The organism is Streptomyces sp. NPDC058308, assembly GCF_042880275.1.
GTDB lineage: Bacteria > Actinomycetota > Actinomycetes > Streptomycetales > Streptomycetaceae > Streptomyces.
In genome coordinates this window covers 1-113,320 of record NZ_JBHVZA010000022.1, presented here as the reverse complement: position 1 = coordinate 113,320, position 113,320 = coordinate 1, and the positions used below count along the sequence as shown (strand labels likewise).

Sequence of the window (113,320 nt, the reverse complement as noted above, 5' to 3'; positions counted from 1 at the left end):
AGAGCCGTTTCGGCTCCCTGTCCCAGGTGACACGAGCCGTTCTCGATTCCGAGGACATTCCGTCACCCGGCTCGTCGTTTTGGACCTCGGGGCCCAGAACGACGAGGCAGTCCTCGATCGCGCCGGGTCCGTAGAGGTCCATGAAGGCGACATAGTCGGCGGGAAAGCGGCTGCCCCAGGACTCCTCGGTCCCCGCCCACGACACGTTCGTCGGCTCACCGGGCGGCGGCAGCAGGGAGGTGAGCCTTTTCAGCTCCGTCAGCATCCGTTCTCCTCAGGTCGGCAGCGTGCGCCTGCGCCGAGGAACCTATGGGGCGGTATCCGACGCGTCAACGCATGCCTCCTGTCGGGACGGGGTCGCCGCTTGCCGGGGACCGGAATCCCCCCAGGTTTCTGCCGTTCGTCAGTTCGTTGTCGATGAAGACGCTGAACCGGATTCCCCCGCTGCCGTCGGCGTACGTTCCGACGGCCGTCATGCGGAATCCCGTGGCCACCGTCCGGTTCCCCTTGTAGCGCGGGGTGACCCGGTAGTACACCGATTGCCCTCCGCTCACGGCGTCGCTGACCTTCGTTTCGTACTTCCGCATGTTCTCGCCGCCTTGCGTCGAGTCGTCCTGGTAGGTGTTCGCGCCTCGGGAACACGTGGCGATGTTCCTCTCGTCAAGCCCGTCTCCGCCCAGTTCCTTCGCGAGCAGATGGCAGGCGTTGATGTTCGACCTCGCATCCAATCCGAAGTAGCGCGCGGTCCGGCGTGCCCACTGGTATCCCGGCGGGGCGACCTTCTTGTTCTGCGTCGACGTTCCTTCGTGACTGTCCACGTACTCCTGTGTCAGGCACGCTTCCATGCCCGCGGCCCGGCCGCCGTTCGCGGAGTCGGTGTCGTCGAAGTTGTCCCAGCCCGCGCCCGCGCCGCAGCCGCCGGAGCCTCTGCGGGTCTTCGAGGACCCCTTCTTCCCGCCCCCCGTGGCCGCATCGATGGCCTTGTCGAGCGCCTTGTCGATGGGGTTGTCGAAACCGAAGAGCCAGCTGGCCCCCTCGACGGCGCTGCCCACCGGATTCCGCTTCGAGACGGTCTTCGCGCCGCCCGACAGCACACCCTTCATGTGCTTCTGGATGCCGCCGAGGAATTGCTCGACGCCGGGAATCGGGATGTGGCCGTCCAACTCGACGTTCCCGATGGGATTTCCGCCGCCGAACGCGTACCGGTTCCCCGTCAGCGGGTCGCTCCCGAGCCCCATGTCCGCGAGGGCCCCGTTGTACATGTCCCGCGTGGTGAACCGATTGAGCCCCGGACTGTAGTCCCGGAACCCCATGTCGTACGTTCCCGAAGCCGCGTCCCACCGCTTGGAGTTGAAGCGGTACGGGTTGTACGCGTCCTTCGCGGGATCACCCGCGTCGGGCTTGTCGATGCCCGTGAAGTCGGACTTGTCGTCGGAGCCGTACGCCGAATACCCGTACGTCGCCTTCGCGTTGCCGTCCTTGTCCGTGAGGGTCTCGACGTCCGTGTGGCCGTTGTAGCCGTAGAACGTGGACTCCCCCGCCGCGCCGTCGGCCCCGTGCTTCACCTGGGAGAGGCGCTCGCCCCACGGGCCGTACTGGTACGACTTCGTGAGCTTGCCGGCGACCTCCTCGCCGAGGACCTCGCCCGACATGCCGAGGTAGGTGTAGTCCGTGGACTTGCCCCCGGCGTCCGTGCGCGTGGCCGTGCGGTCCAGCGGGTCGTACGCGTACTTCGTCGTCTTCAGGGCGCCCGTCGACGCGTCCGCGCGCTCGTGCTGCCTGACCCGGTCGAAGCCGTCGTAGGCGTTGCGCTCGATGACCTTGCCGCCCGCCGTCACCGTGTCCTGACGGCCGAAGGCGTCGTATGTGTGCGTCGCCGATGCGCCGTCCACCGTCGTCTTCAGGAGGCGGTTGCGGTCGTAGCCGAACGTCGTCGTCTTGCCCTTGACCGTCTGGGACACGACGTTCGCGTTGTCGTCGTGGACGTAGGTCTCCGTGCCCGCGCCGGCGCCGGTGCGCACCGACTTCGCGAGGCGGTCCGCCGGGTCGTAGGTGTAGTCCGTCGTCGACGACAGGTACTTCGCGTGGTCGTCGGCGTTCATCTTCTTCGCCGTGTCCTGCGCCTTGTTGCCGTTGGCGTCGTAGGCGTAGGCGTGGGAGGCGACCAGCGTGGTGCCGTCCGGCTTCTTCTCCGTCTGGGACTTGAGGGCCCCGTCCAGGAAGTAGTCGTAGGCGACCGTGTTCTTGTTGGCCTTGGTCTCGGTCTTGCGCTCGCCGCGCCAGGTGTAGTCGTAGGACGTGACCTTGGGCGAGGCGTCGGTGGCCGACTTGCCGACGGACACCGTCTTGACCAGCTCGCGCAGGTCATAGGTGTACTTGGCGTACTGGTCGGGGTGCTTGAGGGTCTCGGGCCGGCCGTTCGCGTCGTAGGTGTACGACGTGGCCTTCTTCTCCTGGCCCGCCAGCGCCTCCACGACCTTGTCGACCTGGTTCAGGCCGGTGTACGTCATCGTGTACGCGTCGACCTTCGTGCCGGTCGACGTGTCGTCGATGGACGTCAGGTTGCCGTTGACGTCGTAGGCATAAGCGAAGCGCTTGCGCTCGGCGTCCGCGTCCGCCGAGTGGTCGCGGACCAGCTTCACCGTGTCCGCGGCCGCCTTCAGGTCGGCGTTCTCACCCTTCTTGTAGGTGTCCGTGCCGAGCTTGGTCCACTTGGCGTCCGCGCCGTCCTTCGCGTACGCCGTGTACGTGCCCGCCTTCGAGACGTTCAGCGTCCAGGCGTGCGGCGATGCCTTCGTGCCCTTGCCCGTCCGGGCCTGCGCCTCGGAAGCGACCAGTTCGCTGGCGCCGACCGGAACACCGTCGTCGTCGCGGGACTTGAGCTTGCCGTCGGGGTAGTGGCCCCAGCGCATGGTCCGGCTCGTCGAGCCGCCCGCCGACGTGAGCTGGCGCGCGTTCTGCTGGCCGAGGTCGTTGTAGTCGTAGGTGGTGCGGATGTCCCACACGTCCTGCGCGGACTTCACCCAGCCGTTGTCGTAGTAGGCGTACGTGGTGTCGTTGCGAGTCGTCTCGCCCGACGACGGGGGCGCCGACACCTTCTCGACCCGCCCGACGGCGTCGTACGTCGTCTCCGTCCAGACCTTCCTGTTGTAGCGGGCGTCCTTCGGGTCGTACGGCTGGATCTGCCGCGAGGGCCGGTTCAGGGCGTCGTACGTCGTCTCCGCCACGAAGTCGTCGGGCTCGGCCTCCGTGGCCACGCCGCGCGGCGTGAACACCTTGATCCGGTTGCCGGCCTCGTCGTAGCCGAACTTCGCCGTGCGGACCGTGCCGGCCGCGTGCGGGGACTCCACCACCGCGAGCTTGCCGCGCTCGTCGTAGTGGTTGAGGGTCGTGTTGTTCTCCGCGTCCGTCGTCGAGACGACCAGTGAGTCCTTGTCGTACGACTGCTTGACGGTCCGCCCCGTCGCGTCCGCGACCGCGACGACACGGTGGTTCATGTCGTAGTCGGTCTTGGTCGTGTAGTCGTCGGGGTCAGCGGTGGCGTTCTTCTTGGGGTCGATCACGCGCACGGCGTTGCCGACGCCGTCGTAGACGTAACTGACCTTCTCCTTCTTGGCGTTGACGACCGAGGTGAGCTGGTAGACCTCGTCGTAGTTGTTGGTCGTGACGTAGTCGTCCGGGTCCGACGGGGTCGCCGTGCCCTTCGGTTCCGTCGTCGTCTTGAGGTTGCCGACCGCGTCGTAGGTGTAGGCCGTCTTCCGCTCGCCGGAGGTCGCCGTGTCCTTCGGCGCGGTGGCCGCCACGACCTGGTCCGCGTCGTCGTACGTCGCGCTGGAGACCGCACCGTTCGGTGCCGTCGAGACGGTGACGTTGTCGTTGGCGTCGTACTCGGGCGCGGGCACCGTGATGAACACGCCCGCCGTCTGGTCCTTCGGCGCCTTCGACACCAGCGGGCGGCCGAACGCGTCGTACGTCTGGGTCGTCTTCTTGCCCAGCGCGTCGACGACCTCGGTCACCTGGCCGCGGACGTCGTACTCCGTGGTCGTGACCTTCGCCAGGGCGTCCGTCGTGATGCGCGGGTAGCCCGTCGCGACGAAGTCCTTGTAGGCGGTCGCGTTGCCGTTGGCGTCCGTCGCCCGGATCAACTGGCCGTAGGCGTCGTACTCGTACGACGTCGTGTAGTCACCGTCCACCGACGTGGCGACGCCCTTCGGGTCCGTGACCGTCTTCAGATTGCCCTTGGCATCATGGCCGAACCGCCAGACGCGGTTCTCCGCGGAGGTCTTGCCGACCAGATCGGCCGCGTAACCGTCCGCGCGGGTCTTGTACTCGTAGCGCACCGCGTGGGGCGGGAACTTCCCCGGCGCGCAGTCCGCCGCGGAGGGGATGCCGTCCTTGTTCTCCTCCGCCGAGCGCTCCCAGAGCGGATAGCCGGTCTTCTCGTCGTAGCAGTACGCGGTCCGCTCCGTCTTCGGGCCGTTGTCCTCCTCCAGCAGCGTGACGTTGTGCTCGCCGTCCCACGTCATGCGCGTCTGCTCGGACTTGGCGTTGGTGATCTTGACCGGCCGGTCCTGGCTGTCCGTCTCGTACGTCGTCGTGTGCTTCTCGGCGTCGGTGACCTTGGCCTCCGTGCCGCCGCCCGCCGCCGACGCGTAGGTGAAGCCCGTCGTGGTGCGCTTCCGGTCCGTGATCGTCTTGGTCGACCAGCTCGACTCGGGCCCGTCGCCGTACTCGACGTCGGTGGCGTGCCCGCGCGGGTCGGTGACCTTGGTGAGCTTGGTGTTCTTGTTGCCCTGCGCCGTGTCGTACGAGAAGGAGAAGACCTTCGGCTGCGCCGACCCGTCCCCGTCCGTGAGGCGGCCGAGCAGCCCCTTCGCCGTGTAGTGGAAGGAGACCTTGCGCCCCGAGACGTCCGTCATGGACTTCACGTGGTCGTAGATCTTCGGGTTCCACAGGTCCTTGCCCGCGACCTTCTCGCCCTTGTCGTCGATGTAGTCGTACGTCGCGTCGCCCGCCCGGTAATAGGCGACCTTCAGCGAGGTGCGGGCGGCCGGGTCCTTGATCTCCGTGAGGAACTTGACACGCCGGTTGCCCGCGTCGCGCAGCTCGTACACGTACGTCTGGGTGTTGCCGTTCTTGTCGACGACCGACGTGAGATAGCCGTCGCAGCCGATGACGAACCGGGTGCCGTCGGGCCGGGTCAGCGTCCAGGCGTCCGGGACCTCGGGGCTGCTCCCCGTCCGGCACACCGACGTGACGTCCGGCTTGGCGGTGAGCCGGTAGTGGTAGCCCGCCGAGGGCTTCCAGCTGCCGTCGCCCTGCTTGCGGAACAGGTGCTGCGTGCCGTCACCGTCGATGACGTACGCCTCGCCGGGGTCCGCGTCCGGGTGGAAGTCGAGCATCGCACCGAGCCGCAGCGGCCCCGCCGCCTGCCCCGACCAGCCGTGCCCGAGCTGGCTGTCCGACGTGTCCTGCGCGTTGTAGGTGAGCCGCGCGAAGGTGTTGATGCCGCGGCCCGGGTTGCTGAAGGCGTTGTACGACCAGACCGCGTTGCCGGAGCCGACGTTGTTCATCAGGGTCGAGCCCGCACCGGTGTTCTTGCCGGTGTACGCGTGCTGCTTCTCCAGGCCGACGCGGTCCGCGGTCGGGTCCTCGACGGCGGTGGTCTGTGCCAGGCCGCCGATGCCGGGCTTCTGCGAGAGCCAGCTGTTGTCCGTCTTGTTGAGGATGTCCCAGGTGAGCGTGTACCCCGAACGCCGGTTGCCGTCGGCCGTGTAGGGCGACTTGACCGTGGCCCGCACGGTCGCGGACGCGCCGGGGGCGAGCGCCGGGATGTCGGCCTTCAGCTGGTTGTCGGCGGTCGTGGCGTCGGTGCCGTCGGGCAGGGACCACTTGTAGGACAGCGTGCGCTGGTCCGTCGGCCAGGCCTCGGTCGTGGTGTTGGTGACCGTGACGTCCACCGGATAGGTGTTGTTCTCGGACATGCGGGCGGGCGTGGCCGGCGCGTAGTACGTGTCCCAGGGGGTGGGCTCGGCGGTGATGACGCGGAGTTGGGGGCGCCGCGTCTCGTCGGCCGCCTCGCTCGACGCGAATCGGACGGTTCCCTTGGTGGCTGTCGACTTGGTGGCTGTCGACTTGGCAGCTGGCCTCTTGGCAGCTGACGGCTTGGCGGCCGTCAGCAGAACGCCTTTGTTGGCGCTCGGGTGTTTCAGCCAGGTGCGGGTGAGCGAGGTGACGTCCCAGGCGTACGTCCCGTGCCGTCCTGTGGTGTCGGAGACGGCCGCCGTCGCGTCGCCGCCGCCCGCGCGCCACGGGGTCCCGGCGCCGGAACGCCGCCAGCTCGCGAACTTCTCGGTGAACTCCCGCTTCAGCGGGCTCAGTTCCACGAGCCGGCTGTCGCCTTTGTCGGCGGCCCGCAGCGTCAGGTCGGCCTGAAGGACGGTCGCCTTCTTCGGGATGCCGCGTACCGGGAACTTCAGGGCCGCGCGGGTGGTGCCGTACGTACCGTCGCCCGCGCCGACGCGCAGCCACTTCCCGTCCAGGTTCGTACCCGGTTCGGCGGAGGAGAGCGTGGTGTCGGAGCTTTTGCCCCGCAGTATTCGTACCGTGTGCCCGGCCTTCGGTACGCCCACGCGGCGCACCGGAGAGGCGAGCAGACGGCCGTCCCTGGTCTCGGCCAGGACGCGGTAGGAGTAGCGGCGGGCCGTCTCCGTCGCGCTGCCCTGCCGGGTCGGCTCGGCGGTGGTGTCCGTGTAGGACGTCACGCCCTTGCCGAGGGGGGCCACGAGGGTGGCGCGGGTCGCCTTGAAGTCGGGGCGGGTGGAGCGGTGCAGCTGGTATCCGACCAGGTCGTCGCCCTTGCCGGGGCCGGAGGTGACCTTCCGCCAGGACAGCTCGGCTCCGGTGCCGTGGACCACGGTGGGGACGTCGATCACCGTGCCGCCCGCGCCGTAGGTGACCTTGGGTTCGGCGGAGTTGGCGGGGTACTTCCTGGGTGGGGTTCTCGGGATCTTCGGGCGGTCCGGTGGTCTCCCGGCCTCGCCCTCCTCCGCCTGCGTGGAGGGTCTCTTTTCCGCCGTGCTCGCGACGGCGGCCTGGGGCAGGACGGCGCCCACCACCGCCGACGCCACCAGGCCGGCACACAGCCGTCGATATCCTGTTCTCACCGTGCGAACCACCCTTTCGAAACCCTCTTCCATTTGTTCTCGCAGCCTGTGGCGCCGAACTGGAAAAGGGCAGGACCGAGCACTGCTCAAGGAATTCAGGAGCAGTGCGGAAACGCGGATCAATCAGCAGGCGTGAGTTCTACGCAGCCGGTGAGTGCCATGTCAACCACATTGGCATTACGGACAATCGGTGAGCCATCGCCAGACAACAGCGCAACCCGCCGGGCGTCGGCAGAACGCTCATCGGAACACTCGCCGGAACGGGCTGCTTTTCTCCACCGGAATTCAAGGACGCAATGTCCGCACCGGGCTACCGTGCACTTCCCGCCACGGCACTCTCACTACTGGCGGAAATCCTTCACCACGCCCGGGCCTTCGTGCGGTCCCGCAGAGAAATGGAAAACCCATGCTCAGATCCACGTTCAGCCGCATAGCCGTCGTCGGTGCGGCCGCCGCCACCCTGTTCGCCGTCTCGTCGGGCCCGGCACTGGCCAACGCTCAGACCAGCGACAAAACCATCACTCTTCCCAATGGTCGCGGCTACATGAAGTTCCACGACGACGGAGACGTCTTCGAGATCTGTGACACGAAGGCCGACGGAAACGGCGTCACCGGCACGCTGAAAAAGCAGTACGTGGCCGGAAACATCGCCACGATGTGGACCGACGGGGACGGCGGCGACAACGGTTGCGACAAGCACCCCTACAACGTCGGCAACGACGGCTGGTACCAGATGACGCTGAAGTGGAACGGCGGCGGCGCCACCGTCACCTCCGAGTGGTTCAACGAGTAGGACCGACCGCCCGCCGTCCACCCCGCCCGCTCCGTCAGCCCCGCCCCCGCGCCCGCCGCGACACCACCGCCCGCAGCACCCGCCGCCCCTCCATGGAGACGTCCAGGGCCTGCCGCAGGCCGCCGGCCGGACCCGCGCCCTTGTCGGAGAGCAGCTCCAGGATCCTTACCTGGCGCCGGAGTTCCGCCGCCACCAGCGGCGTCATGCCGTCCGTGCGGCCCTCGCGGCGCGCCGCCACGGAGCGGCCGCCGCCGGTGGGCGCGGTGTCCAGGAGCCGGTGCACCTGGAGCGCGGCGACCGAGCAGCCGTCCGCCCACTCCCGCATCTCGGCGCCCGCGTACGCCCCCGGAACCGCGTCGAGCATCCGCCGGGCGAGCGCCACCGCCTCACCGGAAGCCGCACGGTCCGGCCGGCCGGGCTCTCCCGGTGCGGCGTCGAGCGCCGAGCGCGCGTCGGCCAACGGCCCGTCCCAGTCGGCGCCCTGCGCGAGCCTCGCCCAGAGCGGGCGCAGCAGGTCGTCGTCGCCGCCGAGCACCGGGACACACCGGTCGAGGCAGGCGAGCCCGCTCGCCGCCAGGCCTCTCTCGTCGGCCTGCGCGATCAGCTCCACCAGGCTCATGCTCTATGTCTCCCGTCCCGGACCCTGCACTGCCCCTTACTGCGTGCACCGGCCCGGGAACGTCACTGCGTCAGCCACCCTGGGTCACTGGGGGACCACTCCGAGACGGTCGAGGAGCCGGAAGAAGAGCTCCTCCGCGGAGGGCTCGGCATCCGCCTTCAGGACGTCGAGCAGCGGCCCCGACGACACCGTCCGGCCGGACTCGGCCGCCCAGGCCACCGCCCGCTGCGCGGCGTCGCGCGGCTCCAGGAAGTAGTCCTCCACGGTCAGTTCGGCATCGCCGAGATACTTGGCCATCGCACCCCGCGCCAGACAGGTGGTCCACGACCCGCTCCTGGGGGCCGCCGCCTCGACGACCACGCAGTCGCTGTCCATCACGTAGCCGAAGAGCGCGGGCGCGTCCGTCTCCCGGGCGAGCGTGTTCATGTTCCCGATGTCGCGCGCACCGTCGCCGCCGCCGGGCACCTCCCACACCTGCCAGCCGTCGGGCCGCCGGTCGAGGAGGCTCAGTTCGTCCCGTACGCCCGCCACCGCCGCGAGCTCGGCGAGCGGCCGCTCGCTCCTGCCGACGACGTAGTACCCCCAGTAGCCCATGCCCCGCTCCCCGTTGTGCTCCTGCCGTGCTCCCAGGCCGAATACACCACAGACGTCGGTGGTTCGCCACCAAAAGGCCGAATTCAGGGGGCGGCGAGCGGCCCCGGCGGCTACCGGACGGTATCCGCGAGTTTCACGAAGTCGTTCCAGGCCAGGGCGGGCTTTCTGGAGTCCCAGAGTTTCTGGGCGGTGGCCCGCAGCGGCATCCGGATGCCCGCGGCCACCTGCTCCTGGGTCTGCGCTCCCGCGAGGTCGCCCCAGACCGCGAAGGTGCCGCCGAGGATCTGGTCGTCGTACCGCTCGCTCACCGGCTTCGTGCCGCGCACGACCAGCGGGGTCCAGCTCTCGTAGATCCGCTGACCGGTCGGATAGCGGAAGTCGTTGGGCTGGCCGAGGACGTAGTAGAGGTACTCGTCGTTGTAGTTGGTGAGCTTGCGGCCGGCCTTCAGGTAGGCGACGGGGTCGCGGGCGCCGATCTCCTTGCCCGTCCAGTAGGCGACCTCCAGGTCGTCGGCCGCGTCCGCGCTCCCGCCCTCGAAGAACCCGTCGTTCCAGGCCTTCAGCTTCTTGTCGTACGGACGCACGGTGGAGGCCCGGTCGTTGAGCCAGCCCGTCGCCAGGTCCTGGACGCGGCCGTCGGCGCCGTAGCGCTCGCGGGCGGCGGCGGCCAGCTGCGGGTAGGAGGACTGGGGGTCCTTGACGGTGAGGGCCTGGTATTCGTCGGCGCCGAGGTGCCAGAAGCCGCCCGGGAACAGCTCGGCGTACTCCTTGAGCAGATCGTCGACGATCCGCGCCGCCTCGGGCCTGGAGATGTCGACGGCGCCGCGCGTGGCGACGCCGCGGGCGTCGCGGAGCTGGAGGGACGGGTGCTGCTTGATGACCGCGCCGAGGTGGCCGGGCGAGTCGATCTCGGGCACGACGGTGATGTGCCGGCTCTCCGCCAGCTTCACGAGGGAGCGGACCTGGTCCTTGGTGAGGTGGTCGGAGGAGACGATCTCGGGGTGCGAGTCCGACGCGATGCGGAAGGCCTGGTCGTCGGAGAAGTGCAAGCCGAGCTGGTTGTACTTGAGGTCGCCCAGCTCGCGTATGCGGTCCTCGATCCACTCCGCGTCGAAGTGCTTGCGGGCTATGTCGATCATGAATCCGCGCTGCGGCTTCGCCGGGCGGTCCCGCACCTCGCCCTCGGGAGCGGCCTTGCCGCCGCTCACCTCCTGCTTGAGGGTGCGGGTCCCGTAGAAGACGCCCGCCTCGGCGGGGGCGGCTATCCGCACCCGCTCGTCCTTCACGGTCAGGCGGTAGGACTCCGCGCCGCCGTCCTTGCCGTCCGCGCCGCCGTCCTTGTCGTCCGCACCGCCGTCCTTGCCGTCCGTGAGCGCCAGTTCCACATCACCCTTGCCGGGGCGCGCGTCTCCCCCGTACTTCAGCTTCAGCTCGCCGGCGAGCAGCCGCGCCTCGTCGGCCAGGCCGTCGTCGCGGACGACGACGCGCCCCTTTCCCTCCGCGGGGCGCCAGCCGGGGCCGCGGGCCGCGGTGTGCTCGCGCACGGCGGGGATGGTGGCCGGGGCCCGGGAGAGCGCGTAGCTCTTGGTGGGGCTCGCCGAGGACGGTGCGGACGGGCCGTCCGGGGGCGTCGCCTTCGCGGAGCCGTCGCCGTCGCCGCCGGGCCAGAGCCCCACGGCGAGGACCGCGGCCCCCACCACGGCGACGCCGCCCGCGGCGGCCACGGGGCCGCGCTTCACCGCTCGTCCCGTATCGCGGGGCGCGTCGCGTCTGACATCGAATCCGGAGCCAGAATCAGAGCCATGCCGCCACGCTACGACGGGCTCTCGCGGGCGGCTCGTCCACAGAAGGTGGCCAAACTCTCCCATTCGAGTGAAATTCGCTCAGCCGTCGTCCGGCTTCCAGCGCGTCTCGATAGCGTTGCGCCACCCCCACACACGCTGTGCCCCGCCCTTGCCGCCCGCTGCCCAGGAGCGCACGCTGTCCCCGCACCGTTCCCCTCGTCCCGCCGGCCGCGCCACCCCCGTGCCGCACCAGCTGAACGCCGCCACGCCGGACGCGGCCGAAGCCGCCCTGCTCACCTGCTGCGGCAGCCGCCACTGGGCCCGCCGCGTCGCGGCCCACCGGCCCTACCCCGACCTCGACGCGCTGCTCGCGGCAGCCGACGAGGCGGCGTACGACCTGTCGCCCGGCGATCTGATCGAGGCGCTGGCCTGCGAGCCCCTTGATCCCGTGGTGCCGCGGCAGAGCGCCTCGCACGCCACCCGCACCGCCGCCCGTACGGCCCTGCACGCCGCCCACGCCGCGTACGAGAGCCGCTTCGGACACACGTTCGTGATCTGCCTCGACGACGTCGCGCCGGACGAGGCCCTCGACCAGCTGCTCTCCGGCATCCGGTCACGCCTCGGCAACGATCCCGAGGACGAGCGCGCCGTCTCGGCCGAGGAACTGCGCCGCCTCGCCCGGGGCCGTCTCGCGCGGCTCACCCTGTGTCAGACCGCCGGAAACAGCGGCGGACACAGGGCGGGACACGCCGCCGGGGAGAGTCGGCCGCAATCGCGTCCCGATAGCCCGTACGTGCCTGTTTGATTGCCTGTTTGATCACACCTGCGGACCCGGGGCAGGGACACCGACAACTCGTCGATACGATGACGAGCGGCCGGTGGACCGTACCCGGCCGGGCCCGTCCGACCACCCAAGCCGGCTGGCCCCAATCCCTGCTCCCGGAGGGTTCTGCCGTGCCGGCTGGAACGCTGTACCGCGGCCGGGAAGGAATGTGGTCCTGGGTGGCTCACCGAGTCACCGGCGTCCTCATCTTCTTCTTCCTGTTCGTGCATGTGCTGGACACCGCTCTCGTCCGCGTCTCCCCGGAGGCGTACGACGATGTCGTCAGCACCTACAAGACGCCCCTCGTCGGACTCCTCGAGTACGGCCTGGTCGCCGCCATCCTCTTCCACGCGCTGAACGGCCTGCGCGTCATCGCCGTCGACTTCTGGTCGAAGGGTCCCCGCTACCAGAAGCAGATGCTCTGGACCGTCGTCGGCATCTGGGTCGTCCTGATGGTCGGGGCGCTCTACCCCGTCCTCGGCCACGCCGTCCGCGAAGTCTTCGGGAGCTGACGCCAGACATGTCTGCTGACACCACGCTTGAGAAGTCCGGTACGCCGGGCGTCGGCCCCGTCGAGGGCGCCTCGCTCTACGACTCCGACAACCCGGCCCCGGTCATCGAGGCGCCTCGCAAGCGCACCTCCAAGACCCCGCGCTCGACCCGCGGCAACTTCGAGATGGCCGCATGGCTCTTCATGCGCCTGTCCGGCGTCGTCCTGGTCGTCCTCGTCCTCGGCCACCTGCTGATCCAGCTGGTGCTCGACGGCGGTGTCTCGAAGATCGGCTTCGCGTTCGTCGCCGGCCGCTGGGCCTCGCCGTTCTGGCAGGTCTGGGACCTGCTGATGCTGTGGCTCGCGATGCTGCACGGCGCCAACGGCCTGCGCACGGTCATCAACGACTACGCGGAGCGCCCCAACACGCGTCTGTGGCTCAAGGGCCTGCTGTACACCGCCACGGTGTTCACCATCCTTCTGGGCACGCTGGTGATCTTCACCTTCGACCCGAACATCCGCTAAAGCCGAGGCGACTTCCGTGAAGATTCACAAGTACGACACCGTCATCGTCGGCGCGGGCGGCGCCGGCATGCGCGCCGCCATCGAGGCGACGAAGCGCAGCCGCACCGCCGTGCTCACCAAGCTCTACCCCACGCGTTCCCACACGGGCGCCGCGCAGGGCGGCATGGCCGCCGCGCTCGCCAACGTGGAGGAGGACAACTGGGAGTGGCACACCTTCGACACGATCAAGGGCGGCGACTACCTGGTCGACCAGGACGCCGCCGAGATCCTCGCGAAGGAGGCCATCGACGCGGTCCTCGACCTGGAGAAGATGGGCCTGCCGTTCAACCGCACCCCGGACGGCACCATCGACCAGCGCCGCTTCGGCGGTCACACCCGCAACCACGGCGAGGCCGCCGTGCGCCGGTCCTGCTACGCCGCGGACCGCACCGGCCACATGATCCTCCAGACCCTCTACCAGAACTGCGTCAAGGAGGGTGTGGAGTTCTTCAACGAGTTCTACGTCCTCGACCAGCTCATCGTCGAGGTCGACGGAGTCAAGAAGAGCGCGGGCGTCGTCGCGTACGAGCTGGCGACCGGCGAGATCCACGTCTTCCAGGCGAAGTCCGTGATCTACGCGTCCGGCGGCACCGGCAAGTTCTTCAAGGTGACCTCGAACGCGCACACGCTCACCGGTGACGGCCAGGCGGCCTGCTACCGGCGCGGGCTGCCGCTGGAGGACATGGAGTTCTTCCAGTTCCACCCGACCGGCATCTGGCGCATGGGCATCCTGCTCACGGAGGGCGCCCGCGGTGAGGGCGGCATCCTCCGCAACAAGGACGGCGAGCGCTTCATGGAGAAGTACGCGCCGGTCATGAAGGACCTCGCGTCCCGTGACGTCGTCTCGCGCTCCATCTACACGGAGATCCGTGAGGGCCGCGGCTGCGGTCCCGAGGGCGACCACGTCTACCTCGACCTCACGCACCTCCCGCCGGAGCAGCTGGACGCCAAGCTCCCGGACATCACGGAGTTCGCGCGCACGTACCTCGGCATCGAGCCCTACACGGACCCGATCCCGATCCAGCCGACCGCGCACTACGCCATGGGCGGCATCCCGACGAACGTCGAGGGCGAGGTCCTCGCGGACAACTCGACCGTCGTCCCCGGCCTGTACGCGGCCGGAGAGGTCGCCTGCGTGTCCGTGCACGGCGCCAACCGCCTGGGCACCAACTCGCTCCTGGACATCAACGTCTTCGGCAAGCGCGCGGGCATCGCCGCCGCCGAGTACGCGGCGAAGAACGACTTCGTCGAGCTCCCGGAGAACCCGGAGGAGCTGGTCGTCTCCCAGGTCGAGCGGCTGCGTGACGCCACGGGCAACGAGCGGGTCGCCGAGCTCCGCAAGGAGCTGCAGGAGACCATGGACGCCAACGTCATGGTGTTCCGCACGGAGCAGACCATCAAGACGGCGGTGGAGAAGATCGCGGAGCTCCGCGAGCGCTACCTCAACGTCTCGATCCAGGACAAGGGCAAGCGTTTCAACACCGACCTCCTGGAGGCCATCGAGCTGGGCAACCTGCTCGACCTGGCCGAGGTCATGGCGCAGTCGGCCCTGGCCCGCAAGGAGTCGCGCGGCGGTCACTACCGCGAGGACTTCCCGAACCGCGACGACGTCAACTTCATGCGCCACACCATGGCGTACCGCGAGGTCGGCGACGACGGCGCCGAGTCGATCCGCCTCGACTACAAGCCGGTCGTCCAGACCCGCTACCAGCCGATGGAGCGTAAGTACTGATGGCAACCCCGACCCTCGACAAGGAAGACGCCAAGCCCGAGGCGGGCTTCGCCGACTCCCCGTACATCACGATCACCCTGCGGGTCCGCCGCTTCAACCCCGAGGTCTCCGCGGACGCCACGTGGGAAGACTTCCAGCTGGAGATCGACCCGAAGGAGCGTGTCCTCGACGCCCTCCACAAGGTCAAGTGGGAGCTCGACGGCACGCTGACGTTCCGCCGCTCCTGCGCGCACGGCATCTGCGGCTCGGACGCCATGCGGATCAACGGCAAGAACCGCCTCGCCTGCAAGACCCTGATCAAGGACATCAATCCGGGCAAGCCGATCACGGTCGAGCCGATCAAGGGTCTGACGGTCCTGAAGGACCTGGTCGTCGACATGGACCCGTTCTTCCAGGCGTACCGCGACGTCATGCCGTTCCTGGTCACGACGGGCAACGAGCCGACGCGCGAGCGTCTGCAGTCCGCCGAGGACCGCGAGCGCTTCGACGACACCACGAAGTGCATCCTGTGCGCCGCGTGCACGTCGTCGTGCCCGGTGTTCTGGAACGACGGCCAGTACTTCGGCCCGGCCGCGATCGTGAACGCGCACCGCTTCATCTTCGACAGCCGTGACGAGGCGGGCGAGCAGCGCCTGGAGATCCTCAACGACAAGGACGGCGTGTGGCGCTGCCGCACGACGTTCAACTGCACGGACGCGTGCCCGCGTGGCATCGAGGTCACGAAGGCGATCCAGGAGGTCAAGCGCGCGCTGATCACGCGTCGCTTCTGATCACGCGTCGCTTCTGATCTCGCCGTACGTACGGGTCCGCGGGCCCCGCTCCTTTCGAGGGGCGGGGCCCACGGACGTCTCCGGCCGGATCTCCACAGGGACCCCGCCCCAACCGCCGACGCCCCGCCCCAAGGGGGCGCCGGGCGCGGTCGGAAGCCGCCGTACGGCCGAAGAATCGCCCCTTCGCCGCACCGCCCATGCGCGCCTGCGCCCGCGTCGCGGCCGCCGACCTACCCTGACGGAATGTCAGACAACCAGTCGGTCGACCTGTCCGCTGACCAGTCCACCGCACTGCTCGACGACCCGTCCGCGGCGCTGCTCGGCTTCGACAACGTGCTGTTCCCCGTCGGCGACCTCGGCGAGGCCGTCGGATTCTACGAACGGGCGGGCTTCCCGGTCGCGTTCCGGCTCGACGAGATCGGGCTCGCCATCCTGAAGGTGGGCGAGGAGACGCCGGGCCTGCTGCTGCGCGTGGAGGACGGCATCGTGCCGCGTACGCCGCCGTGGCCCTCCCCGCGCGTCTGGCTGGAGGTCCGCGACGCCCGCGCGAAGGGGCAGGCCCTGGCGGCCGCGGGGATCCCGCTCCTTGCCGAGCCGTTCTCCGTGGCCACCGGGTGGACCGTGGAGATCGCCGACGCGTGGGGGAACGTCGTCGGGTTCACGGACTACCTCAAGCGGCCGGAGCTGGCGCGGAAGTCCTGAAGCCCGGTACGGCGGTACGGCCGGGCGGCGCCGGGCACTCACCCTCGTACCAGCGCCCACACCGTCTTGCCGTACCGGCCGCGGCGCCGGACGCCCCACGCCTGCGCGACGGTGTCGAGGAGCCGCAGGCCGCGGCCGCTCTCGTCGTCCCAGGCGTCGGACGTGCGGGGCGCGGGCTCGGCCGGGCTGTCGTCGGACACCTCGATGAAGCAGGAGCCGTCGGCGAGCACGGTCACCGCGACCTCGAACTCCCGCTCGACGACGACCCCGTGCAGGATCGCGTTGGTCGCCAGCTCCGACACGAGGAGCACGGTGTCGTCGAACACGCCGCGGTCCGCCGTGTGCCCCCAGGCGGCCAGATGTTCCCGCACCCGCGTCCGGGCCAGCGGTATCGAAGCAGGGTGCGGCGGCAGCCTGAAGGCATCACGTCTCGACAACCCTGCTCCCCCTCCGGCGCGACGCGCGACGTACGGCACATATCCGCACAGCACACGTCGGCGCGGCACACGTCGGCGCGGCACACGTCGGCGCGGCACGCGTCCCGAACCGCACAAACAGTCGACACTCCATGCTGCACAGGGGAATTACACGGTGTCACTGCGGCACCTCGGAGCCCGCCCACATCTGGCTGGTTCCCTGCCGCCCGATGGCGCACGCGGGGCGGCTCAGCGGCGGATGAGGCCGGGTCCGGTCTCCGGCACCGCCCGCGGCCCGGGACACAGGCTCTCAGGCCTGTCGCGACGCCAGCTCCACGACCGTGATGTCCGACGGCGCCCCGACCCGTACCGGCGGCCCCCAGGCGCCCGCGCCCCGCGTCACGTAGAGCTGCGTGTCGCCGTACCGCTCCAGGCCCGCGAGGGTCGGATTGGCGAGGTCCGCGACGAAGTTGCCCGGCCAGAGCTGGCCGCCGTGCGTGTGGCCGGACAGCTGCAGGTCCACGCCGTGCTCGACGGCGTCGTGGATGACGACCGGCTGGTGCGCGAGGAGCACGGAGGCCCGCGAGCGGTCCCGGTCGCCCAGCGCCCTGGCGAAGTCGGGGCCCTTGCCCTCGCTCTCGCCCGCCACGTCGTCGACGCCCGCGAGGTCGAAGGCGGGGAGTTCGGTGCGCGCGTTCCGCAGCGGGTGCAGACCGAGTTCGCGTACGTGGTCGACCCACTGCTCGGCCCCGGAGAAGTACTCGTGGTTGCCGGTGACGAAGTACGCGCCGTGCCGTGCCCGCAGCCCGGCGAGCGGCGCGGCGGCGGGGCCGAGGTGCTCGACGGTGCCGTCCACCAAGTCGCCCACCACCGCGATCAGATCCGGCTGCGTGGAGTTGACGGTATCGACCACACGCCGGGTGAAACCGCGCCCGAGGATCGGTCCGAGGTGGATGTCGCTGACCACCGTGATCCGGAATCCGTGTGCCGCGCGCGGCAGTCTGGCCAGCGGCACGGTGACCCGCTTCACCTTGGGGCCGCGCAGCACGCCGTACGTTCCGTACCCGACCGTTCCGGCGGCGACGGCCGCGGCGGTCCCCCCGACGACGCGGGAGACGAAGAGGCGGCGGGAAGGAGCCGGAGATAGGGCCACAGAAGGGGCAAGAGAGGGGGCGGGAGAAAGGGCAGTCGTGGGGGCGGGGGCGGCGGTCGCGGGGGCAGACTCGGTGGCCCCTCCGGTCCTGGTCTCGGGGGCAGACTCCGCGGTCTCTCCGGCCCCGGTGAGGGGAGGCTCGGCGACCCCTCCCGCCTCCGCGGACGCGGGCCCGCGTTCGCCCCACCGCCGCACCAGCGGCCGTACCAGCTCCCCCGCGAGCAGCGCGAGCAGCAGGTAGAGCGAGACCGCCATCCACATGAACCCTGGCCAGGCAAGCACCCGCTGCAGCAGGAAGGGCGCCCCGGTGCGTTCGGCGGCGAGGGCCGCGAACATCAGCAGGGGGCCCGCGACGAAGACCACCGTCCCGGCGCGCCGGGCGGGGCCGGGCCCGGCCGTGGTGTCGCGGACCAGCCGGCGCCAGGCGTACCAGTGCAGGCCCGCGAAGGCCGCGAGGACGGCGAGGCCCGCCAGGACCACGAGGGCGATCACGGCGACGGCGTTCTGCGCAGAGCACGGACTCCACGGAACCCGATGGCCCCTACCACCGTCCCCAAGACAAAGGAGACAACGGCAAGCGTCAGGTGCACCCAGAAGTACCCGGTCGGGTTGTCCGCGTCGTCGAAGGCCAGCCCACTGCCGTCCTTCCACAGGTTCTTGACGAAAGTGATCCAGATGAACCAGCTCCACACCCCGAAGGCGAGCAGGAACCAGGAGACAGGGCGGCTGAGCTTCATACGTTCAGTATCGCGAGCTCCCCTGCCGAACCGCCGCCGGGGTGGGGACGACGGGACACAGCCCACCTCGGCGACCACGCGCACGGTCCGGCCCTGTACGTTCTCGTCCGTGCCTGCCGTAAAAAAGACCGCCATGTTGGTCGCTTCCGCCGCATTGCTGACCATGTCGACCGCAGCGCCCGCACTGGCGGACGGGAAGCCGGGAGACGACAACGACCAGCCGAAACCGCCCTCCAAGATGTCCACCGTCGGTGGTGCCCAGCTCGGCGTGGCGGGCACCCAGGTGAAGCTCAAGGCGGGTGCCCCGGTGCTGCCGAAGGAGCTGACGGGGCGTTCCTGGATCGTCTCGGACGCCGAGTCCGGCGAGGTCCTGGCCTCGCACAACGCGCACTGGCGGCTGCCCCCGGCGAGCACCCTGAAGATGCTCTTCGCGGACACGGTCCTGCCGAAGTTCCCCAAGACGCAGCAGCACAAGGTCACGCTCGCGGAGCTGGCGGGCATCGGTGCGGGCAGCAGCATGGTCGGCATCAAGGAGAACGAGTCGTACAGCGTCCACGACCTGTGGCTCGGCGTCTTCCTGAAGTCGGGCAACGACGCCGTGCACGTCCTGTCCGCGATGAACGACGGCGTCCCGCAGACCGTCAAGGACATGCAGAAGCACGCCGAGGACCTGCAGGCCCTCGACACGCACGTGGTCTCCCCGGACGGCTACGACGCCAAGGGGCAGGTCTCCTCCGCGTACGACCTGTCGCTGTTCGCCCGCTCCGGGCTGCAGAAGAAGGACTTCCGCGAGTACTGCTCGACGGCGACGGCCAAGTTCCCCGGTGAGACCAAGGAGATCAAGAAGGGCAAGGACAAGGGCACGACGAAGCGCGAGTCCTTCGAGATCCAGAACACCAACAAGCTGCTCACCGGCGCCGAGGGCGTCACGCCCTACAAGGGCATCGCGGGCGTCAAGAACGGCTACACCTCGAACGCGGGCAACACGTTCACCGGTGTCGCCGAGCGCGACGGCAAGGTCCTCCTCGTCACCGTCATGAACCCCTCCTCCACCGAGGCCCACGCGGTCTACAAGGAGACCGCGCGCCTCTTCGACTGGGGCTTCGCGGCCGCGGGCAAGGTCGACCCGGTGGGTGAGCTGGTCGCCCCGAAGGGTGCTGCCACGGGCGGCGCGGGCAAGGGCGCGCCGGGCAGCGGCGGCGGAGGCACGGACGCCGCCGAGAACGCGGCGCACTCCTCCGACGGCGGGGGCAACGGCATGGGCATCGCCCTCGGGATCACGGGCGGCGTGCTCGCCCTGCTCGCCGCGGGTGCCTTCGTGATCAGGCGCAAGCTGCCGCTGCCGGGCCAGGCGGGACGGCGGGACCGCCAGAGCTGACGCGGCCGTCAGCGCACCCGCCGGGCGCCCTCTTCGGAGGACGCGTTGGTGGAACCGCCCTCTACGGAGGGCGCGGTGGTGGAGGCAGTCTCTTCGGAGACTGCCTCTTCGCCGTCTCCGGGGTGCTCTTCGACGGCCTCCTCCCCCGGGCCGGAGGCCTTGCGCGTCGCGGTCCAGGCGGCGCAGAACAGCATCAGCTTCGCCGTGAAGCTGATCCACAGGAGCAGCGCGACGGGCACTCCGAAGGCGCCGTACATGCTCTTCGACGCGACGCCCTTCATATAGCCGCCGAGCAGCAACTTGAGCAGCTCGAACCCGGCCGCGCCGATCAGTCCGGCGGTGATGAGGTCGCGCCGGCGCGGCTGGACCCCGGGCAGCAGCGTCAGGATGTAGAGCAGCAGCAGGAAGTCCGCGGCGACGGCGATCGCGAAGGCGATGATCTGGAGCAGGACGGTGCCCCAGCCCTTCTCGTCGATGCCGATGAGATCGGCGGCCCAGCCGACGGCGGTCGAGGCGAGCGCGGACGCGGCGAACGACGCGAGGCCCACGCCGCCGAGCCCGATGAGCACCCCCGCGTCCTTGACCTTGCGCAGGACGGGGTTCTCCTCCTCGTCCTCCAGCTCCCAGACGGCCCGCAGGCATTCCCTTATCGAGCCGACCCAGCCGATGCCGGTGAAGAGCAGCAGGGCGCCCGCGACGAGGCCGACGGTGCCCGCGTTGGCGACAAGGGCGTCCAGGTTCAGCTGGTCGGAGATGCCGGGCACCTGCTCCGAGATCTTGTCCTCAAGGGTGTTCTGCTGCTTCTTCGAGAGTGTCGCGGCGGCGATGGCCGCGGCGACGGTGAGCAGCGGGAAGAGCGCCAGGAAGCTGATGAAGGTCATGGCGGCCGCGAGGCGCGCCCAGTGGACCTGGTCGAGCCGTTCGTAGGCCTGCCACGCGTGCGTGCGCATGCCCTTCTCGACGAGCGGCCCGATGCCGGGCAATTTCTTCAGCCAGTCCATGACGCCTCCGTGCCTGCTGTCCTGCCCGATGTCCTGCCCGTTCCGCGGAAGACCAAGGTCCGGGTACCCCAGAACCGCAGGACAGTGGCGAATGCCATACCGATTCCGGCGCCCGAGACGGTGTCCGCGCGCTGCGAGGTGTGACCGAGCCCGTAGTGCGACACGGCGATGCACAACAGTTGGACGAGGGCGCCCGCGATGTTGACGGCGAAGAACACCGCGTACTGGCGCAGCCGCGAGACCCCCGCGGTCCTGCTCCGGTAGGTGCCGAGCGCGTTGCCGGCGTACGCGACCGAGCAGCCCGCCACGAAGGAGAGCGCCTTGGCGGTCAGCGGGTCGAGGCCCACGGGTCCGCGCAGCCAGATGAAGAGGCCGAGGTCGGCGGCGTACGCGCAGGCTCCGGCGACGGCGAAGCCGAGCAGTTCGGGACCGAGCGGCCGCAGCCGTTCGCGCAGCGAAGGTGCACTCACCGGCAGCCGCTCCTCCTGGAGTTCCGTTGGGAAGGCAAACTCGCCAGCCAAGACCGACTCACCAGCCAAGGCCAACTCGCCAGCCAAGACCGACTCACCAGTCCGCGACCGCGAGCCCGTACATCGCGAGCCACACCAGGCCGATCACGGCGAGCGCCCTGTCCCGCAGCACGACGTCCTCGGGCTCGCCCGCGGTGCCCCGGTCGGCGAAGACGGCGTAGCGCAGGATGGCGAGGATGAAGGCCGTCATGGACAGCTGGCGCCAGGGCAGCAGGCCGCTGGCCGTGCCGCCCTCCTCCATGGCCCACAGGCAGTACGCGAGAACGGCGACGCCCGCGGCCAGTTGCCACACGAAGCGCAGATAGCCGGTGGTGTACTCGGTGAGCAACGCGCGCGTGGCGCCCAGCGTCTCCGCGCTCCCGGACATCTGGACGGCCTCCGAGTAGCGCTTGGCGGAGACCATGAAGAGCGCGCCGAAGCCCGTCGTGATCAGGAACCAGCGGGAGAGCGGGATGTCGAGGGCGAGGCCGCCGATCATGGCGCGCATCAGGAAGCCGGTCGTGACGATGGTGAGGTCGACGACCAGGACGTGCTTGAGGCTGATGCAGTAGGCGAGTTGCATGCCGACGTACGCGGCCAGGAGCGCCGCGGTGAGCGGCGTGCACAGGACGGCGGCGCTCGCGGGCGCGAGGACGGCGAGGAGCCCTCCGACGGCGTACGCGACGGGCACCGGCACCTGTCCGGCGGCGACCGGCCTGCGGCACTTGGTGGGGTGCGCGCGGTCGGCGTCCGCGTCACGGGCGTCGTTGATCAGGTAGACGGCGGACGCCGCGGCCGTGAACAGCGCGAAGACGATCGCGACTTGGCCGAGGGCGTGCCGCGAGAAGAGCTCGCCCGCGGCCGCGGGAGCGGCGACGACCAGGACGTTCTTCACCCACTGGCGGGGGCGCGCGGTCTTCAGCAGGCCGAGCGGCAGGCTGACGGGTCCCGGCCGCGAGCTTTCGGGCGGGCGGGGCCGCTCCAGGACGGTGGCGATACGTTCAGGCATCGCTGTGGCCTCCGTTCATCCAGGCGGCGCCCACGCGCGCGGTGAGCGCCCCGAGCGCCGCACCCGCGGCGATGTCCGAGGGGTAGTGCACGCCGACGACCATCCGGGAGACGCACATCGCGGCGGCCAGCGGCGGGACGAGGTGGGCGCTCACGGGGCGCAACGCGCCGTACGCGACGGTGGCAGCCGCCGCCGACGTGGCGTGCGAGCTGGGGAAGGAGTGCCGGCCCACGGTGCGCACGAGGGGCTCGATGCCCTCCGGGTCGCCGGGGCGCGGGCGGCGGACGATCCGCTTGACGCCCATGCTGGCCAGGTGCGCGGCGGCGGTGAGCGCCGTCCCGCGCAGCCAGGCGCTCCGGCGCTCGCGGTCGACGGCGGCGCCCGCGAGGCCCGCGGCGATCCACAGCAGGCCGTGCTCACCGGTTCGGGAGAGGGCGCGGGCGGCGGACGCCACGCGCGGGTCGGTGCCGCAGTCGCGCAGGGCCGACAGCAACCTGTGGTCCATGTCGTGCATGTCGCCTCTTTTTCGAAGACATTCGAAGACTTCTGAAGACATCCGAGGGCTGGGCATCTCGACTCTTCTAGGCAACCTCGTAATAATTACGTCAATCTAGGGTGACACTCGCTTAATCACCCATTTCGGTGAGAGCAAGGACGTTTTATAGCGAACCGACCACTAGCGGGCGATACCGTCGTCCTCATGCCTGCCGACTCCCCCGCCGATGCCCTCGCCCCCGCCCCGGTCCCGGCCCCGACGGAGCAATCCGTCTCCGTGTCCGGCTGGGGCCGCACCGCACCGACCACCGCCCGGCTGGTGAGGCCCCGTACGCCGGAGGAGGCCGCGGCCGCGGTGCGCGACTGCGGAGAGCGCGGCGGCATCGCCCGCGGCCTGGGCCGGGCCTACGGAGACGCCGCGCAGAACGCGGGCGGCGACGTCTTCGACATGACGGGCCTCGACCGGATCCGTGTCATCGACACCACCGGCACGTCGGCCACCGGGGAGCCGGCTGCCACGGTCGTCTGCGACGCGGGCGTCTCCCTGCACCACCTGATGGAAGTCCTGCTGCCCCTCGGCTGGTTCGTGCCCGTGACACCCGGGACGCGCTACGTGACGGTGGGCGGGGCGATCGGCGCCGACATCCACGGCAAGAACCACCACGTCTCCGGCTCCTTCGCCCGCCACGTCCTCTCGATGGACCTGCTGACCGCCGACGGCACGGTCCGCACCGTCGGGCCCGGCAGCGCCCTCTTCGACGCGACAGCGGGCGGCATGGGCCTGACCGGCGTGATCCTGTCGGCGACCGTCCAACTCCTGCCGGTGGAGACGTCCTTGATGGCCGTCGACACGGAACGGGCCACGGACCTCGACGACTTGATGGCCCGCCTCGCCGCCACCGACCACCGCTACCGCTACTCGGTCGCCTGGATCGACCTCCTCGCCCGCGGCGCCGCCATGGGCCGCTCGGTCCTGACCCGCGGCGACCACGCCCCCCTGGACGCCCTTCCGGAGCGGGCACGCGCGCGTAGAGCCCCTCTCGCGTTCCGTCCGGGACAGTTCCCCGCGGCCCCCTCCTTCGTCCCGGAGGGCCTGCTCGGCAAGGCCTCGGTGGGCCTCTTCAATGAGCTCTGGTACCGCAAGGCGCCCCGCTCCCGCACCGGTGAGCTCCAGAAGATCTCCACCTTCTTCCACCCCCTGGACGGCGTCCCGCACTGGAACCGCATCTACGGACGCGGCGGTTTCGTGCAGTACCAATTCGTCGTCGGGTACGGCAAGGAGGAGGCCCTGCGCCGCATCGTGCAGCGCATCTCGGAGCGCGGCTGCCCCTCCTTCCTCGCCGTCCTCAAGCGCTTCGGAGAGGGCGATCCCGGCTGGCTCTCCTTCCCGATGCCCGGCTGGACGCTCGCGCTCGACATCCCCGCGAACCTCCCCGGGCTCGGCACCTTCCTCGACGGCCTCGACGAAGAGGTGGCCGCCGCCGACGGGCGCGTCTACCTCGCCAAGGACTCCCGTCTGCGGCCCGAGATGCTCGCCGCGATGTACCCCCGGCTCGACGACTTCCGCGCCCTGCGGGCCGACCTCGACCCGCGCGGCGTGTTCCGCTCGGACCTCTCCCGCCGCCTCGCCCTCTAGGAGACCGGTACTCATGAAAGACGCCTTCGGCACCCCTCAGTCCCTGCTCGTCCTCGGCGGCACCTCGGAGATCGGCCTCGCCACCGCGCGGCGCCTGGTCGCCCGCCGCACCCGCACGGTGTGGCTGGCCGGGCGCCCGTCGCCGGACCTGGAGAAGGCCGCGGCCGGCCTGCGCGACATGGGCGCGGAGGTGCACACCGTCGCCTTCGACGCCCTCGACTCCGAGTCCCACGAGGAGTCCCTCGGCAAGATCTTCACCGAGGGCGACATCGACATGGTGCTGCTCGCCTTCGGCATCCTCGGCGACCAGGCACGCGACGAGGACGAGCCGCTCGCGGCGGTCCGCGTCGCCCAGACCAACTACACGGGCGCGGTCTCGGCGGGCCTCGTCTGCGCGCGGGCGCTGCAGTCCCAGGGGCACGGCTCCCTGGTGGTGCTCTCCTCGGTGGCGGGCGAGCGCGCACGCCGCTCGAACTTCATCTACGGCTCCAGCAAGGCGGGCCTCGACGCGTTCGCGCAGGGACTCGGCGACGCGCTGCACGGCACCGGAGTGCACGTGATGGTCGTGCGCCCCGGCTTCGTGCGCTCGAAGATGACGGCGGGCCTGGAGGAGGCCCCCATGGCGACCACTCCGGAAGCGGTGGCGGAGGCCATCGAGACCGGCCTGCGGCGGCGGTCGGAGACGGTGTGGGTGCCGGGGGCGCTGCGCCTGGTCATGTCGGCGCTGCGGCACGTGCCGAGGCCGGTGTTCCGGCGCCTGCCCGTCTGAGCCCCGGCGCTCAGGTGCCCCTTCGCGAACCGGCCGTCCGGCCGGGGCACCCCGGTCAGCGAGCGGGCAGCGTGCCCCGGGCCGACGGGGCCGAGGCCTGAGGGGGCACCGTGGAGCCGCCGAAAGCGAAGTCCCGCAGCTTGCGCCAGACGCCGTCGGCGCCCTGCTCGTAGAGGGCGAAGCCGGTGCAGGGCCACTCGGCCTCGTACTCCGAGAGCTCCTCGTACGCCCGGTCCATGGCCTCTTCGGAGATGCCGTGCGCGACCGTGACGTGCGGGTGGTACGGGAACTGCAGTTCACGCTCCATCGGCCCCGACGCGTCCCGCACCCGCTCCTGCAGCCAGGAGCAGGCCGACCCGCCCTCCACCACCTGCACGAAGACCACGGGAGACAGCGGCCGGAACGTGCCCGTCCCGCAGAGGCGCATCGGGAAGGGGCGCCCCGCCGCCGCGACCGAGACGAGATGCGCCTCGACCGCGGGCAGCGCCGACGCGTCCACCTCGGTGGGCGGCAGCAGGGTCACATGCGTGGGGATGCCGTGCGCCGCGGGGTCCCCGAAGCCCGCACGCCGCTCCTGGAGCAGGCTGCCGTATGGCTCCGGGACCGCGATCGAGACGCCGATCGTTACGGTCCCCACGTCGTACTCCTGTCGTCGCGTCAATGGGCAGGGTGACGCTGCCCGTGGGCAGCGCGGTGCTGTTGTGTCCGGCCTTGAGGCTCAGTGCTTGGCGGGCAGGAAGCCCACCTTGTCGTACGCCTGCGCGAGGGTCTCGGCGGCAACGGCGCGGGCCTTCTCCGCACCCTTGGCCAGGATCGAGTCGAGCGTCTCCGGGTCGTCCAGGTACTGCTGGGTGCGGTCCCGGAAGGGAGTCACGAACTCGACCATGACCTCGGCGAGGTCGGTCTTCAGCGCACCGTAGCCCTTGCCGGTGTACTTCTGCTCCAGTTCGGCGATACCGGTGCCGGTGAGCGTGGAGTAGATGCTGAGGAGGTTGCTGACGCCCGGCTTCTCCGCCACGTCGTAGCGGATCACCGTGTCGGTGTCGGTGACGGCGCTCTTGACCTTCTTGGCGGTCGCCTTGGGCTCGTCGAGAAGGTTGATCAGGCCCTTCGGCGTCGACGCCGACTTGCTCATCTTGATCGACGGGTCCTGAAGGTCGTAGATCTTCGCCGTCTCCTTGAGGATGTACGCCGACGGCACGGTGAACGTCTGACCGAAGCGGCCGTTGAAACGCTCGGCGAGGTCACGGGTGAGCTCGATGTGCTGACGCTGGTCCTCGCCGACCGGGACCTCGTTGGCCTGGTACAGCAGGATGTCGGCGACCTGCAGGACCGGGTACGTGAAGAGGCCGACGGACGCGCGGTCGGCGCCCTGCTTGGCGGACTTGTCCTTGAACTGCGTCATGCGGGACGCCTCGCCGAATCCGGTGAGGCAGTTCATCACCCAGGCGAGCTGGGCGTGCTCGGGGACGTGGCTCTGGACGAAGAGCGTGCAGCGCTCCGGGTCGAGGCCTGCGGCGAGCAGCTGGGCGGCGGCGAGCCGGGTGTTGGCGCGCAGCTCGGCGGGGTCCTGCGGCACCGTGATCGCGTGCAGGTCCACCACCATGTAGAAGGCGTCGTGGGACTCCTGCAGCGCCACCCACTGGCGGACCGCGCCGAGGTAATTGCCGAGGTGGAACGAGCCGGCGGTGGGCTGGATCCCGGAGAGCACACGAGGTCGTTCAGAGGCCATGGTGCCCATTCTCTCAGGTGACTCTCCTAGCTCGGAAACAGGTGTGTGACGGGTGGGAACCGATCGGCCACGGCCGGTGTGTCCGTCAGCCGGTCGGCAGGCCCGGGGCCGGGTGGGCGGCCATCAGGTCGGCGACCTCGGACCTGATCTTGGTCAGGGCGTCCTCGTCCCCGGTGCGCGCGGCGGCGACTGAGCGGTCGATCCAGTCGGCGACGGCCGCCATGTGCTCCGTGCCGAGGCCGCGGGAGGTCAGGGAGGGGGTTCCGATGCGGACGCCCGAGGGGTCGAACGGCTTCCTCGGGTCGAACGGGACGGTGTTGTAGTTGACGACGATCCCGGCCCGGTCGAGGGCCTTCGCGGCGATCTTGCCCGGGACGTCCTTGGGGGTGAGGTCCATCAGGATCAGGTGGTTGTCGGTGCCGCCGGAGACCAGGTCGAAGCCACGGGCGAGCAGGGCGTCGGCGAGGGCCTTGGCGTTGTCGACGATCGCGTGGGCGTAGTCGCGGAAGGAGGACCGGGACGCCTCGTGGAGGGCGACCGCGATGGCCGCGGTGGTCTGGTTGTGGGGGCCGCCCTGCAGACCGGGGAAAACCGCCTTGTCGATGGCCTTGGCGTGCTCCTCGCGGGACATGAGCATCGCGCCGCGCGGGCCGCGCAAGGTCTTGTGGGTGGTCGTGGAGATCACGTCGGCGTGCGGCACCGGTGAGGGGTGGGCGCCGCCCGCGATCAGCCCGGCGATGTGCGCGATGTCGGCCACCAGGATGGCGCCGGCCTCGCGGGCGATCTCCGCGAAGGCGGCGAAGTCGATGGTGCGAGGGAGGGCGGTACCGCCGCAGAAGATCAGCTTGGGGCGTTCCTTGAGGGCGAGGTCGCGCACCTCGTCGAGGTCGATGCGGCCGTTCGTCTCGGGGTCCGCCGTCCGGCGCACGCCGTACTGCACGCCCCGGAACCACTTGCCGGTGGCGGAGACGCCCCAGCCGTGGGTGAGGTGGCCGCCCATCGGCAGGGCCATGCCCATCACGGTGTCGCCGGGCTCGGCGAAGGCGAGGTAGACGGCGAGGTTGGCCGGGGAACCGGAGTAGGGCTGGACGTTGGCGTGCTCGACGCCGAAGACGGCCTTGGCGCGGGCGATGGCCAGGCGCTCGACGGGGTCGATGTTCTGCTGGCCCTCGTAGTAGCGGCGGCCGGGGTAGCCCTCGCTGTACTTGTTCTGGAGGACGGTTCCGGAGGCTTCGAGGACTGCGGTGGAGACGTAGTTCTCGCTGGGGATCAGCCGCAGGGTCTCGGCCTGGAGCCGCTCCTCGGCGCCGACGAGGGCGGCGAGTTCGGGGTCTTCGGCGGCGAGGGCGGGGTGGTTCGGCGAGGAAGAGGGAGAAGTGGGGAGAGTCATGGCGTCCTCCGGGGCGAGCGGTAAGTGTCCGGTCGTGGTCCCTGGGTGCCCAGGCGGGCGGCACCTCGAAGGTCGTGCCTCGCACGGCTTCATCGGGGTTCGTTCCCCGTGCGCCAGTCACCGTGCTGTCGGAGCCAGCCTAGCCCGCACACCGGTTCGGCAGGTTTCTTCGTCCGCGATGCGAGCGACGATAGAAACTGGGCGCCACACCCGCCCCACGCCGCAGGACGAACGGAGACCCCGTGTCGAGTACGTCATCTCCCTCCACCGGAACGACGAGCGAGCAGTTCATCGCCTCGGCCGAGGCGCACAGCGCGCACAACTACCATCCGCTGCCCATCGTGGTCGCCACGGCCGAGGGCGCCTGGATGACGGACGTCGAGGGGCGCCGCTATCTCGACATGCTCGCCGGGTACTCCGCGCTCAACTTCGGGCACGGCAACCGCCGGCTGATCGACGCCGCGAAGGCCCAGCTGGACCGGGTGACGCTGACCTCGCGGGCCTTTCACCACGACCGGTTCGCCGAGTTCTGTACGCGCCTGGCCGCGCTCTGCGGCAAGGAGATGGTGCTGCCGATGAACACCGGCGCGGAGGCCGTCGAGACGGCCGTGAAGACCGCGCGGAAGTGGGGCTACCGGGTCAAGGGGGTGCCGGACGGGCGGGCGAAGATCGTCGTCGCGGCGGGCAACTTCCACGGCCGGACCACGACCATCGTCAGCTTCTCCACGGACGAGGAGGCGCGGGCGGACTTCGGCCCGTACACGCCGGGCTTCGAGATCGTGCCGTACGGCGACCTGGAGGCGTTGCGGGCGGCGGTCACCGACGACACCGTGGCCGTGCTCATCGAACCGATCCAGGGCGAGGCCGGGGTCCTGGTGCCGCCGCCCGGATACCTGCCGGGGGTCAGGGAGCTGACGCGGGAGCGCCGGGTCCTCTTCATCGCGGACGAGATCCAGTCGGGGCTCGGCAGGACGGGACGCACGTTCGCGTGCGAGCACGAGGGCGTGGTCCCGGATGTGTACCTGCTGGGCAAGGCGCTCGGCGGAGGCGTCGTGCCGGTGTCGGCGGTGGTCGCCGACGCCGATGTGCTCGGGGTGTTCAAGCCGGGTGAGCACGGGTCGACGTTCGGCGGCAACCCGCTCGCCTGCGCGGTGGGCATCGAAGTGGTCGACATGCTGTCGACGGGCGAGTTCCAGCAGCGGGCCACGGAGCTGGGCGAGCACCTGCACGCGGAGCTGGGCCTGTTGACCGGTACGGGCAAGGTGACGCAGGTGCGGGGGCGCGGACTGTGGGCGGGCGTCGACATCGCGCCCTCGTACGGCACGGGACGGGAGATCTCCGAGAAGTTGATGGAGAGGGGGGTTCTCGTCAAGGACACGCACGGGGCGACGATCCGCATCGCTCCCCCGCTGGTGATCAGCAAGGAGGATCTGGACTGGGGGCTCGGACAGTTGAGGGCGGTGCTGAGCTGAGCCAGGGACGGGCCCGGTGGAGTTCCGTCAGGCCGAGGGCGGTGCGGCGCGGGTGACGTACGGCGACACGAACCGCCCGAGGCCCTGCCCGAACGCGGTCCAGCCTCCGGTCACCGCCGCCGCCCGTCCAGCTCCGCCCACACCGTCTTCAGCGGTTCCGGCCCCCGCTCCACGCCCCACCGGTCCGCCAGCGCCGCGACGATCACGAGCCCCCGGCCCGACTCGTCCTCGCCGTCCGGGTCCCGTACGACGGGAAGCCGGTCACCGCGCGTGTCCGCGACCTCGATCCGCAGTGTGCCGTCCGCCCGCTCGGCGAGCGCGAGCCGGAAGTCCCTCGCGGGTACGCGGCCGTGGGCGGCGGCATTGGCGGCCAGCTCGGCGATGATCTGTGCCGCGTCCGTCGTGTCGTCGGACGCGCGCTCCCAGGTGCGGAGTTGTTCCACGGCGAGCAGCCTCGCCCGGTGGGCGCCCCGCAAGGAGGCGGGCAGTTGGGCCTGGAAGCGCCGCTCGCTCTGAACGGAACGCACGGTTCGGGTGATTTCTGAGTTCACGTGACTCAGCGTGGTCGCTGGCGCTTAGCCTGAACAGTGATGAGGCCTGCACGTACGGTGACTGTACTGGGCTGTCCCGCCGCGTACCGGCCGTACCCGTGACCTGGGGAGGTCCGCTGTGAGCGAGGACGACATCGGCTGGGAGGTGGACTCGGACGACGAGTCCAGCGCGATCGCCGAACTCATCGGACGCCAGATCAAGTTCTGGCGCGAGGCGGCGGGGCTGCGGGCCGTGGAGTTCGGGGAACGGATGGGGTACGGGGAGAATCTGGTCCACAAGGTGGAGCGAGGGGCGCGGATTCCTCGGCCGGAGTTCTTGGACCGGGCGGATGAGGTGCTGGGGGCGAAGGGTCACCTGCGGGCGCTGAAGCCCGACGTCGAGAAGCTCCGGTACCCGAAGAAGGTCCGGGACCTGGCGAGGGTTGAGCAGCAGGCGGTCGAGCTGTGCACGTACAACAACTCGGTGATCCACGGGCTGTTGCAGACCGAGGAGTACGCGACGGCCGAGGTCCGGAACCGGCAACCCCCCTTCCCCGAGGCGGAAGTGGAGCGGCGCGTTGCCGGTCGTATGGCGCGGCAAGGCATCGTCAATGACACGTCTGGACTGCCGGTTTTCGGCTTCGTGCAGTGCGAGTCGACGTTGCGGAGGTCCAACGGGGGCAGAATGGTGATGCGGAGGCAACTCGAACACCTGTTGGAAGTAGGGCAGTTGCGGAACGTGTCGATCCAGGTGCTGCCGCTGGACTGCGAGGAGAACGCAGGGCTCGGAGGGTCCCTCTCAGTGTTCAAACTGAAGGGCGGCAGCAGCTTGGGACACCTTGAAACCCAACTCATCAGCCGAGTGATCACCGATCCGCGCGAGCTCCAGATCCTCGATATGCGCTATGGGATGATCCGGGCTCAGGCACTCACACCTCGGGCGTCACAGGACTTCATCGAGAAAGTGCGGGGACAGACATGACACTGGTATGGGTCAAGAGCAGCTACAGCACCGCCGACGGACCCGAGTGCGTCGAGGTTGCCTGGCGCAAAAGCAGCCACAGCACCGCCGACGAGCCCGAGTGCGTCGAGATAGCCCCAACCCCCTCCGCCGTCCACATCCGCGACTCGAAGAACCCCGAAGGGCCCCGCCTCACCGTCACGCCCACCGCCTGGGCGGACTTCCTGCGTCGCGCCGTCTCGTAGCCGCGCCGCCCATGTGTGCGTGGGTCAGAGAATGACGTGCGGGATGAAGCGTGCGTACTCGTCCGTGATCAGGCCGGACGACTCACGGATGCCGAGTCCCGCCGCCTCGTCCTCCACGACCCACGCGCCGAGCACGACGCGGTTGCCGTCGAAGTCCGGGAGCGGCGCCAACTCCTGGTAGCAACAGCCCTCTTCCCGGACTACGGGAGCCGAGCCCGGCTCGTGCACCGTCACTCCGGCGCCCTCGCGGCCGAGCAGCGGCTTGGCCACGTATCCACGGCCGGAAGCGAGCTCGCGCGGGCCGTCCAGGTAGGCGGGGAGGAGGTTCGGGTGGCCCGGGTACAGCTCCCACAACACGGCGAGCAGCGCCTTGTTGGAGAGGAGCATCTTCCACGCGGGTTCGATCCAGAGTGTCGAGCCCGTGCCGCCGCCGTTGTCCAGGGTCTCCAGGACGTGCGGCGCGAAGCGGTCCGTCGTCAGCCACTCCCACGGGTAGAGCTTGAAGCAGCTGCGGATGAACCGGAGTCTCTTGTCGACGAAGCGGCGCGAGAGGCGGTCCCAGCCGATGTCCTCCATGGCGATGGACTCCGCGGCGAGGCCCGCCTGTTCCGCCGTCTCGCGCAGGTACGCGACCGTCATCAGGTCCTCGCCGAGCTCGTCGGCGGCGGAGTGCGCGAAGTACAGCGGGCTGCCCGGCGGCAGCAGTGGGGCCTGCTTCTTCCAGGCGTCGACGAGGCGCTCGTGGAGGGAGTTCCACTGGTCGGCGCCGGGGAAGCGTTCCTCCATCCAGAACCACTGGGGGCTCGCCGCCTCGACGAGTGAGGTGGGGGTGTCGGCGTTGTACTCCAGCATCTTGGCAGGGCCGCCCGCACCGTCGTAACGGAGGTCGAAACGGCCGTAGAGGGAGGGGAGTTCGGCGCGGCGGAGCCAGGCCTCCGTGACGGCTTCGGCCACCCGCGGATCGGTGATGCCGAGGTCGGCGAGACGGTCGTGCTCGACGATGTGCGCCGCCGCCGCGAGGCACATCGCGTGCAGCTCCTCGACGACCTCCTCCAGCGCCTCGACCTCGGGGAGCGAGAAGACGTAGTAGGCGCTCTCGTCCCAGTAGGGGCGCAGGGTGTCGTCGGGGTAGCGCGTGAGGGGGTAGATGAGCCCCTGGTCCTCGACGGTCTGCTGCCAGCCGGGGCGGGGGTCTATGGTGCGGCGTTCCATGGCGTACGTGTCCTGTGCCGTGCGCTCAGCCGCCGCCGCTGCCGTTGCCCGAGCAGCCGAAGCCGTCCCGGTCGACGGCCTCGCTGCGGCTGAACGTGCCGTTGTCGGCGTAGCGGCCGTCCACGTCGGCGTCGTAGTACCAGGCGGGCTCGGTACGGCCCGTCGTCTTGCCGGTGCCGGTGCCGGTGCCGGTGCCGGAGGGGCTCTTGCGGGACTTCCCCGAGGAACCCGGCGTGCCTGTCTTGCACTTGCTGTCGCTGACGACGCGGTAGCCGTTGACGTAGTCGTAGCTGTCCCGGTCCACGCAGCGGCGGTCCGGGTCCGAGCCGCAGGAGGTGAGCGCCGCCGCGAGGACGCCCATTCCGCCGAGCGCGACCGTGCTCGACCTCAGTCGGCGTCGTTGCTTCTCCGCCATGTGGCACTCCCCCGTCGTCGTACGTGGTCCCGTTGTCGTACGTGACCGGACCTCAGCGTAGGTAAGGGTCGGCAGCCCGGGCCGGCGCCCCCTTGGATCTTCACCGACTCGCCTTCCTCTACAGTCGCTCCGTGTCTCTTGGGATGATTTGCGCACTCGGCTCAGCGGTCTGCTTCGGCACGGCCTCGGTTCTCCAGGCGGTCGCCGCGCGCGCGACCGCGCCCGGCACCGGCTCCGGCGTCGACCCGGCGCTCCTCCTGCGCGCCCTGCGCCAGTGGCGCTACCTCGCGGGGCTCGGCCTCGACGGGCTCGGGTTCCTGCTGCAGATCGTGGCGTTGCGCTCCATCCCGATCTACGCGGTGGGGGCGGCGCTCGCCGCGAGCCTCGCCGTCACGGCGGTGGTCGCGGCCCGGCTGTTGCGGGTGCGGCTCAGCGGCGTCGAGTGGGGCGCGGTGGGCGTCGTCTGCGCGGGGCTCGCGATGCTGGGCCTGGCGTCCGGGGACGAGGGCGAGGGCACCGGTACGACGACCCTGCGGTACGTGATGCTCGCGGTCGCCGTCGGCGTCCTGCTCGTCGGCGCGGTCGCCGGGCGCCTGCCCGGACGGGGGCGGGCGCTCGCGCTCGGCCTGGGGGCGGGGTGCGGGTTCGGGGTGGTCGAGGTGACCGTACGCCTCATCGACGACGTGTCGCCGGGTGCGCTGCTCGCCAACCCGGCGACGTACGCCCTGCTCGTGGGCGGTGGCGCGGCCTTCCTGCTGCTCACGTCGGCGCTGCAGCGGGGGTCGGTGACAACGGCCACGGCGGGGCTCGTGATCGGTGAGACGATCGGGCCCGCGCTGGTGGGTGTGGTGTGGCTGGGGGACCGTACGCGCGGTGGCCTTGAGTGGCTGGCGGTTCTTGGGTTCGCGGTGGCGGTGGCGGGGGCGTTGGCTCTTGCGCGGTTTGGCGAGGCGCCGGCCTTGGCGGGGGACGGGGCTCGGTAGCCTTCCCTGTGCCTGGGGGGCGTTCATGTGCGGGGTGTCTTCGCCGCCGTCTCGGGGCTCTGCCCCGGGCCCCGCTCCTCAATCGCCGGAGGGGCTGAAATCCACGGCCTGCCTGCGCCGGAGAGGCTGAAATTCACGGCCTGCTTTCGGTAGCCGCCACGGGGCTCCGCCCCGGACCCCGCTCCTCAATCGCCGGAGAGGCTGGAATTCACGGCCTGCCTGTGCCGGAGGGGCTGAATTGTCACCCCGCAGGAGCTGGTTCATTACCCCACCACCCGGCACAACGCCTCCAACGCCCCCGCCCACGCATGCTCCGCAGGAGTCCCGTAGCCCACCACCAGCGCGTCCCGCTGCCGCACCGCCGCTTCGGGGTGGCGGAAGCCGGAGAGGCCGTGGACCGCGAGGCGTTCCCAGTTGGCCGCCTGGACGATGGACTGTTCGGTGCCCGGGGGGAGTTCGAGGACCGCGTGCAGGCCCGCCGCGATGCCGGTCGCGCGCACCTCGGGGGCCCTTGCCGCCAGCGCCGCCACGAGCTGGTCGCGGCGGCGGCGGTAGCGGAGGCGGGCGGCGCGTACATGGCGGTCGTACGCGCCCGACTCGATGAACTCCGCGAGGGTCAGCTGGTCCAGGGCGCTTCCGTACGCCCCGGCGGCGTGTCTTTCGTCGAGGACCTCGTCCTGCAGGCCGGACGGCAGCACCATCCAGCCCAGGCGCAGGCCGGGGGCGAGGGACTTGCTCGCGGTGCCGAGGTAGACGACGCGCTCGGGGTCCAGGCCCTGGAGCGCGCCGACGGGCTGGCGGTCGTAGCGGAACTCGCCGTCGTAGTCGTCCTCCAGGATCACCCCGCCCTCGCGCCGCGCCCAGTCGACGGCGGCCGCCCGCCGGTCGGGGTGCAGCGGCACGCCCATCGGGAACTGGTGCGCCGGGGTGAGCAGCACCGCCTTGGGCGAGTCGGGGCCGAGCCCCGCGACGTCCGTGCCGAGTGCGTCGAAGCCGAGCGGCGTGGTGCGCAGGCCCGCGCGGTGCAGCAGGTTCCAGTGGATGTTCAGGCCGTACGACTCCACGGCGACCTCCGGCAGCCCGCGCGCCCGCAGCACCCGGCCCAGGAGCGCGAGGGCGTGCAGGAACCCGGCGGTGACGACGATGCGGCCTGGGTCCGCGTGCACGCCGCGGGCCCGCGCGAGATAGGCCGCCAGGACCGTGCGCAGCTCGATGCGGCCGCGCGGGTCCGGGTACCCGAGGGCGTCGTTCGGTGCCGCGGCCATCGCGCGGCGGGCCGCTTTCAGCCACTCCGAGCGCGGGAACGACGTCAGGTCGGGGGCGCCGGGGCCGAGGTCGTACTCCGGGGCCCCGCCCCGTCTGCGGGGCGTCGCGGGCCGCACGGGTGGCGTGACGACGCGTTCGGCGACGCGCGTGCCCGAGCCCTGGCGTGCGGTGAGCCAGCCCTCGGCGACCAGGTCGGCGTACGCGTCGGCGACCGTGTTCCTGGCGATGCCGAGGTCGACGGCGAGGGAGCGGGAGGACGGCAGGCGGGTGCCGGGGGTGAGGCGGCCGCTGCGCACGGCCGCGCGCAGGGCGTCCGTGAGGCCCTTGCGGACGCCGTGGCGGGACGCGTCGCCGCCGGTCTCCAGATGGAGGTCGACGCCCAGAGTGGCCCACGTTTCTCCCATGGAAATGGACCATACCCCTGGGCTACCGCGTCCGTAATGTCGACCTCATGACCACGAACCGGACCACCACCGACAGCACAGCCGCCACCGACGGCACGGACACCGCCGACAGCACGGACACCACCCCCGAGGGGTACGTCCACGAGCACACCCCCCGCCTCGCCTGGGCCCAGCACGCGCCCGAGGTCTTCAAGGCCATGATCAAACTCGACGCGGCCGCCCGTAAGGGCCTCGACCCGGTGATCTACGAGCTCGTCAAGATCCGCGCCTCGCAGCTCAACCGGTGCGCGCTCTGCCTCGACATGCACACCAAGGACGCCCTCGCGGCGGGCGAGAGCGTCGAGCGGATCATCCAGCTCAGCGCCTGGGAGGAGTCGCAGCACTTCTACACGGCCAAGGAGGTCGCAGCGCTCGAACTGACCGAGGCGATCACCGTCCTGACCGACGGCTTCGTGCCCGACGAGGTGTACGCGAAGGCGGCCGCCCGCTTCGAGGAGGCGGAGCTGACCCAGCTCATCGCCGCGATCACCGTCATCAACGCCTGGAACCGCTTCGGTGTCAGCACCCGCCAGGTGCCGGGGCACTACAAGGCGGAGGGCGCCAAGTGAGCGTGCGCACCACGCACTTGGACCAGGGCGTCGCCGCCGCGATGGGCGCGCTCGGTGCCGCCGCCAAGAAGGGGCTCGGTGACCCCGTCCTCGCCGAACTGGTGATGATGCGGGCCTCGCAGATCAACGCGTGCGCCTTCTGCCTCGACATGCATGTGGACATCGCCCTCAAGAACGGCGAGAGCCCCAAGCGCATCGCCCTCCTCAACGCCTGGCAGGAGGCGGGCGAGCTCTTCGACGAACGAGAACGCGCCGCTCTGGCGCTGACCGAGGCGGTCACCGTTCTCACCGAGGGCTTCGTGCCCGACGATGTCCACGAGAAGGCGGCGGAACACTTCGACGAGGGGCAACTCGCCCATCTCATCGGCGTGATCACCGTCATCAACAGCTGGAACCGGCTGATGGTCAGCCGCCGTATCGCACCCGGAGGACCGGCATGGTGAACCCCGTCGAGACCCTGCGCGCCCTGCACCACGGACGGGCGCCGGGCGAACCACTGGTCCTGCCGGGCCCGTGGGACGCCGCGAGCGCCCGGGTGTTCGAGGAGGCCGGGTACGAGGCGCTGGCCACGCCCAGCGCCGGTGTCGCGCTCTCCCTCGGGTACGAGGACGGGCAGGTGCCGCCCGAGGAGATGTTCGAGGCGATCGCGCGGATCGTACGGTCGGTCTCCGTGCCCGTGACCGCGGACATCGAGGCGGGCTACGGCATCGCGCCGAAGGAACTGGTGGAGCGGCTCCTCCAGACCGGGGCGGTCGGCTGCAACCTGGAGGACTCCGTCGGCGGCCACGGCCCGGCAGGGGCCCTCAAGGACCCCGCCGAGCAGGCCGCCTTCCTCGCGGAGGTACGCGAGGCCGCGGGCGACCGGCTCTTCGTCAACGTCCGCGTCGACACGTTCATCAGGGGCGTCGCCGACCCGGCGGCCGCCATCGAACGGGCCCGTCTGTATGTGGCCGCGGGCGCCGACTGCGTCTACCCGATCCTGGCGCCGCCGGAGGCGATTCCCGCGCTGCGGGCGGGGATTGAGGGGCCGCTCAATGTGGTGGCGAGGCCGGACGGGCCCTCGCCGAGGGAGCTCGGGGAGCTCGGTGCCACGCGGATCACGTTCGGCCCCGGGCTGCTGCACAGGACCATGGCGGCCCTGCGCGGGATCGCCGACGGGCTGGCGTAGCCGCCGGACGTACAGCGCCGCGGAGAACACGCCGGGACACGTGGACGCGGAGGTGCCGGGCGCCCCGTCCGTACGGGCGCCCGGCACCGGGTCGGAACAGCCGCCTACTTGGGCAGCCACCCCTTCCACTTCGACTCATGGTCGTCGATCCACTTCTTCGCCGCGTCGTCCGGCGACATCTTCTTGTCCGCGATCATCAGGGAGACCTCGTTCTGGTCCTCCTCCGACCACCTGAAGTTCTTCAGGAACTTCGCGGCGTCGCCGCCGTTCTTCGCGAAGTCCGCGTTGAAGTACTTATGCAGCGGCGTGTGCGGATAGGCACACTTGATCTTGGCGGGGTCGGCGTCGCAGCCCTCCTTGTACTCGGGCAGCTTCACCTCCGTCATCGGCACCTTCTCGAACAGCCACTGCGGCTTGTACCAGTAGGTGAGGAACGGTTTCTTCTGCTTGGCGAACTGCTCGATCTGGGTGATCTGCGCCGCCTCGGAACCCGCGAAGACGACCTGGTAGTCCAGGTCCAGGTTCTGCACCAGGGCCTTGTCGTTCGTCACGTAGGACGGGGAGCCGTCCATGAGCTGGCCCTTGCTGCCGCTCTCGGACGTCTTGAACTGGTCCGCGTACTTGTTGAGGTTCTTCCAGTCCGTGACGTCCGGGTGCTTCTTGGCGAAGTACGTCGGGACGTACCAGCCGATGTGACCGGTCACGCCGACGTCGCCGCCGGGCACGATGGTCTTCTTGTCCTTGACGTACCGCTGTTCCTGGTCCGGGTGGCCCCAGTCCTCCATGATCGCGTCGACGCGGCCCTGGCTGAGGGCGTCCCAGGCGGGCACCTCGTCGATCTGGACCTTGTCGACGCGGTAGCCCAGCTCGTTCTTGAGCAGGTACTCGGCGACGGCGACGTCCGCCTGCGCGCCGACCCAGGACTGCACCGAGAGGGTCACGGTCTTGGCGCCCTCGGCGTTCGCGTACGGAGACGCCTGCTTGCTCATGTCGGCGGCGCCGCAGCCGGAGAGCGCGAGGAGCGCACCGGCGGCCGTGACGGCGCTCATGACACGCGTACGAACGCGCATGTCACGCTCCCTTCTTGACGCGACGAGCCGTGGGCTGCGTGACGCGGTCGAGCATCAGGCCCAGGCAGACGATCGCGGTACCGGCCACCAGGCCGGTCGCCAGGTCGCCCTGCGCGATGCCGAACACGACGTCGTAGCCGAGCGCGCCACCGCCGACCAGGCCGCCGATGACGACGACGGCGAGGACCAGGACGACGCCCTGGTTGAGGGCGAGCATCAGGGCCGGACGGGCCAGCGGCAGCTGGACCTTGCGCAGCTGCTGCCAGCTGGAGGCGCCGAGCGAGCGCGAGGACTCCATCGCGGCGGCGTCGACCTGGCTCAGGCCCTGCGTGGTGATGCGGACGACGGCGGGCAGCGCGTAGACGACGGCCGCGGCGACCGCGGGGGCGCGGCCGATGCCGAAGAGGGCCACGACCGGGATCAGGTACACGAACTGCGGCATCGTCTGGAAGACGTCGAGCACCGGCCTCAGCAGCCGTTCGAACCGGGTGCTGCGGGCGGCCGCGATGCCGATCGCGAAGCCGAGGACCAGCGTCACGGCGACACCGGCGAGCACCTGCGCGAGCGTGTCGAGGGACTTGTCCCAGACGCCGAGGACGCCGATCGCGCCCATCGCGGCGACGGCGGTGAGCGCCGTCTGCCAGGTGCCGATCAGCCAGGCGAGGGCGGCGACGACGAGCAGCACCGACCACCAGGGCAGGCCCTGCAGGCCGTCCCTGGCCGGGTTGAGGATCCAGGTGGTGAAGTGCGCCGCCCAGTCGGCGGTGCCGCCGACGACGGGCACGCCGGTGTAGATGTGGTCGACCATCCACTCCTTGGCGGTGTTGACCGTCGGGGCGATGTTGACGACCCAGTCGGTCGGCCAGTCCACGCGGTCCGCGAAGCGGGCGGCGACGGCGGCGACGACCGTCACGGCGGCGGCGACGGACCAGCCGCGCCAGCCGCGCAGCGGCGAGTCGTCCCCGGCGTGCGCGCCGACGCGTTCACCGGCCGCGCCGGTGACGCGGTCGAGGACCACGGCGAGCAGCACGATCGGGATGCCACCGGCGAGTGCCTGGCCGACGTCGACGGTTGAAAGGGCCTGGTAGACGCGGTCGCCGAGACCGCCGGCGCCGATCACGGAGGCGATGACGGCCATCGAGAGCGCCATCATGATCGTCTGGTTGAGGCCGAGCAGGAGCTGCCTGCTGGCCAGCGGAAGGCGCGCGGAGAACAGGCGCTGGCGCCCGGTCGCGCCGAGCGAGGTCACCGCCTCCATCACGCCGGCGTCGGCCTGCCGCAGGCCGAGCGCGGTGAGCCGGGCCATGGGCGGGGCCGCGTACACGACCGTCGCGATGATGGCGGCCGGGACGCCCATGCCGAAGACGAGGGCGAACGGCAGCAGGTACGCGTAGGCGGGCAGCACCTGCATGGTGTCGAGGACCGGCCGCAGGATCCGGAAGACCCGGTCGTTCAGGCCGCCCGCGAGGCCGAGCAGCAGGCCGATCGCGACCGAGACGAGGACCGCCACGATCATCAGGGCCAGCGTCTGCATGGTCGGCACCCACATGCCGAGCAGTCCGCACACGGCGAACGCGCCGGACGCCATGAGCGCGAGCTTGACGCCCGCCGCGCGCCAGGCGATGAGCCCGGCGCCGACGGTCACGCCGGCCCAGCCGGCGGCGAGCAGCACGAGGTAGACGCCGCGCACGGAGAGCACGATGGCGTTGCTGACGTGCCCGAGGAAGTAGATGAACAGCGGGTGGCTGTCGCGGTTGTCGATGATCCAGTCGGTGGTCCTGCCGAGCGGCTCGGTCAGGTCGACCGTGAGGGCGTCCGGCCAGGCGCCGGAGGCCCACTTGGCGTTGACGATCGGCACGAGGACGGCCGCGGCGACGGCGAGCAGCAGGAGCTTGCCGACGGCACGGTGGCGCAGGAGCGCTCCGATGCCCGTGTCCCTTACGGGTCCCGTAGCGGTGGCGGTGGCCATCAGGCGACCACCTCGCCCTTGTCGGGGGCGGTGTCCGTCGCGGGGGCCGAGGTCCCCGCGACCACGGCGAGCAGCCCGGCGTGGTCCACCACGCCGAGGCAGCGCTTGCCGTCCATCACGCGCACCGGGAAGCCGGTGCGGGCGACGGCCTCGATGGCCTCGGTGACCTTGGCGTCGGGCGGCAGGGCCGCCCCGCGGGTCTCCTCGTCGTCCTCGGCCGGGCGCATGGCGCCGCGTACGGTCATGACGTCGGCGCGCACCACGTCGCGCACGAAGTCGCGGACGTAGTCGTCGGCCGGGGAGCCGACGATCTCCTCGGGCGTGCCGAGCTGGACGACGCGGCCGTCGCGCATCAGCGCGATGCGGTCGCCGAGCTTGAGGGCCTCGCTGAGGTCGTGGGTGATGAAGACCATCGTGCGGCCCTCTTCGCGGTGCAGGCGGACGACTTCTTCCTGCATGTCGCGGCGGATCAGCGGGTCGAGGGCGCTGAACGGCTCGTCGAAGAGGAGGACCTCGGGGTCGACGGTGAGGGCGCGGGCCAGGCCCACGCGCTGCTGCTGGCCGCCGGAGAGCTGACCGGGCTTGCGCTGTTCGAGCCCTTCGAGGCCGACCTTCTTGACGACTTCGAGGGCCTTGACGCGGCGCTCGGCCTTGCCGACGCCCTGGATCTCCAGGCCGTACGCGACGTTGTCCAGGACCGAGCGGTGCGGAAGCAGGCCGAAGTGCTGGAAGACCATGGCGGCGCGGTGGCGGCGCAGTTCGCGCAGGCGGGCCTTGTCCATGGCGAGGACGTCCTCGCCGTCGATGGAGAGGGAGCCGGAGGTGGGCTCGATGAGCCGGGTCAGGCAGCGTACGAGGGTGGACTTGCCGGAGCCCGACAGGCCCATGACGACGAAGACCTCACCCTTGTTGACCTCGAAGGAGACGTCGCGCACGGCGGCGGTGCAGCCGGTCTGCTCACGCAGTTCGGCGGGGCTGAGGCCGTGCACCTCCTCGTTGCCGGGTATGCGCTCGGCGCCGGGTCCGAAGACCTTCCAGAGGTTCTTGACGGCGAAGACGGGGCCGCCCTCGCCGGTCGTCTCCTCGGTGTCCGTGGACTGCGTCACGGTGGCCTCGCTCATCGGCCGTCACCGCCAAGGATCTCGGCACATTTCTCCCCGACCATGAGTACTCCGATCATCGGGTTCACGGCGGGCATCGTCGGGAAGACGGATGCGTCCGCGATACGGATTCCTGCCAGGCCCCGGATCTTCAACTCCGGATCGACCACCGCGAGTTCATCAGTGGAAGCACCCATTCGGCAGGTGCCTGCCGGGTGGTAGACGGTGTGCGCGGCCTTGCGCACCAGTTCGCTGATCTCGGCGTCCTCGGTGACCTCGGGGCCGGGGAACACCTCGCGCTTGAGCCACTTCTTGAACGGCTCGGCCTGCGCGACCTTGCGGGCGAGCTTGATGCCGTCGACGAGGGTCCGCCCGTCGTAGTCTCCCTCGTCCTCGAAGTACTTGAAGTCGAGCGCCGGCTTGACCTCGGGGTCCGCCGACGTCAGGTAGAGACGGCCGCGGGAGCGGGACTTGGGGATGTTCGGCGTCATCGACACACCGTGCTCGGGGCGCTCGTAGCCGAGGCGCTCCGGGTTGTCGGTGAACGGGATCTGGTAGAAGTGGAACATCAGGTCCGGGCCCTTGTGGTCCGGGTCCCGCTTCACGAACAGACCGGCGTCGGAGTCCATCGCGGAGTTGCCGGGGATGGGCCCGTTGGTCTCCCAGACGATGACCGACTCGGGGTGGTCGATGAGGTTCTCGCCGACGCCCGGCAGGTCGTGCACGACCGGGATGCCGAGGGCTTCGAGGTCCTTCTTCGGGCCGATGCCGGAGTGCATGAGCAGCCGCGGCGTGTCGACGGCGCCGGCGCAGACAAGGACCTCGCGGCGGGCGGTGAACAGCTTCTCCACACCGTCCTTGGTGCGGATGTGGACGCCGCGGGCGGTCTTGCCCTCGAGCTCCAGCCTGGTGGCCCACGTCTCCAGGAAGAGGTGGAGGTTCGGGCGGTCACCGGCCTCCATGTGGGGGTGCAGGTAGGCGACCGAGGCGGAGGAGCGCTTGTTGTTCTCCGGGTGGTACGAGAGGTCGAAGAAGCCGACGCCCTCGTCGAAGGGCTTGTCGTTGAAGCCGACGACCTCGGGGACGCCGAGCGCGGTCTTCGTCGCCTCGACCCAGTCGGTGGCGATCTGGTTCTGGTCCTTCTTGGCGACGCGCACGATGTTGTTGCGCAGCTTGCCGAAGTAGGGGTCCATCGCCTTGGCGTTCCAGCCGGCGGCCCCGGCCTCCTCCCACTCGTCCCAGTCGGACGGCAGCGGCTTGAAGGAGATCAGGGTGTTGTGCGACGAGCAGCCGCCGAGGACCTTGGCGCGGCTGTGCAGGATGTGCGAGTTGCCGCGCGGCTGCTCGGTGGTCGTGTACTCGTAGTCCAGCTCACCGCCGAGCAGGCCGAGCCACTTGCGCAGCGTGAGGACGTCCTCCCGGTCGATGTCGCTGGGGCCGCCCTCGATGACGGCGACGGTGACGTCCGGGTTCTCGGTGAGACGGGACGCGATCACCGATCCTGCGGTGCCGCCACCGACGATGACGTAGTCGAACTCGGTCTGGTCAGACATGCGTGGTGCTCCTCTTCCTGCGAGGTCGTGCCAAGGTGCTTGCGCGTGATGAGCGGGGGGCGCTTGAACGTGTTGCGCGCGGGGCGGACTTCCCGCCCCGCGCGTACTTCCCGCCCGGCCGGTGTCAGCCGGCGAACCAGCGGACCGGCTGCGGCGCCAGGTTCTGGTAGATGTGCTTGGACTCGCGGTACTCGGCGAGGCCCGCGGGACCGAGCTCGCGCCCGACACCGCTCTTGCCGAAGCCGCCCCACTCCGCCTGCGGAAGGTAGGGGTGGAAGTCGTTGATCCAGATGGTGCCGTGGCGCATCCGGCGGGCCATGCGGGCGGCGCGGCCCTGGTCGCTGGTCCACACGGCGCCCGCGAGGCCGTACTCGGTGTCGTTGGCGAGCGCGACGGCCTCGTCCTCGGTACGGAAGGTCTCCACGGAGAGGACAGGCCCGAAGACCTCCTCCCGTACGACCTTCATCCCGCGGTGGCACTGGTCGAGCACGGTCGGCTCGTAGAAGTAGCCCTCGGCGGGCCGCACGTCGCTCGGCTCGGGGCGCTTGCCGCCGCAGCGGAGCACCGCGCCCTCCTGAAGGGCGGAGGCCACGTACATCTCGGTCTTCTCGCGCTGCTGCTGCGAGACGAGGGGGCCGCACTCGACGCCGTCCTCGGTGCCGCGGCCGAGCTTGATCTGCTGGGCCCTGCGGGCGAGTTCGGCCACGAAGCGCTCGCGGACGGACTCCTCGATGATGAGGCGGCCACCGGCGGAGCAGACCTGCCCGCTGTGGATGAAGGCGGCGTTCAGCGCCTGGTCGACGGCGGTGTCGAAGCCCTCTTCCGTGGCACACGCGTCGGCGAAGACCACGTTGGGGTTCTTGCCGCCGAGCTCCAGGGCGACCTTCTTGACGCCGAGCGCGGCGGCCTGGGCGACCTTGGTGCCGGAGACGAGGCCGCCGGTGAAGGAGACCAGGTCGACGTCGGGGTGGTCGGCGAGGCGGGCGCCGACGGTGTGGCCGGGGCCGGTCACGATGTTCGCGACACCGGCCGGGATCCCCGCCTCGACGAGCAGCTCGATGAGCGCGACGGTCGTCAGCGGCGTGATCTCGCTGGGCTTGATGACGAAGGTGTTGCCTGCGGCGAGCGCGGGCGCGACCTTCCAGCTGGCCTGGAGCAGCGGATAGTTCCAGGGCGTGATCATCGAGCAGACGCCGACGGGTTCGTGCACGACGAAGCTGTGGATGTCGTCGGAGCCCGCGTCGACGACACGGCCCGCGCCCTCCCCGATCACCAGGTCGGCGAAGTAACGGAAGGCGTCGGCGACGCAGTCGACGTCGACGCGGCCCTCTTCGAGGGTCTTGCCCGCGTCGCGGCTCTCGAGCAGGCCGATCTCCTCACGGTCGCGTACGAGGAGGTCGGCGACCCGGCGGAGCAGGGCGGCGCGCTCGGCGACGGGCGTGCTCGGCCAGGGGCCCTCGTCGAAGGCCTTGCGGGCGGCGGCGATGGCGGCGTCCGCATCGTCCGCTCCGCCCTCGGCGATCACAGCGAACGGCTTGGCATCCGCCGGGTCGAGGATCTCGCGGGTGGCGCCGGAGGTGGCGGCACGCCACTCTCCGCCCACATGGATGGTCTGTTGTGCGGACACGTCCCGTTTGCCTTCCGTTCCTGTCATATGCCCCGCCTGTCACTCGCGGTAGCCGGGTGCACCTGCCCTCCGGCGGAGAAAGCATGCGCAACCTATGGCCGAAAGTGCGCTGTGTCACTGCGCGTGGGGGCGCTCGGGGCAAACGTACGCTCGACACAGGGTTTGTCCCCGTAGGCGACGCAAAGACCGGAATGTCGCGTGGGCGGGCCGGGGGCCCGCCCGCGCGGGAGAGTCAGTCCTCGGCGGGGACCCACTCGTCGACAGGGTCGTCGGCCGGCTCGTCGGCGACCGTGAGGCCCGCCACCCACAGCGGCATCAGCCAGTGGACGACGAAGACGGCGAACAGGACGGGAAAGAGGAAGCCTTCGACGTCCAGGCCCTTCAGGGCGGCGGCGCCCGCCGCGACGGTGACCGCGAGAAGCAGCCACAGCATCACCCGCTGGGCCATGGCCGCGACGCGGCTCCGCTCCGCGCGCTGCCGCTCGTCCAGCGCGCGCACCCGCAGATCGAGGAGGCCGCGGATCGAGCTGTTGATGACGCCGGTCACGAAGCACCACGGCAACAGCAGCCCCAGCAGGGTGAACGTCGCCCAGCGTTCGTCACCGACGACGGAGAACAGCCAGACCGTGACGGCCACCGCGGTCAGCGTCATGTGGAGCGCGACCATGGCTCGCCTGCGGGTGGCGGTGGCGTGAAAGGAGGCCCCCTCCTGGCGGTTCATCAGCCGGTGCATCCACCGGTCGTAGTTCGTCAGGGGGCGCTGCTCGGCGGCCGTCATCAGTTGTTCCTCCCGTAGACCTGGTCCGTGAGCGGGCGAAACGGCTCGAGGGAGAACAGGGCCTCGACCGGCAGTCCGAAGAACTTCGCGATCTTCAGCGCGAGGTCGAGGCTCGGGTTGTACTGCCCCCGCTCGATGTAGCCGATGGTCTGGTAGTGGACACCCACTGCCTCGGCCAGGCTCTGTCGCGACACCTTCCGCTCGGCGCGCACCATCGCCAACCTGTTGTGCACTTGCTCGCTCATGTATAAGAAGTACTACATCAGAGAGCAGCTGGGCAACATCGGAACGCCGACCGCCCCCGGCAGCCGCTGCGAAGAGCGGCCGCCGGGGGCGGTGGGTGAAGGGTGCTGCTACGGCTCAGATGAGGCCGAGACCGCGGACGGCCTCGCGCTCCTCGGCGAGCTCCTGCACGGACGCGTCGATGCGCGTGCGCGAGAACTCGTTGATGTCCAGGCCCTGGACGATCTCGTACTTGCCGTCCTTGGTGGTGACGGGGAAGGAGGAGATGAGGCCCTCCGGAACGCCGTACGAACCGTCCGAGGGGATGCCCATGGAGGTCCAGTCGCCCGCGGCGGTGCCGTTGACCCACGTGTGGACGTGGTCGATGGCGGCGTTGGCGGCGGAGGCGGCCGAGGACGCGCCACGGGCCTCGATGATCGCCGCGCCGCGCTTGGCGACGGTCGGGATGAACTCGTCGGCGAGCCAGGCCTGGTCGCCCACGACGTCCGCGGCGTTCTTGCCGGCGATCTCCGCGTGGAAGATGTCCGGGTACTGGGTGGCCGAGTGGTTGCCCCAGATGGTCAGACGCTTGATGTCGGAGACCGACGAGCCCGTCTTCTTCGCCAGCTGCGACAGGGCGCGGTTGTGGTCCAGGCGCGTCATGGCGGTGAAGCGCTCGGCCGGTACGTCCGGGGCGGCGGCCTGCGCGATGAGCGCGTTGGTGTTGGCCGGGTTGCCCACGACGAGGACCTTGATGTCGTCCGCGGCGTTGTCGTTGATGGCCTTGCCCTGCGGCTTGAAGATGCCGCCGTTGGCCTCCAGGAGGTCGCCGCGCTCCATGCCCTTGGTGCGGGGGCGGGCGCCGACGAGGAGGGCGACGTTGGCGCCGTCGAAGGCGACGTTCGGGTCGTCGCTGATCTCGATCGAGTTCAGCAGCGGGAAGGCGCAGTCGTCGAGCTCCATGGCGGTGCCCTCGGCGGCCTTCAGGGCCGGCGTGATCTCAAGAAGGCGCAGGTTGACCGGCACGTCCGCGCCGAGCAGGTGGCCCGAGGCGATGCGGAAGAGCAGCGCGTAGCCGATCTGGCCGGCCGCGCCGGTGACGGTGACATTCACGGGAGTGCGGGTCATGGCGATCTCCGTAAGACAGCTGGCGGTGGGGTCCCTGGGTCTCGTACGTGGATCCCCTTGTTCCTGGATCTCCGCCGACGCCTCGTCGAGTCCTCGATCGCCTCTCGATGATCGATCTCTTGGCATCAAGAGAGATCCGCCGTCAGGCTATCGCGCCCCGCCCACCCCTGGCCGCCGGGTCGGTGTGGCCCGGCCCACAGCTTTCACGGCGCCCGAAAAAAAGGGGGGCGGCCGCCACGAGGGGGGGGGAGCGTGGCGGCCGCCGTGGGGGTGTGACCACTCCCGTGGGGGTACGGTCCGCCTGCCCTGGGTCGACGAGGCCATGCACGCACCTCCCGACTTTTTTGAACAACCACCAACACCGCTCGCGGCGGCCCCGCCCCAGCCGCCACGAAAGACAACAAAAACGACAGAGACGGCAGGGATGCCGGGGAGGTTGGACAGGGCGAGGGCGGGAGTGGCGGGAGGGCGTGGGCGACTACGCCGTGCACCCCGTCTGCCCGGACTTCAGCGTCGCGCAAGCCTTCGCCGCCGTACCCGAGTCGGCCGCCACCATCGGTGTGTACGCGTCGAAGTCCGCGTTCACCGTGCCGTTCTGCTTGGCCTTCGCACCGCCGCCCGACCCCGTGATCGTCAGCTCGTCGCCCGGCGTCGCCTGGGTGATCCGCGCCCACGCGGCCCCGCACGCCTTGCTGTAGCGCACCTCGACCAGCGCCTTGCCTATCGTGGCCCGCGACGTGGTCTTCGCCAACTCGCCGCCGCAGCCCATGTTCTCGGGGTCCTTGCCCGCGCAGTCCTTGCCGTTGCACTCGACTCCGGCGGGCAGCTTCGTGTCGCTCCTGCTCGGCTCCACGGACGGCTTCGCGTCGTCCTTGCCCTTGTCGTCGCCGCCGAGGCCGGTCATGAAGACCGCGGCGGCGATGACGACGAGGGCGCCGACCACACCGGCGAGGAACATCGTCAGCTTCCTGCGGCGCCGCTGCCCGTCGGGCGAACCCCCCGGCACCGGCGCGCCCGGGCCGCCCTCCCCGAAGGCGGGCAGGGAGGCATCACCGGAGGTACCGGCCGGTCCGTACGAACCGTACGATCCGTACGGGGCCTGCGAGCCCTGCGAGCCCTGCGAGTCGGCCGGTCCGTACGTCCCTGCCGCCCCGTACGTCCCTGCCGCCCCGTACGCCCCACCCGGACCGGCGTCCCCGGTCCGCTCCGGCGGCACCGTAGGAGACACCCCGGCAGGCCCGGCCACCCCCATCGTCCCGGCGCCCCACGCGACACGCCCCTGGGAGCCGCCCCGCGCGACGCCGCCACCGCGGGCAGGCTTGGGCGCCTTGGCGGGCTGGGCGGAGGGCGGGGTGGAAGGGGTGGAGGAAGAAGGGGAGGAAGGAGAGGAAGGGGACGCGCTTGTGCCGGGCCCCGACCGGTCGGCCCCCAACTCCCCCAGTGCCGCCCGCGCCTGCGAGATCCGGATCGCCTGCATCGTCATGTCGTGCCGCATCTCGGAGCGGCTCCACGCACGCTCCGCGAGCTCCCACATGGTCATGAGATGGACGGGCGGCGTGCCCGTCACCTCGGCCAGCGCGACGATCGCACCCTTCGGCGCGAGGAGCCGCCCGTTCAGATAGCGCTCCCACGACGTCTTGCTGTAGCCGGTGCGGTCCGATACCGCCGCGATGCTCAGCCCACTGCGGTCGACGAGCCCGCGCAGCTGACCGGTGAACTCCCTGACCTGCGGGTCGAGCTCCTCCGGTAGCGCCTTCCAACGAGGCATTACTCCCCCTGTTCCCCCCGTACGTGCCTGTGTCCGCCCCCGCGCCCGGCCTCGCGCCGACCCCCGCGTCGACCCGGCACCACCCCGATCTGGACTACCCAGAGGGATGCGCCGCGCCAGGATGTCAGTTCCCTGAACAGGGGCGCACGGGAGCATTCGGGCCACGGCGTGCACCGCCGCGCTCCCTGCGGTCGTCGGCCCAGTGTCCCACCGCCGCCCGGCAGGGCGATGCGGAACCCCGAGTACCGTCCCATTTGCGCGGGCTGCCGGCCTCTGGACCAGGCCCGTTGCACACCGCGCACACGGTTGCGGAATGGTCACCTCCGTGCCACAGGGACCGGGCATCCCTTGAACGTCGTTGGCGCGTCCATGACTCTGGATCACGAGCGGAACGCAGCGCTTATATCGGGAGATTCTACGAGGAAGCGCCCGTTCCCCAACGGTGGTGCCCGTCTTCTCACGGGGGTGAGGACGGGCACCGCCTTCTACAGAACGCGGAGCGTCCCCGAAAGGGCGACTTCGGCCATGTCTTGCGGCCCCGCGGCCGAAGTGCTCGGCAGAGTCGGTCCGGCAAGCAACGGTACGTATCCGGACAACGGCACGCACCACGTGCCACGCTCTCCCGAAGGGAACCGGCATGAAGTACGGCAAGCGTCTCGCCGGCGGCATCATCGCCGCATCCGCCCTCCTCGGCACCGGCCTCGCGACGGCGCCCGGCGTCTCGGCAGCCTCGGCGGTCTCGGCAGCCTCGGCGGTCTCGGCAGCCTCGGCGGTCTCGGCAGCCTCGGCGGTCTCGGCGGCCCCCACGGCGCAGGTCCGGGGCACGGCCCCCGCCTGCGTCAAGCGGGACGTCATCAAGCACAGGAAGTACGTGAAGGTGACCAACCACTGCGGCCGGGCCATGCACCTGAAGGTCGTCATCGACTGGGGCAGCGACTCGCCGTGCCTCACGTACCAGAACAACGAGCAGTGGGAGTGGAACTGGGGCCGCGGCTCCTACGGCAAGGTCGTCACCTGCTGAGAGCCTGTCTTTGAACCCCTCCTGACGCCCGGGCCGGCCCGTCCGGCTCCGGCGCCGTCAGCCCCGCGAACCCCCCGCCGCCCCCGGCGTGACAAGCCCCGTCTCGTACGCCACCACCACCGCCTGCGCCCGGCTGTCCAGGCCGAGTTTGCTCATCGTGCGGTTGAGGTGGGTCTTGACGGTGGCCTCGCTGATGTAGAGGCGTTCGGCGATGTCCGCGTTGGTCAGCCCGCGCGCGATCAGCTTCAGGACCTCGACCTCGCGCAGGGTCAACGCCCGCAGGTCGGGCGGGGGTTCGCACGCCTCGTCGTCGGGGGCGGCCGCGCCCTGCCGGGCGAACGCCTCGACGAGGCGCCGCGTGACACTGGGCGCGAAGAGCGCGTCACCGCTGCCGACCGCCGCCACCGCGGCGAGCAGCCGCTCGGGCCCCGAGTCCTTGAGCAGGAAGCCGGAGGCCCCGGCGCGCAGCGCCCCGTACACGTACTCGTCGAGGTCGAACGTGGTCAGCACCAGGACGCGCGGCGCCGGTTCGGCTGCCTGGCGCAGGATCTGCGCGGTGGCGGTGATGCCGTTCATGCCCGGCATCCGGATGTCCATCAGGACGACGTCGGGGCGGGTCCGGGCGGCGAGCTCCACGGCCTCGTCGCCGTCGCCCGCCTCGCCCACGACCTCGATGCCCGGCGCGGCGCGCAGCAGCCCCACCAGCCCCGCCCGGATGAGGAACTGGTCGTCGACGACGAGCACTTTGATGCATGCGGCCATGCGGCTACCCGGTCATTCCGTCGCGTCGTCCCCCCGCGCAGCGGCCTGTGCCGAGGTCGGCAGGGTGAGACGCACGGCGAATCCCCCCTCGCTCAGCGGGCCGATGCTGATCGCCCCGCCGTAGAGCTTGGCCCGCTCCCGCATCCCAATCAAGCCGTGCCCGCTGCCCGTCCGCACTCTGTCCTGAATCACCCCCTCCCCGTCGTTGGTCACCGAGACCTCGATGTGCCGTCTCCGGTAGGCGAGTTCGACGGTCGCCGCGGCTCCGCGGGCGTGCTTCAGCACGTTGGTCAGCGCCTCCTGCACCACGCGGTACGCGCAGAGTTCCACGCCGGGCGCCAGCGGGCGCGGCGTGCCCGTGACGCGCAGTTCGACGGGGACTCCCCCGCCGCGCACCCGCTCGACCATCTCGTCGAGGCGGGAGAGGCCCGGCATCGGCGCCGCCGGGGTGCCGTCGTCGTGCTCGGCGTCCTCGGCGCGCAGCACCCGCAGCATGCGCCGCAGCTCTTCGAGCGCCTCGCCGCTGGTCCCCGCGATGGTGCCGAGCGCCGCGCGCGCCGTCGCCGGGTCGGAGCCGAAGACGAACGTCGCGAGGCCCGCCTGCACGGATATCACCGACATGTGGTGGGCGACCACGTCGTGCAGTTCGCGCGCGATCCGGCCGCGCTCCTCGGCGACCTCGCGCCGGGCCCGCTCGTCCTGCTCCCGCTTCAGCTGCCTGGCCAGTTCCGCCGACCGGCGCGCGACGTACCCGAAGCGCCAGAGGACCAGGGAGAAGCCGACGGCCTGCCCGACGACGGACGGCATCGAGGAGCCCTCGGTGATCGCACCCGCGTAGATCCACAGGGCGGCCATCAGGGCGGCGCAGGCGAGCGAGGTGCGCGGGGGACGCAGGGCGGCGATCGTGTAGACGCAGAGCATCGGGCCGAAGGTGCCGACGACGGGCCAGTAGCCGGCGGTGACGTAGCCGAACCACGCCAGATCGACGACGAGCAGTACGGCGAGCGGCGCTTTGCTCCGGGCCGCGACCGGGAGGCTGACCAGGGCCACCAACAGGTAGCCCACGGGGTCGAGTTCGATCCAGCCCTGCTTGACGGACTCCTGACCGAGCAGCACGGCCACCGTGGTCAGGACGCCCGCGATGAGTACGTCCACGGCGAGGGGGCGGATCCGCATCGCCGCAGCGTAACCCCCACATGGGCGGTGGTACGTCAACCAGCCGCGGTACAGCGGAAGTTGCAGGAACCGCCCGCGTACCGCGCGGGGAGCAGCCGGAGTTACACCCAGGGCGTGACGACGGGGCCCGCGCGGCGCCCGTAACTTCTGGGAGCAGCACCACGGCACCGGCCGCATGGGGGGGACGCCCGGTCCGCATGACGGTGGCCCGTCCCCTCGGGGGAGGACGGGCCACCGTCGAGCACGTACCGCGTGCGTCAGATCGTGTAGTGCAGCGTGTCGTCCAGGAACGGGATCTCAAGGACCGGCTTGGGCTGCGCCATCAGCGCGAGGAGCACGATGGCGACGCCGAGCACGCCGTACGTGACCATGTCCGTGAAGCGCGAGCGGACCGCGAGCATGCCCACGTCGGGCAGCGCCCAGCGCAGCACGGCGCCGCCGATGAGCGCGACGCCGATCACGATCGTGCCGACGCGGAACACGTCGAACGCGGTGAGCAGCAGCCCGAGCCCGACCGTCGAGACGACGCTCAGCAGCGGCCACTGCCGGGCCGGTGCGGGGGCGTCGCCGGCCGCGGCACGGCCGCCGCCCTCGGGCCGCGCGGTGTCCCGCGTGAACAGCGGGAAGCGGCGTGACACCTTCCGCGGCCGCCCGTCGGGACCCGGCGCGCTGACCGCGCCCCTGGCCCGCGGAGCGTCATCGGACCCGGGAGTGTCCCCGGCGCCGGAGGCGTCGTCGGCCCCGGGAGCGTCCTGGGTGCCGCCCGTGTCAGGTACTGCGCTCATGGCCTCGCCTCTTTCCCGTTCAGCGCGCGGCGCGTTCCGCGGCCTCGACGACGTTCACCAGGAGCTGGGCGCGGGTCATCGGGCCGACGCCGCCCGGGTTCGGGGAGATCCAGCCCGCGACCTCGGCGACGCCCGGGTGGACGTCTCCGACGATCTTGCCGTTCTCGTCGCGCGAGACGCCCACGTCCAGGACGGCGACGCCCGGCTTCACGTCCTCGGGCTTGATCAGGTGCGGCACGCCCGCCGCGGCCACGATGATGTCCGCCCGCTTGAGGTGAGCGGCGAGGTCACGGGTGCCGGTGTGGCACTGGGTGACCGTGGCGTTCTCGGACTTGCGGGTGAGAAGGAGCGGCATGGGCCGCCCGATGGTCACACCGCGGCCGACGACGACGACCTCGGCGCCCTTGATCTCCACGTCGTGCTCCCGGAGCAGCCGGATGATGCCGTACGGGGTGCAGGGCAGCGGCGCCGGCTCGTTCAGGACGAGGCGGCCGAGGTTCATCGGGTGCAGCCCGTCGGCGTCCTTGTCCGGGTCCATGAGTTCGAGGACGCGGTTCTCGTCGATGCCCTTGGGGAGCGGGAGCTGGACGATGTAACCGGTGCAGGCGGGGTCGTCGTTGAGCTCGCGGACGACTGCCTCGATCTCCTCCTGGGAGGCGGTGGCGGGCAGTTCGCGCTGAATGGAGGCGATCCCCACCTGCGCGCAGTCGCGGTGCTTTCCCGCGACGTACTTCTGGCTGCCCGGGTCGTCGCCGACCAGGACGGTACCGAGTCCGGGCGTGACGCCCTTCTCCTTCAGGGCCGCCACGCGGGCGGTCAGTTCGGACTTGATCGCGGCTGCGGTGGCCTTGCCATCGAGAATCTGGGCGGTCATGGCTCCATCTTCCCGGATGAGACCCGCCCGGTACCAATCAGGGCGCTCCCCCGGCGCAACAGCCGTCCCACCGCTGATCAGCGAGGTTGCACTTGCACAACACATACGGAATGCGGCTGGACAAATAAGCCACGGCTAAAGAACGATATGCGGCACAGTGCCGCGGGCAGTGTCGGGGGGACGGACCGCATCTGTAGATCATTCCTCCGTGATGTGCCGCGTCGTCCCCGCACCATCCGACGGAGGAAGACCGCCATGAGTTACGGCGACCCGAACAACCCTTACGGGCAGCCGCCCCAGCAGCCCCCGGCCGCTCCCGGGTACGGCTATCCCCAGCAGGGCCCGCCCGGCATGCCGCCCCAGCAGCCCTACGGCTACCCGCAGCAGCCCGCGTATCCCGGGTACCCGGGCGGCAACATGATGCAGCAGTCGATGCCGGGTCTGATGATGACCGCCCGTGTGCTGCTGTTCATCGTCTCCGCGGTGCAGATACTCATCGGCATCTTCGCGATCTTCGGCGCGGCCACGGTCAGCGACGCTTCGGATGCGGCATCCGACACGTTCGGGGACAACGAGTTCTCCGACCTCGGGCAGGACTCGGCCGCGATCATCCTGGTCATCGCCCTGCTCTTCCTCGGGCTCGCCGCACTGTCGATCACGCTCGGCGTGAAGTTCTCCAAGGGTGGCCAGGGGATCCGCATCACGACCATGGTGTACGGCATCCTCGGCGCCCTGTTCGGGGTGCTGATCCTGATCGGTTCGGCCGACGCCGACACCACCGTGGGGCTGGTCTGGGCGCTGCTCTGGATCGGCTTCGGCGGAATCATGGCCGCGGCGATGATCGCCCCTTCGGGCGCCGCGTGGTTCAACCGCCCGCGCTACTGAGCGACTTGGCTCCCCACCCGGGGCACCGACCGTGGCCGCGCCTTCCCGGAGGAAGGACGCGGCCACGGTCGTACGTACGCCGGGTGCCGCTCAGTGGAAGAAGTGCCGCGTCCCCGTGAAGTACATCGTCACGCCCGCCTTCTTGGCCGCCTCGACGACCAGCTCGTCACGGACCGAACCGCCCGGCTGCACCACGGCCTTGACGCCCGCGGCGGTCAGGATCTCCAGGCCGTCGGGGAAGGGGAAGAACGCGTCGGAGGCGGCGTACGCACCGCGTGCCCGCTCCTCGCCCGCCCGCTCGACGGCGAGCTTCGCGGAGTCGACGCGGTTGACCTGGCCCATGCCGACGCCGACCGAGGCGCCGTCCTTGGCGAGCAGGATCGCGTTGGACTTGACCGCGCGCGACGCCTTCCAGGCGAAGGCCAGCTCGGCGAGTTCGCCCGGGTTCAGGGCGTCGCCCGTGGCGAGCGTCCAGTTGGCGGGGTTGTCGCCCTCGGCCTGAAGGCGGTCGGTGACCTGGAGCAGCGCGCCGCCGTCGATCTGCTTGACCTCCACGGCGTTGGACGGCGCCCGGTGAGCGCGCAGCACGCGGATGTTCTTCTTCTTGGTGAGGGCTTCGAGGGCGCCGTCCTCGTACTCCGGCGCGACGATGACCTCGGTGAAGATGTCGGCGACCTGCTCCGCCATCTCCTTGCTCACCGGGCGGTTCACCGCGATGACGCCGCCGAACGCGGAGAGCGGGTCGCAGGCGTGCGCCTTGCGGTGCGCCTCGGCGACGTTCGCGCCGATCGCGATGCCGCACGGGTTGGCGTGCTTGATGATCGCGACGCAGGGCTCGTCGTGGTCGTACGCGGCACGGCGCGCGGCGTCCGTGTCCGTGAAGTTGTTGTACGACATCTCCTTGCCGTGCAGCTGCTCGGCCTCGGCGAGGCCGCCCGTGCCGTCGACGTAGAGAGCGGCGCCCTGGTGGGGGTTCTCGCCGTAGCGCAGGACGTTCTTGCGCTCGTAGGTGGCGCCGAGGAACTCGGGGTGGCCGGACTCGTCGGAGGCCGCGTACCCGTCGGCGAACCAGCCCGCCACCGCCACGTCGTACGCGGCGGTGTGGCGGAACGCTTCTCCTGCCAGCCGCTTGCGCGCGGTCAGGTCGAAGCCGCCCGCCCTGACCGCCGCGAGGACGTCCGCGTAGCGCTCCGGGTCGGTGACGACCGCGACCGAGGGGTGGTTCTTGGCGGCGGCGCGGACCATCGAGGGGCCGCCGATGTCGATCTGCTCGACGCACTCGTCGGGCGTGGCCCCCGAGGCGACGGTCTCCTTGAAGGGGTACAGGTTCACGACGACGAGCTGGAAGGGCTCGACGCCCAGCTCGGCGAGCTGGCGCCGGTGGTCCTCAAGGCGCAGGTCGGCGAGGATACCCGCGTGGACCTTCGGGTGCAGCGTCTTGACGCGGCCGTCCAGGCACTCGGGGAAGCCGGTGAGCTCCTCGACCTTGGTGACGGGCACCCCGGCGGCGGCGATCCTCGCGGCCGTCGAGCCGGTCGAGACGAGCTCGACGCCCGCCTCGTGCAGCCCGCGCGCGAGGTCCTCCAGACCGGTCTTGTCGTAGACGCTGACGAGCGCGCGCTTGATGGGGCGCTGCGCCTCGGGGGCGTTCGTAGCTTCGGCGGTCACGGGATAAGAACCTTTCGTCCCTCAATGCGGTAGCCGTGCCGGGCCAGACGCCCCACGACATCGACGAGCAGCGTGCGCTCGACTTCCTTGATGCGCTCGTGCAGAGCGCTCTCGTCGTCCTCGTCCCGGACCTCGACCACGCCCTGGGCGATGATCGGGCCGGTGTCGACGCCGTCGTCGACGAAGTGGACGGTGCAGCCGGTGACCTTCACGCCGTACGCGAGCGCGTCGCGCGCACCGTGGGCCCCCGGAAAACTGGGCAGCAGCGCGGGGTGCGTGTTCACGAACCGCCCGCCGAAGCGCGCGAGGAACTCCTTCCCCACGATCTTCATGAACCCGGCCGAGACGACCAGGTCGGGCTCGTACACGGCGGTCGCCTCGGCCAGCGCCGCGTCCCACTCCTCGCGGGTCGCGTGGTCCTTCACCCGGCAGACGAAGGTAGGGAGCCCGGCGCGCCCGGCGCGCTCCAAGCCCACGATGCCGTCGCGGTCGGCGCCCACCGCGACGATCTCGGCCCCGTAGGACTCGGCGCCCTCGGCGTGGATGGTGTCGATCAGGGCCTGCAGATTCGTGCCCGACCCGGAGACCAGCACGACGAGTCGCTTGGGGCGCGCGACCACAGCGCTCTTGGCCACAGCGGGGCCCTTTCTCGGAGGATGCGTCCTCTTCTCGGAGGATGCGTCTTCGAATTCTTGGAGGATGCGTCTTCGAACGTGCGTCTTTGTATGGTCGTACGAAGGCTTCGAGCCCCGCGATACGGGGAACTCTACGAAGCGGCCGACCGCCAGCAACGATACCGGCACACGGAACCGCCCCTCACGGGACGGGGGCGCGGGCGGAGGGTAGCGTCTGTGGGAAAGGCGCCTGAATACCGACGAACGCCGCGTTGCCGAGCCGCACACCGGCTCCACCACGGCCCTACCAAGGGGAAGACGCACACCTGATGCCGGACCGTAGCCGCCCTTCGTCTCCACCGCAGGACTCCGACTCCCAGGGGCCGGAGCCCCGGGACACGGGCTCCCAGGGAACGGGCAAGGACGACGACAACCCCTTCGCGCCGCCGCCGGAGGGGACACCGGACCGGCCGTGGCAGCCGCGCCACCCCTCGGGCGACTCCGCGGACGGTTCGTCGGGCAGTTCCCCGGACGGCCGCCCGGACCATGACTCCCCCTGGGGCAGCCAGTGGAGCGACCGCCAGCCCGGCCGCTCGCAGGGCGGCTTCGGCGAACGGCCCGGCCAGCAGAACGCCCCCGACCGCGAGACCCCCTCGGGGCCGGGCTCGGGGCCGGGCGGCACAGGCATGCGCTGGGACCCGACGGACCCGTCCCAGCGCCGCGCGCGCTACGCCCTGCTCTCCGGCATGTGGGGCTTCTTCTTCGCCCTGTTCGGCTGGCGCTACCTCGCGCTGCTGCTCGGCGCGCTCGCGCTGATGTGGGCCGTCCAGTCGCTGCGCGCGAAGCCGCGCACGCCGGACCCGACGGCTCCGGCGGCGGCCACGTCCCCCATGTCCCCCGCGGGTCCGGCGGCCGCGACCGCCTCGGGCGAGCGGCCCCAGGCCGACCCGTCGAGCACCCGCCCGCAGACGACGGCCGCGATCAGCGGCCTGGTGACGGGCGGACTCGCGCTGATCATGGTGGCGGCGACGTTCGCGGCGCAGCTCGTGTACCGCGACTACTACACGTGCGTCGACGACGCGCTCACCAACGTGTCGAAGCAGTCCTGCGAAGACCAGCTGCCGAAGCCGCTGCGGCCGCTTCTGGGGGAGCAGGACTAAGGGCTGTTCCCTTTCGAGGGAGGCGGTTCAGGGCAGATCCGGGCGCTGCTCGCCTGCCTCCTTCAGCGCTTTCCAGCGGGCTTCCCTGGCGGCGTCGTCGTGCCAGGGGGCTTCTTGGGGGTTCGGGTCGGCCGGTACTGCCGGTGCAACCTGTCCCTCCGGTACGGGGAGTGCGTCGGCCGCTTCCGGCTCCGGGGCCGTGCCGTCCACAAGCAGGTCATCCACGGCCGGGACATCCTCAGCCCCGGCACCCACCGTTTCCACCGCTTCCGCCGCTTCCACCGCCACGGCATCCGCAGCCGCCCGCCCGGTCCATGGAAGCCGCCCGCCCCCGGCCCCCGCCCACGGCATCCGAGGACGCGGCAGCCGGGGCCGCGGCACCCGCAGCGAGGGCAACGCGAACCGCCGCAGCCACGCCCGCCGCTCCCTGCCGGACGGCGCCCGCAGCCGCCACGCCCGCAGGCCCAGCGCCATGGGCACCCCGACCGCCGCCGTCCAGGCCAGCGCCGCCGCCCCCGCCTGCCACCACACCGGCCCGAACTCGGCGAGCACCGCCACCCCCATCGGCCCGCCCGCCACCGCCGCGAGCCCCGCCGTCACCACTGCGCACACCACCGCCGCCAGCGCGGCCCCCGCGGCCGTCCGCCCCGCCGACCACGCCTCGGCCCGCTCCCCGAAGGCGGGCGCCGCCGCCCGGGCCGTGCACCACGCCACCGCGAGCCCCGCCGCCACGGGCACCGCCGCGGCCGACCAGGTCAGTGGTGTGCCGGGCCCCGCAGACGGCAGCGCCGCAAGGAGCGGGAAGGACGGCAGCAGGGACGGCGCGGCCCCGGCGGCGAGGGGGCCCGCGACCGTTCCCGTGCCGAGCGCGAAGCCGGGGCCGAGAGCGTAGGAGGCGCCCCACACCGCGGCGTTCGGCACCAGCGCGAGGGCGAGCAGCAGCACCGCGAGCCGCCCCGACCACACGTCGGTGAGCTGGGCGAAGGAGGCCTGCACAGGACCGGCGTGCAGCACGAGCGACACCGCGACGAGCAGCGCCCCGCCGCCGACGAGCACCGCAGCGCCCGCCGCGCCCGCCCGTGCGACGGCCACCGCCCGGCGACGTACGACGAAGCCGCCCACGAACGCGTCGTGCGCCCCGTCGGGCCGTGCGCTCTGCGCGCGTCCGAGTGACGGTCCCAGGGACGCCGGCAGCGGCCCGTGCGGGCGGCCCCGCGCGGTCCACACCCCGAACGCGGCCGCACCCGCCGCGAGGAGCGGCACGCGCACGGCCGCGCTGACCCAGTCGGGCCGCAGCTCACCGCCGGTCGCGTACAGCGCGGCGGCCGCGGCGACCAGCAGATACCCGGCCACCACCCCGCTCCACGCGGTCCGCACCACGTGCCCAATCCCCGTCGGCGCCGCCGCGTCCCGCGCGGCCCGGTGCAGCAGCCAGCCGGGCAGGACGACGAGGAGCAGCGGTGCCACGCCGACCGGCGCGGCCGCCCCGGTGAGCGTGTCCGTTCTGATCAGCTCCGTGCCGTGGGCAAGGAGCCACAGCCCGGCCGCGACGTGCAGGGCACCCGAGGGGCCGCTGTCCGGGTACGGAGAGGTGATCCACAGCATCATCACCAGGACGGCGAACGAGCCGAGCCCCAGGCCTGCGGCGACGGCTCCGCCCAGCATGCAGGTGGCCAGCCCTGCCGGACGATCGTGGGCCGGTTCGCGCTGCGGCTCCACGGGGGGCAACGAGGCGTGAGGGTCGGTCGTCTGCATCACGCGGCCATGGTCCCAACGACACGCGCTTTCTTCTCGTAACAGGCGAATACCGGATGTGTCGCCCAATATACGTTTATGTACTTTTTTCGTACAGCGGGTCGGCCGTGCCCGGTCCCCCGCCGTACGTCGGCCCACGGTGCGGAGATTCCGACATGCCCCAGAGCCCTGCCACGCCTCTGCCGTCCCCCAAGGAACGCCGCAGGCTGCGCGAGGCGAAGTCGCTGAGCCAGGCCGACCTCGCGGCGAGGATCGGCGTCACACGCGAAACCGTGCGCTCGTGGGAGACGGGCCGCACGACCCCGCGGGGCCGCAAGCGTGAGGCGTACGGGAAGTTCCTGAGCGCGGCGGCCGAGGAAGAGAAGACCCGGGAGCAGAAGACCCAGGATCAGAAGACCCGGGAGCAGAAGGCCTGGGAGCAGAAGAAGACCCCGCCCGAACGAGGGCGGGTGCCGAGGTGGGCACGGCCCACCGACGGCGGGACGTCGCGGTCGAGGCCGCAACCGGCCCCGGCGACGACCGTGCCCGAGCCCGCCGGACCCCACGACTCCACCCCAGCCGCCCCCGCCTTTACTCCCGCCGAGGCGTTCGACACCCTCTGCGCACAGTGCGCCCCCGGCCTCGTACGCCAGGCGTACCTGCTCACCGGGCGGCGGGATCTCGCCCAGGAGTCGGTGGAGCGCGCCTTCCAGCTGGCGTGGCAGCGCTGGCCCGAGGTGGCGGTCGACCGGGATCCGGCAGGCTGGGTGCGCGCGGCGGCGTACGAGTACGCGATGGCTCCCTGGCACCGCTTCCGCCCCGGCCGACGCGGCCCGGACGCGCCGCCCTCGACCGAGGACGACCGCGCCTTCCTCGACGTGCTCCTGAGCCTGCCGCCCGCGCAGCGCCGCGCCCTGATGCTCTACGACGGCGTCGGCCTCGACCTGCCCGAGACCGCGGCCGAGACGGAGGCGAGCACGCCCGCCACCGCGTACCGCCTGCTGAACGCGCGCGAGACCATCTCCGAGCGGCTGCCCGACCTGGCCGACCCCGAGGAACTGCACCGGCGCCTGGACGAGACCGGCAGGGGCGAGAGGCTGCGGCTCCCCAAGGCGGAGCGCATCCGTACGGGCAGCGAGTACCGCGCCCGGTTCTGGACGCGCGCGGCGATCGCCTTCACGACCCTGATCGTCGGCGCGACGGCCCTGACCCTGCGGCACGCCCCCACGCAGTACGAGCCCCCACAGGCCCCCGGCCGGGCCATCAGCGGCGTCCCCCCGCACATGGGCCCGGGCCCCTTCTCCCAGGAGGACCAGACCCTCCGCACCAAACTCCGCACAGAACTCACAACGGGCCCCAACAAACTGACCCCCAGCACGGAATGACCGCGCAAGGGCTGGCCCCCGGGGCGCAGCCCCAGGGGCGCGGGGAACTGCGCGACAAGCCAGCACGCGCCCGCAGCCAGGGAACCGACGGCCATCACCCCCAGGGGCGCGGGGAACTGCGCGACAAGCCAGCGCGCGCCCGCAGCCAGGGAACCGACGGCATCACCCCTAGGGGCGCGGGGAACTGCGCAAGAAAACGCCCACCCCCACCGCCCCGCACACAAACGCAAGCGCAAGCGCAAGCGCAAAAGTGGGCCCGCACCTGGCCAAAGGTGCGGGCCCACTTCAAAAGAACTGCTAAGGCAACCTCAGCCCGCGAGGATCGCCCGCGCAAGCTTAGCCGTCTCCGTCGGCGTCTTGCCGACCTTGACGCCCGCAGCCTCAAGCGCTTCCTTCTTGGCCTGCGCCGTACCGGAGGAGCCCGAGACGATGGCGCCGGCGTGGCCCATGGTCTTGCCCTCGGGCGCGGTGAAGCCGGCGACGTAGCCGACGACCGGCTTCGTCACGTTGGCCTTGATGTAGTCCGCCGCGCGCTCCTCCGCGTCGCCGCCGATCTCGCCGATCATGACGATCAGGTCGGTCTCGGGGTCGGCCTCGAACGCCTCCAGGGCGTCGATGTGCGTCGTACCGATGACGGGGTCGCCACCGATGCCGACGGCCGAGGAGAAGCCGATGTCACGGAGCTCGTACATCATCTGGTACGTCAGCGTGCCGGACTTCGAGACCAGGCCGATGCGGCCCGGCTTCGTGATGTCGCCCGGGATGATGCCGGCGTTCGACTGGCCCGGGGTGATGAGACCGGGGCAGTTCGGGCCGATGATGCGGGTCTTGTTGCCCTTCGACTTCGCGTACGCCCAGAAGGCGGCGGAGTCGTGGACGGCGATGCCCTCGGTGATGACGACGGCGAGGGGGATCTCGGCGTCGATCGCCTCGACGACGGCGGCCTTGGAGAAGGCCGGCGGCACGAAGAGGACGGACACGTTGGCGCCCGTCTTCTCCATGGCCTCCTTGACGGAGCCGAAGACCGGGACCTCGGTGCCGTCGAAGTCGACGGAGGTGCCGGCCTTGCGCGGGTTCACGCCGCCGACGATGTTGGTGCCGTCACCCAGCATGAGCTTGGTGTGCTTCATGCCCGTGGCACCGGTCATGCCCTGGACGATGACCTTGCTGTCCTTGTTGAGGAAGATAGCCATGGCTGTTCTGTCCCTCGTCCCTTACTTCGCGGCCGCGAGCTCGGCGGCCTTGTCGGCCGCGCCGTCCATGGTGTCCACACGCTGCACGAGCGGGTGGTTGGCGTCGCTCAGGATCTTGCGACCCAGCTCCGCGTTGTTGCCGTCGAGGCGCACGACCAGCGGCTTCTCGACCTTCTCGCCCTTGGAGGCGAGCAGTTCCAGGGCCTGCACGATGCCGTTGGCGACCTCGTCGCACGCGGTGATGCCACCGAAGACGTTGACGAAGACGGACTTGACGTCCGAGTCGCCGAGGATGATCTCCAGGCCGTTCGCCATGACCTCGGCGGAGGCGCCGCCACCGATGTCGAGGAAGTTGGCGGGCTTCACGCCGCCGTGCGCCTCACCGGCGTACGCGACGACGTCGAGGGTGCTCATGACGAGACCCGCGCCGTTGCCGATGATGCCGACCTCGCCGTCGAGCTTGACGTAGTTGAGGTTCTTGGCCTTGGCGGCAGCCTCGAGCGGGTTGGCTGCGGCCTTGTCCTCAAGAGCCTCGTGGTCGGCCTGGCGGAAGTCGGCGTTCTCGTCGAGCGAGACCTTGCCGTCCAGGGCCAGAATGCGGCCGTCCTTGGTCTTCACCAGCGGGTTGACCTCGACGAGGAGCGCGTCCTCGGCGACGAAGGTGTCCCACAGGGTCACCATCGCCTCGGCGACACCCTCGGCCACCTCGGCCGGGAACTTCGCCTGGGCCACGATCTCGCGGGCCTTCTCGATGTTCACGCCCTCGACGGCGTTGACCGGGACCTTCGCGAGGGCCTCGGGGGTCTTCTCCGCGACCTCCTCGATGTCCATGCCACCCTGCACCGACGCCATGGCCAGGAAGGTGCGGTTGGTGCGGTCGAGGAGGTACGAGACGTAGTACTCCGCCTCGATCTCCGGAGACAGCTCGGCGATCATCACCTTGTGGACCGTGTGGCCCTTGATGTCCATGCCGAGGATGTCCGTCGCGCGAGCGACGGCCTCGTCCGGGTTCGCCGCCAGCTTCACGCCGCCGGCCTTGCCGCGGCCACCGACCTTCACCTGCGCCTTGACGACCGACTTGCCGCCCAGTCGCTCGGTGGCCTCGCGCGCCGCCTCAGGCGTGTCGATGACTTCACCGGCCAGCACCGGTACACCGTGCTTGGCGAAGAGGTCCCTCGCCTGGTACTCGAACAGGTCCACGCGCGTCCGTCCCTTATCCGTGATCTCGCTGCGATCTCGCTGCTTTGGTGTCAGCTGTCTGCATGGGCGTGCCGCGGAGGGCAACGTGACTGCGCTGTCACAAGGGAGGCGTAGGACGGAGTCCAATACGCGGCATGTCCGTCTCGCAGGTTATCGCCGCAGGACGTAGGTCCCTAAATCACAGATCACATTTGGGCGGTGATGACGGTCACAGATCGCGTGGTCACCGCGGCAAAACCCGCGGCCGCGGTGGTGGCCGGGCGGCCCCTGTGGCGTCGGAGGCCGCCTGTTTGCTCTGATTGCTCCCGCGACCGGGTCACCGTGGTTCCCACATGGTGTTCCCCCCTCCTTCTCCTTATGGTGTTCCCCCCTCCTTCTCCTCATGGTGTTCGCCTCCTTCCCCTCATGGTGTTCCCCTCCGTCCCGTCATGGTGTTCCGGTCATCACGTCCCGGTCGTCGTGTCCGGTAGAGGGAGCGGCCGCTTCTCGATCGCCGCGGCCATCACCTCGGGGAAGAGGTCCGGGGTGCAGGCGAAGGCCGGCGCGTCCAGGGCGGCCAGCGCGGCGGCGTGCTCGCGGTCGTACGCGGGCGTCCCCTCGTCGGAGAGCGCGAGCAGCGTCACGAACTGCACTCCGGACGCCTTCATCGCCGCGACCCGCTTCAGCATCTCGTCCCGTATGCCTCCTTCGTAGAGGTCGCTGATGAGGACGACGACCGTGTCGGCGGGGCGGCTGATCTGCGACTGGCAGTACGCGAGGGCGCGGTTGATGTCGGTGCCGCCGCCCAGCTGCGTGCCGAAGAGGACGTCGACCGGGTCGTCGAGCTGATCGGTGAGGTCGACGACGTTCGTGTCGAAGACGACGAGCCGGGTGTCGAGCGAGCGCATGGAACCGAGGACGGCGCCGAACACCGAGGCGTAGACCACGGACGCCGCCATCGAGCCGGACTGGTCGATGCAGAGGATGACGTCCTTCTTCACCGACCGGGACGCCCGCCCGTACCCGATGAGGCGCTCGGGGACGATCGTCCGGTGCTCCGGCAGGTAGTTCTTGAGGTTGACCGCGATCGTGCGGTTCCAGTCGATGTCGTGGTGGCGCGGTCTGCTGACGCGGGCGCTGCGGTCGAGGGCGCCGGTGAGCGTGGAGCGGGTCCGTGTCGCGAGCCGCTTCTCCAGGTCCTCGACGACCTTGCGCACGACGGCGCGCGCGGTCTCCTTGGTCGTCTCCGGCATGGCCTTGTTCAGCGACAGCAGCGTCCCCACCAGGTGCACGTCCGCCTCGACGGCCTCCAGCATCTCGGGCTCCAGGAGCAGCGCGGAGAGCCCTAGGCGGTCGATCGCGTCGCGCTGCATGACCTGGACGACGGACGAGGGGAAGTACGTACGGATGTCCCCGAGCCAACGCGCCACGGAGGGCGCCGACGCCCCGAGCCCTGCGGAGCGGTCCCGCCCCCGGCTGTCCTTCTCACCCCCTCCTCCGTAGAGCGCGGTCAGCGCCCCGTCCATCGCCGCGTCCCGCCCGGCGAGCGCGCAGCCCGTCCCGTCGGCGCTGTCGCCGCCCAGCACGAGCCGCCACCGCCGCAGCCGCTCCTCGGTCGAGCCGGTCATCCCGCCACCCCCACAAGCCCGTTGCCGCCTGTCCCCGTGCCGCCGGTCTGCATGCCACCGGTCTGCATTTTTTCGCCGGTCTCCATGCCACCGGTCCGCATTCCGCCGGTCCCGAACCCGCCGGTTCCGAACCCGCCGGTCCCGATCCCGGCGCCCGTCTCCGGCCGCGCCCCTGGTTCAGGCGCCGCCGGGAGGCCGAGCAGCAGGTGCACGACCGGCACGACGGCGTCCGCGCGCGCGGAGTCGATCTCCTCGGCGAAGCCGGGTACGCCGGCCGCCGCACCGCCGCCCGCGACGGCCCCGGCCGCGGGCCCGCGCCGCACCAGCTCGCCCAACGTCCGCCGCACTCCTGGTTCGTACGCCGAGAAGGTGCGCCGCAGCAGTGGCAGTACGTCGGTGAAGGCGCCGTCCGACACCCCGCACAGCCACGCGTCGACCAGGCCGAGCAGCCGCTCGTCGTGCACCAGCAGCATTCCGCCGCCGGTACCGCCCCCGACGAACCCCTCGATCCAGGCGGCCCCTTCGGCGGGTGCGCCACCCCGGGAGAGCGCAAGGCCCATGAGCCGGGCCACGTCCTCGTCCCCCAGCTCCCCGCCGTCCAGCAGCAGCCGCACAGCCCGCCCCCGTACCACCCCGGCGACCCCCTCCCGCCGGGCGAGCACGCGCAGCACGGAGATCCACCGGCTCCGCACACCCCGGGCCGCGGCGGTGCCGGACGTACCGGACGACGACGGAGACGGCGGAGACGGCGGAGACGGCGGAGACGGCGGCGTCAAATCCCCCAGCAGGCCCACCGCCTGGTGCACGGCGTCGACGTGCCCCCGCATCTCCAGGGCCGCCTCCGCGTCCAGCCCCGCGCAGGCGGGCGGCAGCCCCACGAAGATCCGCTCGGCGAGCCCGAGGGCCACTTCGCCGAGAGCCTCCGTACCGGTCCCGCGGACGTCCCCGTACCGGAGGGACCGCACGAGTGCGGGCAGGGCCTGCGCGAGGTGCCCGACATCCGTGTCCAGCGCCGCCCGGTCCGCGAGCACCCGCATCACCACGCGCGACGCGTCCGGCAGCTCCGCCAGCAGACACCGCTCGGCGAGCGCGGTGACAGCGGCGAGGGTCCCCGCCTCGACCGCGTCGGACGAGGCCTTGCCGGTGGCCGCCCCGAGAACCGTGGTCCCCCAGACCCCCGCCTCCGCGACCCGCACGGACAGCTCCGGCTCCCACCGCAGCCGCCAGGTCTCGCGGAAGGTCCCGGTGCTCCCCCGGGACACCACGGGCTCGCCCCAGCCGATGCCGAGCAGCCGCAGCCGGTGCAGGAGCCTGCTGCGCGCCGCGTCGGTCTCCTTGCGGAGGTCGAGCTCCAGGTCACGCTCAAGTGCCTCCGGTTTGAGGCGCAGCCTGCGCTGGAGCCGGGTGAGGTCGCGCTGCAGCGGGACCGCGGGCGCGGCCTCGGGCACCTCGCCCAGCACGTCCCCGACGACGAGCTTGTCGTGCACCAGGGCGAGCGGCACGTCGGAGCCCTCGCACATCACCGCCCGCACCGCGTCGGTCGTCTCGGTGAGCCCGGCCAGCGGCCGCCCCCGCATCGCGGCGAGCGTGTCGGCGAGCCGCACCGCTTCGATGACGTGCGCGGACGAGACGAGCCGGTCCTCGTCGCGCAGCAGCCCCGCGACCTTCGTCATCCAGCGTTCGAGGGGGCGGTCGGGGGCGGCGAACAGATGGCCGTACCACCCGGGGGAGGCGATCCCGGCGCCGTACCCGCTGGCGCGGGAGAGGCGGCGGTGGGTCCAGGGCACCCACGTCATCTCGGCCTTCACCTTGGGCAGCCCCTTGAGCAGCGCCCGGTCGGCGGCGACGGTGGTCTTCCGGCGCACCGCCGGAACGTGCCAGGCCCCGCACACGACGGCGACCCGCTCCGGCCCGAACTCCTTTGCCGCGGCCCGCGTCTGGAGCCTCATGTACGCCTCGCGCACCGGGTCACGGCCGTGCCCGCCGTCTCCGTAGGCCTCGCGCAGGGCTGCCATCGCCTCGCCCAGCGCATCGAACGGCGCGAACGCGTCGCCGGACGCTCCCCGGTGCTCGACGACGTCCTCCCACCAGCGCTCGGGGTCGTCGTACCCCGCGGTCCCCGCGAGGACGGCGACGGGGTCGATCCGCACGTCGCTCCCGGCGTCGGGGTGCTGCTCGCCGTCGTCCTCGGCGCGCAGGGCGAGCGAGTGTGCCGCCGGGAGGTCGATGAAGCGCACCGGCACCCGCTGCCCGAGGGCCCACCGGATGGCGACCCACTCCGGGGAGAACTCCGCGAGCGGCCAGAACGCCGAGCGGCCCGGCTCGTCCACCACGTGCGCGAGCAGCGCGACGGGGGGCCGCATCCCCTCGTCGGCGGCGAGCCCCACCAGCGCGTCCGCCTCCGGAGGGCCCTCGATGAGGACGACGGCGGGCCCCGCCTCGTCGAGTGCGGCCCGTACGGCACGCGCGGAGCCCGGCCCGTGGTGCCGCACGCCGAGCAGCAGCGGTTCCCGCGTGCGCGCACTTCCGCCCGTACCGGTACGCACACGCGTACTCGCGTCCACGGTCGCGGTTGCGGTTGCGGTTGCGGTTGCGGTTGCGTCCACGGTCACGCTCGCGTTCTCGCTCGTCATGCGCTCACCTCGCGGCACGCGCGGTAGAAGTCCTTCCAGCCGTCCCGCTCCCGCACGACCGTCTCCAGGTACTCCTGCCAGATCACGCGGTCCGCCGCCGGGTCGCGCACGACCGCGCCGAGGATGCCGGCCGCCACGTCTCCGGGGCGCAGCACGCCGTCCCCGAAGTGGGCAGCCAGCGCGAGGCCGTTGGTGACGACGGAGATGGCCTCAGCCGTGGACAGGGTGCCGCTGGGCGACTTCACCTTCGTACGGCCGTCCGCCGTGACGCCGTCGCGCAGTTCACGGAAGACGGTGACGACACGGCGTATCTCGTCGATGCCTTCCGGGCCCGTCGGCAGGTCGAGGGAGCGGCCGATCTGGTCGACGCGGCGCGAGACGATGTCGACCTCGGCTTCGGCGCTCTCGGGCAGCGGCAGGACGACGGTGTTGAAGCGGCGGCGCAGGGCGCTCGACAGGTCGTTGACCCCGCGGTCGCGGTCGTTGGCCGTGGCAATGAGGCTGAAGCCGCCGACGGCCTGCACCTCCTGCCCCAACTCCGGGATCGGCAGCGTCTTTTCCGACAGGATCGTGATCAGTGTGTCCTGCACGTCGGCCGGGATGCGGGTCAGCTCCTCGACGCGCGCCGTCATGCCCTCAGCCATCGCCCGCATGACGGGGCTGGGCACGAGCGCGTCGCGGCTGGGGCCGTGCGCGAGCAGCTGGGCGTAGTTCCAGCCGTACCGGATGGCCTCCTCCGGTGTGCCCGCCGTGCCCTGCACGAGCAGGGTCGAGTCGCCGCTGACCGCGGCGGCGAGGTGCTCGGACACCCAGGTCTTGGCGGTGCCCGGCACGCCGAGCAGCAGCAGGGCGCGGTCGGTGGCGAGCGTGGTGACGGCGACCTCGACGATGCGGCGCGGTCCCACGTACTTCGGGGTGATCACCGTGCCGTCGGGCAGGGTGCCGCCGAGCAGGTACGTCGCGACGGCCCACGGCGAGAGCTTCCACCGCCGCGGCCTCGGCCGGTCGTCCTGCGCGGCGAGCGCGGTCAGTTCGGCGGCGAAGGCGTCCTCGGCGTGCGGCCGCAGGACCTGCGCGCCGTCGGTGGAGCCGGGCGCGGAACCGGTTGCGGGCGCGAAACCGGTTGCGGGCGCGGGCCGACGCGCGGTCGCGGACGTCGTCGAGTCGACGGAAACGGTCATGGAGCGATCCCCCTCCAGCTCGTCCGGACGCATCTGGCCCGGAGATGTCTCCACCGTGCACCACGCCACTGACAATCGACCTTCGCACGGCTCTGACCTGCCCTGATACGCGGCGCGGCGCTGATTGTCAGTGGCGGCGCCTACCTTCGAGACATGACTCAGCAGGGGGTGCGCTGGACGGCGGATCAGGTGCTGGCACTGGCTCCTGACGCCCCGTCACGCAAGGCGGGAAGCAAACTCGGCGTCGCCGGCCCATGGTCGGAGGCGGGCAGTTCTGGCGAGGGGACGGTGTGGGGGCTGTGCAAGGGAAGTGGCAGCAAGCCGTATCAGACGGTCGTCGACATCGCGGACCCGGCGGGTCCTGCGTACAAGTGCAGTTGTCCGAGCCGCAAGTTCCCGTGCAAGCACGCGCTGGGGCTGCTGCTGGTCTGGGCGGGAGCGGACGGCACGGTTCCGGAGAACGGCGAGCCGCCGGCGTGGGCCGGGGAGTGGCTGGCCGCACGCCGCACGAGAGCGGAGACCAGGCGGAGCCCGGCCACCGAGCCCGCCGCCCCGGCTGACCCCGGGGCCGCGCGCAGAAGGGCGGAGAAGCGGGCCGAGCGGATCACCGCGGGGGCGACGGAGCTGGAGCAGCGCCTGTCCGACCTGCTCCGTAGCGGCACCGCGACGGCCGAGCAGGCGGGGTACGGCTTGTGGGAGGAGACGGCGGCCCGCATGGTCGACGCCCAGGCACCGGGCCTCGCCGCGCGAGTGCGGGAGCTGGGGGCGATACCCGCGTCCGGGCCCGGCTGGCCGGTGCGCCTCCTGGAGGAGTGCGCACTGCTCCACCTCCTCGACCAGGGCTGGCTCCACCGCGACCGGCTGCCGGACGAACTGGCGGCGACCGTCCGCTCCCGCATGGGCCTGCCCGCCCAGCCGGAGGGCCCACCGGTGCGCGACCGCTGGCTGGTCCTCGCGCAGTACGACACGGCGGACAGCCGGCTCACCACCCGCCGCATCTGGCTGTACGGCACGGAGTCCCGCCGCCCCGCACTCCTCCTCGCGTACGGAGCGGCGGGCCGCGCACCCGCCCTCGCCCTGCCCGTGGGCCTCGCCCTCGATGCCGAGGTGACCGCCTATCCGGGCGCGGGACAGCTGCGCGTGGACCTGGGCGAACAGTTCACGGCTCCGGTGCCCACCACGCACCGTCCGCCGGGCGTACGGACGGACGAGGCCGCCGCCCGCTACGGCGAGGCGCTGCGCGGCGACCCCTGGGTCGAGTCGTGGCCGGTGACCCTCGCCGACGTCGTACCGACCCGGGCCGAGGGGGCCCGGGCCTGGCAACTGGCCGACGTCGACGGCGGCTCCGCGCTGCCCCTGACGCCGTCCGCCGTGTCGAGTCCGGGCCTGTGGCGCATGGTCGCCGTCTCCGGAGGCGCACCGCTGACCGTGTTCGGTGAGTGCGGGCACGAGGGCTTCACCCCGCTGGCGGCCTGGCCGCAGGACTCAGGAGAGACGGTGCCGCTGTGCTGACCGACGGACAGCAGAAGGACGCACACCAGAAGAACGCACACCAGGAGGACAGACAGCGGGAGGGCGGACAGCGGGAGGACGGACAGCGGGAGAACACACACCAGGAGACGGACATGCCCACCGCACCCCCCGCCCCCGACACCCGCCCCTCGTGGGACGACCTGGTCACCACGGCGCTGCTCGGCACCGACCGGCGCACGCTCCCGCCCGTCCTGCGGGCACCCGGCAAGGGGGCACCGGCCGCCCTCCTGGACGCGGCGGCGGTGCAGACGGTGCGCCGCAGGGCGGGGCTGCGCCCGGCCCCGGCCGCCGCCCTGCCCGAACCGGCGGCGGACGATCCCCGCCCCCCGCTGCCGCCCGCGGCCGGGCGCAGGCTCGCGACGCTCCTCACCGACCAGCCCGGAACCGGCAGCGGCGGACGCCGGGGTGCGGCACCGGACCTGATGGAGCTCCTGCCCCAGTGGCTGGCCATGGCCAACTCCCGGGGGTACGGAGCGCCCCCCGAGCTGCTGCCCGCCCTTCTGAACGCGGCGCGCGGTCGCACGGACCTGCGCCCCCAAGCCCTCGCCTTCGCCGGTCCGAGGGCCCTGTGGCTGGCCCGCCTGAACCCCGACTGGAAGTTCGCGCTCCGCTCCACCCCGGGCGGCGGCCTCGCGCTTCCTGCCACCGACGACGCCCCCGAGGTCCGAAAGCTCTGGGAGGAAGGCCTCTTCGCCGAGCGTGTCGCCCTCCTCACGGCGCTGCGCGCACAGGACGCTCGCACCGCCCGTGACCTGCTCGTATCCACCTGGCCGACGGAGCGGGCGGAGGACCGCCTGATGTTCCTCGACTCGCTGCGCACCGGCCTGACCGCCGAGGACGAGCCGTTCCTGGAGCAGGCCCTCAGCGACCGCAGCCGCAACGTCCGCTCCACAGCGGCCGAGCTGCTGTCCGCCCTCCCCGAATCCGCCCTGGCCGGCCGGATGTCGGCGCGCGCGGCCTCCTGCGTGGCCGTCGACCACACCTCGCACACGCCGACGCTCACTGTCGAGGCCCCGCACGAGTGCGACGCGGGCATGGAACGGGACGGCGTCGCCCCGAAGCCCCCCGCCGGCCGGGGCGAACGCTCCTGGTGGCTCGGCCAGTTGGTGGAGGCGGCCCCGCTCGCCACCTGGCAGCCCCGCCTCGGCAACCGCACCCCGGCCGAGATCGTGGCGCTCCCCGTGGCCGACGACTGGCGGAGCGAGCTGCACGCGGCGTGGTGCCGTGCGGCCGTACGGCAGCGTGACGCGGTCTGGTCCAGGGCGCTGCTCGGCACCCCCGCGGCACCCGACGCGGCGGGCCCCGGCGCCGTCTCCCTGGCGGAGCGCGCCAAACTGCTCGCTTCGCTGCCCGCCGCCGAACGGGCGGACTGGGTGGCCGGTTTCATCGCGGCGCACGGCCTGTCCGAGGCGTTCCAACTGCTCGGCGTCTGCGCGGTGCCGTGGGCGGAGCCGCTGGGCCGGGCGGTGGTGGACTCTCTGAACATCGCGCGGGACGCGGGCAGTTACCCCTGGAGCTTCAGCGGAGTGATGGGCCTCGCGGAACGCTGTCTGGACCCGGCGGAGGCGGTCCGCCTGGAGGCGCTCACCGCGATACCCGACGAACCGGAGGACGCGTCACCCGGTGCGGGCGGCTACTGGTCGGAAGCGTTCCAGCGCCTGGTGACGACGCTCCGCCTGCGCGCGGCGATCCGCGACGAGCTCTGCCCGCCGAGGTGAGCACCGCCGCCGGACCGGCCTGTCGAAGCGCGAGGTCCGCGCCGGGCGTCAACGTGCGCGCAGCCGGTCCATCGCCGCCCGGCTCCCGTCGTCCGCGGGGCGGCAGATCATCAGCCGCTGGTCCGGGTCCTGAAGGGGCGTGAGCACCTCGAAGTGCACGGCGATGACACCGGCGTCGGGGTGCCGCAGCACCTTGTGGCCACGGCCGTTGCCCCTGACGTCCCGCTCCGCCCACAGGCGCGCGAAGTCCTCGTCACGGGCGATGAACTCGGTGATGAGTTCGCTCAGCGTCCGGTCCTCCGGATGCGCGGCCCACGCCGCGCGCAGGTGGGCGACCCCTTCCCGTACGACGCGTGCGCGGTCGACGTAGAGCTGGCGTATCTCCGGGTGGATCAGGCACAGCCACATCGCGTTGCGCTGCCGCGGCGGCAAGGCTTCGAAGTCCAGGAGCAGCCGTGCCATCGCGTCGTTCCAGGCCAGGATGTCGTAGCGGTGGTTCATCAGTACGGCGGGCAGCGGCGAGAGGTCGGCGACCAGCCCGGCCAGCGGGGGCGCCGCGGTGGTGGAGGGCTTGTCGGCGCCGCGGGGGCGCTGCCGGGTCAGACCGAAGAGGTAGGCGCGTTCGTCAGGGGCCAGTCGCAGCGCCCTGGCCAGCGCCTCCACCACGTCCGCCGAGGGCCGCAGCCCGCGGGCCTGTTCCAGCCGCACGACGTAGTCGACGCTGATCCCGGCCAGTTCGGCGACCTCTTCGCGACGCAGTCCAGGCGTCCGCCGGGAGTGCCGGCGCGAGGGCAGGCCGAGTGCGTGCGGGTCCAGACTCTCGCGACGGGACCGCAGGAACGCGGCCAACTCCTGAGTCGCGTCCAGGGCGTGGGTCGTCATGCCGGGCCCAACAGCCAGGGTAGGAGCGGTGTTCCCAGGATCCGCTCTCCCTTACCTCCGGCCCTCGGCGGTCACAGGCTTGTTCTCGACGGCGCCCCACGGCGCTCGACGACGGATGACAAGCACAGGAGGACATGATGTCGCTCACCCTCGACAGCTACCGGCTCCTCGGCCGCTCCGGACTGCGGGTCTCACCGCTGGCCCTGGGCGCGGCGACCTTCGGCACCGAATGGGGCTGGGGCGCCGAACAGGAGGAGGCACGCAAGCTGTTCGATCTCTACGTGGAGCGCGGCGGTAACTTCATCGACACCGCCAACACCTACACCGACGGCAGTTCCGAACGCCTCCTTGGCGCGTTCGCCCGCGAGCACCGCGAGAGCCTGGTGCTGGCGACGAAGTACTCGACACTGCGCCGCCCCGGCGACCCGAACTCCGGGGGCGCTCACCGCAAGAGCCTGTTCGCGTCGGTGGAGGCCAGCCTGCGACAGCTGGACACGGACTACATCGATCTTCTCTACCTGCACGTATGGGACTTCACGACACCGGTCGATGAGATCCTGCGCGGTCTGGACGACCTGGTCCGGCAGGGCAAGGTCCTGTACGTGGCGATCTCCAACGCCCCGGCCTGGCAGGTGTCGCGCATGCAGGCGATCGCGGACCTGCGCGGCTGGTCGCCGTTGGTCGCGCTGCAGATCGAGTACAACCTGATCGAGCGCGCCGGGGAACGCGATCTGATCCCCATGGCACGCGAGCTGGGGCTGGGAGTGGTCCCGTATTCACCGCTGGCCGGCGGGGTGCTCACCGGCAAGTACACCCGCGACGACCTGACGGGGACGGGCGCCGTACCCGGCGTACCCGGCGAGAGCGCCCGCAAGAGCTTCAACCTCGCCCTCGGCACGCTCACCGAGCGCAACCTCGCCGTCGCCGATGCCGTGAAGGAGGTCGCCAGGGAGCTGGGCCGCTCGCCCGCCCAGATCGGGCTTGCCTGGACCCTGTCGAACCCGGCCGTGACGGCACCGGTCATCGGCGCCCGTACCCCCGCTCAACTGGAGGACAACCTGGGCGCCCTGGAGGTCGACTTCACCGCCTCCCACCTGGCCCGCCTCGACGAGGTGGGCGCGATCGGGCTCGGCTATCCGCACGACCTGCTCGCCGGTGACCACATGCGCAAGGTGACGGCGGGCGACCTGAAGATCGAGACCCGCCACTGAGCCACTGCCGGCCGACCACTTGAGCCACTGATCGCTGACCGCTTGAGCCACTGACAGCTGACCGCTTGAGCCACTGACCGCTGACGCCGATCGAGCCCCGAGGGGGCAGCGCAACCGCCGCCCCGGGGCGGGCATCGGCACACCTGCACCGTTGGTCGCGGCCAACGGCCTGGAGGCGTACCCCGCTCAAGACGCCGGTCACGAGCAGACCCGGCGACTCAGGCCCCCGCGCTCCCGGCGCCCTCCCGTACGTTCCCCCGTACCCACTCCACGATCGACGCGGTCGTCGCGCCCGGGGTGAAGATCGCAGCGACACCCTTCTCCTTGAGCGGCGCGATGTCCGCCTCAGGGATGATGCCGCCGCCGAAGACCTTGATGTCCTCCGCGTCCCGCTCCTTCAACAGCTCCAACACCCGCGCGAACAGGGTGTTGTGCGCACCGGACAGGATGGAGAGGCCGATCGCGTCGGCGTCCTCCTGGATCGCGGTGTCGACCACCTGCTCGGGCGTCTGGTGCAGGCCGGTGTAGATGACCTCCATACCGGCGTCACGCAGCGCCCGCGCGATCACTTTGGCCCCGCGATCGTGCCCGTCGAGCCCCGGCTTGGCGACCACCACGCGGATCGGCCCGGCTGCCACACCCATCACTGCCTCCATGTACCGATATCCGTTCCGGCGACCGACAACAGTCTGTCCCGGCACAGATACCCCGCACCGCACCGGCCGGGGAAGTGAACGAACGTTATCCCCAGCATCGCGCAAGCGGCAGTTTCACGGTGGAGAGCGAGGGGGAAATCACACGGAGGGACACGTTCGCTGCGCGCCATCCGCTACCCAGGGGCTCACGCTCCGCATCCGGACCAGGCGCGAGGGGAGCCACATCGAGATCGCCGGACCACCGCGCCGGCAGCCGCACGGCGTGGTGACACCGCACATCGGCGAGGCAACGGGGGCACGGAGCCACCACTCCACGGGGGCCCATATCGCCATCGCGCAGCCGACTCCTCGACCATGACTCCCCCTAGGGCACACGGGGGACAGAGCCGTCCTTCCGTGCGCCGTCGGGAGGTCGACGATGCCGGTCACAGGGGCCCGCCCCTTTCGTCCGTTCAGCGCGCTGCTGCCGAGAATCCTCGGCCGCGGGCCACTCCGGACGCTCCCACTCCCGCTCCCACTCCCGCTCCCGAGAATTCCCCTCTCGGGGTTACCCCTCAGGGGGATACCCCTCGCCGCGCTCCCGGCACTTCGCCTGCCGAGCCTGCCCACCCTGCCCGCCCTGCCGCCGAAGGTCGCCGGTCTCTCCGTGGCCCTCCTGAAAGCGACGGCCCTGGAGCTGACGATCCTCACGGGCCATCTCCTCCTCTATCCCTCCGGCATCACCCAGGAACGCCGGGCGGCCCCGCTGCAGCCGCCCCCGGACGCCCCGCGCCTGCCACCGGACAGCAGGCCACCGGTGCTCCTCCTGCACGGCTTCATCGACAACCGCTCCGTCTTCGTCCTGCTCCGCCGCGCGCTGTCGCAGCACGGTGGCCGCTGCGTGGAGTCCCTCAACTACTCCCCCCTCACGTGCGACATCCGCGTCGCCGCCGAGCTGCTCGGCCGCCACATCGAAGAAATCTGCGAACGCACGGGACACGACCGGATCGACATCGTCGGGCACAGCCTCGGCGGCCTGATCGCCCGCTACTACGCGCAGCGGCTCGGCGGCGACGCACGCGTCCGCACCCTGGTCACGCTCGGCACACCGCACTCCGGCACCCGCGTCGTGCCGCTCGCGGACGCACACCCGATCGTCCGGCAGATGCGGCCGGGTTCCGACGTGATCGAGGAGCTGAGGGAACCGGCAGCGGGCTGCCGTACGCAGTTCGTGAGTTTCTGGAGCGACCTGGACCAGATCATGGATCCGCTCGAATCGGCCTGCGTCGACCACCCCGACCTGACCGCGCAGAACGTCCGCGTGACCGGCATCGGTCACCTCGCGCTTCCGGTGCATCCCGCGGTCGCGACCGGCATCCGCCAGGCCCTCGATCTGGCGCACCCGGGGGCCGACGCACGGAGCGCGCCGGGCGGCCTCACGGTCGCCTGACCCGCAGTTTCATCGAACGACCGTCGAACGCAAGGCCAAGGCTGTGCCCACAGTCCGCCGAAAGACGGCCGAATGCCCGTTTCCTGAAACCGCGAAACCTGCCGAAGATTGTCGCGCCCGTATACCGCCGGGTACAGTCACCGCACTGCTCTGCCCCTGCTGCCGAGGCGAAAGAGAAGTTGGTGAACGACCGTCACCCGTCGGGGAGCTCGACTCCCCCGTCCTCGGCTCCCGGCGCCGACCACGCGCACTACGCGCCGTACGACCCACAGAGCGCCCAGCACGGCGGCTACGGCTACGACCCCTACTCCACCGGCGCCTACGACACCGGTACCTTCGCCGTCGACCCCCTCTTCGGCGACATGCCGGGCGGCGGTCACGACACGGGACAGTGGGCGACCACCACGGGGTCCCAGCAGACGCTCACCCACGACGCGTACGCCGCGCAGTACTACGCCGCCACGTACGACGCCGACAGCTACGACACCTCGATGTGGTCGACGGGCGGCCACCAGCAGCTCATCGACATCCCCGCGCAGCCGGGCCCCGACTCCACGGGCCAGTGGGACACCGCCGCCTGGGACCAGGCACCGCGGACCGGCCAGTGGGACACGCAGACCTTCGACACCGGCGCGTACGACGCCACGGCGTGGAACTCCGCGGGCGAGACGCACAACGCGCCCCCCGCCTACGAGATCTCCCCGGACTCCGCGTACGAGACCGACGCCCCGTACGAGAACGGCGCCCCGTACGAGAACGGCGCCGGATCCGGAACCGACACCGCGAGAACAGACACCGCGCGAACCGACACCGCGAGCGCCGCTCCCGACGCGGCCGCGGAGACTACGGCCCCCTCCCGCCGCGCCTCCCGGGGCAAGGGCGGCAGTGGCTCCGGCGGAGGCGGGAACGGTTCGCGGACCCGCCGCCGCACCCCCGCCAAACGCTCCGCGTTCCTCACGGTCGCGGTGCCCTCGGCCTGCGTGATGGGCGTGGCCGGCGTCGCCGCCGCCTCCGTGGGCGACTTCGGCGGGGACGACACCAAGGACACGACGGCTTCCGCCCCGGACCCCACGTCCGTGCAGCCCTCCGCCGCCAACAACAAGCTGGACACCCAGCTGGCGAACCTCTCCGCGGACGCGGGCGACTTCGCCGACCGCGCGAGCCGCACCCAGGAGCGCATCGACCTCAAGGCCCAGAAGGTGGCCGCCGAGAAGAAGGCGGCCGCCGAGGCCGCGCGCAAGGAGCGGCTGCGCCCCAAGTTCGCGCTGCCGGTGAAGCAGCACGGCCTGAGCGCGTACTACGGACAGGCCGGCGTCAACTGGATGTCCGCGCACTCCGGCATCGACTTCCCGGTGTCGTACGGCACGGAGGTCCTGGCCGCGACCGACGGCACCGTGTCGACGAAGTGGAACAGCGCCTACGGCAACATGGCGATCGTGACCGCCAAGGACGGCACGGAGACGTGGTACTGCCACCTCTCCACGCACAAGATCTCCAGCGGCCCCGTGAAGGCAGGCGAGCCCATCGCCTTCTCCGGGAACTCCGGCAACTCGACCGGCCCGCACCTGCACTTCGAGGTGCGCCCCGGCGGCGGCTCGGCGATCGACCCGCTGCCGTGGCTGCGCAGCCACGACCTCGACCCGACGTAACTCCGGCCGCCGCCCTGGGCGTTACAGCTTCTCGACCGGCGCGTACCGCAGCAGCAGGCGCTTGGGCTTGGGCTCTCCGAAGTCCACCGTCGCCTCGGCGTTCGCCCCCGTACCCTTCACGCCGACCACCGTACCGAGACCGAACTGGTCGTGGGTGACCCGGTCGCCGACGGCCAGCGAGACCACCGGCTTCTCCGAGGCGCGGCGCGTGGCGAAGCCCTGTGCGCCGCCGGCACGCGAGCGCGAGGACGACAGCGACGAGGCGATGCCCCCGGCCGGTCCCGATCCTCCGGAGCCGGACGACGCCGGTGCGCCGACGGAGCCCGTCCGCTTCCAGTCCAGATGGGCGTCCGGGATCTCCTCGAGGAAGCGCGAGGGCGGGTTGTACGACGGCTGGCCCCAGGCGCTGCGCATGGAGGACCGTGTCAGGTAGAGCCGTTCACGCGCGCGCGTGATGCCCACGTACGCGAGACGGCGCTCCTCCTCCAGCTCCTTGACCTGGCCGAGGGAGCGCATGTGCGGGAAGACGCCGTCCTCCATGCCGGTCAGGAACACCACCGGGAACTCAAGCCCCTTGGCGGTGTGGAGGGTCATCAAGGTGATGACTCCGGAGTCGTCGTCCTCGTCGGGGATCTGGTCGGAGTCGGCGACCAGGGCGACCCGCTCCAGGAAGTCGGAGAGCGTACCGGCCGGGGCACCGCCCTCGCCCTCGCCTTCGCCTTCCTCGCCGCCCGTGACACCCTCGGCCTGGCCGTCGCCCTGCGCCTGGCTGTTCTCCTGCTCGAACTCCAGGGCCACGGCGGCGAGTTCCTGAAGGTTCTCGATGCGCGTCTCGTCCTGGGGGTCGGTCGAGGCCTGCAGCTCGGCGAGGTAGCCGGTGCGTTCGAGCACGGCTTCCAGGACGACGGCCGGGCCCGCGCCGGACTCGACGACGGTCCGCAGCTCCTCCATGAGCGTGTTGAACCGCTTGACGGCGTTGGCCGACCGGGCCGCCATCCCGTAGGCCTCGTCGACGCGGCGCAGGGCCTGCGGGAAGGAGATCTTCTCGCGCTGCGAGAGCGCGTCGATCATCGCTTCCGCGCGGTCGCCGATGCCCCTCTTGGGGACGTTGAGAATGCGGCGCAGCGGGACGGCGTCCTCGGGGTTGGCGAGGACGCGCAGGTACGCGAGGACGTCGCGGACCTCCTTGCGCTCGTAGAAGCGGACGCCGCCGACGACCTTGTAGGGCAGGCCGACGCGGATGAAGATCTCTTCGAAGACACGGGACTGGGCGTTCGTCCGGTAGAAGATCGCCACGTCGCCGGCCTTGGCGTCGCCCGCGTCGGTGAGGCGGTCGATCTCGTCGGCGACGAACTGCGCCTCGTCGTGCTCGGTGTCCGCGACGTACCCGGTGATGCGCGCGCCCGCGCCCTGGTTGGTCCAGAGGTTCTTCGGGCGGCGGCTTTCGTTGCGCTCGATGACCGCGTTGGCGGCGGTCAGGATCGTCTGTGTGGAGCGGTAGTTCTGCTCCAGGAGGATCGTCGTCGCGTCGGTGTAGTCCTCCTCGAACTGGAGGATGTTACGGATCGTGGCGCCGCGGAACGCGTAGATCGACTGGTCCGCGTCACCCACCACACACAGCTCGGCGGGGTCGTCGTCCTCGCCTCCGGAGGGGCCGACCAGCTCGCGCACGAGTGCGTACTGGGCGTGGTTGGTGTCCTGGTACTCGTCGACCATGACGTGCCGGAAGCGGCGCCTGTAGTGCTCGGCTACGTCCGGGAAGGCACGAAGGAGGTGGACCGTCGTCATGATCAGGTCGTCGAAGTCCATCGCGTTCGCCTCGCGGAGGCGCGACTGGTACATGGCGTAGGCCTGGGCGAGGGTCTTCTCGAAACCGTCGGCGGCCTGACCTGCGAAGTCCTCCTCGTCGATCAGCTCGTTCTTCAGGTTCGAGATCTTGGCGCTGAAGGACTTCGGCGGGAACTTCTTCGGGTCGAGGTCCAGGTCACGGCAGACCAGGGCCATCAGACGCTTGGAGTCCGCGGCGTCGTAGATCGAGAAGGAGGACGTGAAGCCCAGCTTCTTGTACTCGCGGCGCAGGATGCGGACGCAGGCGCTGTGGAACGTCGACACCCACATCGCGTTCGCCCGCGGGCCCACGAGCTGCTCCACGCGCTCCTTCATCTCGCCCGCGGCCTTGTTCGTGAAGGTGATCGCGAGGATCTGGCCGGGGTGCACACCACGCTCGGCGAGCAGGTGCGCGATGCGGTGGGTCAGCACACGGGTCTTGCCGGAGCCGGCGCCGGCGACGATGAGCAGGGGGGATCCGGCGTGCACCACGGCCGCGCGCTGGTTCTCGTTCAGCCCGTCGAGGAGCGTCGCCGGGTCGATGACCGGGCGGGGGGCACCGTCGCGGTAGTGCGAGTCCCGGGTCATGGGCGCGTCGAACTTCCCGTCGAACAGGTCGTCCGGAATGGGCTCCGGAGCGCTGTCCTCGGGCGGCGGCGGGGGTGCTTCGTCCGTGGCCCGGGAGGGCTGCAGGTCCGCCAGGAAGCTGTCATCAAAGAGGCTGCTCATCGCCTCCCGAGTCTAGGCGGCCCCACTGACAACCCGCTGCGGGTTCCGGTCACCTCGTGCCTGCCCACGCCCTGCGCGTGGACGCTCACGCTCCGCATCCAGGTGGCATGGCCGCGTCGAGGCCGCGAAAAGTCACGAAAATGTATCGGGCATATCGAACATCAACCTTCACAGGGACCACACGAGTTGGCTAGCGTGCTCGGCGGGCCGCTCGTCCCCCCACCGGCGAACCCGCCGGGAACGGGTGGCCTCCGCCGAGTCCGACATGTTCGGAGCCGGGGACCCACCGAGAACTTGGGGTGAATCGGTCCCGTACGAAGTACGGGACCGTAGGGCAACCTTCCGGACCACCCGCCCGAACCCGACAGCTAACCCGGTAGGCGGTCTACGGAAGGAGTCGCCTCCCTTGGCGTCGCACCGCAAGCCGCGGACCCGGACAGCCGGAATTCGCACCTCCCCCGCCATCGGCATCACGACAGCGGCCCTCACCTCCGTCGCCCTCCTGTCGCAGAGCGCACAGGCAGCGCCCTCCGCTCCTACGAAGCCCAGCCTCGAAGAGGTCCAGAAGAAGGTCGACGAGCTCTACCAGCAGGCCGGTGTGGCCACGCAGAAGTACAACGCGGCCAAGGAGCGCACCGACAAGCAGCGCAAGAAGGTCGACCGCCTGCTCGACGACGTGGCCGAGCGCACCGACGAGCTGAACGAGGCGCGCAAGGAGCTCGGCTCGTTCGCCGCCGCGCAGTACCGCACCGGCGCCGTCTCCGAGACGGCCACGATGCTGCTCGCCGACGACCCGCAGGGCTACTTCGACCAGAACCACCTCGCGGGCCGGCTGACCACGCGCCAGAAGAAGGCGGTCGACGCCTACACGACGCAGCAGGCGTCGGCGACCAAGCAGCGCGCGAAGGCCGCGAAGAGCCTGGAGAACCTGAGCGATTCGCGGGACGACCTCAGGACGAGCAAGCAGACCGTCCAGAAGAAGCTGGGCGACGCGCGCGAGGTCCTTTCACAGCTGACGGCGCAGGAGAAGGCACGGCTCGCGGAGATCGAGCGGAAGAAGAAGCAGGAGGCCAGGCGCAAGGCCGAGAAGCTGGCCCGCGAGCAGGCCGCCGAGGCGGCGCGCACGCGCAAGGCGGAGGAGGCGGCCCAGCGGGAGAAGGAGCGGGAGCAGGGGCAGGGCTCCGGGTCCGGCTCCGGTTCTGATGCGGGGTCCGGCTCGGGCTCGGGTTCCGGCTCGGGCTCGGGCTCGGGCTCGGGCTCGGGCTCGGGCTCGGGCTCCGGGAGCACGGACGGCGGCTACGCCACCAAGGCTGCGAAGGTCATCGCCTTCGCGCAGGCCCAGATCGGCAAGCCGTACGTCTGGGGCGCCACCGGCCCTGACTCGTACGACTGCTCAGGGCTCACCCAGGACGCGTGGAAGGCCGCCGAGATCTCCCTGCCGCGCACCACGTGGGACCAGGTGAAGGTCGGCACGACCGTGAAGACCGCCGACGCCAAACCGGGTGACCTGGTGTTCTTCTACGACGACATCAGCCACGTGGGGATCTACATCGGCAACGGCAAGATGATCCACGCCCCGAAGCCGGGCGCGAACGTCCGCGTCGAGTCGATCTACTACATGCCGATCCACAGCGTGGTGCGCCCCGCGTAACCGTCGCACCCCATGCACCACAGCTCAGAAGCACACCTCATGAAAGTGGCCCTCCACGCGCGCGTGGAGGGCCACTTTCATGTGGGTGGGGTCATCAGGTCCACAGCACCGCGATGAAGATGTTCGCGACGGTCAGCAGGCCGACCGCGCCGAACAGACCCTTGTCGACCTTCTTCTCGTCCCGCTTCACATAGACCAGCGCGAGAATCACGATCAGCAGGGCCAGCTTGATGCCGATCTTGAGGTTGTTGACCGTGTTGTCGTCCGCCTGGTTGAGGCCCACCAGGACCACACCCGTGACGAGCATGGTCAGCGAGCCGTGCAGCATCGCGGGATTGAAACGGGCCGTGCCCTGGCCCATCTGCTTCATCTGGGTCAGGAAACCGCCCAGGAGCGAGCCGATGCCGATGATGTGGAGGCCGACGAAGAGATGGATGAGTAGGTCCATGAGGCCGGAGCCTAGCCGGGGTGCCCACCCCTCCCGGCCACCGCCCCCTTACCACCACGCCCCGCCAGGCACATCGCAATCGAGCCATCGGTCACGGCTGTACGCGAAGCAGCCGCCACCCCGTGATCGACACGGTCGGAGCCGGTCGTCGGGACGCCCACTTCCGCCAGTTGCGCACAATCCGTCACCAACCCGTGACGGCCAGGTTTAGCGTCCTCCACCAGGTGACCGGCTCCCCAACGCCGCCCGATCCGGGGCGGCCGTCGGACACCACCACCGAAAGACCCGGCGGCGGCCTGTTCCCCCTGTGCGGGCCGCCGCCGGACACCTTAAGGAGCCCCTCTTCGTGGCAGCGCACCGCAAGCCCAGACAGCGCTCGCTCAGCGGCAGCACGGTCCGTACGGCCGCCACCCTCGCCCTCGCGGGAGCCGCGTCCACGACCGCCTTCGACGGCACGGGACACGCCGACCCACAGCTCGGTCCCGCCGAGGTGAAGTCCAGGGTCGACGCGCTCTACCGCGAGGCGGAGACGGCCACCGAGAAGTACAACGGCGCGAAGGAGAAGACCGAGAAGGCCGAAAAATCACTCGGCGAGCTGCGCGACGAGGCCGCCCGCAAGACGGAGAAGCTCAACTCCGCCCGCGACAGCCTGGGTTCGTACGCCGCCGCGCAGTACCGCGCGGGCGGCATCGACCCCTCTTTACAACTCATGCTCTCCTCCGACCCCGGGCAGTTCCTGGACCGCGCGGAGCGCGCCGACCGGGCCGGCGGCCGTCAGTCCGTGGCCCTGCGCGACGTGCGCGCGCAGCTCCGGGAGATGGACCAGCTGCGGGGCGCGGCCGCCGACCGCCTGGCCACGCTCCGCGCCCGCCAGTCGGAGCTGCGCAAACACAAGAAGACCGTCACCACGAAACTCGGCGAGGCCAAGCGGCTGCTGTCCCGGCTCACCGCCGATCAGCGCGCTGAACTCGCCGCCCCGGACGACGAGCGCGGCGTCCGCGGCGACCTCGGCGACCTCGGCGACCTCGGCGACCGCGCTGCCCGCTCAAGCGCCCGCGGCGCCCCTCCGGATGCCGCCAAGGCCCCCAACGCCCGTGCCGCGTCCGCCGTCTCCTACGCGTACAAAGCGCTCGGCAGCCCGTACGTCTGGGGCGCCACCGGGCCGGACGCCTTCGACTGCTCAGGGCTCACCCAGGCCGCGTACCGCTCCGCGGGCGTCTCCCTGCCGCGCACCACCTACGCCCAGATCGCCACGGGCAAACGGGTCTCCCGCTCCGAACTGCGCCCCGGCGACCTGGTGTTCTTCTACTCCGGCATCAGCCACGTCGGCCTCTACGTCGGCAACGGCCAGATGATCCACGCCCCCAACCCGAGCGCCCCGGTACGGCTCGCCCCGATCGACCAGATGCCGTTCGCGGGAGCCACCCGCGTGGCGTGACCCACCCGCGTGGCGCGAGCCGGTGCACCTCCCGCCCAAGATCCGCACCGCCAACCCACCGCTACCGTCTCGGCACCCCCCAGTAATGTCACGTGCATGCCTAGCCGTACGCTGCCACCGCCCCCGCCACCTGTATATCTGCGCACCTGGCCGGACCGTCGGACGCTGCTCGTCGACCGCGGCACGGCCCTCGTGGAGCTGCGGCGGCGGCACCTCGGGGTGGGCCGGCTCCTGTTGTTGTGGCTCTGCGGTCTCGGCGGCGTCATCGGCTGGACGCTGCTGGTCCAGCCGTTCCGGATGCTCGCGGACGAGGACGTCACGGGCTTCGTCCTGGGCCCGGTTCTCGCGATCCTCGGCCTGGCGATGCTGGCCCCCGCGGTGACCGGCGTCGTCCTCGGCATCCGCCACGACCGGCGCATCCATCAACTCACCGACGCCTGGCTCACCTTGGACAGCCACCCGGTGTCCGACGCCCGGCTGCGCTCCCCCGCCCTCAGCCTCCTCTGGCTGCTGTCGTCCCTCGCCGTGTGCGCGCTCGGCCTGTGGGTGTCCTTCGCGGTGGCCGCGCACGCCGAGCCCGGCCACGAGACGTACGCCGACGTCGTCCTCGGCATGGGCGTCGGCCTGATCATGTGGCTGACCGGCCTCCTCGGAGCCGCGAAGGCCGTCGGCCACTACCGGTGGGCGCTGCGGAACCTGAGCCCGGCGGTGCCCCCGGCCACCGCAGCCCATCGCTGACGCCCCGCCCGGCCGGTCAGACCAGGCGCCGCGCCGTCGCCCAGCGCGTCAGCTCATGGCGGTTGGACAGCTGCAGCTTCCGCAGCACCGCCGACACATGCGACTCGACGGTCTTCACGGAGATGAAGAGCTGCTTGGCGATCTCCTTGTACGCATACCCGCGCGCGATGAGCCGCAGGACCTCCCGCTCGCGCTGGGTAAGGCGGTCCAGATCCTCGTCGACCGGGGGCGCGTCGGTGGAGGCGAAGGCGTCCAGGACGAACCCGGCGAGGCGCGGCGAGAACACCGCGTCGCCGTCCTGCACACGGAAGACGGAGTCCACCAGGTCGGCGCCGGTGATGGTCTTGGTGACATAGCCGCGGGCGCCGCCCCGGATGACACCGATGACGTCCTCGGCGGCGTCGGAGACCGACAGCGCGAGGAAGCGCACCGGGTTCTCCGCGTCGGCCATCAACGGCGAGCAGCGGCGCAGGACTTCCACCCCGCCGCCGCCCGGGAGGTGCACATCCAGGAGGACGACCTCCGGTCGGGTGGCCGTGATGACCGTGACCGCCTGGTCGACGTCGGCGGCCTCGCCGACCACCTCGACGCCGGTGACGTCGGTCCGCCCGATCTCGGCCTGCACACCGGTGCGGAACATCCGGTGGTCGTCGACCAGGACGACTCGCGCACGACGCCCGTCCGCACCGCCGCCCTCGTCCGCCCCGGTCGGCTCCGTGGGCCCGTTCGCCCCGGTCGCGTCGCTCATGTCGTCGCCGTCCTCTCCATCTCCAGCTCGACTTCCGTACCGCCGCCCGGCACCGCGCGCAGCCGCGCCGTGCCACCGTTGCGCTGCATGCGGCCGATGATCGATTCTCGTACGCCCATGCGGTCGTCCGGCACGGAGTCCAGGTCGAAACCGGGACCGCGGTCCCGGACGGACACGAACACCGTCTCCCCCTCGACTTCGGCGAAGACCTGCACCGCGCCGCCCTCGCCACCGTACTTGGCGGCGTTCACCATCGCTTCCCTCGCGGCCTGCATCTGTGCGGTCAGCCGCTCGTCGAGCGGGCAGTCGCCGACCACGACGACCTCGATGGGGACGCCGTGCTTGTCCTCGACCTCGGCGGCGCTGCGGCGCACCGCCTCGGCGAGGGTGTCGGGCTCCTCGTCCTCGTCCTTGCCGGTGCCCTCCGGTTTGTAGAGCCAGGCCCGCAGGTCGCGCTCCTGGGCCCGGGCAAGGCGCCGCACCTCGCTCGCGCTCTCCGCGTTGCGCTGGATCAGGGTCAGCGTGTGCAGCACGGAGTCGTGCACGTGGGCGGCCACCTCGGCCCGCTCCTGGGCGCGGATCCGCATCAGCCGCTCCTCGGAGAGGTCCTGCATCATGCGGACGAGATAGGGGCCTGCGAGCAGCGCGACGCCGACGAGCACGGCGAGCGAGGCCTGCAGCACAGCGCCCAGGTGCGCGGCGGAGCCCTGCAGCACGAAGATGCCGGAGACTCCGGCGCCGACCAGGAGCACCCCGGCCGCAGAGCGGGCGAGTGTCAGGGTGCGCCTGCGGCGGCCGACGGCCATCCAGCGGGCCCTGCGGGCGTTGTCGGCCTGTCGCCAGACGAGGGCGACACCGGCGGCGACGAGCAGGGTCGGGACGACATACGCCTTGGTCGAACCGTCGAGGTCCACATTGCTGACGAAGACCATGGCGACGACGACCATCGCGAGGAGCGCGACGAGCTGCCCCTTGTCGGGCTTGCGGGCCACGAGTCTTCGGCGGCCGTCCGGCGCCGTCTCGGTCGTGACGGCCGCGGGCGGGCGCTCGGCGTCCACACCGCCCACGCCGAGCGGGACGAAGAACCAGAACGCCGCGTACAGCAGACCGCCGAGGCCGTCCGCCATGCACAGGCCGACGAAGATCAGCCGGACCCAGACCACGGGCAGTCCGAGGTGCCCGGCCAGACCGCGCGCGACGCCGCCCAGCCAACGGCCGTCACCGCTGCGGTAGAGCTTGCGCAGCGGTCGGACGTCGTCGAGGGGTGATGCAGCGGCTTCCGGCATGTCATCGATATTCACACGCGAGCGCGAGCGGGGGCATCAGGGTCGGCCCCCGAGACATCCCTGATCTCGGCCCCTGTGCCGGCCCTGTCAGGGGTACGGCCCGAGAAGCCTCAGGGGCGATATCAGGGTTCGTCCAGGGTCGTCCGGACTGCCGCGGCGGGCCCGCGGCCGTCACCATGGACACATGACAGATCAGCAGCCCGCCGAGACGGAGACCGAGGCCGCCCTCCGCGATGTCGTGCGCACCGCGTACGGCGAGCCGGGCGGACCCGCGGGCGGTCACGTGGGCAGCCACGCGGCGGGCGCGGCAGGCCCTCCCGCGGAAGATCGGAAGTTCCGCCGGGACCGCCGGCACAAGAAGATCGGCGGCGTGTGTGCCGGTCTCGGCCGGCACTGCGACATGGACCCGGTGATCTTCCGCATCGGCATCGCCGTGCTCGCGATAACGAGCGGCGTCGGCCTGGTGGTCTATGGCTTCGCCTGGCTCTTCGTGCCGTACGAGGACGCGGAGGAGAACGAGGCGCGCAGGCTCCTCTCCGGCCGGGTCGACGGACAGGCGCTGACCGCCGTGCTCTTCGCGCTCGTCGGCTGCGGCGTCTTCCTCACCCTGTTGCACAACGGCGGGGCGCTCACCTTCGCCGCCGTCCTCGCCCTGCTCCTCGCGGGGGCGGGGTACTGGTCACGGCAGCGCGACACCCACGACACCGATCCGGTGGCGGCCCAGGCCGCGGCGGACGCCCCGCCCGAGGCGAAGGCGCCGCCCGTCGCGGTGCACCCTTCGTGGTGGCGCGACCCGATCGTCAAGGACGGTACGCACGTCGGGATGTCGGGCTATTTCTGGGGCCCCGAGGGCCTGGACATCGGCTATGAGCCGATAGCGCACCGGGGCGTGCCCCGCAGGGCGACCGAGGCCGCTCCCGCGCCCAAGCCCCGCGGGCCACGCTGGATCGGCGGCCTGGTGTTCCTGGCCGCGCTGCTCGCGGGCGGCCTCGGCACGGGCCTGACCTGGGAGGGCCATCCGCTCGGCACGACGTTGCAGACAGGTCTCGCCTGCGCGCTCGCGGTGTTCGGCATCGGCATCGCGATCAGCGCCTTCGCCGGGCGCACCGGCGCGGGGTCGATCGTGCTGGCGGTGCTCACCGCCGGCCTGCTCGCCGGCGCGGCGGCCCTGCCGAAGAACATCACGACGCACTACTCCCGCACGGACTGGATACCGGCCACGACGACGGACGTCCGCCCCCGGTACGAGGTGGGCCTCGGCAGAGGCACCCTCGATCTCAGCAAGGTCGAGATCGGCAAGGGCAGGACACTGACCACCGGCGCCGAGCTCGGCGCGGGCGACCTCAGGGTGATCGTGCCGAAGGACGTCACGGTGCGACTGGACGCGGAAGTGGGCGTCGGCGACATCGTGTTGCCGGACGACAAGAGCGAGGACCTGGACATCGCTCCGGGCCGTGAGAAGAAGGTGACGCTGCGGCCGCCCTCGGGCAGCAAGGACGGCGGCACGATCGATCTGCGCCTCGAAGTCGGCGTCGGACAAGCGAAGGTGACCCGTGCTACGTCATGAATTCCACCCCGGCAAGCTGGTGGCAGGGCTCTCCCTGCTGGCGGTCGCCGTCGTATACGCGGGCGACGCGGGCGGTGCCTGGGACACACCGTGGTTCGTCGTGCTGCCGCTCGTGATGGCCGGTCTGTTCCTCGCGGGCGTGGCGGCGGCGGTCCATGGAATACGCCCGAGAGGCACGGCCCGCGCGGGCGGGCGGCCGCGGGACGCCAAGACGTCGCGGGACTAGGGACTGTTCTTCTTGCGGCGAGCGGCACGGAGCGCGTCGAGGGAGAAGACCGAGGCTCCGGCGAGCACCAGCGGCAGCCACGCCATCAGGTAGGCCAGGTCGTTGCCGTAGTAGTAGGGCTCCTCGTGCCAGCTCATCGTCAGCCAGAGGCTGAGCGAGACGAGGGCACCGCCGAGCGCGGCGACCCGGGCGAACAGCCCGATCAGTGTGCCAATGCCGACGGCCAGCTCGCCGAGGGCGATGGCGTAGCCGAATCCGACGGGGTTCTTGAGGGAGAGGTCGACGAGAGCGGGGATCGCGGAGATGTCGCGGACGCCCTCCATCGTGGCGCCGATTGAGCCGGAGCCGCTCGCCTGCATGAAGGCGCTGTCGGTGAGCTTGTCCAGGCCGGCGTAGATGAAGGTGACGCCCAGGAAGACCCGCAGAGGGAGCAGGGCGTAGCGGGTGGCGGTGTCGCGCCATTCGTCGCGCCTGAGGTGGCGGGTGTGGCCGATGTGGCTGTCCGTCCGTATGCCGTGCGCCATGGCACTCCGCCTCTCGCGTGGTCCCGTCTCTGACGATACGTACGAAGCGGGGCCGCTGCTCACCGACGTGCGGCGGTTTCCCAAAGATCGGTCCGGAAGCCACAGGGGGAGGCTTTTGTGTCAGCTGAAGCAGGTCAGGAGAGGCGCGCGGGGGCGGGTCCGCGCGGGTGGCTGCGCCGCGTGCTGCTCGGGGTTCCGCGCAGGTGGGGTGGCGGCCGGGACGGGAGGTCGGTGGGTCAGTCCGTGACGTCGATCGTGACGCGGTTGGACTCGACGCCCGCGGCCGTGACGACCTGGACCTCGACGTTGCCGGGCTCGACGTCGACCGGGACGGGCACGGTCAGCACCGCGTCGCTCGGATTGGCGAAGCCGCCGGGTACGGGTACGAGCGGTACGTGGACGTGTACTGCGCCGATGCGGACGACCGTGCGGGCGAGCCGGTCGGCCTCCCCGGCGCCCGGCGGGACGAAGCCCGCGCCGCGGATCTCAATGTCGTCGCCCGTGCGGATGGGGGCGTCGAGATCGCCGGCCTCCCGGGCGCGGACCACGGAGAGGATCACGGGACGGCCGCCTTCGGCGTACTTCCCCGCCAGATATGTCGCGGCCGAGACCAGCACGAGCACGGCGAGCCCCCACGGCAGGTCGGGCAGCTGCTCGGGCCGCCGGGCGAGGCGTACCGCGGCGAAGACCACGGCGACGGCACTGACCAGGACGTACTGCGTGTCGGTGAAACTGCCTCGGCCCGCGTCGTCGGTGAGCGGGTCGGCGGCCCGCGGACGGTCCGCGCGCACCTTCTGCAGGCGCTGGCCGAGCACCCGCAGGCCGACGATTCTGCGCACGAGGACGGTCACCGCGCACACCACGGCGAGGACGGTCAGCGTCCCGGCGGCTCGGGCGAGTTCGAGGCCCGCGACCAGCTCGTCGCGCTCCCGGTGCCCCGAGGCCGCGGCCAGTTCACCCGCGAGGACGAGCACCGCGAAGACGACGAGGAGCACCCAGCAGGCGGCCACGGTGCGCGAGGTGGAGAGCCGGTTGTCCTCGCCGAGCACCGGCGCCAGGACCCCGCCACGCGCCCGGTGCGCGTACGCAGCGACGGTCAGCAGCCCGCCCACGACCAGGGCCACCAGGAGCCCTGCCGTGCGTGCGGACGTCCAGCCGCCGCCGATCGCGGTGAGCGCCTGGACCAGGAGCAGGACGGCGAAGGCGACCCAGACGACGGCGAGTGTGCGCGTCCACAGGCGTCGCAGCCAGGCCTCACCCTCGGCCCTGCCGCGTTCGGCGACATCGCGTGCGGACTGCGTCAGTTCGTCCGACACCCACTGCCGGGAGGCGCCCGCCGAGTGTGCCACGGCCGCGGGGAGCCCCTCTCCGGCCGCGTATGCGTCACGCTTGGCGAGGAATACGGCCACGGCGCGCCGGTGCCCCTCGCGCGCCCCGTGCGGACAGCCGCCGCACGTGCAGCCGCCCCCGTGCGCGCCCTGCCTCGCCTCCTGCACCGCCACCGCGTACGCCGCCTTCCCCACCCTCGAAGCCCCTGGGGGCCCGCGCGAACTACCTTGCAGAGAAGGGGAATTGTGCCGTACTGAAGGGCGAACACATCCCCGGGGTCAGGTCAGTGGGGGTGAAAGGCCCGGCCCGGCGTTGACGTCCAGGTCAGGCCAGCAGATCCGGCTCGCTGCGGCTGATGTCCTGCCACAGCGACTGGTAGTTGATCCACGCCACCAGGTCGCTGCCGAGCTGCTCGCGCGTCTGCACCGCCTGCTTGTGGCCGATCATCACGGGCCGGCCCGCGGCCCGTGCGCTCAGCTGGACCTGGCAGGAGCGTTCCATGGAGATGAACCACCAGGCGGCGGCGTCGACGGAGTCCCCGACCGCGAGCAGGCCGTGGTTGCGCAGGATGACCGCCTTGTGGCCGCCGAGCGCGGACGCGATCCTGCGGCCCTCCTCGGCGTCCACGACGACGCCGGTGTAGCCGTCGTACAGCGCGTGGCTCTCATAGAAGGCGCAGGCCTCCTGGGTGATCGGGTCCAGGAGTTCGCCGAGCGTGGAGAGCGCGCGGCCGTGCAGCGAGTGGCAGTGCGCGACGGCGACCACATCGGGCCGCGCCAGATGAGCCTGGGCGTGGACGGTGAACGCGGCCTGGTTGACGTGGTGGCGCCCCTCGACCACCTGCCCCTCGGCGTTGGCGAGGACGAGGTCGCTGACGGTGACGTGCTTGAAGGGCATCCCGAAGGGGTTCACCCAGAAACAGTCTGTGTGCTCGGGGTCGCGCGCGGTGATGTGGCCGGAGACCCCGTCCTCGTACCCGAGCCTGCCGAAGACGCGCAGCGCGCCGGCGAGCCGCTCCTTGCGGTGCTGCCGCTCGTCGGCCACGGATTCGTGGACGGGCGGCATCGCGAACTGCAATCGCTCGACGGGTATCGGTGTGGGCGCCTGCATGTGTCCTCCATCTCTGGCCGTACGAGGCGGAAGGTACCGGTGGTGCGTGCAGGTGAACAGAGGGGCGCCGGCGAGGCCCGCGGCAAAGACGACAGAAGGTGTCGGGTATCGGCGCCAGACTCCATGTATGTCGTTCAACTGGGAAGCCTTCGCCGCAGCAGAGCCGGATCTCGCCCACACCGTCGAGCGGCGCTTCGCCGCGTTCACCCATCACGTCCTCGCGACGCTCCGCAAGGACGGCTCGCCGCGCACCACCGGGATCGAAGTCCGTTTCCTGAACGGCGAGTTGTGGCTCGGCATGATGCCGAACTCGTTCAAGGCGCTCGACCTGCGCCGCGACCCGCGCTTCGCGCTGCAGGCGAACCCGGGGCCGGGCACCGAGATGGCGGGGGGCGACGTCCGGATCGCGGGGCGCGCGATCGAGGTGCGGGACCGGGAGACCGTCGCGCTGTACGCGGAGGCGGTCGAGCCGCCGGACCCGGACGCGTTCCACCTCTTCCGCGTCGAGCTGACGGAGGTGGTCCGCACGTACATCGAGGACGGGAAGTACCTGGCGGTGCAGGTGTGGAAGCCGGGTACGGCGACGCGGGTCACCCGGCGGACCTGACCGGGCAAGCGGAACGGCGCCGCCCACTGGTCTGTGGACGGCGCCGTCTCAGGCGTGCGGGGAGGTCACTCCCACTCGATGGTCCCCGGCGGCTTCGACGTCACGTCGAGCACCACGCGGTTGACGTCGGCGACCTCGTTGGTGATGCGCGTCGAGATCTTCGCGAGGACGTCGTACGGCATGCGGGTCCAGTCGGCCGTCATGGCGTCCTCGGACGAGACGGGGCGCAGGACGATCGGGTGGCCGTAGGTGCGGCCGTCGCCCTGGACACCGACGCTGCGGACGTCGGCGAGCAGCACGACCGGGCACTGCCAGATCTCCCGGTCGAGACCGGCCGCCGTCAGCTCTTCGCGGGCGATGGCGTCGGCCTCGCGCAGCAGGTCGAGGCGGTCCTTGGTGACCTCCCCGACGATGCGGATGCCGAGACCGGGGCCGGGGAAGGGCTGACGCTGGACGATCTCGTCCGGCAGGCCGAGCTCGGCGCCGACCATCCGGACCTCGTCCTTGAACAGCTTGCGCAACGGCTCGATGAGCTGGAACTCGAGGTCCTCGGGGAGGCCGCCCACGTTGTGGTGGGACTTGATGTTCGCGGTGCCGGAGCCACCACCGGACTCGACCACGTCGGGGTAGAGGGTGCCCTGGACCAGGAACTCCACCGGCTGGTCGCCGGGGGCGTCGGCGATGATCTCCGCCTGGGCCTGCTCGAAGACGCGGATGAACTCGCGCCCGATGATCTTCCGCTTCTCCTCGGGGTCGGAGACCCCGGCGAGCGCGGCGAGGAACCGCTCCTGGGCGTCGACGACCTTCAGCTGCACGCCGGTCGCGGCGACGAAGTCCTTCTCGACCTGCTCGGTCTCGTCCTTGCGCATCAGGCCGTGGTCGACGTACACGCAGGTCAGCTGCGAGCCGATGGCCTTCTGGACGAGGGCGGCGGCGACGGCGGAGTCCACGCCGCCGGACAGACCGCAGATCGCACGCTTGGTGCCGACCTGCTCGCGGATCGCGGCGACCTGCTCGTCGATGACGTTGTCGGTCGTCCAGTTCGGCGTGAGGCCGGCGCCGCGGTAGAGGAAGTGCTCCAGGACCTGCTGGCCGTGCGTGGAGTGCATCACCTCGGGGTGGTACTGCACGCCGTACAGCTTCTTCTCGTCGTCCTCGAAGGCCGCGACCGGCACGACGTCCGTGGAGGCCGTGACCGTGAAGCCCTCGGGCGCCGCGCTGCACGCGTCGCCGTGCGACATCCACACGGACTGCTCGGTCGGGGTGCCCTCGAAGAGGGTGGACCCGGCCTTGGAGACGGCCAGCGGCGTGCGGCCGTACTCGCGCGCGCCGGTGTTGTCGACGGTGCCGCCGAGGGTCGTCGCCATCAGCTGGAAGCCGTAGCACATGCCGAAGACGGGGACACCGGCCTCGAAGAGCTGGCGGTCCACGGTCGGCGCATTCTCCGCGTACACCGACGAGGGGCCGCCGGACAGGATGATCGCCGCGGGCCTCTTGGCGAGCATCTCGGAGACGGGCATCGTGCTCGGCACGATCTCGCTGTAGACGCGGGCCTCACGGACGCGACGGGCGATGAGCTGGGCGTACTGCGCTCCGAAGTCGACGACCAGAACGGTGTCGGGAGCGGCGGCAGCGGGGGGCGCTGATGGCACGGCGGCGGCCTTCCGGCGTTGAGCGTGAGCGGTGCGTGAGCAGAGGCTCGTGCGTGAGCAGGGGGTCTGTATTTGTCGATTCTACCGGGCTCGGCAGGGCTCCCCTCGTCGTATCCGACAGGCCCCGCGCCGCGGGCACGCCGCCCGGACGGCCGTCTCAGCATCCGAGCCGTACGGGAACCCGGATTGACCCGCCACGCTCGCGTGGGGGCATACTGACCTCGTGACCAAGCACCTCAGCTTCCTCTTTACCTATGGCAACCGGCCTGCCGGCTGCCATGGTCGAGCTGCTTGATCCTCTGACAAGCGACTTACCGGGCGCCCCGGGCCGACAAGGCCCGGGGCGCTCTGTCGTACGCGGGCCTTGCCGCTCCGGTGCACCTCGGCCACCACGGACCACAAGGAGCCCCGCATGACCGCCACGACCGCCGCCGCCACCACCGCTACCACCACCGCCACCGCTGACAAGACCGGTGCCCGCACCCACGAGGCCGCCGTCGTCATCGAGGGCGCACGGGAGCGGATCGACACGCTCGACGACCGGATCATCGGCCTCGTCCAGGAACGGATGGCCGTCTCGGCCGTCATCCAGGAAGCGCGCATCGCGTCCGGCGGCCGCCGCGTGAACCTCTCCCGCGAGATGGAGATTCTCGGCCACTACAGCGACGCGCTCGGCAAGCCCGGCACGACGCTCGCGATGACGCTCCTCGAGCTGTGCCGGGGACGCGTCTGACCACCGCCGCGAGGCCCGCGGGAATCTGTAGGCCCGCGGGACTGTGGGCCTACGGGAGTCTGCGAGCCCGCGAGAGTCTGCGGGCCCGTGGGAATCTGTGAGCCCGTGGGAATCTGTGAGCCCGTGGGAATCTGTGAGCCCGTGGGGGTCTGGGGCCCGTGGGAAGCTGCGGAACTGAGTTCGGGTCCGTTCTCACCCGTACGGCGCGTGACCGGTTCCGGGCGAGCTTCGTTGGTCCCGGTGTCCGTGTCAGCCAGGGGCGGGCCCGCAAGAACCACGCGTGGCTCCGCTGGGGCGATGAGGCGTACGGACCGAGTCCGGGCGCCGTGGGACCTCGCTTCAGCGATGTGACCGGACGGCAGGGGACAGCAGCCCGGTCACCCAAGAGAACGGTCGGCTCCGGGGACGCCCGGGGCCGGCCGGCCTCCGTCCCGACACCCGCCCCCTCTCCCCTCCCTTCCCCTCCCTCTTCTCCCCGCCCCTCTCCTACAGGGGTGGCTGAAACAGTGTGGTCGAAACGGTTGCGCCGCCGACGACACATCCAGCACGATGCCCAGAAGGGCGGGCGCCCAGCCCCCCGCACAGCTTCATTGCCAGTGGTCGATACCACGTGAGCGCCCCCGGTGCGCCGGGTCGGCCACCGGCGGCTCGAACCAAGCGGCGCACTCCCCCCGGCGCCGTCCCGAGGCACCGACGCCTCCCTGACGTCGGTGCTGACAGCGAAGGGCCCCGCGGATCCGTCCCGCGGGGCCCTTCGCTGTGGGTTCCGCCCATCGTTGCGCCGCCGACCCGCCGCCGCCCCGCCACCGGCCCGCCACCGGCCCGCCGCCGGTCTCAGCCGGGGCCGACGTCTCCCCCTACAGGCTCTTCAGCTTGTCCACCTGCGCCTCGACGATCTTCTTCGGCACTCCGAACTTCTTCTGCTGGAGCAGGTTGATCGAGTAGAAGGCCGCGAGCGTCGAGCCGCTGCGGACGACAGTGAAGCTCATCGGCGTCTTCTGGCCCTCGAGGAGGCCCACGACCTTGTACGCGACGCTCTCGTCGCCCGCCTTCGGGGCGGGCAGGGCGGCGACGTCGCGGTACTTGGAGTCCGCGTGCTCGTAGGCGGTGCACTTCTTCGTGGCCGTCCGCAGGCCGTCCATGATCTTCTCGGCGTCGTCCTGCTCGTGCGCGAGCAGGGCGAGCGAGACGACGGTGGCGTCCAGTTCGTCGGCTCCGGTCAGGGTCCGCCCGACGCGGGACTTCGCCGCCGGCTGACTGGCGAACATGAACATGTCGGCGAACGGCTGACAGGCGGCCGGGTCCGCGGGCACGGTCTGGGACGGCATGTCCGCCGCGGACATCTTCTCGAACGTGTAGCCCTTGAGGTCACCCTTGGCGAGCACGGCCTTCTCCAGGTCGGCGGCGGACAGAGCGGACGCCTTCCGGCCGCCCGCCTTCCCGCCGTCCCGCTTCTGGTCGCCCGACTTCTCCCCGCCCGGCCTCTCGTCTTCCTTCGAAGCCGCCGCTCCCTGCACGGACTTGGCCGAACCCGACGACTTCTTGCCGTCATCGCCGTTGTCGCCTCCGCACGCTGCGGTCAGGCCCAGCGCGACCGTGACGGACGCGGCCACGACGGCCCGAGACACAGTTGACTTCACGTTTCCCACCTTCAGCTCACACCGCGCGGACGACGGTCCGCGCCGAGGCGCAATGAAAACGCCAAACACGCGGCTCTCACCAGCGGTTTCCGTAACGATCAGAAACCGCCGAAAAGGTTGTACGCGGCGTGTGTGAGTTAGGTCGTGAGCTTGGCTAGCTGGGCGTCAATAATCTTTTCGGCCACCTTCGGGTCCTCGTCCGCCGTGGGCGAGCGGAGGCCGTCCGTGCCGTCCTTCGCGGCCTCCCTGTCGTTCTGGACGCTCTCGGGGTCGTACAGGTTCGACGCGTCGAAGACCGCGAGCGTCGAGCCGCTGCGCACGACCGTGATGCTCTCGCGCGTCACGTAATCGCCCTTGCGGTGGGCGGCCTTGAACGAGATGGCCTCGTCGCCCTTGTCCGGTGCGGTCAGTGGTTCGAGGCCGACGTAACGGTCGTCGCCGATGCGGAACGTGGTGCACTGCTTCGACTTCGACGCCGCGCGCAGGTCGGCCACGGCGCGCTGGGCCCCGGCCTTGGTGTGGCCGGACAGGTCGACTCCGGTCGTGGTCGGTTCCTTGTCGTCGGCCGGGGTCAGAACGCGGCCGACGTGGTCCTTCGCCGTGCCCGGGGCGGCGCCGACGCCGAGCGCGACGGTCAGCGGGGCACACTCGGCGGGCGAGGGCTTCCCGGCGGGCGGTGCGGCGGGCCCGGCCTTGGACGCGTCCGGCTTGGCCGGCTCCTCGACGTCGTAGCCCTTGACGTCCCCCGCGGTGAGGGCCGCCCGCACCAGCGTCGAGGCGCCGGCGGGCCGCTTGGCCGGTTTCTTGCCGCCACCGCCACCGCCACCGCCGCCACCGCTGCCGCAGGCGGCGCTCGCCCCGAGTACGGCAACGACCGAGACGGCCACCACGGCCCGCGACACAGCTGACTTCACGTTCTGTTCCCCCGATCACCAAGAGCCCTGACCGCCGCGACCTACGACGGCTGCCATGACGTACGACGGAGGAAGATCAATTCTGGTTCCGCGGTGGTGCGAGGGGCTCGGTGACCCCTCTCACCAGCCCCACATCCAGAAGCGGAAGGGGCTGAGCATGACGATCGCGAGGGCCATGCAGCCGACGACGATCACCACGCTCCACACCCGGCGGCCGCGTTCGGACCGCCGGCCGCGGTGCGGTCCTGTCGGCGCGGCGCGCCACTCGTCGGGGCTCCAGCGGGCGGACTCGGCCGCACGCCTCGCGCGCCTGCGGCGGAACCGCCCTGCCTGCTCGACCTGTTGGCGCGCGGCCTCCTCGTCGAGCTGCCGCAGCCTTTCGGCCACCATGCGGGCCCGCGCGGACGGTTCCTTCGGCGCGGACGAGCGGATCTCCCGCTCGCTGTCGTTCTCGAATCTCTTCCACACCTCGTCGGGTATGGCCACGCTGTCCCCTCCCCTGGGTCTGCTTACGTGCGTGCTCTTGCCCTGTGAGCGGGGCAGTTCTACGGCACCACGTCACGGCGGCACAAGTGATGTGAGTCACGACACATAAGGGTTCTGTGAACGCGGGACAACCATTCACAGAGATCACGGGTCATGCATGCGTAACAACGGCCACACCCGTGTCCCCACCGCGGAGGCCGCCACCTCCGTGCTGCCGCCCGGGCAGCGCGCCGGACTTCTTGAGGTCTTCATGAAGCTTCGTCGTGCCATGGCTGCCGCGGCCGCTACGGCTGCCATAGCCCCGATCGCGCTGCTGTCGGCTCCGACCGCCTTCGCTACCGAGGGCACCACCCCGGCTCCGGCCGCCTCGGAGTCCGCAACGCCCACGCAGACCCCGCCCGCGACGCCTCCGGCGGACGCCACCCCGCCCGGCACGCCGAATCCGGGCACGACTCCCGCGCCGCCCGAGACGTCGGCGACGCCCGCGGTGAAGCCCGCGCCGACCAAGAAGTCGGGCGAGCTCCCCGAGGTCCCGGACGCGGAGGACCCCGCCGAGCCCGTGCCGGACGACTGCCCGGTCGACGAGGACGGCGTGGACGTCGACTCGGAGCTCGAGGTCGAGCTCGTCGACCTGCCCACGAAGATCGTCCCGGGCAGCGGATGGCACCGGTTCGAGCTCACCGTCGCCAACCCCACCTACGAGCCGCTCGGTGAGGTCAGGTGGACCACGTTCGTGAACAACTTCCCCGGCAACAAGGGCAAGAAGGACTGGCTGCGGACCTACGCCGAGCTGCAGTTCCTCGACCCCGAGACCGACGAGTGGACGACGATCGACAGCAAGCTGAATGACGGCCTCGCTTACGGCACCACGGAGCTCGACGCCGAGGACGAGGCCGTCATCAAGCTGCGGGTCAAGATCGGCGCCGGGGCTCCGCTCGGCAAGGGCTACGCGATCGGCATGGGCAAGTACGTCGACTCCGACGAGGACTGCGTACACAACTCGGACGCGTACCAGCAGCTCTGGATCGCCAAGGCGGACAGCGACAACGAGAATCCGGCCCCAGCCACGCCGAAGCCGTCGCCGACCTCGTCCAAGACGGCGCCGGCCGCGGTGAAGAAGCCGCAGGGCGGCGCCCAGGACGCCCCGGTCACCGACGGCAGCCTCGCCGAGACCGGCGCCGGCTCGATGCTGCCGACCGTCGGTCTCGTCGGCGGTGTCGCCGTCGTCGCCGGAGCGGGCGTGGTCTTCGCGGTGCGCCGCCGCAAGGCCGACTCCGCCGTCTGAGGCCGGACGGCGCCTGGCGCCGAACGCCGAACGCCGCCCATCGGCGGCACCTGATCACGCGGAAGGACCTGCGCTCGGAGGGGGGCGCAGGTCCTTACGTGTGTCCGGGGCTCCCTACATGAGGACATGAGGCCGGGGCCCGTCAGCTCTTGGGCGGCACCGTCGGCATCCCCAGGAACGGCAGCTTCAGCGCGCCGAAGGCGTCCGCCGGAACCGCCGGGGTCTTCGGCTCGACGGCCGCGAGCCGCACGTACGGCCCGCCCTGGGCCGGACGCTGGTCCTCGCCGCCCTTGTTGGGCCAGAACGACATCGCCCGTTCGGCCTGCGCGGTGATCGTCAGGGACGGGTTGACGCCCAGGTTCGCGGAGACCGCGGCGCCGTCGACGACGGAGATGCCGGGGTGGCCGTAGAGCCGGTGGTAGGGGTCGATGACGCCTGTCTCCGGCGAGTCGCCGATCGGGCAGCCGCCGAGGAAGTGCGCGGTCAGCGGGGTGCCCATGAGCTCGCCGATGTTCGAACCGGGGAAACCGTTGATCTCCTGGGAGAGGATCGTCGCCGCGCGGGTGGCCTCGGGGATCTGCTCGGGGTTGGGCGCGCCGTGGCCCTGCCGGGCGGTGAGCAGCCCCTTCCCCAGCCCCTTCTCCTTGCGGTACGTGGTCAGGGAGTTGTCGAGCGACTGCATGACGAGGCCGATGATGGTCCGCTCGGACCAGCGCCGGTTGGAGAGCGAGCGCACCGCGAGCAGCGGGTGGCGCGCCATGTTGCCGAGCCATCCCGCGACGCGGTCCTTGCCGCCCTTCACGCTGTACGGGACCTGGAGCAGCGTCATGCCGCCCATCGCGTTGGACTTCTTGCCGTAGCGGACGGGCTCGATGTGCGTGTTGGCGTCCGGATGGATCGACGAGGTGATCGCGACGCCCTGGGTGAAGTCGACCTTCTCGCCGCCGTGCCGCTTGCGGTAGCGGCGGTCGGTGGTCTGGGCGCCGACCAGGGCCTCGGAGTTGGTGCGGGTGAGGGTGCCGAGCCGCTGGGAGATCTGCGGGAGCAGGCCGGTGTCCCGCATGCGGTGCAGGAGGGTCTGGGTGCCGTACGTACCGGCGGCTATGACGACCTTGCGGGCCTTGAACGTCCGGCCGCTGCCCTTGCGCTTGTTGTCGGTGGGCAGGGTCGCGACGGCGAAGCCGCCCCGCGAGTCCTCGGTGACGGCGACGACCGACGTCATCGGGTGGACGACGGCGCCGGCCTTCTCCGCGAGGTACAGGTAGTTCTCGTTCAGGGTGTTCTTCGCGCCGTGCCGACAGCCGGTCATGCATTCGCCGCACTCCGTGCAGGCCTTGCGGGACGGGCCCGCGCCACCGAAGTAGGGGTCGGGAACTTCCGTGCCGGGCGCGGCCGTTGAATTACCGTCCGCATCTTTCTCGTCGCCGAAGAAGACACCGACGGGCGCCATGTGGAAGCTGTCGCCGACCCCCAGCTCCTGCGCGGTGGCCTTCAGGTGGACGTCCGAGGGCGTCATCGTCGGGTTGAGCCGCACCCCGAGCATGCGCTTGGCCTGCTCGTAGTAGGGGAGCAGCTCGTCCTGCCAGTCCGTGATGTCCTTCCACTGCGGGTCGTTGAAGAAGGGCGCGGGCGGTACGTAGAGGGTGTTGGCGTAGTTCAGCGAGCCGCCGCCGACCCCGGCGCCCGCGAGGACCATCACATTGCCGAGCAGGTGGATGCGCTGGATGCCGAACAGGCCGAGCGCGGGGGCCCAGAGGTAGTTCTTGAGGTCCCAGGAGTTCTTGGGCAGCGTCGCGCGCGTGAAGCGCCGGCCGGCCTCCAGGACGCCGACGCGGTAGCCCTTCTCCGTCAGGCGCAGTGCGGAGACGGCGCCGCCGAAGCCGGAGCCCACGACGATGACGTCGTAGTCGTACGTGACGTCGTCGCCCACCTGGTTCCGGGCAGAGCTCTCCTGTGACATTGACTCTCCTCGTTGAAAGACTCTGCGGGTGCGTCGTGGCTGGTCGCGCGGTTCCCCGCGCCCCTTCGGACGCTCCCTCGGGGCGTGGGCTAGCGCAGGCGGAACGCCTTCATGACCTTCAGGCTGGTGCTCATGAACGCCGCGTACTTCTCGTCGTCCAGACCGAAGGACGGCGCGAGCGGCATGATCCGCTGAGTGGCGACGGTCTGCGCCTCGGTGAACTTGAGGATGCCCTCGGAGCCGTGCCGGCGGCCGAGGCCGGAGTCCTTCATGCCGCCCATCGGGGACTGCACGCTGCCGTAGGCGGGCGCGAACCCTTCGTTGACGTTGACGGTGCCGGTGCGCAGGCGGGCGGCGACCTTGCGGCCGCGGCCGCCGTCCTTCGTCCAGACCGAGGAATTCAGGCCGTACGGCGTGGCGTTGGCGAGCTCGACCGCTTCGTTCTCGTCGGTGAAGCGGTAGAGGGAGACGACGGGGCCGAAGGTCTCCTCGGTGCAGACCGCCATCGGGGCCTCGACGTTGTCCAGGATGGTCGGTTCGAAGAAGTAGGGGCCGATGTCCGGGCGGGCGACGCCGCCCGCGACGAGCGTGGCGCCCTTGGCGACGGCCTCCTCGACGTGCCGGGTCACGGTCTCCAGCTGCCGCTCGCCGACGAGGGAGCCCATGTCGGCGCCGTACGCGAGGGACGTGCCGAGCCGCATCGCCTTCGTGCGCTCGGCGAAGCGCTCCACGAACCGGTCGGCGATGGACTCGTGCACGTACAGCCGCTCGATGGAGATGCACAGCTGGCCCGCGGACGAGAAGCAGGCGCGCACGGCGCCCGCGGCGGCCTTGTCCACGTCGGCGTCGTCCAGCACCAGCATGGCGTTCTTGCCGCCGAGTTCGAGGGAGACGCCGATCAGGCGGGCGGCGGCGCCCTGGGCGACCTCGCGGCCGGTGCGGGTGGAGCCGGTGAAGGAGACGTAGTCGGCGTGCTTGACGAGTTCGGGGCCGACGACCGGGCCCTCGCCGAGGACGACCTGGAAGACCTCGGACGGCAGGCCCGCCTCGATGATCAGGTCGCGGGCCCACAGGGCGGTGAGGCAGGTCTCCGTGTCGGGCTTCATCACGAGCGCGTTGCCCGCGACGAGGGCGGGCAGCGCGTCGCCGATGGACAGCTCGAACGGGTAGTTCCAGGGGGCTATCTGCCCGATGACGCCGCGCGGCTGGCGGTTCTCGGTGACCTTGGTGAGGACCGGGACGACGCCGGTGTGCCGCTTGGGGCTCAGGTACTTGGGGGCCTTGCGGCCGTAGTGCCGGGCGGCGACCGCGACGGCCTGGATCTCCTCGTGGGCGTGCAGGCGGGCCTTGCCCGTCTCCAGCTGGATCAGGTCGAGGACCTCGGCCTGGCGCTGGAGCACCAGGTCGTGGAAGCGCAGCAGGACGGCGGCGCGCTGCTTCACGGGGGTCCTGGCCCAGGCGACCTGGGCGGTGCGGGCGCGCTCGAAGGCGGTGGCCACGTCCTCGGGGGTGGACTCGGGCAGGTCGGCCAGCTTCTCGCCGGTGAGCGGCGTGTGGTTGGCCGTCCGTCCCGACCCGATGACGTCACGGGTGAGCTGGGCGATCAGCTCGGGCGTGACCACGTCGGCGGCGGTGCGCGCGCCTTCGGGGGCCGGGGCGGTCGGGTTCGTTCCGAGGGGCGCTGCGGTGGCCTGCGAGTCCGTCATGCTCGTGAGAGTAGGCCTACGTCAGGGATTTGGGTACCCATCGGTAATGGGCTTCACCGACCACTCACACGACGCCAGTGATTGCTGGCGACAAAGCCGCTGATCAGCGCGTTGTTGCGGGCCGCGCCCCTCGGCGCACGTTTTTGGACACCGTGCGGAACCCGGGCTCAGAGCTTGTCGGGCGCCAGCTCCGCGACCGCCGTCCTCGCGACCTCGCGGCCGCGGACCGTGAAGTCGCCCTTGCCCGGATAGCTGATGACCATCTTGTACATGTCACCGCTTTTGGTCCGGTAGTAGAAGGCCTTGAGCTCGCGGGGACGCGGGTTCTGACTGTCGGTCGTGGAGTACGTGACGGTGTTCTCCGCCGCCTTCTCCCCGCGGAACTTGGTCTCCTCCGGCGCGGTCCTGGGAGCGGGATCGGAGGCCATGCCCAGGTTGTAGTCGCCGGACTCCTTGAAGTCGGCGTCGTCGTCGTACATCTGCGCCGCCGCGGTCCCGGCGATCTCCCCGTCGTCCTCGGCCTTCTTGCTGAGGGCGAGGCTGATCGAGATGCTGCCGCTCGGGTCGGTGTAGGCGACCCAGTGCGCCTTGGCCGTCGAGTTGTCGTCCTCGGACTTCTCGTACCCCTTGGGCGCGGAGACGGTCGCCGCCAGCTCCTTCACGTCGTGCTTCTGCCAGCCCTCCGTGTCGTCCGAGCCCCCGAAGGGGTTCAGGGCCACCAGGACGCCCGCCGCCACCGCGACGACGACCACACCCGCGACGACGGCGAGCGCCTTGCGGCTCAGGAAGATCCCCTTGCCGCGGCCGCCGTCGCCGCCGTTCGTGACGGTGACGATCTGGGTGGGCGCAGGCTGCGGCGGCCGCGCCGCCTCCTCCAGGAGCGCGCGCACCTGCACCGCGTTCGGACGCTGGGCCGGGTCCTTGACCAGCAGCCGGTTGATCGCCTCCGCGAGCGGACCCGAGGCCGAAGCGGGCGCGGCGGGCGTCGCGTTGAGGACCGACTGGAGCGTCGCGGGGGTGTTGTTGCGCCGGAACGGCGAGACGCCCTCGGTCGCCGCGTACAGCACGACGCCCAGCGACCAGAGGTCGGAGGCCGGCCCCGGCCGCTGCCCGAGCACCCGCTCCGGAGCGATGAATTCCGGCGAGCCGACGAAGCCGCCCGTGTCCGTCAGGTTCGTCTCGCCCTCGATCTGGGCGATGCCGAAGTCGGTGAGGACGACGCGGTCGTGGCGGCCGAGCATCACGTTGTCCGGCTTCACGTCACGGTGCAGGATGCCCGCCTGGTGCGCGGCGTCCAGGGCGTTCAGGACGTCGAGGCCGATCCGCGCGGCCTCCCGGGCGCTCAGCGTGCCCTCCTGGAGGGCGGCGCCCAGGGAACGGCCCTGGACGAGCTCCATCACGATCCACGGCTGGCCGTCCTCCACCGCCACGTCGTGGACGTTGACCACGGCCGGGTGGTCGAGGCGGGCCGCGGCACGCGCCTCGCGGCGCATCCGCTCGAAGACGTTGGCCCGCTCGCGCTCGGGGAGGTGGTCGGGGATGCGCGGCTCCTTCACCGCGACCTCGCGGTCCACCGTCTCGTCCTTGGCGCGCCACACCGTGCCCATGCCGCCGTGGCCGAGCTTGGCGAGCAGCCGGTAGCGGCCCGCGATGCGCCGGCCCGCGCCCGGCTCGGCCCCGGCCGCCTGGTCCGGCACGGCCTGGGTGGGCCCGGGGGCGGACGGCTGCCGGGGCGGCTGTTCCTGGTGGGCGGGCTGCTGCGGCTGCGCCTGGTGGGCCGGTTGCTGCGGCTGCGCCTGGTGGGCCGGTTGCTGCGGCTGCGCGTACGGGTTGTCGGGGAGAGCCCCGGCACGGTGGCCCGACTGCCCCGGCACGCCGGGCTGTTGCGGTGGCTGAAGGCCGAAACTGGTGGGTTCGTACGGCCTGTAGGAGGCTCCCCCGTCATTACTCATGCCCCCATGACTACCTTGCCGGGTACCCCGTTTTCCAGCCAGGTCCGCTCCTTGTGACCGGGGTGATGCACGCGGCCCGCCCGCGTCCGGCGGACCCCAACGGCGTACGGACCTCAACGGCGTACGGACCTCGACGGCGTACGGACCTCAACGGCGTACGGACCTCAACGGCGTACGAACGTGTCGACCGCCGCGTCGAAGTACCGCCTGGCCTGCGCCGTGTCCCCGACCGGCGCCGACACCCAGACGTCGAACGTCCGGCCGCCCTCCGCCCAGCACAGGTCGAACGAGTGCCGGGCGCCCTCCTCCTCGCTGAAGCCGTCCCAGGTGAACTCCCACAGGGCGGCGGGCCTGCCGTTGCGCGTGGTCTCCGTGACGCGGCCGTCGCGGTAACCGGGGTTGGTCCGCGGCCCCGCGGCGTCGGCGCGGCGCTGCATGGCGAGCGGGCCGCCGCGCTCACCGGCCGACTCCCTGATGCCGATGCGGTAGGTGCCGCCGGACGAGACGTAGAAGACGCGGGGCCCGTCCACCTCGCGGCGGAAGCCCTCGGGGACGGCGAGCGCGAAGCCCTCGGGGTCCTTCGCGATGCGGTAGCCCTTGGGCGCCTGGGGCGAGGACGGCTTCGGCGAAGGGGACGTCACGGTGACCGTCGGCTCGGCCGTGACCTGCGACGCGGAGGAGGACGGGGGCGATGTGCCGCCGCCGTCAGCGTCCCTGCTCAGCAGGAGCGCCGCGGAGACGCCTGCGCCCGCGGTGGCGGCCACCAGCGCGGCGGCGATCAGGCCGGCCCGCCCGTGCCTGCCGTACGGCTTCACGGTCCCCGCCGGGGACAGGCCCGCGGGGAGCTCCCACAGGGTCGGCGGATGACCGCCCCGCCCCGGCCGCCCCGGCAGACCGGGCAGCACGGAGCCCGGTCTCTCCCGCGCCGGCGTCGGCATCCGCCCCGTCTCGACGTACGTCCGCAGCAGCGCGGCGGCCCCGGCCGCGTCGAGCCGGCGCTCCGGGTCGCGGTCGAGGAGGCCGAGCACCACGGGCAGCAGCGGCGCGGCGGCCAGCGGCGGGCGTATCTCGTCGTAGACGACCGCGTGCAGGACGCCACCGATCGAGTCGCGGCGGAACGGCGACTCACCGGCCAGCGCGGTGACCAGAAGCGCGCCGAGCGACCACAGGTCGGACTCGGGCCCGGTCCGCTCCCCCGCCATCCGCTCGGGCGCGGTGAACTCCGGCGACCCCACGAACGAGCCGACCTCCGTGAGCGTCGTCGCCCCGCTGAGCTGCGCGATCCCGAAGTCGGTGAGCACGACGCGGCCGGTCGCGCGCTCCATGAGCACGTTGGCGGGCTTGAGGTCGCGGTGCAGGATGCCCGCCTCGTGCGCGGTGCCAAGGGCGCCGAGCAGGTCGATGCCCATCTGCGCCACGGTGGCCGCGTCCAGCGGGCCGCTGGACGCGATCCGCCCGGCCAGCGAACCGCCCTCGATCAACTCCATGACGATGTACGGCTGTTCGTCCTGCACGACGACGTCGTGGACGACGATGACATGCGGATGCCGCAGCTGCGCCACCGCCCGCGCCTCGCGCAGCGTCCGCTCGCGCTGCTGCTCCGCCTCGGCGTCGGAGAGGGTCTCGTCCCGCGCCAGTTCCTTGACCGCGACCTGCCGCCCCAGAAGCAGGTCGGTGGCGCGCCACACGACCCCCATGCCGCCCCGGCCGAGCCGCGACTCCAGGCGGTAACGGCCCGCGATCACACGGGGGTTGCCCCCACCGGCGCCGGCCCCGCCGGCACCCGCCGCACCGGCGTGGTCTCCCAGGCTCCCCATGCGGCCATCATGCCCCACACGTGCGGGAAGGAAATGGGTCCGAGCACGCCGCGGGCCGGTTCCGGCCGCTGCTCCCAGGCTCCTCAGAGGTGGGCGTGGGCGCTCAGGGCTCCCGCCACCCCCGCAGCATCGCGTCGAACTGCTCCCGCGTGGTGTCCCAGTCCTCGGCCGGCGCCGACATGTAGATCGCGTACTCCACGCCGTCACGGCTGAGATAGGCCTGGTCGATGGCGCGGCGCGGCCCTGCGGTCGTGTCGTTCGCGCCCGCCTTCCAGCTGAACTCCCAGAGGGCTCCCTGCTGGTCGCGGAAGGTGTTGGAGTTCAGGTGCAGCCGCCGGTACCCCGGCAGCTTCACCCGCAGGTTCTTCTCCAGGGAAAGCTGGTGGGTGTAGGAGCTCTCGAACTGCGGGTTCTTGTCGACGGAGATGCGCAGGAACCTGCGGCCGCCGTCGGGCGTGTAGTCGACCTGGTTGCCGTCCGCCTCGCGCTTCCAGTTCTTGGGCAGCATGAGGCTGAAGCCCTCGGGGTCCTGCACGCGCTGCCAGTCGTCGGGGATGCCGCCGACCGCCCTGGCCGGTCCGCCGTCCTGCGCCTGCCCCTGCGTGTCGTCGGCGAAATGCAGATAGCCGAAGACACCGCCGCCGCCGAGCAGCGCGGCCGCGACGACGAGGGCGACGACCGCGGGCCAGCGCCGGCGTTCGCGCGGGCGGTCGTGTCCCTGGCTGACGACGGTGAGGATGTCGGGGCCGCTGGCGCTGCCGCTGCCGGGGACCGGGGTGTGGGCCTGGCCGCCGGGGGTGGGGGTCTGGGGGTGCGTGTACGGCGAGGGGGCCTGGGGGTGCGTGTACGGGCCGGCGGTGGCGGAGGAGGCCTGGCCCTGCGGGTTCGTGTGTGCCTGGCCCTGCGGGTTCGCATGTGACTGGCCCTGCGCGGTCGTGTGCGCCTGGCTGTGCGCGTCCGGGTGCGAACCGGTGGCCGGGTGCGATCCGGTGGCCGGGTGCACCTGCGTCGGGACGTACGCCTGCGCCTGCTGCGGTCGGCGCCCCTCCGCGGCCTGGGCGAGCATCAGCTCGGCCTCCTCCGCGGACGGCCGGGCCTGCGGATCCTTGCTCAGGAGCGCGCTGATGACCGGCGCGAGGACACCCGCGTGGCCGGGCAGCGCGGGCTCGTCCGTCACCACGGCCTGCATCGTGCCGAGCGGCGAGGTGCGCCGGAAGGGCGAGAACCCCTCCACCGCCGTGTACAGCGTGGCACCGAGCGCCCACAGGTCGGAGGCGGGGCCGGGGTTGCCACCGCTGACCCGCTCGGGCGCCAGATAGTCGACGGAACCGACGACCTCGCCGGTCCTGGTGATCGTCGAGTCCCCCTCGATCGCGGCGATCCCGAAGTCGGTGAGCAGGACGCGGCGGTCGTCGGAGAGGAGGACGTTGCCGGGCTTGACGTCACGGTGCAGGACGCCGGCGGCGTGCGCGGCGCGCAGGGCCCTGAGGGTCCACAGGCCGATGCGGGCGGCCTCCACGGGCTCGATGCGGCCGTCGTCCTTGACGGCGTCGGCCAGCGAGCGGCCCTCGACCAGCTCCATCACGATCCAGGGCCGCTCGTCGTACTCCAGGACGTCGTGGACGGTGACGACGGCGGGGTGGTTGATGCGGGCGGCGGCGCGCGCCTCCGTCTGCGTGCGCGCGAACAGGACGGCGCGGTCGGCCTCCTGCACGAACTGGGCAGCCGTCAGCTCCTTGACGGCAACGGCACGGTGCAGCACCTCGTCCTGCGCGCGCCACACCCGTCCCATGCCACCGCGGCCGATGGACTCGGCGAGTCGGTAGCGGCCCGCGAGGAGCAGTCCCTGCATCTGATTCACGTTCCCCCGCAATGGTCTTGACAGGCCCAGGTTAAGGAGCGGGCCGCGTGCAGGGAACCACAGGGGGGCTCAGAAGACCGCACTGTGACGCATGCCGTGCATGTCGCGAGTGCCGGAATCGACTCATCCGGTGGCTCATTCAGTGACTCATCCGGTGGCTTATCCGGTGAATCATCCGGTTACTCATCCGGTGACCTGATAGGTGGCCGAAGCCTGGTCGTACAGGCGCGTCACCTCGTCCCGCTCGGCCTCCGGCCCACGCACCTGCACCACGTGGTACTTCCCGCCGACGACCATCGCGAGATTGCGTACGAAGACCTCGCGCCCCCCGGAGTCCTGCCAGGTGAACTGGCCTTCCGCCATGGCCCGTCCGCCCACGTCGATACGCCGCATCCCGCTGGACGTCGCCCAGGACGAATCGCGGAACGGCTGGAGCTCACGCTCGTGCTCGCGCTGGTACTTCATGGGGTCGCTGCCGTAGCCGTCCGTGGTGTCGCGCCCGGGGACGAGGAGCAGCTCGAAGCCGCCGTGCGTGTAACGGACCTGGCCACGGCCGTTCTTGGCCTGCCTGTCCCAGCCGCTGGCGACGGCGACGCGGAAGCCCTCCGGGTCCTTGCGCAGGGCGAAGCCCTTCGGGACGTCGGGGTCGGTGGTCTGCGGCTCCTGCGAACCGGGGTTCTTGCCTGGCTTGTTCTTGTCTCCTTCTTCTTTTTCGTCGCCCGTCTCTTTGTCTCTTTCGCTGCCCTTGTCCTTGTCCTTGCTCTTGTCCTTGTCCTTGCCGGGACCGCCCGTGCCCGGTGCCGAACCGACCTCGCCCGCGGCCCCCGCGCCGACGCCCGATCCGCGGTCGTCCCCCTTGGGCATGAACACCATGGCGTACGCGATGGCCGCGGCGAGCCCGAGGAGGATGGCGATCAACAACAGCCGCCCCAGCGAACGGGGGCGACCGGGAGCGCGGGGCTCACGCGGCAGTTCCGCCTCGTGGGACAGCCGGGGTTCCCGCACCGGCCGGGGCTCGCTCGTGGCCGCCCGCGTCGCCGGGGCGAGCCGCGCGTCCCCGCCCGCGCCGTTGCGCCCCGTGCCGCCGCCTCGACCCTTGCCCTTGCCGCGCTTGTGCCGTCCGTGCCCGTGCCCCGGCCCGCTGCCGGGCCCACCGGCCGCCGCTGCCCCGCGCCACCTGCGGACGACCTCGCCCCGCCGTCGCACGACGGGCAGCCGGCCCGCGTCGTACGACGGCACCGGCACGACGTGCGCCCCGGCCTCCGGCTCGGGCGCCGACCGCACCAACGAGCGCAGCCAGCCGCTCAGCTCCTCGAAGTCGAGCCGTTCGGTGGGGTCCTGACGCAGCAGCGACTCGACGACGGGCCGCAGCGGCCCGCACTCCTCGGCGAAGGCGGGCGGCTCGGCGCAGACGAGCTGCACCAGTTCGGCCGGGCTGTCCTCCGGGTACGGGGCGTGTCCTTGCACGGCGCGGAAGAGCAGCGCGCCCAGGGCCCACAGGTCGGTGGCGGGGCCGATCGGCGCGGCGAGCTGCCAGTTCTCGTGCACGGGTCCTGCCTGCTCGGGCGCCCACCGCTCGGTGACGGCTCCGACAACCACCATGCGCGCGTGGCGGGCCCGCTCGGCGGCGAGGGCGGTGGTGGGCCCGCGCGGCGCGGCCCCTTCGGCGGGGCCCTCGTCCCAGGCCCCGCGCCCGCTCACGGCCACGTCCTCGCCCGTGCCGGTGGTGTCGTCGGCATCGGGCTCGGGCGTGCTGTCCGCGCTCCGTGCCGCCGGGACCCCGGCCCGCGGCACCGCTCCATGCCAGGGCTTCGTCTCCGCCATGCCGTAGGGATCCGAGATCCATCCGGCCGTCCCCGACTTCCGGTCACCGGAGCCCTCGGTCACCCGCGCGGCGGCCCGTGTCCCCGCGCGATACGCCGCCACGGCACTCGAACGCCCGGCCCGTACGCCCGGCCCGGCGGGCTCCGGCGCGGGTTCGAGCGCGACGTCCCCGTCTTCGTGCCGGCCCTCACCCGGCGCACGGGCCGCACCGGGCGCCCCCTCAGCGCCGGACGCCTCCGCTCCCCCGTACTCCGCCACGTTCCCGACCGACCCCGCCGAGCCCGCCGCCTCACCCGCCTCGACCGGCCGGGGGTCGTACCCGCAGAGCGCCTCCTCGGCCGCGCCGGCCGCGAGGCCCGTCAGCATCACGCGGCCGTCGTCGCATATCAACACGGTCCGCGCGGTGATGTTCCGGTGCACCCAGCCGTACGCGTGCAGCACCCGCAGCGCCGCGAGGACGTCCGCCGCGACCTCGGCGGCGCGGTACGGGCTCAGCGGCCGGTCCGCGAGGAGCGCCGCGAGCGGCCGCGCCGCGACCAACTCGCTGACTATCCACAGTGAGCCGCCCTCCGCGAACACGTCGAAGACCTGGTCGAGCCTCGGGTGGTCGGGGATCTGCGCGGCGGTCTGCGCCGCCTCGATCGCGCGCCGCACCGCCGGATCCGTGGGCCTGCGCGTCGTCCGCGACGCGGCCCGCCGGACCCCGGGCCCGCCCGGCCTCGCCCGCGGCACGAAGCCCGCGGGCAGGTCGTCCACGGCCGGCTCCGCCTCGGCCGGTTCGCCCTCGCCGACCACTTCGGCGTCCACGATCTCGGGTAACAGCACCTGCCTGACGAGGACTTCCTGCCCGCTGTAGGTGTCGAAGGCGCGGGATTCGGCGAGCTCGTACTCGTCCGAAGGGGGCAGCGGCAGGCGGTAACGGTCGGCGAGCACCCGTCCCGCGTAGTCGTCCACGACGCCTCCCCCGCCTGTCCGGTGGTCAAATCCGTTCGTCTTGTGGCTCATTGCGGCTGCGTACGGTCCGCAAGCACTCACGATACGTGCCGGAGGCGAACCGCAATGAGGGGATACGACATCTCGGGCCCCGAACTCGGAACCGTGCGCTCAGGACTGCGGAATCCTGCGCTCAGGACCCGGCTCAGAACCTCGGCTCAGGACCCCGGCTCAGGACTTCGGCTCGAACGTCTTCGTGAACGTCTGCCACGTGGAGCGCCGCTTCCCGCTCCCCCAGTCGTCGGCCTTGGCCGTGTACATCATTCCGTAGCCGAGCTTGCCGTTGACGACGAAGCCGCGGTCTATCGACCGGTACTTGGTCCCGCCGTCCACGTAGGTGAACTCCCAGTCGGCCGTGTTCCAGCCACGGAAGCCGACCTTCTCTATCCGGATCCGGTGGTACTGCGACCGGACCATGTAGTTCTCCTGGTTCTCCCAGTCGCTCACCGGATTGCCCTTGGGCGTGCCCGTCCAGCCGATCAGCAGCTTCTGCCCGTCGGGCCCGCCGAACCGGGCGCCCGCGCGGCCCGTGGACTGGAACTTCCACCCCTTCGGCAGCCCGATCCTGAAGCCCTGGGCGTGCTTGTACGTCGAGGCCGCGGCGTCACCCGGCTTCTTGCCGTCGTCGTCCTTGCCCGGGTCGTGCCCCTCGCCCTCGTCGGAGTCGGAACTCTTGTCCGCGGTGGGGTCCTTGCTCCCGTCGTCCCCCGTACCGGCGCCGCTGCCCGTGTCCTTGCCGGTGCCCTTGTCCGCGTCCTTGCCCTGGCCGCCGCCTGCGGTGGCTCCGCTGGACGCGGCCTTGTCGCCGCCCTTGTTGTCCTCGGTCTTGCTGCCGTCGTCCCCGAGCGCGAGGGCGAGCACCGTGCCGAGCACGGCGAGCACGACCACCACGGACAGGATCACCAGGGTCCGCCGCGGCACCACGTCGGTGAGCGACGCCTTCACGGGCGGCCGCGACGACGTGCTCCCCGGCCCTGAGGGCGAACTGGTGGGCGAGCCCGCACGCGACGACCCGGCTGCGGACGCCCCCACGCTGCGGGCGGCGGCCCCCTTGCGCACCGACTGCAGGGCGCTCTTCACGCGGTCGGTGGCCTCCGCCGCCTTGCGGCCGGCAGCGGCTCCGACGGCGGACGCGCCCGTGGCACCCGCGGACCTCTCTCCGGCACCGGCGGCACCAGCGGCACCAGCGGCACCGGAAACTCCACCGGTGACACCCGTGGCCTTCGGAGCCTTCGGGGCCCTCACAGGCTTCTGCGCCTTGGGCGTCCTCGGGGTCCTCGGTGCCTTCGGCGGGCTCGGCGGGGCCGGCGGCAACGGCACCACCTTGGTCGCCTCCACCGGCTCCGGCTCCGCCTTGAGCTCCGGAGCGTGGATCACGTCGATGAGGAGCGCCCGCGCCCCCGCGTCGTCGAGCCGCTGCTCCGGGTCCTTGGCGAGCAGGCCGTAGATGACCTTCTCCAACGGCCCGGCGTTCACGGGCTGTTCGACGTCCTCGGTCATCACCGCGGTGAGCGTCGCGATGGCCGACCCCTTGTCGTACGGGGGGACGCCCTCCACGGCGGCGTACAGCAGGCCGCCCAGCGACCACAGGTCGGCCGCGGGGCCGGGCTTGTGGCCGCGGGCGCGCTCCGGGGAGATGTACGACGGCGCGCCGACGAGCATGCCGGTGGACGTGATCGAGGGGTCGCCCTCGACCTGCGCGATGCCGAAGTCCGTCAGCACGACCCGGCCGTCCTCGGCGATCAGCACGTTCGACGGCTTCACATCGCGGTGCAGGATCCCCTCACGGTGCGCGGAGCGCAGCACGTCGAGCACGGCGAGGCCGACCTCGGCGGCCCGCCGCGGCGAGAGCACTCCGTCCTCACGGATCGCCTCCGCGAGCGACTTGCCCTCGACCAGCTCCATCACGATCCACGGGCGGTCGTCCTCGTCGACCACGTCGTAGACGGTCACGGCGCTGGTGTTGCGAATCCGCGCGATGGCCTTCGCCTCACGCAACGTCCGCGTGATGAGCCGCCGCTTCTCCTCCTCGTCGATGCTCGAGGGGAACCGCAGCTCCTTCACCGCGACCGTACGGCCAAGCGTCTCGTCCTTGGCGCGCCAGACGGTGCCCATGCCGCCGCGGCCGAGCACCTCTCCCAGCCGGTACCGGCCGGCGAGGAGACGTTCGCTCTTGTCCCGACGGGCCTCACCCGTCTGCTCCGCGTCCGACATGCGTCCCCTCTGCTGCTACCGCTGCTACCCGAGCAACCCGCCCTGACAGAGCCTTCATTGTCCCTTACTCAGGGACCGGCCGGCGCCCAGGGTCCACGGTCCCTCTTCTCGTCCCTCATGATGGACCGCGCACGAGGGGGGACCGCCACTCACGACTGCCGACGTGCCGTCACCTTCCGGGTCAACACGGACAAGCCAGCCGATCCGGACCGGGAACCGGCCCTTCTCGTCGCGGAGTTCTGCCCCTCTCCCCACCCCGCGCACCCTAGGCCCTGTCGTCAAACTCGCGTCGTTCGCCCGGAGGGCGGCCTCGCGGCGTCTGGTGCGTGCGATCGCAAGGCGGAGGGTCATCCCGGTA

General features: G+C 71.3%; 94 protein-coding genes and 2 riboswitches (1 of these 96 cut by a window edge). Of the genes, 34 read left to right on the top strand and 60 right to left on the bottom strand.

The features are described from left to right. Both ACFVYL_RS27255 and ACFVYL_RS27250 read right to left on the bottom strand, forming a co-directional pair. On the bottom strand, positions 1 to 265 hold the beginning of the coding sequence (locus ACFVYL_RS27255; protein WP_389720245.1) for an SMI1/KNR4 family protein. Its footprint begins 305 nt before the window's first position; 265 of the gene's 570 nt are visible here — the first part of the coding sequence; its start codon is at positions 263 to 265; its stop codon lies off the left edge, out of view. 64 nt (positions 266 to 329) lie between these two features. Further along, positions 330 to 7,166 carry a DNRLRE domain-containing protein gene (locus ACFVYL_RS27250; protein WP_389720243.1) on the bottom strand — a complete coding sequence of 2,279 codons (6,837 nt, stop codon included), beginning with the start codon at positions 7,164 to 7,166 and terminating at the stop codon, positions 330 to 332. Positions 7,167 to 7,572: 406 nt separating this feature from the next. Between ACFVYL_RS27250 and ACFVYL_RS27245 the strand changes: the two genes are divergently transcribed. Continuing rightward, positions 7,573 to 7,959 (top strand): hypothetical protein, encoded by a 387-nt coding sequence (locus tag ACFVYL_RS27245; RefSeq protein ID WP_389720242.1) that lies wholly within the window; start codon positions 7,573 to 7,575, stop codon positions 7,957 to 7,959. A gap of 34 nt (positions 7,960 to 7,993) precedes the next feature. Here ACFVYL_RS27245 and ACFVYL_RS27240 read toward each other — a convergent pair whose 3' ends face one another. From ACFVYL_RS27240 to ACFVYL_RS27230, 3 genes are all read right to left on the bottom strand, one after another. Beyond that, the gene (locus ACFVYL_RS27240; protein WP_389720240.1) at positions 7,994 to 8,578 is read right to left on the bottom strand and encodes a hypothetical protein; all 585 of its coding nucleotides are present in this window, start codon (positions 8,576 to 8,578) and stop codon (positions 7,994 to 7,996) included. An 84-nt stretch (positions 8,579 to 8,662) separates the two neighbouring features. Then, positions 8,663 to 9,172, bottom strand: coding sequence for a hypothetical protein (locus ACFVYL_RS27235; RefSeq protein WP_389720239.1), 510 nt, complete (start codon positions 9,170 to 9,172; stop codon positions 8,663 to 8,665). A 110-nt stretch (positions 9,173 to 9,282) separates the two neighbouring features. Then, the gene (locus ACFVYL_RS27230) at positions 9,283 to 11,040 is read right to left on the bottom strand and encodes a glycoside hydrolase family 20 protein (protein WP_389720237.1); all 1,758 of its coding nucleotides are present in this window, start codon (positions 11,038 to 11,040) and stop codon (positions 9,283 to 9,285) included. A gap of 157 nt (positions 11,041 to 11,197) precedes the next feature. Between ACFVYL_RS27230 and ACFVYL_RS27225 the strand changes: the two genes are divergently transcribed. The 6 genes from ACFVYL_RS27225 to ACFVYL_RS27200 all read left to right on the top strand — a co-directional run bounded on the left by ACFVYL_RS27225 (position 11,198) and on the right by ACFVYL_RS27200 (position 16,037). Then, on the top strand, positions 11,198 to 11,761 hold the full coding sequence (locus tag ACFVYL_RS27225; RefSeq protein ID WP_389720235.1) for a 2-oxo-4-hydroxy-4-carboxy-5-ureidoimidazoline decarboxylase: 564 nt from the start codon (positions 11,198 to 11,200) through the stop codon (positions 11,759 to 11,761). Between the two features lie 149 nt (positions 11,762 to 11,910). Continuing rightward, positions 11,911 to 12,291 carry a succinate dehydrogenase, cytochrome b556 subunit gene (gene sdhC / locus ACFVYL_RS27220; RefSeq protein ID WP_361716248.1) on the top strand — a complete coding sequence of 127 codons (381 nt, stop codon included), beginning with the start codon at positions 11,911 to 11,913 and terminating at the stop codon, positions 12,289 to 12,291. Between the two features lie 8 nt (positions 12,292 to 12,299). After that, positions 12,300 to 12,794 carry a succinate dehydrogenase hydrophobic membrane anchor subunit gene (locus ACFVYL_RS27215; RefSeq protein WP_389720234.1) on the top strand — a complete coding sequence of 165 codons (495 nt, stop codon included), beginning with the start codon at positions 12,300 to 12,302 and terminating at the stop codon, positions 12,792 to 12,794. A gap of 16 nt (positions 12,795 to 12,810) precedes the next feature. Continuing rightward, positions 12,811 to 14,565, top strand: coding sequence for a succinate dehydrogenase flavoprotein subunit (sdhA, locus tag ACFVYL_RS27210; RefSeq protein ID WP_389720232.1), 1,755 nt, complete (start codon positions 12,811 to 12,813; stop codon positions 14,563 to 14,565). Then, entirely contained in the window at positions 14,565 to 15,335 is a 771-nt protein-coding gene (locus tag ACFVYL_RS27205; protein ID WP_389720230.1) for a succinate dehydrogenase iron-sulfur subunit, read from the top strand. Before sdhA ends, ACFVYL_RS27205 begins: the two co-directional genes overlap by 1 nt. Positions 15,336 to 15,626: 291 nt before the next feature. Further along, the gene (locus ACFVYL_RS27200) at positions 15,627 to 16,037 is read left to right on the top strand and encodes a VOC family protein (protein WP_389720343.1); all 411 of its coding nucleotides are present in this window, start codon (positions 15,627 to 15,629) and stop codon (positions 16,035 to 16,037) included. Positions 16,038 to 16,075: 38 nt separating this feature from the next. On the opposite strand, the gene ACFVYL_RS27195 is transcribed toward ACFVYL_RS27200, so the two are convergent. From ACFVYL_RS27195 to ACFVYL_RS27185, 3 genes are all read right to left on the bottom strand, one after another. Further along, the gene (locus ACFVYL_RS27195; RefSeq protein WP_389720229.1) at positions 16,076 to 16,474 is read right to left on the bottom strand and encodes an ATP-binding protein; all 399 of its coding nucleotides are present in this window, start codon (positions 16,472 to 16,474) and stop codon (positions 16,076 to 16,078) included. 289 nt (positions 16,475 to 16,763) lie between these two features. Beyond that, positions 16,764 to 18,098 carry a metallophosphoesterase gene (locus ACFVYL_RS27190; protein WP_389720227.1) on the bottom strand — a complete coding sequence of 445 codons (1,335 nt, stop codon included), beginning with the start codon at positions 18,096 to 18,098 and terminating at the stop codon, positions 16,764 to 16,766. Continuing rightward, complete coding sequence (locus tag ACFVYL_RS27185) at positions 18,095 to 18,343, bottom strand: SCO4848 family membrane protein (protein ID WP_389720226.1); 249 nt, start codon at positions 18,341 to 18,343, stop codon at positions 18,095 to 18,097. Before ACFVYL_RS27185 ends, ACFVYL_RS27190 begins: the two co-directional genes overlap by 4 nt. Before the next feature lie 109 nt (positions 18,344 to 18,452). Here ACFVYL_RS27185 and ACFVYL_RS27180 point away from each other — a divergent pair, with 109 nt between their 5' ends. Then, positions 18,453 to 19,721, top strand: coding sequence for a D-alanyl-D-alanine carboxypeptidase family protein (locus ACFVYL_RS27180; RefSeq protein WP_389720225.1), 1,269 nt, complete (start codon positions 18,453 to 18,455; stop codon positions 19,719 to 19,721). 8 nt (positions 19,722 to 19,729) lie between these two features. Here ACFVYL_RS27180 and ACFVYL_RS27175 read toward each other — a convergent pair whose 3' ends face one another. From ACFVYL_RS27175 to ACFVYL_RS27160, 4 genes are all read right to left on the bottom strand, one after another. Next, positions 19,730 to 20,722, bottom strand: a complete 993-nt coding sequence (locus ACFVYL_RS27175; RefSeq protein ID WP_389720223.1) for a YihY/virulence factor BrkB family protein — start codon at positions 20,720 to 20,722, stop codon at positions 19,730 to 19,732. Next, entirely contained in the window at positions 20,710 to 21,192 is a 483-nt protein-coding gene (locus ACFVYL_RS27170) for a GtrA family protein (protein WP_389720221.1), read from the bottom strand. Before ACFVYL_RS27170 ends, ACFVYL_RS27175 begins: the two co-directional genes overlap by 13 nt. A gap of 94 nt (positions 21,193 to 21,286) precedes the next feature. Next, a complete protein-coding gene (locus tag ACFVYL_RS27165; protein WP_389720219.1) occupies positions 21,287 to 22,240 on the bottom strand; it encodes a decaprenyl-phosphate phosphoribosyltransferase in 954 nt (317 codons plus the stop codon). Beyond that, positions 22,233 to 22,754 (bottom strand): phosphatase PAP2 family protein, encoded by a 522-nt coding sequence (locus ACFVYL_RS27160; RefSeq protein ID WP_389720217.1) that lies wholly within the window; start codon positions 22,752 to 22,754, stop codon positions 22,233 to 22,235. Before ACFVYL_RS27160 ends, ACFVYL_RS27165 begins: the two co-directional genes overlap by 8 nt. Before the next feature lie 186 nt (positions 22,755 to 22,940). Between ACFVYL_RS27160 and ACFVYL_RS27155 the strand changes: the two genes are divergently transcribed. After that, a complete protein-coding gene (locus ACFVYL_RS27155; protein WP_389720215.1) occupies positions 22,941 to 24,371 on the top strand; it encodes an FAD-binding protein in 1,431 nt (476 codons plus the stop codon). Between the two features lie 13 nt (positions 24,372 to 24,384). Beyond that, a complete protein-coding gene (locus tag ACFVYL_RS27150; RefSeq protein ID WP_389720214.1) occupies positions 24,385 to 25,140 on the top strand; it encodes a decaprenylphospho-beta-D-erythro-pentofuranosid-2-ulose 2-reductase in 756 nt (251 codons plus the stop codon). 55 nt (positions 25,141 to 25,195) lie between these two features. Here the strand turns inward: ACFVYL_RS27150 and ACFVYL_RS27145 are convergent, their stop codons facing one another. From ACFVYL_RS27145 to glyA, 3 genes are all read right to left on the bottom strand, one after another. Continuing rightward, positions 25,196 to 25,777, bottom strand: a complete 582-nt coding sequence (locus ACFVYL_RS27145) for a 2'-5' RNA ligase family protein (RefSeq protein WP_389720212.1) — start codon at positions 25,775 to 25,777, stop codon at positions 25,196 to 25,198. Between the two features lie 81 nt (positions 25,778 to 25,858). Further along, positions 25,859 to 26,872 (bottom strand): tryptophan--tRNA ligase, encoded by a 1,014-nt coding sequence (gene trpS / locus ACFVYL_RS27140; RefSeq protein WP_389720211.1) that lies wholly within the window; start codon positions 26,870 to 26,872, stop codon positions 25,859 to 25,861. Positions 26,873 to 26,957: 85 nt separating this feature from the next. Beyond that, complete coding sequence (gene glyA, locus ACFVYL_RS27135; RefSeq protein WP_389720209.1) at positions 26,958 to 28,262, bottom strand: serine hydroxymethyltransferase; 1,305 nt, start codon at positions 28,260 to 28,262, stop codon at positions 26,958 to 26,960. Positions 28,263 to 28,302: 40 nt separating this feature from the next. After that, positions 28,303 to 28,393: riboswitch (ZMP/ZTP riboswitch) on the bottom strand. 111 nt (positions 28,394 to 28,504) lie between these two features. Here glyA and rocD point away from each other — a divergent pair. Further along, on the top strand, positions 28,505 to 29,734 hold the full coding sequence (gene rocD, locus ACFVYL_RS27130) for an ornithine--oxo-acid transaminase (RefSeq protein WP_389720207.1): 1,230 nt from the start codon (positions 28,505 to 28,507) through the stop codon (positions 29,732 to 29,734). Between the two features lie 110 nt (positions 29,735 to 29,844). Here the strand turns inward: rocD and ACFVYL_RS27125 are convergent, their stop codons facing one another. Beyond that, positions 29,845 to 30,285 carry an ATP-binding protein gene (locus ACFVYL_RS27125; RefSeq protein ID WP_389720206.1) on the bottom strand — a complete coding sequence of 147 codons (441 nt, stop codon included), beginning with the start codon at positions 30,283 to 30,285 and terminating at the stop codon, positions 29,845 to 29,847. Between the two features lie 118 nt (positions 30,286 to 30,403). On the opposite strand from ACFVYL_RS27125, the gene ACFVYL_RS27120 reads away from it, so the two are divergent. Both ACFVYL_RS27120 and ACFVYL_RS27115 read left to right on the top strand, forming a co-directional pair. Next, positions 30,404 to 31,246 carry a helix-turn-helix domain-containing protein gene (locus tag ACFVYL_RS27120; protein WP_389720205.1) on the top strand — a complete coding sequence of 281 codons (843 nt, stop codon included), beginning with the start codon at positions 30,404 to 30,406 and terminating at the stop codon, positions 31,244 to 31,246. Further along, complete coding sequence (locus ACFVYL_RS27115) at positions 31,243 to 31,470, top strand: DUF397 domain-containing protein (RefSeq protein WP_389720204.1); 228 nt, start codon at positions 31,243 to 31,245, stop codon at positions 31,468 to 31,470. The genes ACFVYL_RS27120 and ACFVYL_RS27115 overlap by 4 nt, the downstream gene beginning before the upstream one ends. Before the next feature lie 24 nt (positions 31,471 to 31,494). Here ACFVYL_RS27115 and ACFVYL_RS27110 read toward each other — a convergent pair whose 3' ends face one another. Then, positions 31,495 to 32,682 (bottom strand): glutathionylspermidine synthase family protein, encoded by a 1,188-nt coding sequence (locus ACFVYL_RS27110; RefSeq protein ID WP_389720203.1) that lies wholly within the window; start codon positions 32,680 to 32,682, stop codon positions 31,495 to 31,497. Positions 32,683 to 32,707: 25 nt separating this feature from the next. Continuing rightward, entirely contained in the window at positions 32,708 to 33,097 is a 390-nt protein-coding gene (locus ACFVYL_RS27105) for a hypothetical protein (protein WP_389720201.1), read from the bottom strand. 143 nt (positions 33,098 to 33,240) lie between these two features. Here ACFVYL_RS27105 and ACFVYL_RS27100 point away from each other — a divergent pair, with 143 nt between their 5' ends. Continuing rightward, entirely contained in the window at positions 33,241 to 34,080 is an 840-nt protein-coding gene (locus ACFVYL_RS27100) for a hypothetical protein (protein WP_389720341.1), read from the top strand. Between the two features lie 263 nt (positions 34,081 to 34,343). Here ACFVYL_RS27100 and ACFVYL_RS27095 read toward each other — a convergent pair whose 3' ends face one another. After that, positions 34,344 to 35,750: a PLP-dependent aminotransferase family protein gene (locus tag ACFVYL_RS27095; RefSeq protein ID WP_389720200.1), complete on the bottom strand. Its 1,407-nt coding sequence runs from the start codon at positions 35,748 to 35,750 to the stop codon at positions 34,344 to 34,346. A 47-nt stretch (positions 35,751 to 35,797) separates the two neighbouring features. Here ACFVYL_RS27095 and ACFVYL_RS27090 point away from each other — a divergent pair, with 47 nt between their 5' ends. Genes ACFVYL_RS27090 through ACFVYL_RS27080 form a run of 3 tightly spaced genes read left to right on the top strand, consistent with a single transcriptional unit; the run spans position 35,798 to position 37,526 of the window. Then, positions 35,798 to 36,358, top strand: coding sequence for a carboxymuconolactone decarboxylase family protein (locus ACFVYL_RS27090; RefSeq protein ID WP_389720199.1), 561 nt, complete (start codon positions 35,798 to 35,800; stop codon positions 36,356 to 36,358). Positions 36,359 to 36,399: 41 nt separating this feature from the next. Next, positions 36,400 to 36,801 carry a carboxymuconolactone decarboxylase family protein gene (locus ACFVYL_RS27085; protein ID WP_389720339.1) on the top strand — a complete coding sequence of 134 codons (402 nt, stop codon included), beginning with the start codon at positions 36,400 to 36,402 and terminating at the stop codon, positions 36,799 to 36,801. Continuing rightward, the gene (locus ACFVYL_RS27080) at positions 36,795 to 37,526 is read left to right on the top strand and encodes an isocitrate lyase/phosphoenolpyruvate mutase family protein (protein ID WP_389720198.1); all 732 of its coding nucleotides are present in this window, start codon (positions 36,795 to 36,797) and stop codon (positions 37,524 to 37,526) included. The genes ACFVYL_RS27085 and ACFVYL_RS27080 overlap by 7 nt, the downstream gene beginning before the upstream one ends. A gap of 104 nt (positions 37,527 to 37,630) precedes the next feature. Here the strand turns inward: ACFVYL_RS27080 and ACFVYL_RS27075 are convergent, their stop codons facing one another. The 9 genes from ACFVYL_RS27075 to ACFVYL_RS27035 all read right to left on the bottom strand — a co-directional run bounded on the left by ACFVYL_RS27075 (position 37,631) and on the right by ACFVYL_RS27035 (position 48,741). After that, positions 37,631 to 38,596, bottom strand: coding sequence for a glycine betaine ABC transporter substrate-binding protein (locus tag ACFVYL_RS27075; protein ID WP_389720196.1), 966 nt, complete (start codon positions 38,594 to 38,596; stop codon positions 37,631 to 37,633). A gap of 1 nt (position 38,597) precedes the next feature. Beyond that, complete coding sequence (locus ACFVYL_RS27070) at positions 38,598 to 40,565, bottom strand: ABC transporter permease (protein ID WP_389720194.1); 1,968 nt, start codon at positions 40,563 to 40,565, stop codon at positions 38,598 to 38,600. Continuing rightward, positions 40,565 to 41,686 carry a glycine betaine/L-proline ABC transporter ATP-binding protein gene (locus ACFVYL_RS27065; RefSeq protein ID WP_389720193.1) on the bottom strand — a complete coding sequence of 374 codons (1,122 nt, stop codon included), beginning with the start codon at positions 41,684 to 41,686 and terminating at the stop codon, positions 40,565 to 40,567. Before ACFVYL_RS27065 ends, ACFVYL_RS27070 begins: the two co-directional genes overlap by 1 nt. Beyond that, positions 41,683 to 43,218 (bottom strand): GMC family oxidoreductase, encoded by a 1,536-nt coding sequence (locus tag ACFVYL_RS27060; RefSeq protein WP_389720192.1) that lies wholly within the window; start codon positions 43,216 to 43,218, stop codon positions 41,683 to 41,685. The genes ACFVYL_RS27065 and ACFVYL_RS27060 overlap by 4 nt, the downstream gene beginning before the upstream one ends. Positions 43,219 to 43,342: 124 nt before the next feature. After that, on the bottom strand, positions 43,343 to 44,872 hold the full coding sequence (locus tag ACFVYL_RS27055) for an aldehyde dehydrogenase family protein (RefSeq protein ID WP_389720190.1): 1,530 nt from the start codon (positions 44,870 to 44,872) through the stop codon (positions 43,343 to 43,345). Between the two features lie 205 nt (positions 44,873 to 45,077). Further along, the gene (locus ACFVYL_RS27050) at positions 45,078 to 45,623 is read right to left on the bottom strand and encodes a hypothetical protein (RefSeq protein WP_389720189.1); all 546 of its coding nucleotides are present in this window, start codon (positions 45,621 to 45,623) and stop codon (positions 45,078 to 45,080) included. Beyond that, entirely contained in the window at positions 45,623 to 45,868 is a 246-nt protein-coding gene (locus ACFVYL_RS27045) for a helix-turn-helix transcriptional regulator (protein ID WP_389720187.1), read from the bottom strand. The genes ACFVYL_RS27050 and ACFVYL_RS27045 overlap by 1 nt, the downstream gene beginning before the upstream one ends. A gap of 115 nt (positions 45,869 to 45,983) precedes the next feature. Further along, positions 45,984 to 46,973, bottom strand: coding sequence for a malate dehydrogenase (locus ACFVYL_RS27040; protein ID WP_389720185.1), 990 nt, complete (start codon positions 46,971 to 46,973; stop codon positions 45,984 to 45,986). A 478-nt stretch (positions 46,974 to 47,451) separates the two neighbouring features. After that, positions 47,452 to 48,741, bottom strand: coding sequence for a DUF2690 domain-containing protein (locus tag ACFVYL_RS27035; RefSeq protein WP_389720184.1), 1,290 nt, complete (start codon positions 48,739 to 48,741; stop codon positions 47,452 to 47,454). A gap of 637 nt (positions 48,742 to 49,378) precedes the next feature. On the opposite strand from ACFVYL_RS27035, the gene ACFVYL_RS27030 reads away from it, so the two are divergent. Beyond that, positions 49,379 to 49,762: a hypothetical protein gene (locus tag ACFVYL_RS27030; RefSeq protein ID WP_389720183.1), complete on the top strand. Its 384-nt coding sequence runs from the start codon at positions 49,379 to 49,381 to the stop codon at positions 49,760 to 49,762. A 57-nt stretch (positions 49,763 to 49,819) separates the two neighbouring features. On the opposite strand, the gene ACFVYL_RS27025 is transcribed toward ACFVYL_RS27030, so the two are convergent. From ACFVYL_RS27025 to ACFVYL_RS27010, 4 genes are all read right to left on the bottom strand, one after another. Then, positions 49,820 to 50,524: a response regulator gene (locus ACFVYL_RS27025; protein WP_389720182.1), complete on the bottom strand. Its 705-nt coding sequence runs from the start codon at positions 50,522 to 50,524 to the stop codon at positions 49,820 to 49,822. 12 nt (positions 50,525 to 50,536) lie between these two features. After that, positions 50,537 to 51,700, bottom strand: a complete 1,164-nt coding sequence (locus ACFVYL_RS27020) for a sensor histidine kinase (RefSeq protein ID WP_389720181.1) — start codon at positions 51,698 to 51,700, stop codon at positions 50,537 to 50,539. 257 nt (positions 51,701 to 51,957) lie between these two features. Beyond that, on the bottom strand, positions 51,958 to 52,485 hold the full coding sequence (locus ACFVYL_RS27015; protein WP_389720180.1) for a DUF3017 domain-containing protein: 528 nt from the start codon (positions 52,483 to 52,485) through the stop codon (positions 51,958 to 51,960). Between the two features lie 19 nt (positions 52,486 to 52,504). Further along, the gene (locus tag ACFVYL_RS27010) at positions 52,505 to 53,359 is read right to left on the bottom strand and encodes a bifunctional methylenetetrahydrofolate dehydrogenase/methenyltetrahydrofolate cyclohydrolase (protein WP_389720179.1); all 855 of its coding nucleotides are present in this window, start codon (positions 53,357 to 53,359) and stop codon (positions 52,505 to 52,507) included. Between the two features lie 255 nt (positions 53,360 to 53,614). Here ACFVYL_RS27010 and ACFVYL_RS27005 point away from each other — a divergent pair, with 255 nt between their 5' ends. Beyond that, entirely contained in the window at positions 53,615 to 54,244 is a 630-nt protein-coding gene (locus tag ACFVYL_RS27005) for a hypothetical protein (RefSeq protein ID WP_389720177.1), read from the top strand. Positions 54,245 to 54,334: 90 nt separating this feature from the next. Here ACFVYL_RS27005 and purH read toward each other — a convergent pair whose 3' ends face one another. Together purH and purN are read right to left on the bottom strand one after the other, a co-directional pair. Next, positions 54,335 to 55,912: a bifunctional phosphoribosylaminoimidazolecarboxamide formyltransferase/IMP cyclohydrolase gene (gene purH, locus ACFVYL_RS27000; RefSeq protein ID WP_389720176.1), complete on the bottom strand. Its 1,578-nt coding sequence runs from the start codon at positions 55,910 to 55,912 to the stop codon at positions 54,335 to 54,337. After that, a complete protein-coding gene (gene purN, locus ACFVYL_RS26995; RefSeq protein ID WP_389720174.1) occupies positions 55,909 to 56,547 on the bottom strand; it encodes a phosphoribosylglycinamide formyltransferase in 639 nt (212 codons plus the stop codon). The genes purH and purN overlap by 4 nt, the downstream gene beginning before the upstream one ends. A gap of 308 nt (positions 56,548 to 56,855) precedes the next feature. Between purN and ACFVYL_RS26990 the strand changes: the two genes are divergently transcribed. Then, entirely contained in the window at positions 56,856 to 57,686 is an 831-nt protein-coding gene (locus ACFVYL_RS26990) for a hypothetical protein (RefSeq protein ID WP_389720172.1), read from the top strand. Between the two features lie 27 nt (positions 57,687 to 57,713). Here ACFVYL_RS26990 and ACFVYL_RS26985 read toward each other — a convergent pair whose 3' ends face one another. Then, complete coding sequence (locus tag ACFVYL_RS26985; RefSeq protein ID WP_389720337.1) at positions 57,714 to 59,441, bottom strand: DUF6350 family protein; 1,728 nt, start codon at positions 59,439 to 59,441, stop codon at positions 57,714 to 57,716. Positions 59,442 to 59,596: 155 nt separating this feature from the next. Between ACFVYL_RS26985 and ACFVYL_RS26980 the strand changes: the two genes are divergently transcribed. Then, positions 59,597 to 60,805 (top strand): helix-turn-helix domain-containing protein, encoded by a 1,209-nt coding sequence (locus ACFVYL_RS26980; RefSeq protein WP_389720171.1) that lies wholly within the window; start codon positions 59,597 to 59,599, stop codon positions 60,803 to 60,805. A 308-nt stretch (positions 60,806 to 61,113) separates the two neighbouring features. On the opposite strand, the gene sucD is transcribed toward ACFVYL_RS26980, so the two are convergent. The 5 genes from sucD to ACFVYL_RS26955 form a co-directional block, all read right to left on the bottom strand. Next, positions 61,114 to 61,998, bottom strand: coding sequence for a succinate--CoA ligase subunit alpha (gene sucD / locus ACFVYL_RS26975; RefSeq protein ID WP_389720169.1), 885 nt, complete (start codon positions 61,996 to 61,998; stop codon positions 61,114 to 61,116). 21 nt (positions 61,999 to 62,019) lie between these two features. Further along, positions 62,020 to 63,198, bottom strand: a complete 1,179-nt coding sequence (sucC, locus tag ACFVYL_RS26970; protein ID WP_389720167.1) for an ADP-forming succinate--CoA ligase subunit beta — start codon at positions 63,196 to 63,198, stop codon at positions 62,020 to 62,022. A 443-nt stretch (positions 63,199 to 63,641) separates the two neighbouring features. Continuing rightward, positions 63,642 to 64,805, bottom strand: a complete 1,164-nt coding sequence (locus ACFVYL_RS26965) for a VWA domain-containing protein (RefSeq protein ID WP_389720165.1) — start codon at positions 64,803 to 64,805, stop codon at positions 63,642 to 63,644. Further along, complete coding sequence (locus ACFVYL_RS26960) at positions 64,802 to 67,438, bottom strand: DUF5682 family protein (protein ID WP_389720163.1); 2,637 nt, start codon at positions 67,436 to 67,438, stop codon at positions 64,802 to 64,804. Before ACFVYL_RS26960 ends, ACFVYL_RS26965 begins: the two co-directional genes overlap by 4 nt. Further along, positions 67,435 to 68,619, bottom strand: coding sequence for an AAA family ATPase (locus tag ACFVYL_RS26955; RefSeq protein WP_389720161.1), 1,185 nt, complete (start codon positions 68,617 to 68,619; stop codon positions 67,435 to 67,437). Before ACFVYL_RS26955 ends, ACFVYL_RS26960 begins: the two co-directional genes overlap by 4 nt. A 153-nt stretch (positions 68,620 to 68,772) precedes the next feature. Between ACFVYL_RS26955 and ACFVYL_RS26950 the strand changes: the two genes are divergently transcribed. Continuing rightward, positions 68,773 to 70,131, top strand: coding sequence for an SWIM zinc finger domain-containing protein (locus ACFVYL_RS26950; RefSeq protein WP_389720159.1), 1,359 nt, complete (start codon positions 68,773 to 68,775; stop codon positions 70,129 to 70,131). Positions 70,132 to 70,244: 113 nt separating this feature from the next. Then, entirely contained in the window at positions 70,245 to 71,870 is a 1,626-nt protein-coding gene (locus ACFVYL_RS26945) for a DUF5691 domain-containing protein (protein ID WP_389720334.1), read from the top strand. A 48-nt stretch (positions 71,871 to 71,918) separates the two neighbouring features. Here ACFVYL_RS26945 and ACFVYL_RS26940 read toward each other — a convergent pair whose 3' ends face one another. Next, complete coding sequence (locus ACFVYL_RS26940; RefSeq protein WP_389720157.1) at positions 71,919 to 72,752, bottom strand: helix-turn-helix transcriptional regulator; 834 nt, start codon at positions 72,750 to 72,752, stop codon at positions 71,919 to 71,921. Between the two features lie 137 nt (positions 72,753 to 72,889). Between ACFVYL_RS26940 and ACFVYL_RS26935 the strand changes: the two genes are divergently transcribed. After that, complete coding sequence (locus ACFVYL_RS26935) at positions 72,890 to 73,963, top strand: aldo/keto reductase (protein ID WP_389720332.1); 1,074 nt, start codon at positions 72,890 to 72,892, stop codon at positions 73,961 to 73,963. Positions 73,964 to 74,181: 218 nt separating this feature from the next. Here the strand turns inward: ACFVYL_RS26935 and ACFVYL_RS26930 are convergent, their stop codons facing one another. Continuing rightward, positions 74,182 to 74,607: a cobalamin B12-binding domain-containing protein gene (locus ACFVYL_RS26930; RefSeq protein WP_389720155.1), complete on the bottom strand. Its 426-nt coding sequence runs from the start codon at positions 74,605 to 74,607 to the stop codon at positions 74,182 to 74,184. 658 nt (positions 74,608 to 75,265) lie between these two features. On the opposite strand from ACFVYL_RS26930, the gene ACFVYL_RS26925 reads away from it, so the two are divergent. Together ACFVYL_RS26925 and ACFVYL_RS26920 are read left to right on the top strand one after the other, a co-directional pair. Beyond that, positions 75,266 to 76,048 (top strand): esterase/lipase family protein, encoded by a 783-nt coding sequence (locus tag ACFVYL_RS26925; protein ID WP_389720153.1) that lies wholly within the window; start codon positions 75,266 to 75,268, stop codon positions 76,046 to 76,048. Positions 76,049 to 76,230: 182 nt separating this feature from the next. After that, the gene (locus ACFVYL_RS26920; protein ID WP_389720151.1) at positions 76,231 to 77,697 is read left to right on the top strand and encodes a M23 family metallopeptidase; all 1,467 of its coding nucleotides are present in this window, start codon (positions 76,231 to 76,233) and stop codon (positions 77,695 to 77,697) included. 21 nt (positions 77,698 to 77,718) lie between these two features. Here ACFVYL_RS26920 and pcrA read toward each other — a convergent pair whose 3' ends face one another. Further along, complete coding sequence (pcrA, locus tag ACFVYL_RS26915; RefSeq protein WP_389720149.1) at positions 77,719 to 80,253, bottom strand: DNA helicase PcrA; 2,535 nt, start codon at positions 80,251 to 80,253, stop codon at positions 77,719 to 77,721. A gap of 242 nt (positions 80,254 to 80,495) precedes the next feature. Then, positions 80,496 to 80,652, top strand: a riboswitch (cyclic di-AMP (ydaO/yuaA leader). A gap of 7 nt (positions 80,653 to 80,659) precedes the next feature. Here pcrA and ACFVYL_RS26910 point away from each other — a divergent pair. Continuing rightward, a complete protein-coding gene (locus ACFVYL_RS26910) occupies positions 80,660 to 81,904 on the top strand; it encodes an NlpC/P60 family protein (protein ID WP_389720147.1) in 1,245 nt (414 codons plus the stop codon). A 94-nt stretch (positions 81,905 to 81,998) separates the two neighbouring features. On the opposite strand, the gene ACFVYL_RS26905 is transcribed toward ACFVYL_RS26910, so the two are convergent. Further along, positions 81,999 to 82,352, bottom strand: coding sequence for a hypothetical protein (locus ACFVYL_RS26905; RefSeq protein ID WP_389720145.1), 354 nt, complete (start codon positions 82,350 to 82,352; stop codon positions 81,999 to 82,001). 346 nt (positions 82,353 to 82,698) lie between these two features. On the opposite strand from ACFVYL_RS26905, the gene ACFVYL_RS26900 reads away from it, so the two are divergent. Beyond that, positions 82,699 to 83,790 carry an NlpC/P60 family protein gene (locus ACFVYL_RS26900; protein ID WP_389720143.1) on the top strand — a complete coding sequence of 364 codons (1,092 nt, stop codon included), beginning with the start codon at positions 82,699 to 82,701 and terminating at the stop codon, positions 83,788 to 83,790. A 96-nt stretch (positions 83,791 to 83,886) separates the two neighbouring features. Continuing rightward, a complete protein-coding gene (locus tag ACFVYL_RS26895; protein WP_389720141.1) occupies positions 83,887 to 84,528 on the top strand; it encodes a hypothetical protein in 642 nt (213 codons plus the stop codon). 16 nt (positions 84,529 to 84,544) lie between these two features. Here ACFVYL_RS26895 and ACFVYL_RS26890 read toward each other — a convergent pair whose 3' ends face one another. Continuing rightward, positions 84,545 to 85,276: a LuxR C-terminal-related transcriptional regulator gene (locus ACFVYL_RS26890; protein ID WP_389720139.1), complete on the bottom strand. Its 732-nt coding sequence runs from the start codon at positions 85,274 to 85,276 to the stop codon at positions 84,545 to 84,547. Next, positions 85,273 to 86,562 carry a PspC domain-containing protein gene (locus ACFVYL_RS26885; protein WP_389720137.1) on the bottom strand — a complete coding sequence of 430 codons (1,290 nt, stop codon included), beginning with the start codon at positions 86,560 to 86,562 and terminating at the stop codon, positions 85,273 to 85,275. The genes ACFVYL_RS26890 and ACFVYL_RS26885 overlap by 4 nt, the downstream gene beginning before the upstream one ends. Before the next feature lie 184 nt (positions 86,563 to 86,746). Between ACFVYL_RS26885 and ACFVYL_RS26880 the strand changes: the two genes are divergently transcribed. Continuing rightward, the gene (locus ACFVYL_RS26880; RefSeq protein ID WP_389720135.1) at positions 86,747 to 88,129 is read left to right on the top strand and encodes a PspC domain-containing protein; all 1,383 of its coding nucleotides are present in this window, start codon (positions 86,747 to 86,749) and stop codon (positions 88,127 to 88,129) included. Next, entirely contained in the window at positions 88,116 to 88,355 is a 240-nt protein-coding gene (locus ACFVYL_RS26875) for a hypothetical protein (RefSeq protein ID WP_389720134.1), read from the top strand. The genes ACFVYL_RS26880 and ACFVYL_RS26875 overlap by 14 nt, the downstream gene beginning before the upstream one ends. On the opposite strand, the gene ACFVYL_RS26870 is transcribed toward ACFVYL_RS26875, so the two are convergent. The 3 genes from ACFVYL_RS26870 to ACFVYL_RS26860 form a co-directional block, all read right to left on the bottom strand. Continuing rightward, positions 88,352 to 88,879, bottom strand: coding sequence for a DoxX family protein (locus ACFVYL_RS26870; protein ID WP_389720132.1), 528 nt, complete (start codon positions 88,877 to 88,879; stop codon positions 88,352 to 88,354). The genes ACFVYL_RS26875 and ACFVYL_RS26870 overlap by 4 nt on opposite strands. Before the next feature lie 236 nt (positions 88,880 to 89,115). Beyond that, a complete protein-coding gene (locus tag ACFVYL_RS26865) occupies positions 89,116 to 90,381 on the bottom strand; it encodes a hypothetical protein (RefSeq protein WP_389720329.1) in 1,266 nt (421 codons plus the stop codon). A gap of 151 nt (positions 90,382 to 90,532) precedes the next feature. Then, positions 90,533 to 91,318 carry a class II aldolase/adducin family protein gene (locus ACFVYL_RS26860; RefSeq protein ID WP_389720131.1) on the bottom strand — a complete coding sequence of 262 codons (786 nt, stop codon included), beginning with the start codon at positions 91,316 to 91,318 and terminating at the stop codon, positions 90,533 to 90,535. Between the two features lie 127 nt (positions 91,319 to 91,445). Here ACFVYL_RS26860 and ACFVYL_RS26855 point away from each other — a divergent pair, with 127 nt between their 5' ends. Further along, positions 91,446 to 91,925 carry a pyridoxamine 5'-phosphate oxidase family protein gene (locus ACFVYL_RS26855; RefSeq protein ID WP_389720129.1) on the top strand — a complete coding sequence of 160 codons (480 nt, stop codon included), beginning with the start codon at positions 91,446 to 91,448 and terminating at the stop codon, positions 91,923 to 91,925. A 65-nt stretch (positions 91,926 to 91,990) separates the two neighbouring features. Here ACFVYL_RS26855 and guaA read toward each other — a convergent pair whose 3' ends face one another. Then, complete coding sequence (guaA, locus tag ACFVYL_RS26850) at positions 91,991 to 93,577, bottom strand: glutamine-hydrolyzing GMP synthase (protein WP_389720127.1); 1,587 nt, start codon at positions 93,575 to 93,577, stop codon at positions 91,991 to 91,993. A 412-nt stretch (positions 93,578 to 93,989) separates the two neighbouring features. Here guaA and ACFVYL_RS26845 point away from each other — a divergent pair, with 412 nt between their 5' ends. Then, positions 93,990 to 94,310: a chorismate mutase gene (locus ACFVYL_RS26845; RefSeq protein WP_389720125.1), complete on the top strand. Its 321-nt coding sequence runs from the start codon at positions 93,990 to 93,992 to the stop codon at positions 94,308 to 94,310. 857 nt (positions 94,311 to 95,167) lie between these two features. On the opposite strand, the gene ACFVYL_RS26840 is transcribed toward ACFVYL_RS26845, so the two are convergent. From ACFVYL_RS26840 to ACFVYL_RS26830, 3 genes are all read right to left on the bottom strand, one after another. Next, a complete protein-coding gene (locus ACFVYL_RS26840) occupies positions 95,168 to 95,950 on the bottom strand; it encodes a hypothetical protein (RefSeq protein ID WP_389720123.1) in 783 nt (260 codons plus the stop codon). A 137-nt stretch (positions 95,951 to 96,087) separates the two neighbouring features. After that, a complete protein-coding gene (locus tag ACFVYL_RS26835) occupies positions 96,088 to 96,864 on the bottom strand; it encodes a hypothetical protein (protein WP_389720122.1) in 777 nt (258 codons plus the stop codon). 120 nt (positions 96,865 to 96,984) lie between these two features. Beyond that, complete coding sequence (locus ACFVYL_RS26830) at positions 96,985 to 97,350, bottom strand: hypothetical protein (protein ID WP_389720120.1); 366 nt, start codon at positions 97,348 to 97,350, stop codon at positions 96,985 to 96,987. 157 nt (positions 97,351 to 97,507) lie between these two features. On the opposite strand from ACFVYL_RS26830, the gene ACFVYL_RS26825 reads away from it, so the two are divergent. After that, positions 97,508 to 98,635, top strand: a complete 1,128-nt coding sequence (locus ACFVYL_RS26825; RefSeq protein ID WP_389720119.1) for an LPXTG cell wall anchor domain-containing protein — start codon at positions 97,508 to 97,510, stop codon at positions 98,633 to 98,635. A 142-nt stretch (positions 98,636 to 98,777) separates the two neighbouring features. Here the strand turns inward: ACFVYL_RS26825 and ACFVYL_RS26820 are convergent, their stop codons facing one another. The 7 genes from ACFVYL_RS26820 to ACFVYL_RS26790 form a co-directional block, all read right to left on the bottom strand. Then, on the bottom strand, positions 98,778 to 100,595 hold the full coding sequence (locus ACFVYL_RS26820) for a GMC oxidoreductase (RefSeq protein WP_389720118.1): 1,818 nt from the start codon (positions 100,593 to 100,595) through the stop codon (positions 98,778 to 98,780). Positions 100,596 to 100,684: 89 nt separating this feature from the next. Continuing rightward, a complete protein-coding gene (locus tag ACFVYL_RS26815) occupies positions 100,685 to 102,301 on the bottom strand; it encodes a succinic semialdehyde dehydrogenase (RefSeq protein ID WP_389720116.1) in 1,617 nt (538 codons plus the stop codon). Between the two features lie 167 nt (positions 102,302 to 102,468). Further along, a complete protein-coding gene (locus tag ACFVYL_RS26810) occupies positions 102,469 to 104,253 on the bottom strand; it encodes a serine/threonine-protein kinase (protein ID WP_389720114.1) in 1,785 nt (594 codons plus the stop codon). Between the two features lie 164 nt (positions 104,254 to 104,417). After that, complete coding sequence (locus ACFVYL_RS26805; protein WP_389720113.1) at positions 104,418 to 106,070, bottom strand: serine/threonine-protein kinase; 1,653 nt, start codon at positions 106,068 to 106,070, stop codon at positions 104,418 to 104,420. A gap of 103 nt (positions 106,071 to 106,173) precedes the next feature. After that, positions 106,174 to 107,922, bottom strand: a complete 1,749-nt coding sequence (locus tag ACFVYL_RS26800) for a protein kinase (protein WP_389720112.1) — start codon at positions 107,920 to 107,922, stop codon at positions 106,174 to 106,176. A gap of 192 nt (positions 107,923 to 108,114) precedes the next feature. Then, on the bottom strand, positions 108,115 to 110,760 hold the full coding sequence (locus ACFVYL_RS26795; RefSeq protein ID WP_389720111.1) for a protein kinase: 2,646 nt from the start codon (positions 110,758 to 110,760) through the stop codon (positions 108,115 to 108,117). 159 nt (positions 110,761 to 110,919) lie between these two features. Further along, a complete protein-coding gene (locus tag ACFVYL_RS26790; protein WP_389720109.1) occupies positions 110,920 to 112,962 on the bottom strand; it encodes a protein kinase in 2,043 nt (680 codons plus the stop codon). Positions 112,963 to 113,320: the final 358 nt, after the last annotated feature.

Bases quoted from the DNA above. Each gene is read 5' to 3' on its own strand.
- trpS (WP_389720211.1), bottom strand. From the start codon at position 26,872: ATGGCCTCTGAACGACCTCGTGTGCTCTCCGGGATCCAGCCCACCGCC.
- ACFVYL_RS26790 (WP_389720109.1), bottom strand. From the start codon at position 112,962: ATGTCGGACGCGGAGCAGACGGGTGAGGCCCGTCGGGACAAGAGCGAA.
- ACFVYL_RS26825 (WP_389720119.1), top strand. From the start codon at position 97,508: ATGCGTAACAACGGCCACACCCGTGTCCCCACCGCGGAGGCCGCCACC.
- ACFVYL_RS27185 (WP_389720226.1), bottom strand. From the start codon at position 18,343: ATGAAGCTCAGCCGCCCTGTCTCCTGGTTCCTGCTCGCCTTCGGGGTG.
- ACFVYL_RS27085 (WP_389720339.1), top strand. From the start codon at position 36,400: ATGGGCGCGCTCGGTGCCGCCGCCAAGAAGGGGCTCGGTGACCCCGTC.
- ACFVYL_RS26820 (WP_389720118.1), bottom strand. From the start codon at position 100,595: ATGTCACAGGAGAGCTCTGCCCGGAACCAGGTGGGCGACGACGTCACG.
- ACFVYL_RS26965 (WP_389720165.1), bottom strand. From the start codon at position 64,805: ATGACCGGCTCGACCGAGGAGCGGCTGCGGCGGTGGCGGCTCGTGCTG.
- ACFVYL_RS27165 (WP_389720219.1), bottom strand. From the start codon at position 22,240: ATGCCTGAACGTATCGCCACCGTCCTGGAGCGGCCCCGCCCGCCCGAA.
- ACFVYL_RS27030 (WP_389720183.1), top strand. From the start codon at position 49,379: ATGAAGTACGGCAAGCGTCTCGCCGGCGGCATCATCGCCGCATCCGCC.
- ACFVYL_RS26890 (WP_389720139.1), bottom strand. From the start codon at position 85,276: ATGAGCGACGCGACCGGGGCGAACGGGCCCACGGAGCCGACCGGGGCG.
- ACFVYL_RS27020 (WP_389720181.1), bottom strand. From the start codon at position 51,700: ATGCGGATCCGCCCCCTCGCCGTGGACGTACTCATCGCGGGCGTCCTG.
- ACFVYL_RS27055 (WP_389720190.1), bottom strand. From the start codon at position 44,872: ATGACAGGAACGGAAGGCAAACGGGACGTGTCCGCACAACAGACCATC.
- ACFVYL_RS26935 (WP_389720332.1), top strand. From the start codon at position 72,890: ATGTCGCTCACCCTCGACAGCTACCGGCTCCTCGGCCGCTCCGGACTG.
- ACFVYL_RS26885 (WP_389720137.1), bottom strand. From the start codon at position 86,562: ATGCCGGAAGCCGCTGCATCACCCCTCGACGACGTCCGACCGCTGCGC.
- ACFVYL_RS27115 (WP_389720204.1), top strand. From the start codon at position 31,243: ATGACACTGGTATGGGTCAAGAGCAGCTACAGCACCGCCGACGGACCC.
- ACFVYL_RS26930 (WP_389720155.1), bottom strand. From the start codon at position 74,607: ATGGGTGTGGCAGCCGGGCCGATCCGCGTGGTGGTCGCCAAGCCGGGG.
- ACFVYL_RS26955 (WP_389720161.1), bottom strand. From the start codon at position 68,619: ATGACCGTTTCCGTCGACTCGACGACGTCCGCGACCGCGCGTCGGCCC.
- ACFVYL_RS27175 (WP_389720223.1), bottom strand. From the start codon at position 20,722: ATGGACTGGCTGAAGAAATTGCCCGGCATCGGGCCGCTCGTCGAGAAG.
- ACFVYL_RS26810 (WP_389720114.1), bottom strand. From the start codon at position 104,253: ATGAGTAATGACGGGGGAGCCTCCTACAGGCCGTACGAACCCACCAGT.
- ACFVYL_RS27045 (WP_389720187.1), bottom strand. From the start codon at position 45,868: ATGAGCGAGCAAGTGCACAACAGGTTGGCGATGGTGCGCGCCGAGCGG.
- ACFVYL_RS26845 (WP_389720125.1), top strand. From the start codon at position 93,990: ATGACCGCCACGACCGCCGCCGCCACCACCGCTACCACCACCGCCACC.
- ACFVYL_RS26990 (WP_389720172.1), top strand. From the start codon at position 56,856: ATGCCGGACCGTAGCCGCCCTTCGTCTCCACCGCAGGACTCCGACTCC.
- ACFVYL_RS27150 (WP_389720214.1), top strand. From the start codon at position 24,385: ATGAAAGACGCCTTCGGCACCCCTCAGTCCCTGCTCGTCCTCGGCGGC.
- ACFVYL_RS27005 (WP_389720177.1), top strand. From the start codon at position 53,615: ATGAGTTACGGCGACCCGAACAACCCTTACGGGCAGCCGCCCCAGCAG.
- ACFVYL_RS27240 (WP_389720240.1), bottom strand. From the start codon at position 8,578: ATGAGCCTGGTGGAGCTGATCGCGCAGGCCGACGAGAGAGGCCTGGCG.
- ACFVYL_RS27070 (WP_389720194.1), bottom strand. From the start codon at position 40,565: ATGGCCACCGCCACCGCTACGGGACCCGTAAGGGACACGGGCATCGGA.
- ACFVYL_RS27080 (WP_389720198.1), top strand. From the start codon at position 36,795: ATGGTGAACCCCGTCGAGACCCTGCGCGCCCTGCACCACGGACGGGCG.
- ACFVYL_RS27215 (WP_389720234.1), top strand. From the start codon at position 12,300: ATGTCTGCTGACACCACGCTTGAGAAGTCCGGTACGCCGGGCGTCGGC.
- pcrA (WP_389720149.1), bottom strand. From the start codon at position 80,253: ATGAGCAGCCTCTTTGATGACAGCTTCCTGGCGGACCTGCAGCCCTCC.
- ACFVYL_RS26880 (WP_389720135.1), top strand. From the start codon at position 86,747: ATGACAGATCAGCAGCCCGCCGAGACGGAGACCGAGGCCGCCCTCCGC.
- ACFVYL_RS27035 (WP_389720184.1), bottom strand. From the start codon at position 48,741: ATGCCTCGTTGGAAGGCGCTACCGGAGGAGCTCGACCCGCAGGTCAGG.
- ACFVYL_RS27230 (WP_389720237.1), bottom strand. From the start codon at position 11,040: ATGGGAGAGTTTGGCCACCTTCTGTGGACGAGCCGCCCGCGAGAGCCC.
- ACFVYL_RS27025 (WP_389720182.1), bottom strand. From the start codon at position 50,524: ATGGCCGCATGCATCAAAGTGCTCGTCGTCGACGACCAGTTCCTCATC.
- ACFVYL_RS26870 (WP_389720132.1), bottom strand. From the start codon at position 88,879: ATGGCGCACGGCATACGGACGGACAGCCACATCGGCCACACCCGCCAC.
- glyA (WP_389720209.1), bottom strand. From the start codon at position 28,262: ATGACTCTCCCCACTTCTCCCTCTTCCTCGCCGAACCACCCCGCCCTC.
- ACFVYL_RS27075 (WP_389720196.1), bottom strand. From the start codon at position 38,596: ATGCGCGTTCGTACGCGTGTCATGAGCGCCGTCACGGCCGCCGGTGCG.
- ACFVYL_RS27050 (WP_389720189.1), bottom strand. From the start codon at position 45,623: ATGACGGCCGCCGAGCAGCGCCCCCTGACGAACTACGACCGGTGGATG.
- ACFVYL_RS27235 (WP_389720239.1), bottom strand. From the start codon at position 9,172: ATGGGCTACTGGGGGTACTACGTCGTCGGCAGGAGCGAGCGGCCGCTC.
- ACFVYL_RS26795 (WP_389720111.1), bottom strand. From the start codon at position 110,760: ATGAGCCACAAGACGAACGGATTTGACCACCGGACAGGCGGGGGAGGC.
- ACFVYL_RS27160 (WP_389720217.1), bottom strand. From the start codon at position 22,754: ATGCACGACATGGACCACAGGTTGCTGTCGGCCCTGCGCGACTGCGGC.
- ACFVYL_RS27065 (WP_389720193.1), bottom strand. From the start codon at position 41,686: ATGAGCGAGGCCACCGTGACGCAGTCCACGGACACCGAGGAGACGACC.
- ACFVYL_RS27040 (WP_389720185.1), bottom strand. From the start codon at position 46,973: ATGACCCGCACTCCCGTGAATGTCACCGTCACCGGCGCGGCCGGCCAG.
- ACFVYL_RS26980 (WP_389720171.1), top strand. From the start codon at position 59,597: ATGCCCCAGAGCCCTGCCACGCCTCTGCCGTCCCCCAAGGAACGCCGC.
- ACFVYL_RS26815 (WP_389720116.1), bottom strand. From the start codon at position 102,301: ATGACGGACTCGCAGGCCACCGCAGCGCCCCTCGGAACGAACCCGACC.
- sucD (WP_389720169.1), bottom strand. From the start codon at position 61,998: ATGGCTATCTTCCTCAACAAGGACAGCAAGGTCATCGTCCAGGGCATG.
- ACFVYL_RS27010 (WP_389720179.1), bottom strand. From the start codon at position 53,359: ATGACCGCCCAGATTCTCGATGGCAAGGCCACCGCAGCCGCGATCAAG.
- ACFVYL_RS26960 (WP_389720163.1), bottom strand. From the start codon at position 67,438: ATGACGAGCGAGAACGCGAGCGTGACCGTGGACGCAACCGCAACCGCA.
- ACFVYL_RS26855 (WP_389720129.1), top strand. From the start codon at position 91,446: ATGTCGTTCAACTGGGAAGCCTTCGCCGCAGCAGAGCCGGATCTCGCC.
- ACFVYL_RS27205 (WP_389720230.1), top strand. From the start codon at position 14,565: ATGGCAACCCCGACCCTCGACAAGGAAGACGCCAAGCCCGAGGCGGGC.
- ACFVYL_RS27155 (WP_389720215.1), top strand. From the start codon at position 22,941: ATGCCTGCCGACTCCCCCGCCGATGCCCTCGCCCCCGCCCCGGTCCCG.
- ACFVYL_RS26860 (WP_389720131.1), bottom strand. From the start codon at position 91,318: ATGCAGGCGCCCACACCGATACCCGTCGAGCGATTGCAGTTCGCGATG.
- ACFVYL_RS26950 (WP_389720159.1), top strand. From the start codon at position 68,773: ATGACTCAGCAGGGGGTGCGCTGGACGGCGGATCAGGTGCTGGCACTG.
- ACFVYL_RS26895 (WP_389720141.1), top strand. From the start codon at position 83,887: ATGCCTAGCCGTACGCTGCCACCGCCCCCGCCACCTGTATATCTGCGC.
- ACFVYL_RS27015 (WP_389720180.1), bottom strand. From the start codon at position 52,485: ATGAGCGCAGTACCTGACACGGGCGGCACCCAGGACGCTCCCGGGGCC.
- ACFVYL_RS26940 (WP_389720157.1), bottom strand. From the start codon at position 72,752: ATGACGACCCACGCCCTGGACGCGACTCAGGAGTTGGCCGCGTTCCTG.
- ACFVYL_RS26805 (WP_389720113.1), bottom strand. From the start codon at position 106,070: ATGGGGAGCCTGGGAGACCACGCCGGTGCGGCGGGTGCCGGCGGGGCC.
- ACFVYL_RS27110 (WP_389720203.1), bottom strand. From the start codon at position 32,682: ATGGAACGCCGCACCATAGACCCCCGCCCCGGCTGGCAGCAGACCGTC.
- ACFVYL_RS27090 (WP_389720199.1), top strand. From the start codon at position 35,798: ATGACCACGAACCGGACCACCACCGACAGCACAGCCGCCACCGACGGC.
- ACFVYL_RS27095 (WP_389720200.1), bottom strand. From the start codon at position 35,750: ATGGGAGAAACGTGGGCCACTCTGGGCGTCGACCTCCATCTGGAGACC.
- ACFVYL_RS27245 (WP_389720242.1), top strand. From the start codon at position 7,573: ATGCTCAGATCCACGTTCAGCCGCATAGCCGTCGTCGGTGCGGCCGCC.
- ACFVYL_RS26800 (WP_389720112.1), bottom strand. From the start codon at position 107,922: ATGCAGGGACTGCTCCTCGCGGGCCGCTACCGACTCGCCGAGTCCATC.
- ACFVYL_RS27060 (WP_389720192.1), bottom strand. From the start codon at position 43,218: ATGTCTGACCAGACCGAGTTCGACTACGTCATCGTCGGTGGCGGCACC.
- ACFVYL_RS27105 (WP_389720201.1), bottom strand. From the start codon at position 33,097: ATGGCGGAGAAGCAACGACGCCGACTGAGGTCGAGCACGGTCGCGCTC.
- ACFVYL_RS26945 (WP_389720334.1), top strand. From the start codon at position 70,245: ATGCCCACCGCACCCCCCGCCCCCGACACCCGCCCCTCGTGGGACGAC.
- ACFVYL_RS27100 (WP_389720341.1), top strand. From the start codon at position 33,241: ATGATTTGCGCACTCGGCTCAGCGGTCTGCTTCGGCACGGCCTCGGTT.
- ACFVYL_RS26905 (WP_389720145.1), bottom strand. From the start codon at position 82,352: ATGGACCTACTCATCCATCTCTTCGTCGGCCTCCACATCATCGGCATC.
- ACFVYL_RS26985 (WP_389720337.1), bottom strand. From the start codon at position 59,441: ATGCAGACGACCGACCCTCACGCCTCGTTGCCCCCCGTGGAGCCGCAG.